Source organism: Rhizobium sp. SSA_523, assembly GCF_030435705.1.
Classification (GTDB): Bacteria; Pseudomonadota; Alphaproteobacteria; order Rhizobiales; family Rhizobiaceae; genus Neorhizobium.
In genome coordinates, this window is the sequence record NZ_CP129381.1 from 978,449 (window position 1) to 1,093,791 (window position 115,343).

Here is a 115,343-nt window from a genome sequence, read left to right on the forward strand (position 1 = left end):
TCAATCGGAAATTTTACGGTAGTGTAGACAGGAAGGGATGACCGGCGCGGACTGTCTGTCTAACGCCAATGCCCAATGGAGCGGTTACTTGACTCGCGGCGGACTGACTTCCAGAATTTCATGTCGAAGAACGTAGAACGGATTATGGCTGATACTCAGGTCAAGACGGATAATGTCGCGGCAGTCCTCAAGGTCTTTGCTGTCCTTGAAGCGCTGGTGGACGAAAAACGGGTCAGCCTGGCTGATCTGGCGCAGCGGGCGATGACGTCGAAGACGACGGCACACCGGCTGCTGCAGACGATGATGGAGCTTGGCTATGTGGAGCAGGATCAGGATACGGAGAAATACGGCCTGACGCTGAAGCTGTTCAGCCTCGGCGCCCGCTCGCTCAGCGAACAGGCGGATCTCCTGCGGGTCGCCGACCAGTCCATGGGGCGATTGTCGCGCGCCACGGGCGAATCCATCAATCTCGGCATTCTGGACGAGCGCGACGAGAAGGTCGTCTACATCCACAAATATGATTCTGCCTTCAATCTGTCGATGAAATCAACGCTCGGCTTGCGCAATCCGCTGCACAGCACCTCGCTCGGCAAGGCGCTGCTGGCCTGGCGCGACGATGACGAGATCCGCGACCGGATGGCACGGATGGAATTCACAAAGCATGCACCGCGAACGCTGACCGATCCGGATGCACTGATGGCGGATCTGAAGGCCGCCCGCGCCCGCGGCGTGGCGGAAGAGATCGAGGAAAGCGAAGCCGGCGTCCGCTGCCTGGCGGCGCCGGTCTTCAACCATATGGGCAAGCCGGTGGCCGCCATTTCGATCTCTTTCCCGCTTTTCCGCTTCGATGAGGGGCGGCGGCAGGATTATATCGATCTTCTGACAGAAGCGGGCCTGTCCGCCTCCATCGCCCTCGGCTACCGCCCGGCCCATTGAGCGCACAGTCTCAGCGCGACAGGATCTCGATCCAGTGGCCGTCCGGATCGCGAAGAAAGAAGAAGCGCGCACCGGATGCGCCACGCCTGACCTCCGCATCCGGCATGAAACCATGCGAGCGCAGGCGATCCCATGCCTGATCGGCGTCTTCGACAACCAAAGCCAAATGATAGGGCGTCGGGGACGGCGCAGGCGCCGGACTTGCCTCGATCAACTCCACGAAGCTTGTCCCGAGCCGCATCTGCTGCAGCCCGGGCTTTGCAAAGCCCGGCGTGAAGCCAAGCTCTTCGTAGAAACGCATCGACACCGCAAGGCTGGAACTCGCGATCGCCACGTGGTCGAGTTTCGCCGTGGGGAGCAGGCTCACGCCGAGACCCTGTCCGGCCAGAGCGCCCGCGCCGCCAGGACCTGACCCGCGCGCGCAGCTTCCTTGGCGTCCACGGTTCTGAAAACCTCCCCGACATGAGTGAGAGCCTTCGCATAGCGCTCGGCCAGCACGCCCGTTGCCAGGAGGACGAGTTCGCCGCTCTCAGAGCGTGGCCGCGCGGACAGTTCATTGCCGATCAGAACGCCGGACAGGAAGGCGGAGATGGAGCGCGGTGCGAGCGTGCCCTGCAGCGCATCGGCTCGCGCGGCGAAAACGGCATGGGCGGCGGCATGGGTAAGGCCATGATCAACCCCGGCCAGGAAGGCCTCGGGCGCGTCGTCATCTCCTTCGGCCATCTGCCCGACGAGGCTGTGTCCGCGCAGCAGCGAGAACATTTCCCCCGTCACATGGGTTTCGAAATTGGCAAGGCGGCCCGCGCTCAGGCTCGCCCACTTGGCATGCGTGCCGGGAATGCAGATCGTCGCATCCTGTATGCCGAGAAGCGCGGCGACGCCGAGCACCTGGATTTCCTCGCCACGCATCACATCCGCATGGCCGCTGGCATCGACCGAGGTCGCGCCGGGAAGGATCGCCGCCGGATGGCTGCCGATCTCGAAGCGGATGGCGTTCCCGGCGATCGTGTCCATCGTAGCCGGACACGGGCAATAGGGCGCTTCGATCCAGCCGGTCCGCGAGCCGACCATGCCCGACAGAAGGATCGGCAGGTTCGGATCGCGGGAAAGCTGAGCGGCGCAGGCGGCTTCCAGGGCACCTCGAAAATCGCGATCCCGAACGGCGGCAAGGCCTTCATCCTTCTCCACACTGTCGATGATCCTGCCCTCGCTATCCAGAAGCCAGGCCCTGAAGCGTCGGCTGCCCCAATCTATCCCTAGGAATTCCATACACTTTTCCTTTTCCAACAGCCTCGCGGCGCGAAACACGTTGACAAGGTAACAAAGGAATGATGTAGTTTCAATTATGGAAATGCAGTCTCATATATAGGGAATAGGATGACAGTTCGTTTGGAGGGGGTTCTCCCGATCATTCCCACGCCGTTCGATCAGACCGGCGCAGTGGATTCCGGCGCTCTGCGCGCGCTTGTGGAATTTGGCGTGGATGGCGGGGCAACGGCCCTGGTTTTTCCCGGCGTTGCCAGTGAAGACGTACATCTCAGCGCCGCCGAGCGACGCGACGCGCTGATGCATGTCGTCGATGCGGCCGCTGGACGATTGCCGATCATTGCCGGCGTCAATTCGGCCGACCCGGAGGTCATGGTCGACCTTGCGAGAACCGTTGCGGATCTGAATGTCGACGGCGTCATGGCCATGGCCGTTCCCGCCATGGGCGATAATCTCGTCTCCTGGTTCAAACGCCTGTCGGATGCGCTCGATGGCGGCGTCATCATCCTGCAGAACCTGTTTGCACCGCGCGGCGCCGATCTCTCGGCTCGTCAGATGCTGGATCTCGCCGCCGCCGTGCCGGCGATCCGCTATGTGAAGGAGGAAGGCGTGCCGTCCGGGCCGAAAGTGTCCGAACTGGTTGCAGGCTGTGGTCCAAACCTCGATGGCGTGATCGGTGGCGGCGGTGCGCGCTACCTGTTCGAGGAACTGGAACGCGGCGCGATCGCCACCATGCCGGCCATCGAACTCCTCGAATTGCATGTGGCCCTCATGCGGGCCTATACATCCGGGGATCGCGAACGCGCCCTCACCCTCTATACGCAGTCTCTGCCCCTGCTCTTGATCCAGGCGCCCTATCGGATGCGGTTGACCAAGCTTATCCTCAAACATCGCCAAGTCATGGCGACGGATCTCGTGCGCGAGGCTTTGCCGGAAATGGACGAGACATTGAAGGCGCTGACGCTCGAATTCTATGACAGGGCGCTCTCATCCATGGAGCGCGTCCATGCATGATCGCATTGCTTCGGTCGATGTCTTCCTCTTCGAGCGGCCGCGGGAAACGGCCTATCTTGGCAAGCCCGGCGCAGATGAAACGCTGATCGCCAATCGCTACGTGGTGCGCGGCTTCAATGGCACCGTCTATCCGCTGGTGGATCGCTCCATCGTCGTACGGTTGCGCGATCGGCAGGGCGTGGAAGGCTGGGGCGAGACCTACGGCCTGATCGCACCGCATGCCACGGCCAGCATCATCAACGATCTCCTGGGCCCCTATCTGATCTCGCTGCCGCCGAAGGATCCCGCTGCCACCTGGGACGCGCTCTATGCGCTGCAGCGCAATCGCGGCTATTGGGGCGGCTACCTTGCCGATGCCCTGGCCGCCCTCGATATCGCGCTTTGGGATCTCAGCGCCCGCGCGGCCGGCAAAAGCCTGCAATCCGCCCTTGGACGCCCGGGCGCCGGGGAACTTCCCGCCTATGTCTCCGGCCTGCCGGCACCGACGCAGCCGGAACGCATCGACATGGCTCTGCGCTGGAAGGAAGACGGGTTCGGCCGGGTGAAGATCCCGATCAGCCACACCGATGGCGGCGATGTTCCGGGTGAGGTCGCAGCGCTTCGCAAGGCGCTCGGTGACGACCACGAGATTGCCGTCGACATGCATTGGGCCTATACCGCCGAGAGCGCAATCGCGCTTGGCGCGGCCCTGGAACAGAGCCGGCCCTGGTTTCTCGAGGCGCCGGTCGCGCCGGAGGATGTGGACGCCCAGGCGGCCGTGGCCGCGGCCATCGCAATGCCTCTGGCTTTGGGCGAGGAATGGCGCACCGACTGGGATTATCGCCCCCGCCTTGCGCGCCAGGCCTGCTCCATCGTCCAGCCGGAAATGGGCCATACCGGCATCACGCAATTCCTGCGCATCGCCGCGCTGGCAAAGGCGGCCGGTGCCCAGATCATCCCGCATGCCACCATCGGTCTTGGCATCTTCATGGGCGCAAGCCTGCGCGCAGGCCTCTATGCCGGTGCGGCCTGCCACGAATTCCAGCATACGATCTACCACCGCAATGCGGAGCTTCTGGAGGGCGCGGCCGCCTGCGCGACAGGCGTGTTCGCCGTGCCGGACACGGCCGGTATCGGGGTGGTGCCGAATGACGACGCTTTTGCATTCCTGACGAAAATCGACGACTGAAAAAGATTCAAAGGAGGAGGATCCATGAGACATCTTTTCAAGACGGCCGCCGCCGCGGCCGTGGCCTTGAGCACATCGCTCGCGGCCCTGCCGGCCTTCGCCGAAACACTCACCTTCGTCAGCTGGATGAAGGGCGAGCCGGGCTATGGCGACTGGTGGAACGAGGTCATCCAGAAATTCGAGGCCAGCCATCCGGACGTAAAGGTCGAGATGACCAAGGTCTCCCGCAATGAATATGCGGACACCATGTTCACGATGTTTGCCGGCGGCACGCCCCCCGATATCGTCCACCTCGCCGCTTTCGAGTATCAGGCCTTCGCCAATGAGGGATGGCTGGCGGATCTCGGACCCTTCATCGAAAAGTCCGGGATGGACCTCAAGGGCTGGGCCGGCCAGAGCACATGCGAGTGGAAGGGCAAGACCAATTGCATCATGCTGCTCTATACGGCCTATATCCTCGCCTATAACGAGAAGCTCCTGAAGGACGCCGGTATTGCCAGCGTCCCCACCGACTGGAACGGCCTGATTGCCGCGGCAAAGGCGGCAACCCGCGACACCGACGGCGATGGAGTCACCGATGTCTACGGCCTCGGCGTCGACAGCAGCGGCGGCTCCAACATGATGCACGACATGCTGCATTTCGTTCTGGATGCCGGCGGCAACTGGACAGAGGATGGCAAGCCCGCCTTCAACAGCCCCGGCGTCATCGAGGGACTTGCCCGCTTCAAGCAGATCTACAAGGACGGCCTGACGCCGAAGGATGCCAAGGCAGGCGACATGCGCCAGCTGCTGATCGAGGGCCGCATCGCCATGCGCCTTGACGGGCCCTGGATCTGGAATGTGATGAAGGGTGCGGATCCGGCTATTCGCGACAATCTGAAGCTGGCGGAGTCGCCGCTCAACCCTCCTGTCGGCGGAACGTCCAACGTCATCGGCATGCCCTCCGATATTTCCGATGAGAAGAAGGCGCTGGTCTGGGACTTCATCCAGGTCGCCGCATCCAAGGAGATGCAGCAGCGCTTTGCCACCCTCGGCTCCTCGCCGGCTCCCATGCCGGGCCTCGATTACACGGCGGAGATCAAGGCGGACCCGAACTTCGCGCTATTCGCCAAGGCCAATGACAAGGCCTCCGCTGCCGGTGTCGACCGCCTGCCGAAGGGCCTGGAGCTGCAGTTCAACGAAGTGACGAAGATCGTTTTCCGCGAGGTGCAGCGCATGCTGATCGACGATCTGAGCCCGCAGGAGGCAGGTGCCAATATGCAGGCCGCCGTCGAGAAGATCGCCGGCTGAACCGAACCGCATGCCAAGCGTCAAAAGGTGGGTGGCCGCGGCACGACCTCGGCCACCTTGAGCGCAGGAGGATTGACTTGATAGACTTTAGTTCACCGAAGCACAGATCGAAATTCGGCTACCTGCTTCTGGCTCCGGCCGTTATCCTGATGGCGCTGATCATCATCTATCCGATCCTGCTATCGGTGGACATCTCGCTGCAGGATGTCCGCATAGCGCGGATCGGCGGCGACCACGCGCCCTGGACGACCAAGAATTACGAATGGCTGTTTCACTCCGAAGAATTCTGGAACGCCATTTCGGTCACGGCACGCATGGTGCTCATCGTCGGCGGCATTTCCCTGATCATCGGACTTGCCACGGCGCTCCTGGTGAACCAGAACTTCAAGGGTCGCGCGCTTGCCAGACTGTTCGTCGCTTTGCCATGGGCGGTGCCGGAAGTGGTCGCGACGGTCATCTGGGCCTGGATGCTCGACAGCTCGTTCGGCGTCATCAATTGGATGTTGCTGAAGACCGGCCTGGTCTCTCAGGCCGTCCAGTTCGGCTCGAACGCCACGGCCGCCTTCATGGCCGTCTGCTTCGTAATGATCTGGAAGGGCTATCCGCTGGTGTCCATCATGCTGCTGGCGGGTTTGCAATCCATCCCCGCCGAACAGTACCAGGCCGCCAAGGTGGATGGCGCCAATGTCTGGCAGCGCTTCATCTATGTGACGCTTCCCAATCTCGCGCCCGTCATTGGCGTCACATCGGTGATGACGACGCTCTGGGTCTTCCGTGACTTCTCCATCATCTACGTGTTGACCCAGGGCGGGCCGATCGGAGCGACGACAACCTTGTCGATGCTGACCTTCGAGCAGGCTTTCGCCTTCTTCCGCATGGGTCAGGGCGCCGCGGTCGGCGTGGTCACCATGATCATCTGCGCGATCATCAGCCGCGCGCTGGTCGGCCGCTTCGCGAAATCGGTCCACTAGGAGCAATCGATGACAAAACGTTCGCCTCTCGCCGGGATCGCCCTTTACACCACCGTCATCGGTGTCTGCGTCATCCTGCTCTTTCCGATCTACTGGATGTTCCTGACGGCGCTCAGCCCCCGCACGCAGCTCAGGGTCTACCCGCCGAACTTCCTGCCGCGCGACCCGCAATGGACTGTCTTTTCCGATCTTCTGGCAAGCCAGCCTTTTGGCCTGTGGATGTGGAACACGATCCTGATCGCGGTCGCCACCATGATCCTCTCGCTGACGGTCGGCGTGCTTGCCGCCTATGCCCTGTCCCGCCATCGCCTGCGCGGCGGCCAGGCGCTCGGCCTGTTCATCCTGACCTCGAAAATGCTGCCGGCGACTTTGCTCGTTATCCCGCTGTTTGCCATCTTCAAATCGGTCGGGCTGGTCGGCTCGCTTTGGTCCGTGGTGATTGCCCAGGCGACGCTCATCGTGCCCTTCGCAACCTGGATGCTGAAAGGGTATTTCGACACCATTCCGCCCGAACTGGAACAGGCGGCACTGGTCGATGGCTGCTCGCCGCTCGGCGCGCTTATCCGCGTTGTATTGCCCGTCGCCTCTCCCGGCCTGGCGGCAACCGCACTCTATGCCTTCGTCATCAGCTGGTCCGATTTTCTCTACGCCAGGACCTTCCTGACCACGTCGGAATCGCAGTGGACCCTGAATGTCGGCATTGCCACGCTGAAAGGCGAATTCGTGACCGACTGGAACACGATCATGGCGGCCTCGCTGATGGCGGCCGTGCCGATCATCGGCGTCTATCTCTTCCTCGAACGCTATCTTGTGGGCGGTCTTTCCGCCGGTTCCGAAAAGTAAATCAAGAAAGGCCCGCATCTTGGCAACAATCGATTTCAACAATGTCCAGAAGCGTTATGGCCAGTTCAAGGCCATCCACGACTTCAACCTGCATGTGGAAGACGGCGAGCTCTGCGTCTTCGTCGGCCCCTCCGGCTGCGGCAAATCCACAATCTTGAAAATGCTCGCCGGACTGGAGGAAACCACCAGCGGGACCATCTCGATCGGTGGCCGCGACGTGACCGATCTCGGGCCCGGCAGCCGCGATATCGCAATGGTGTTCCAGAATTACGCTCTCTATCCGCATATGACCGTGCGCTCCAATATCGGTTTCGGCCTGAAGATGCGGGGCGTCGCCAGGGAGAAGATCGACAAGGCCGTCAACCACGCCGCCGAGATGCTGGAACTGACGGATTATCTCGACCGCCGTCCGCGCGCCTTGTCCGGCGGGCAGCGGCAGCGCGTGGCGCTCGGACGGGCCATCGTGCGCGAACCCAGCGCCTTTCTGATGGACGAGCCCTTGTCCAATCTGGATGCCAAGCTGCGCACCCAGACGCGATCGGAAATCGTCAAATTGCAGAAGCGTCTCGGCGTCACCACCATCTATGTCACCCATGACCAGGTGGAAGCCTTGACCATGGCGAGCAAGATTGTCGTCATGCGGGCCGGCATCATCCAGCAGGTCGGCTCGCCGGAAGAGTTGTTCAACCGGCCCTCAAATCTGTTCGTTGCGGGCTTCATCGGCTCACCGGGAATGAACTTCTTCCGCGGCCCCCTGGAAATCGAAGGGGATCGTGCCTTCACCCGCTTTGGCGGCCAGCGCGTCGCGATCGGACGCAAGCCGTTGAAGGACGGCGCGAAGGAAGCCATTTTCGGGATCAGGCCCGAGCATCTGGTGATCGGTGAGGAGGGCGTGCCGGTGGACGTCTCGCTGGTCGAGAGCCTCGGGACGGAGAAGATCCTGCACTTCCCGACGCCGAAAGGCCAGGAAGCCGATGCCGTGGACACTGTTGTCGCCTCGGATGAGAATGCGCGCGACAAGACAACCATGCTGGCGCGGGTCATCGACGATCACCGCTACCGCGATGGTGAAACCATCCGCATCACTTTGCCGGAAGGCAAAGTTCATATATTCGATGCCGTCACCCACGAAGCCCTGGTGTAGGAGCGCCCTTGCCGAATTTCGACAATATCGCCAAGCTCTATCCCGGCGCGGGAACCCTGGTCAAAGGCATCCAGCTGATCGAGCTGATCGCCCAGTCGGCCGAACCCTGCAACTCCACCTTCCTGCTGAAGCAGACCAGGCTCCCCAAGGCGACGCTCTACCGACTGCTGGGCGCCCTGGTGGAGTTCGGCTACATCAAGCACGATCTGCAGTCCAAGACCTACAGTCTCGGCAAGCGGTTCATCGAGCTTGGCCGAAGCTCGCTATCCGCCTTCGACCTGCGCAGCGCAGCCGAGCACGAGCTGCAACGACTGGCTGGCGATCTCGGCCAGACGGTGTCTCTGGTGGTGCTGGAAGGCGATCACATCATCTATGTCGACGTGCGGCGGCCGGCCAATCCGCTGGCGGTCGGGATCGATGTGGGTCGCACCCTGCCGGTGGCCGACAGCACCTCCGGACGGGCCATCCTGGCCGCCATGCCCCCGCATGAGATGAACAATTTCCTCAACGCCTACAGCACCGAGGAGCGCCATCGCATCCTGTCGGAAATCGCCATCAGCCGGGCCCGCGGCTATTCCATCGCCGAATCCAGGTCCATTCCGGGCCTGACTGTCGTGGCGGTCGAAGTGCATGGCCCACCGGGCATGGGACGCGGCGCCATTGCCGTTACGGCGCATGAAAGCGCGCTGAGCCACGAACAGCGCCACATTGTCGGGCGCGACCTGATGGAGGCCGCGCGACGGGTGATGGGCAATATCGGCACCGCCAGCGTCAGCATCTCCTCCAACCCGCGACGGCACCTGCATGTGGAAGAAGCACTGACCTGCATCCACCCCGCGGGGGCCATTGTCGGCGAAGGTCCGGTCTGGGACAGCCGGACGCATCTTTTGCGCTGGGTGGACATCGCAGCGCCGGCAACCCGGATTTATGATCCTTCCGGGACGCAAACAGTCATGAAGCCGGCATCGCGGCTGGTTTCGGCCGTTCTGCCGGCGGCCGACGGCTCGATTGTCGCCGTGACCCAGAACGGGCTGGAAATGCTGGATCCGCAAACCGGCGCGCTGGAACCCATCTATGATCCGGAGGCGCATCTGCCCGCCAACCGGTTCAACGATGCCAAGACCGACAGGGCCGGTCGGATCTGGGCCGGCACGATGAGCCTCGATGCCTCCATGCCTTCCGGCTCGCTCTACTGCTTCGACACGACCACCCGCGCCCGTGCCGTGGACGGCGGGTTCCAGGTCTCCAACGGGCTTGGCTGGAGCGCCGATGACAAGACCTTCTACTTCACCGATTCCGGTCTCGGCATCGTCTTCGCCTATGATTTCGACATCGAGAAGGGCCTCCTTTCCAATCGCCGGATATTCCTGCAATTCCAGCCGAGCGAAGGCAAGCCGGACGGTCTGGCCGTCGATGCCGAGGGAACGGTCTGGATTGCCCTCTGGGATGGCTGGCGAGTGGCGGGCTACGATCCGAAGGGCCGCCTTGTCCGTGAAATCGACATGCCGGTCCCGCGGCCGACAAGCTGCTGTTTCGGAGGCGAGGACATGAAGACGCTGTTTATCACCACCGCCTCGATCCGGCTGCCGGCCAGCGTTCTCGAAGAGGCGCCCCTGTCCGGCGGCCTTTTCGCCGTGAGCATGGATGTTGCAGGCCAACCGACGGTCGAGGTTGCCCTGTGACCATTTCCTACGACGAATTTGCCGGCCAGCATGTCATCGTGACCGGCGCTGCGGCGGGAATCGGTCGGGCCACCGCAATCGCCTTCGCGCGCCAGGGCGCCAGGGTGACGGCACTGGACCGCGCAAAAATGGAGTTCAGCGCCGAGGAAGCCGGATCCGGATCGCTTCTGCCCGTCGCTTACGATCTGACGCTGGCGGAGGGGCTTGCACCGCTGGTGGACGATCTTGTCGCGCAACAGGGGCCGGTGCGGGTTCTCGTGAACAATGCGGGCGTCGACCGGCGCATCGCCTTCGACGATCTGGCTGTCGATGTCTGGCGCCAGATGATGGCACTCAATCTCGATCACCAGGCCCTGCTGTCCGTTGCGGTCTCCCGCAGCATGCAGGAGGCCGGCGGCGGTGCCATTGTCAACATGTCGTCGACGGCCTGGATGAAGCTTGCAGGGAACCTCGCGGCCTACCACGCGGCCAAGGCAGCCATTGTCGGGCTGACGCGCGGCATGGCGCGGGATCTCGGCCCCCGCAAGATCCGCGTCAATGCCATCGCGCCCGGCCGCGTCGCGACCGAACGCGTCACGGCGAAGATCACGGACGACTGGGTAAGCGAGACCCATGACCTGCAGTGCCTCAAGGACCTCATCCAGCCGCAGGATATTGCCGCGACCGCGCTCTGGCTTGCCTCATCCGGCGCGCGGATGATCACCGGCCAGACCGTCATCGTCGACGGCGGCGTCGTCTAGCGCATCTTCGGCGAGCACGAGCCGTCCCTGAACCGCGCCTCCCGCAAGCCGCGCCAGCGCCAGATTGACTCTCGACTTCGGCAAAGTCTCGATGGGCAGCGGCCGCAGGCGTCCCTCCCGCGCAAGCCGGAGCACATCGGCGAGATCCTCAAGCGTTCCGGTAATGCTGCCGCAAATGCTGATCCCCTTCAGCGCCAGACTGTACAGAGGGATCGCCAGTTCGCCGCCGAACAGGCCGACCTGCACCATGCGCCCGCCCTTGCGAAGGGCATCGAAAGCAAGCAAAGCCGTCTGGCCATTGTTGACGAAGTCGAGGACTGCCGGGATGGGACCGCCCGCCAGATCTGCCAGATGCTCGATATCGCCATCGCCACGCAGGTGAAGAAAGTCAAGCGCACCCGCGGCAAGAGCAGCACCGCGCTTCTCAGCCGACATGTCGGCGATGATGATCCGCTCATGGTCAAGGGCGCGCAGCATGGCGACGGCCTGCAGACCAAGCCCCCCGGCGCCGATGACGAGGAGAGGCTCGTCCGGCGCAAGCGGCATGATCTTGCGGATGGCCGAGCGCACGGTCAGGCCGGAGCAGGCATAGGTGGCCGCAAGGGCCGGATCCAGATCGCCGAGCGGAAAGACATAGCGGGGATGCGGCAGGACGACCTGCTCCGCAAATCCGCCATGCTGGGCAAAGCCGAGGCTCCTGGGGCCATTGCGGCACATATTGTCCCGGCCGCCGGTGCAATCGGAACAGGCGCCGCAACCAAGCCAGGGATAGGCGATGACGGCGTCGCCGATCCTCGCGTCCCGCGCCTGCGGCCCAAGCGCAACGATGCGCCCGGCGATCTCATGTCCCATGGCGATCGGCTGCGCGGGCTCCGGCCGCACGACGACACCGCGACGGCCGTAATCGACCTTTCCCTGCCAGGCATGCAGATCCGAATGGCAGACACCGCAATGACTGACCTCCACGATCACTTCGCTGCCTCTCGCCTCAGGCGTCTTGATCTCGACAGCCTGCAGCGGCTGACCGTGGAAGCGGTGAAGAAAGGCTTTCATGGGCTGGGCTCCGGAAGAATGCGGCCTCTGTTCAGGATCCCGTATGGATCAAGACCGTGCTTGATGCTGCGCATCACGGCCAGTTCGACCGGCGAGCGAACGAGCGGCAGATGCGCGCGCTTGTCCGATCCGACCCCGTGCTCGGCCGTCACGGCGCCACCCAATCCTGCAGCGCAGGCGAAAATTTCCGGCGACAGAAGCGGCATGTGCTGCGACTTGACGACGTAGTGCAGGTTTCCGTCGCCGAGGTGACCGAAGACACAGATCCTGGCTGCCGGATCGATGCGCCGCACGATCGCGCCGGCCTCGTCGAGAAAATTGGCCATGGCATCCGGTGGAAGGCTGACATCGTGCCCGGTCATGCCGCCCAGGCTCGCCGTATAGTCCGTGCAGCCATCCCGGATTTCCCAGAGTGCAGTAAAGTCGCGGCCGGACTGCGACAGCACGACATCCTGGCAGAGACCGGCCTCGTAGGCCTCTCCCAGCGCCGTCTCGAAGAGATCATCCTCTTCGTGGCGAAAGGACTGGCTCTCGACCAGGAGATAGAGCGCATGGCCCGTGGCCAGCGGAGCCGACCCGCCCCGCAGAGCAACGACGCCGGCATAGACATCCGGCCAGATCGCCTCGCAGGCGCTGAGATCGGAGCCGAGATGCTCTCGCAGCCGCCTCATCAGCTGCAAGGCCGCGTCGACCGAGCCGACGGCACAGAGCGCATTGCGCTCATGCCGCGGCTTCGGCAGCAGGCGCAGCCTCGCGCGGGTGACGATCCCCAGCGTGCCCTCCGAGCCGATCATCAACTGCTTCAGGTCGTAGCCGGAATTGTCCTTCTGCAGCCCGCGCATCGATGTCAGGACCCGGCCATCGGACAGCACTGCTTCGAGCCCCAGCACCTGCGCGCGGAACATGCCATGGCGAAGCACCCGGATGCCGCCGGCATTGGTGGCAATCATGCCCCCGATCGTTGCCGTGCCCCGCGCGCCGATATCGACGCCGAACATCAGGCCGGCCGCGGCAGCACGCGCCTGCAGCGCCTCCAGCGTTACCCCTGCCCCGGCTTCCACGGACATGGAAAGCAGATCCGGCTCGCTCAGGCTGCGCATTCGCTCAAGCGAAATCGGCAATTCGCCGGCCTGCGGCCGGGCGCCGCCGGCAAGACCGGTCAGGCCGCCCTGCACGGCAACCAGCTGCCGGCGCGCCGTGCAGAAAGCCAGCAGCGCTGCAAGATCCGCAGTCGTTCTCGGCCGCGCGACGGCCACGGGCTCGGGCCCCGGCCGTCGCGTGGCATCGGCCCGATAGCGCTCCACCGCCTCCGCCCCAACAAGCAGGGCAAGGTCCGCCTGAAGGCGGGACAGCGCATCGATCAGGCCGGTCGTCTCGCTCATGACGCGTGTCTCACCTTGTCGCGAAAATTTCGCTCCGCACACTGTGTCCGCTCATGCCGCCGGCTGGGTTCCGCTGGCTGCGGAGATCATGATCATCTCGACCTTCAGGGCAGGATTGGCCAGTCGTGCCTCGAAGCAGGCGCGTGCCGGCGGGGCAATTTCCGCCACCCACTCGTCCCAGATGGCGTTCATCTCGTCCAGGCCTGCCATGTCGGCGATCATGATGGCGACGAAGATCAGCTTGTCCCGGCTGCTGCCGATCTCCGTCAGCCGCCTGTCCGCCTTTGCCAGCAATTGCCGCGTCTGCTCGGCAACCGTCAGGCCGGCATCATAGGGCGCCTCCGGCGTCACCGCGAAATAGCCGGTGCCTTGATGGGTCACCGCCAGACTGCCCCGTTTGCCGATGCCGAAACGTTCGATCAGCGCTTCAGTGTCGATCGCTGTGCTCACCGCTGCTCTCCTTGTTCGGGAATGACGAAAACGGAGTCCGGCGTCCAGGAAATATAGCTGTCCTCACCCTCCTTGATGATGACGACGTCGGCGCCAAGGACCCGGACGCGCATGGTGACGCTTCCCGACGTGCCGATGACGAGCGCGTTGTCACCATAATTGATGATGGTCTCCACCTTCATCGGAACGCTTTGACGGCCCTCGACCGGCTGGCGGGACAGCTTGATATGTTCGGGCCGGATCAAAAGCGTGACCGGCTGGCCTTCCGCCAGACCAGGCGCCGGGGCGTAAGCGAGCTGTGACAGGCCCAGCGCTTCGCTGGCGCCGATCCCGCTGGCAGGGTTGACGATGCGGGCGGGCACGAGGTTGCTCTCGCCGACGAAGCCGGCGACGAAGCGGGTCTGCGGCCGATGATACACGTCGAGCGGCGACGCCGCCTGCTGGATCTCGCCCTTTTCGAAAACGACGATCCGATCCGACATGGACATGGCCTCCGACTGGTCATGCGTGACGAAGACCGTGGTGACGCCGAGCGTGCGCTGGATGCGCTTGATCTCGATCTGCATCTGTTCGCGCAGGTTCTTGTCGAGAGCGCCGAGCGGCTCATCGAGCAGCAGCAGGGAGGGTTCGAAGACCAGCGCTCGCGCCAGCGCAACGCGCTGCTGCTGACCACCGGACAATTCCTTCGGATAGCGATGGCCGAAACCCTTCAACCCGACGAGCGACAGCATGTCCTCGGCGCGGCGCAGACCTTCGCTTCGGCCGACATTGCGCATCTGCAACGGGAAGTAGACATTTTCGGCAGCCGTGCGATGCGGAAACAGGGCGTAGTTCTGAAACACGATGCCGATATTGCGTTCATGCGGGGCAAGATCCGTAATCGGCTTGCCGCCTACCTCGACATGGCCGCGCGTGGCCTTTTCGAAGCCTGCAATGATCATCAGCGTGGTCGTCTTGCCGGAACCCGATGGACCGAGAAACGAGACGAACTCGCCCTTGGCCACATCGAGGTTGATCTTATCGAGCGCGACGAAATGGCCGTAGGCCTTGTGGATGTCGTTAAGCTTGAGATAGCTCGTCATGGCAGTTCCTCGGAAAGTCTAGTGCGGGGCCGAAAGGCCGGCGGCATTGGCCAGGGCACGCGCCTGCCGGCGCTCGCGAATGGCTTTGGTGAGAAGGGGAAGACCGGCAGCCGCCAGCACGATGACGAAGAGCAAAGTGGAAATGACGGCGATCACCGGATCGGCCTGCTCGCGAATGCTGTCGAACATCTTGCGCGGCAGCGTCTGCGCGTCGCGGCCGGAAATGAAGATCGCGACCACTGTCTCGTCGAAGGACTGGATGAAGGCAAACAGCGCGCTGATCATCAGCCCCGGCCGCAGGATCGGCAGCGTGACATGGATGAAGGTGCGCGATGGCGTGGCGCCGAGGCTCTGGGCGGCGCGCTCCAGCGTGCGGTCGAAACCTTTCAGATTGGCCGACAGCACGAGGAAGGCGATCGGCACGGACAGGCAGCTATGGGCCAGGATGACGCCGATATGGCTGTGAACAATGCCGAGATCGCCGAAATAGGAGTAGTAGCCGATGGCCATCACGATGTGCGGGACCGCAAGCGGCATCAGCATCATGAGATCGGCAAAGCCCTTGCCGGAAAATTTGTGGCGGACCAGCGCGAATGTGGCCGGGACGACGAGGATCATGGTCAGCACCATGGTGCCGGTGGCGATGATGATGCTGTTCAGGGTCGGCACGAGCCATTTCGGGTCGTTGAAATAGGCCTTGTAATAGGCCAGCCCATAGCCGGGCGGCGGAAACTGCAGCGAACTGGCGCTGGAAAAGGACATCGGTACCACGATCACCAGCGGTGCGAGGATGAAGGCGACCACGAGGATGCCGAGAAGTCTGAGGACCAGGTTCATACTCAACCCCACAACTTGTCCAGGCCGAAGCGGCGGTGATAAATGGTCAGGATGATCAGCGTGACCGTCAGCAGCACGATCGCCATGGCGGAGCCCATGCCGAAGGCGAGGAATTCGTCGATCTGGCGGCCGATCAGGCCCGCGATCATCTGCTCACGCGGGGAGCCGAGCAGCACCGGCGTCACATAGAAACCAAGGCAGATGACGAAGACCAGCACGCAGCCATTGGCAATGCCCGGCGCGGTCAAAGGCAGGTAGATGTGGCGGAACAGCGAGAATCCCTTGGCACCGAGGCTTTCCGCCGAACGAATGAGGGCCGGGTCGATCTTCTGCATCACCGAATAGACGTTCATGATCATGTACGGCACGAGAATGTGCACCATTGCGAGCATGGAGGAAAAGCGCGTGAACAGGAGCTGCGGCGTCGGCTCGAAACCCAGCCAGCCGAGAAACGCGACCAGCGGTCCGCTGTTTCCCAAAAGCACCATCCAGGCATAGGTGCGAACCAGGAAACTGGTCCAGAAGCTCATGGTGACGATGACCAGGATGAGCATGGCCGCACGGCGGCTGGAATTGGCCATGAGATAGGCGACGGGATAGCCGGTCAGCAGGCAGAACAGTGTGACGAAAGCGGCCGTCAAGAAAGTGTTGATCAGCGCATATTGATAGAGAGCGCCGGTAAACACCCGCTGGTAATTGGCGAGCGTCGGCCGAGGATGGGTGACGCTCATGATGGCGACGTCGACCAGAGGCACGACGAAGAAGAGAAGCAGATAGAGACCAAGGGGCGCCAGAAGCAGCCATGGCCACAGGTTCTTGCGCTCTGTGAGCGTCGTGAGGCTAATGCTCATAAGATTTCCCGCATTGCGTTGCGACATGTTCGATCCGCTCTTGGACAAGCGGTCGAGCAGGATGCCAGAGGGTCCCGAAAGGGATCCGACAAGAGGGCCCGATTAGGCGGTCCCAAAGAGGCCCCGAAGGGGTGATGAAGGCTGCCGGGGATCGGCATGCTTGGCGGCAGCCGGGTGCACGGGGTCCCATGCATCCGTGCCTCTATTCCCCCATGCGCCATCGGCACCCTGTGCGAAGGAACGGCCTGACCGGTGGAAGTGGCCGAGCCGCCAAAGCGACGGCATCGGCTCCGCTGCCGGCCTTGTGGCCGAATCGCCGCCTGATCGGATCTTCCGATCAGCTTGCGACCCACTCCTCGAACCGTTCCGAGACCTCGGCCACATCGGCACCGAAATTGGCCATGTCCTGCTCGAACACCAGCGGATAGTTCTCCGGCGATGTCGGCATGCGCTTGGCGCGTTCGGCAGCGATGAAGGCATTGGCGGCGGGATTGAGCGCGCCGTAATTCGCCTCCGAAACGAAGCCCGCCAGCGGCTTGGCGCTGGTGGCGAACTTGACGAACTTCTTGGCATTCTCAAGGTTCGGCGTGCCCTTGGCGACCACCCAGTAGGCGCGCTCGACCTCGGCCTGGTTCCAGGTCATGGCAACCGGCGCGCCCGCATCTTCGGCTTCGTAGAAGTTGTTGTGCCAGATCCCGATCATATCCACTTCGCCATCGCGCAGCACCTGCGTCGACTGGGCGCCGGCGGTCCACCAGACGCGGATATGCGGCTTGATCTTGTCGAGAGAGGCGAAGGCACGATCCACATCGAGAGGATAGAGGTCTTTCGGGGCAACGCCGTCCGCCAGAAGCGCCAGCGGCAGGATCCGCGCTGGGTAACGCTGCAGCGACCGGCCGCCCGGGAATTTCTCGACATTCCAGAAATCGGCCCAGTTCTGCGGGCCGCCATTGGGAAACTTGTCGGTGCGATAGGCGATCAGCGTGGCAAAGGCATGCGAAGCAACGCCGTTTTCGAACAGGCCGCCCTCGTAGGGCGCCTCGATATCTTCCAGGATGCCCGCCTGGTTGGCGCGTACGATATCGCCGCCGCCGAGCGTGGTCACGTCGAATTCGTAAACACCTGTCTGCACCTGCTGCGCGAGCTTGGCGAAGGATACCGGCGACACCGTCTGCACCTCGATGCCCGTCTCCTTCGAGAACGGCTCGATCAGCTGCGCCAGAGCTGCCTTCTGCCAGGTGCCGCCCCAGGTATTGATGAACAGAACCTCCGCACCGCGGGCGACATAGGGCGCCGCAAGCGAGGCCAGGCCCGCAGCACCGGCCGTCTTCAGCAGCGTGCGGCGGGTCGGTGTCATAAGGGATGAGCGTGCCATTTCGAATTTGGTCATATTTCAGTTCTCCTCTTATGGTTTTTTGAACGTCTCTGCGTAGAGACGCAGCCAGTTCCCGTGGGTGATCTTCTCCACCTCTTGTTGCGAGAACCCGATGCTACGCAGGCCATCGGGGATGACCTGCACATCTTCCAATGTCTGGAACCAGTCCGGCGGGGGTGCCTTCAGCGGCTTGCCGGCGGCGCTTGCACCGTAATCGGCACCGCGGGTCCAGCGCCCCTGCCGCATCCAGGCATAATCCGGTGCGGTGAAATTGTGGCTGCGGTCGGTGCCGATCGCCACGCTGTCGATGCCGGCGATATCGACCGTGCGCGCCACCATGGTGCACCAGGCTTCGATCGACTTGCAGAATTCGTCGCCGGTGATGTTGCGATAGGCCGCGCAGCCAATCACCCCGCCGGTTCGGCCCAGCGCCTTCAGCACCTCATCGCTCTTGTTGCGCTTGTGGTCGAAGAGCGAGCGGGCATTGGCATGGGTCACGGCGATCGGCCTGTCGGACACCTCGATCGCGTCCAGCGTCGTTCGATCCCCGACATGGCTGCAATCGACCAGGATGCCGGCGCGATTCATTTCCCGCACCACTTCCTTGCCGAAGCGGGCAAGGCCCGAATCCTCGGCCTCGTAGCAGCTGCCACCAAGTTCGTTCTGGTTGTTATAGGTAAGCTGCACGACGCGGACGCCGAGTTCCGCGAAGAATTCGACGTAGCGGATCCGGCCCTCGAACAGGTTGGCGTTCTGAAAGCCCATGATAACCGCTACCCGGCCATCGTCACTGATGCGCCGAATATCATCCGCGGTCAGCGCGATCTCCGCCACATCGGCATTGTCGCGCACGAGATCGCGCCACTGTCCGATGCTGTCGAGCGATTCCAGCGCACCTTCCCAGAAGCCGCAGGTATTGACGACGCCGCCGACGCCGGCCGCCTTCAGGGAGACAAATGATTGACGGTCGAAATGACCGCATTGCAACCCGTCGATGATCATGCGCCTGCTCCCTGCCGTCTTTCGCTGTCGCGACCCGATTTCGTCAGGAAGCTGACATCCGTGTCGTCGTCATTGTCGGTCCGCCCGATGACGCTCCCGTCCTCGTTGACGATCAACGGGCCGGCATGGCGGCGGGATACGACCGTATCCGGTGCAAGGGCCGTGCGGGCGAGATGGTAGATGCGCCACCAAAGGTCGTCATGGATCGGCGTCCCCTCGTCCATCAGCGCTGCCAGCAAGGGTTCGTCCTGCCGGAAATCCCCGGTCAGAGGGCGTGCCACTGCCGTCAGGCGCAAGGCATCCCCTGAAGCCTGCCTGTCGAGACTGATTTCCAGCCCGCTGCGGCGGCCGAGTTCGGCTGCAATGATGAGTTCTTTTGGGTCGCGACTATTCTCGACCGTCACCTCGCCGCGGCCGAAGCGGGATACGAGTTCACCGAGCAGGTCCACGGCGACGGGAAGGACGAACCAGGCATGCTCCTGGTTCGCGTCGAGCACCACGGCGCCCTGCTCTTCCGCCTTGATCGCAATCCGCGTCGGATCTGCGGCCTTGAAGCTTTCCAGAGCGTTTTCCAAAAGCGCAAAACCGCCGGCATCGAGCTTTTGCGAGTACATCACGATATCGACCAGGCTCAGAAACAGGCCCTTGGGCTGCCCGGTCAGCGAGAGAATGCGCTCTCCCATGAGACGCATTTCCCGCGGCATGATACGCAGCATTGTCTTATGTCCTTCCATCATCATGACCGGGGGTCCGCCGGGTAGAACCAGGTGCCGGCATGGCCGGCGCGCAGGTCGTCGGGCGTCGGCGCGCCATGAAACAGCACGCCACGGAGGTTCCGGTTCAGGTAGTCCTTGGTTTTGTCGATGCCGTGAAAGCCGACATTCATGAGCCGCACCAGGTCGATCGGCAGGAAGTCCTCGGCGTTTATGTTGGCCATCGGCGTATGATACTGGCTGCCGCGCAGGCCCTGGACGCGCGCGACCATATATCTGTGCTGCGGGTATTTCATCAGGAAGCGGGCCACCGTCAGCTCGCGCGGCTCCGCAGCGATATCGGCCTTGAGCGCCTGGATCATGCCGCAAATATCGAGCCCGAGATCCAGTGCGTCGGCGGCTTCGTTGCGCGCCCCCCGCCTTGGCTCTTCCGCCGTCTCGGACTTGTACCAGATATAGGCATAGGCATCCGGCGACTGCATGTCGATCTCAAGCGCCCAGCCGTAATCGCTCTCGATCGTCGCCAGAACGTCCGCAATTGTCTCGGCCGGCTGTACCGTGAACTCATCGCGTCCGCTCAAATTCTCGATCTCGGCGACGGTCTCGTCCGGAACGAGTTCGATCAAGAGGGAGAAGTAGGTCTCAAGGCTTTCAGGCCGGATATCACCCTCGAGCCGCGCTGCGATCGCATCGAACGGATAGGTCGGGCGGTCGTCGCCCACACGTCCGGTATCACGATAGGCGACGAGGAGGCTGAGGAGGCTCTCCAGATCCTCGGCAATATCGGCGCTTGCGGCAAATGCCTCGTAGCGCATGCGATCCTGCTTTCGGAAGAGGATGGCACGCTCGACGAGAGCGATCATCTGCTCCAGACGGGCATCCGAGGGCGAAACGTCCAGGCCCCGGGCCTTTGCGATGAGCTGCTCGCGGGCGCCGATCCAGGCATTCAGCAGGCGAGGATGGCGGTGCACGTAGAAGATAAGGCCCAGAGCCGAGCCATTGCCGACGCCGAGATAACGGCGGATGTCCGGCGATAGCGGTACGGCCTTGTCGCTCCGCAGTCTTGCCAGATGATCGACGAGATCGCAGGAGAATTCCCGCATCATATAGCCGGTCAAAAGCTGCGCCTGCAGCACGCCGCCAAGCGGATGATCCTTGCCGAGCGAGGGATAGGAGCGGGTGCCGAAGGTGCCGTTTCCGTCGAGACCCGTATTGCGCATCAGGTAGCACACATTGGCCAGCTCATCGACCGAAGGCTGCCGGCCTTCCATCAGGGCCTCCATCGTGCTGGCGAAGACCCGCATGGAACGGTTGGAGCGGCACCAGATCAAGGCGTTCGGCGTCGCGCGGCCGGTATAGAGCTTGGGAAGCTCGGCTCGCGCCGATTCGATGCAGGCATCAGTGGCCGGACCTTCATTGAGCGTGCCCATCATGTCCCAGGCCTGTCCGATGATGCGGCCGGTCCTGGCCTTGCCGCTCGGCGCCTTGGAAAAGCCGATGAAGGAGAATTCGCCGCGAGGCGTCTTGATGGAATAGACGACGGTTCCAACCGCATCGGCGTCGACATCGAAGCGCACATTCGTGATGTCCCAGCGCTCGCGCGTCATCTTGGCAATCATGGCCCGCGCGCCGCTCAGCGCGCTTGGCTGGATCGCGGCGAGGCTTTCGGGACGCATGACCTGGCGGCCGTCGCGCGGCCGGGGCCGACTGAGTTCAAGACCGGTTTTCATTTTTGCTTGGCTCTCCCCTGCAATACCGTGCTGAGTGCCTCTGCCGTTTCGATGAGCGGATCGCGAAACGCTTCCAGCGAGAAGCGCGTATCCGGGATCACCAGGGAAACGGTGGCCACACATTTTTCTTCGTGATCGAAAATGGGAGCGGCAATGGCGGTCACGCCGCTATGGGTATAGCCGCTGGAAATGGCGTAGCGCTTCTGCCGAACCTCATCGAGAATATCGTCGGATGCGAGCAGTTCGCCGGACGCGATCAGCTTCTGCTTGACCGAAGGCGCACAAAAAGCCGTCAGAACACGGCCCGATGCGGAGCCCTCCAGCGACATTGTGGTGCCGATTTTCTGTTCGGCACGCAGCAGGGCCTCGGATTCGACGCGCGAGACGATGCAGGGCAGCCCCCGCTCCAGAACGGCAAGCGAGGCGGTTTCCTTCACCCGGTCGACCAATGCCTGCAGATGCGGACGTACCCGCACACCGAGATCCGCCTGCTCCAGGGCAGCGGCGGACAGGCGCACACAGTGCATCGACAGGCGATACCGCATCTCGTCGTCCTGCTCCAGAAAGCCGGCTTCCATCAGCGTCAGCAGGCGCTGATAGGCGGTGGCCCGCGAGAGACCGGCGGCATTGGCCACTTCCTGCAGCCGCATGCCGCGCGTCGACTGGCCGAGAAGGTCCAGCAGGGCGAGGGTCTTCAGCACGGTCGAGAGGGGCCGCACACCGCCCTCGACGCCCTCTTGTATTCTATTTGAATATGATGTATCCATGTCGAATATGGTTGAATGATTTTTGATGGCTGTCAACTCGACAGCTGCCGTGTTGCGTCGTGAATTCTCGAAGCAATTGAATTCGCTCAGGAAAATATTGAGCATGTCCGGCTGGCCGAAAAAACGGAGCGCTACGCCGGAAGCGGATAGAGCCAGACACTGGCGCAGAAGGCCGGCGCACAGGCTGCCGTTCACGACGCCGGTGAGCGTCGCGGTCTAAGGGTAGCGGGATGGGGGGCGAAACGAGTGCTGGAATGCCGCGCTCCCTCGCCCGCTTCCGTCCGGGTCGGAAGCTGCGCCGCCTTCCCCGTTCAAGCCGTGCGTTGCAGGCCGCGCTACTCTATCAAGGCCTGGATCAGGAAGGGTCCGCGACGGGAAAGGCCCGCCTCCAGAAGCCGCCTGAACTCCGTGATACTGCTTGCGCTGCCGGATTCGACGCCGAATCCCTTGGCCAAGGCACACCAGTCGATCGAGGGCTGGTCGAGGCCCAGCATTCGGCTGGCATTGCGGCCATAGGCATTGACCCCGACGCCGGTCATTTCCCCTTGCAGGATCCGGTAGGCATTATTGGCAAAGACAATGGTCAGGACGTCGAGATTCTCGCGCGCCTGCGTCCACAGAGCCTGCACATTGTAGAGCCCGCTGCCATCGGCCTGCAGGGCAACCACCTTGCGATCCGGCGCCGCGATTGCTGCACCTGTTGCGAGCGGCACGCCGATGCCGATCGCGCCTCCGGTGAGCGGCAGCACGTCGTGCGGCGGCAGCATGTGATGCAGAAAATGAGTCTGGCCGATCGACGTCAGTGCCTCATCGATGACGATTGCCTGTTCCGGCAGGCGGCGCGCCACCATGAGGCTGATCGCATCTGCGGTCAGCGACCCGTCGCCAGGTTCGGCAATGTCCTCCTGGCACAGGCGATTGAGCGTGACGGGCGCATCCGCAGCCAAGCTCAAGGCATCGGCCAGCGCTGCAAGAGCCTCCACCAGATCCTGTTCATGATAGGCCAGTTGCAGCACCGTGCAGCCCTTCGGCAGCATCAGGCCGGGCTTGCCCGGATAGGCAAAGAAGCCAACCGGCTGCGGCGAGCCGAGGCAGATGGCGAGGTCGATATCCTTCAATGCCTCCACCGCAAGATCGATCTTGTAAGGAACCTGCCGGACATTGACGCGCCCCGCGCCTCGCTGGTAGCGGCCGGATGTCTGGGAAAAGAGCTTGGCGCCCGTCGCCTCCGCTATGCGGCCTGCGATCAGCGTCGCCTCTTCGCGCAGAGCCTGTCCCGTCAGGAAGAGGGCCGCGCGCGCGCCGCTTCGCAGCGCCTTTGCTGCGGCATCCACGGCCTTCAAGTCCAAAGGCTCCGCCGGCGGCGTCTGAATGGCAGAGAGCGGCTCAGACGAGGAACCCGCGGAGGGCTCCGGCTCGATCTCGCTCCAGGCGGCGTCTGCCGGCAGGATCAGGGTGGATGGCCCGCGCCTCGCAAGAGCCGCCGCGATCCCTTCCTCCGCGCGAAGGCGCAGATCGCCCGCTCCGCTTGCACGCCCCACCCAACGCGACATCGGCCGCGCCAGAGCCTCGATATCCGTGGTCAAGGGTGCGTCAAATTGCAGGTGATAGGAGGCGTGATCGCCCACCACATTCAGCATGGGAGTGCGCGCCCGCCTGGCATTGTGCAGGTTGGCAAGCCCGTTGGCGAGTCCCGGCCCGCAATGCAGAAGCGTTGCGGCCGGCTTGCCGGCCATGCGCCCATAGCCGTCCGCCGCGCCCGTCACGACACCTTCGGAGAGACCGAGAATGCACCGCATATCCGGCTTTCGATCAAGCGCTGCAACAAAATGCATCTCGGACGTACCGGGATTGGCAAAGCAGACATCGATGCCGTTGACCAGCAGGACGTCGCACAACATATCGGCGCCGTTCATCGGCAGCCCTCCCTTGTTCGGGTTCCCATTTTTGTCTCACCAGCCGCAGACCAGACTGCGACCGGTGATTGCCGAGCAAGGATCAGGCCGCGGCCGGCACGCTGACGGACGCGCAGGCTGCCTCGATGGAGGCCTCGAGAATATCCATGGCCTCCTCCAGCACTTCCCACTCCACCGTCAAGGGGGGCAGGAGCCGGATGACATTGTAACGCGTTCCGCAGGACAGGATGATCAGGCCGCGCTTTTCCGCTTCCGCGACGATCGCGCTCGTGACGTCGGGCGCAGCCTCCCGGGTGTCGCGATCATTGACCATTTCGAAGGCGATCATGGCACCGAGCCCGCGGACATCGCCGATCCGTTCCATGCCCTGGCGCGACGCAATGGCGCGCAACCGTGTCATGACACGCTCACCGATTTCGGCAGCACGGGCGGCCAGATGCTCCGATTCAATCACATCAAGCACGGCATTGGCCGCCGCAACCGAAAGCGGATTGCCGGCATAGGTGCCGCCAAGCCCGCCGGAATGCGCTGCATTCATGATCTCGGCCTTGCCGGTGACAGCCGAAAGCGGAAAGCCGCCCGCGAGCCCCTTCGCCATGGTCACCAGATCGGGCTGGATGCCGGCATGTTCGAAGCCAAAGCTCTTGCCGGTACGCGCCATGCCGGCCTGGATCTCATCGAGGATCAGCACGATTCCGTATTTGTCGGCGAGATTGCGCAGCTTCACCAGGAATTCCGGTGGCGCGATATTGAACCCGCCTTCGCCCTGCACCGGCTCGACGATGAAGGCGGCAATGCGTTCGGGATCGACATCGGCCGCGAACAGGGCATCCAAGCCGGCCAGAGCCTGATCGACGCTGATCCCCATGAACAGATTGGGAAAGGGCGCGTGATAGATATCGGCCGGAAACGGTCCGAACTTCGCCTTGTAAGGCTTGACCTTGCCGGTCAGCGCCATGCCGAGCAGCGTGCGTCCGTGAAAGGCACCGCTGAAGGCCACAACCCCCGGACGGCCGGTATGGGCGCGGGCAATCTTGACCGCATTCTCCACCGCTTCGGCACCGGTGGTTACCAGCATGGTGCGATTTTCGGCACCGGTCGACACCAGCGCGTTCAACCGCTCGGCCAGCCGCACATAGCCCTCATAGGGTGCGACGTGGAAGCAGGTATGGGTGAATTTCAGCGCCTGGTCCGCCACCGCCTGCATGACAAGCGGATGCCGGTGGCCGGTATTGTTGACCGCAATGCCCGCGGCAAAATCGATATAGCGCTTGCCGTCGACATCCCACAATTCCGCATTGAGGGCTGTTTCGGCGAATATCCCGCGGGTTCCGACGCCGCCCGCAACGGCGGTTTTCTGGCGGGACTGCAGGTCAGATGAATGGGTCATCGCGATCTCTCCTGATATCACGATGTCGGTATAGCTCTGTTCAATATTTTGAGCAACCGTGATATCGATCAGAGATAAGGCGGCGTGCAGGCGGATATGACGATGGTGCGGCGGCCGGAAAGATTGCGGAACCGATGCGGGATCCGGCTGTCGAACAAATAGGATTGTCCGGCGCGGAGAATCTGGACTTGATCCCCAACCGTTACCTCCAACTCGCCTTCGACGACATAGCCCCCCTCCGCGCTGTCATGCTGCAGGAAGGTCTCGCCGGTGTCGGCCTGCGGCTCGTAGACCTCATGGAGGATCTGGAGATTGTGACTGCGCGCATCGCCGACCTGTCGAAGGGTCAGAATCCCCTTTCCGCCAGCCCCCGGAGATCCCGGGACTTTTGACGTCAAATCAACGAGTTCGTCGAAGGAGAAGAAGGGGCCGGAGGGAAGCGCCCGCTCCGGCTCGAAGAAATCGGCCATGCTGACGCCAAGCCCGCTCAGGATCTTGCGGAGCGTCGAGACGGAAGGGCTGACCTTGTTGTTCTCGACATTGGAAATCTGCGCATGCGGCACGCCGGCGCGCTCCGCCAATTGCCGCTGCGACAGGCCCGCCGATTGGCGAATGGCAAAAAGGCGTGCACCGACATCAAACTGGGAATCCATGTCCACCCTCTTGTGATCGTCGCAGCGTTTATCGCAGGCGCGCCGAACAGTGTCAATTTTGGCCAAAATATTGAGCAGACCTGCTCCCGCGGTGAGCATCTGCCGCGCGCCACCGCGACCACTGTCGCCGCGGCCCTGCAGAAGTGAGAGATGCAGAAAGGACGGGAGACGGCACAGACTTGCAGGCGGTGAGGCACGATCTTTGGGGAGATGCGTTTGGAAAGCCGCTTCAGCCTTCGATCAGCGAGGCCTTCGGCAAGACCGCCCGGATCGTCAATCCGTCTTCGCGCCATTGCTTGTCGATCTCGCCATCCAGCGACTGGAAAATCATCTTCTCCAGCCTGCCGCCGAAGCCGCCGCTCGACTGTACCCTTTCGACGGGTCCCGGCAGGCTCTCCGTCCAGAGGATTTCGACCTGGTCGTTATCGACACGCACCTGCACGTCAAGCAGGCCGCCGGCAATCGACAATGCGCCATATTTCGCCGCATTGGTCGAGAATTCGTGGAGGAGCAAAGACAGGCTCGTCACTTTCTTCGGCGTGATCTCGACATCGTCGCCATGCAGATGCCAGGAGGCGCCGCCGCCGCCATAGGGGGCTAGAATGATCGAGAGGAGGTCGAAGAGCGAGGTCGAATGCTCCTGCAGCGTCTCATCATCGGCCACATTCGGAAGCGTCAATTGATGGGCCTTGGAGAGTGCTGCGAGCCGACCCATCGTGCTGGCGGCCAGATCTTCTGCCGACTTCGCCGTGCGCGCGGCGAGCGAAATGATGCTGCTGGTAATGGCGAACAGGTTTTTCACGCGGTGGTGCATTTCACGCAGCAGCAGGTCCCGCTGCTCGACCGATCTGGCGCGCTCGGAAATGTCGCGTGCGATCTTGGATGCACCGATGATCTCACCCTTGGCGTTGCGGATGGGCGAGATGGTCAGCGAGATATCGATCAGGCTGCCATCCTTTCGGCGCCGGACCGTCTCGAAATGGTCAACCCGCTCGCCGGAATGGATACGCGCCAGAATGGTCGGCTCCTCATCCAGTCGTTCGTCCGGGATGAGGATCGTGACGGGCCGCCCGACCGCTTCCGCCGCCGTGTAGCCGAAGACGCGCTCCGCCGCCCGGTTCCAGGTTGTGATGATACCATCGAGACTCTTGCTGATGATCGGATCGTCCGACGATTCGACAATGGCTGCGAGAAAGGCCGCCGCATCGTGACGCGGTCGCGCGGCTTTCACCGACTCCTCGAGTTCAGTCAGACGTTCCTGCTGACTCTTGTCAAAAAAAGGGTCATCCGTCGTTTCGGTCACCATTCGCCTCATCACGAAGACAGAGCGCCACAAAAATTTGAGTACGAATCACATTACGCTTATTACTCGTTGAGCACAGCCCTTTTCTCCGGGCAACTTGCAAAATGGCGCGGCCCCGTTAGGTAGGGTAGACGAGACCCAGTAGAGAGCGATACGTGACACACGAACTCCCACGCCTAGCCAGCGGCATTCGAGGATTGGACACAGTGCTTGGCGGCGGCCTTGTCGAAGGCGCCTGCTACATTGTTCAGGGACAGCCGGGTGCCGGTAAGACGATCCTATCCAACCAGATTGCCTTTGCCACCGCCGCCGACGGCCGGAAAGTTCTGTACATCACGCTGCTTGCGGAAACGCATGAGCGTCTGTTCCAGGCGCTCGACACGCTGGATTTCTTCGACCGGTCGCAACTCGGCGTCACGATCTCCTATGTCAGCGTCTTCCAGACCCTTCGGGATGAAGGTCTGTCTGCGGTCGTCTCGCTGATCCGCCAGGAAATCGCCCGCCAGGGAGCGACGCTGCTTGTCTTCGACGGACTGTTGAATGCGCGCGACCGGGCCGATACCGATCTCGACGTGAAGACCTTCGTGGCCGAGGTGCAAAGCCAGGCAGCCTTTGCCGGCTGCACTGTCCTGTTTCTCACCAGCACCCGGGTGGCTGAAGACAATCCGGAACATACTATGGTCGACGGGGTGATCGAACTCCACAATGAAATGGTCGGCGTGCGCGCCATCCGCCGCCTGCAGGTCAAGAAATCGCGCGGCAGCGCGGCTCTGGCCGGTTACCATCAGTTCGAAATCACATCGACGGGCTTCAGCGTCTATCCCCGCATCGAGGCCATTCCGTCTCTTGCAGCGGCGGGGGATGGGGTAACCTCAGAGATCACCTCCTCCGGCACGCCGGGCCTCGACGACATTCTGGGTGGCGGCCTGCCGGCCCATTCGGTCACCCTCGTCTTCGGTCCTTCCGGATCCGGCAAGACATCTCTTGCTCTCAACTTCCTGAACGCGGCAAGTGCAGAAGCGCCGGCGCTGCATTTCGGCTTCTATGAGACGCCGGCACGGTTGCTGAACAAGGCACGAGCTTTGGGTCTCGATCTCGACCGGAAGGTGGCATCGGGCGCGCTGGAGATCAGCTGGACGCCGATGACGGAGAATATGAACGACAAGCTTGCCCATCAGCTGCTCGACGCTGTGCGGGCGCGATCCGTAAAGCGTCTGGTGATCGACGGCCTGGGCGGCTTTGAGCGGGCGGCGGTGCACAGGCCACGGCTTGTGGAGTTTTTTGCCGCTTTGACGAATGAGCTGCGCGCCATGGGCGTGACGGCCATCGCCACCTGGGAATTCCGGGATCTCTTCGGGCCCACCGTTTCGGCGCCGGGTTCGGAAATCTCCAGCCTGCTCGACAATCTCATCATGATGCGCCAGGTGGAAATCAATTCGCGCTATAAAAGAACCCTGTCCGTTCTCAAGATGCGCGACCTGGCGTTTGAGCCGATCATCCATGAGGTCGAGTTCGGATCCACGGGCCTGGCGATCGCTTCGCCGCTGCAAGCCGTTTCAGGCGCTGCCACAGGCATAGCGACCTTATCCGACGGCACCTCGTTTCCGGGCAAGGGGTAGAGTTCGATCATGGCGTCGATCGTAATCGCAGAGGATGAATTCCTGATCGCCGACGTCCTGGCCATCATGCTGGAAGAGGCAGGTCATGAGGTCTCGACCGCCGCCCATGGTCGAGCCGCCCTGGCGATCATCAAGGGCAAAGCGCCGGATCTCGTCATCACGGACTTCATGATGCCGCTGATGACGGGCCTCGAACTGGCCCAGGCCCTGCGTGGCGATGCCGAACTTCAGCAAATCCCCATCATCCTGGTGAGCGGCGCCCAGGGCGCGATCGGACGCGCCCATCCCGACGTATTCGATGCGGTGCTGGACAAGCCTTATAACGAGAAGACGCTTCTTGCGACTGTTGAGCGACTGCTCCAGCAGATCGGCAAAGCGAGCTGAAAGCCCCGCGACAGCACAAAATTCGGCAGCCTGGCGAGAGCGCGGCGTACGAAGCGACGGGGACTTTTCCAGATCCCTGATTGCGCCCAATCCACCGCGCGGTTCCGATCTTGTGATCAGCTATCATAATCGAAATTTAAGAGATTTGTGAAAGGTTTGCCTCCTTCCTCCCATTCCCTCCACGAGGCACCGAATGCAGTTTTCATCCCTTTTCGGCAATGAGCTGGCCTATGTGATGAAGGCTTTGGATACGTCTCAGGCTATTATCTCGTTCACCCCCGATGGCACGATCATCGAGGCCAATCAGAATTTCTGCGATGCGGTGGGGTATGCGCGGCATGACATCGTCGGCAAGCATCACCGGATGCTGGTTGATGCAGCGGAGGCACAGTCTCCGGGCTACAAGGATTTCTGGCGGCGCCTGGCCGCCGGCAAGTTTGACCGGAACCAGTATAAGCGGATCGGCAAGGGCGGGCGCGTCGTCTGGATCGAAGCCTCCTATAATCCTGTCATCCGCAACGGCAGGGTGATCAAGATCGTCAAGATCGCCACCGATATTACCGCGTCCAAACGCGAGAGCCTGGAGAGCCAGGGCAAGCTTGAAGCGCTGTCGCGCGCGCAGGCGGTGATCGAGTTCACGCCTGACGGCAAGATCCTTACCGCCAACAAGAATTTCCTGGATACGCTCGGCTATCGGCTGGAGGATATTGTTGGCCAGCATCACCGGATGTTCTGCGAAGCCGATTACGCCTCGTCCCGGGAATATGCCGCTTTCTGGCCGCGGCTTGCCGCCGGTGAATTTTTCAATGACGAGTTCAAGCGCCTGCGGAAGGACGGCAGTTCCGTCTATATCCAGGCAACCTACAATCCGATCCTGGATGATGAGGGCAAGGTCTTCAAAGTGGTGAAATTCGCCACCGATGTGTCCGGCCGCGTCCGCGCGCTGCAGGAAATCGGCGCCGGCCTGGAACGTCTCTCGGAAGCCAATATCCGCATGACGATTGACGAACCCTTCGTCGAGGAATTCGAGCATCTGCGCCACAACTTCAACGAGTCGCTCTCCAAATTCCAGCAGACCCTTGAACAGGTTCTGGTGCAGACGACGATGCTGTCCACCCGCAGCGGCGACATGAGCGCCAGCACGAGCGGCATTGCCCACCGCTCCGAGCAGCAAGCGGCGGCACTGGAGGAGACCTCCGCGGCCCTCGAGGAAATCACTGTCACCGTGCGCCAGTCCGTGGAGCGAACCACGGAGGCCCGCACGCTGGTTCGGGAAGCACGTTCGGCGGCATCCCGATCCGTTGAGGTCGTGAGCGCCACCGTCGCGGCCATGGATCGGATCGAGACGGCCTCGAAAGAGATCACCAACATCATCGACGTTATCGACGAGATCGCTTTCCAAACCAATCTGCTGGCGCTGAATGCCGGCGTGGAGGCTGCACGCGCGGGCGAGGCCGGCAAAGGTTTCGCCGTCGTGGCGCAGGAAGTGCGCGAACTCGCCCAGCGTTCAGCCAAGGCCGCCAAGGAAATCTCGGGCCTTATCGCCAATTCGTCAAAGGAAGTGAAGGACGGCGTCCGACTTGTTGGCGAGACCGGCGAGGCGCTGAAGAGCATCGAAGGCTTTGTTCAGGCCATCGACACCAACATAGAGGGCATTGCCTTGGGGGCGCAGGAGCAGTCCACCAGCCTTGCCGAGATCAATTCCGCTGTCGGCGCGCTCGATCAGATGACGCAGCAAAATGCCGGCATGGTCAGCGGCATGGGGGCGATCGCCGAATCCCTTGCCAGCGGGGCGGCCGAACTGGAAGCGCTTGTGAAGCGCTTCAAGCTCAACCGGCGCAAATGGATCCGCGAGCCTGGCTCTGACGCCGCGGAATTGGGGCCGGACCGCCGCGGCTATGGCAAGAACACCATCTATCGGCCGCCGCGCGACCTCGATGCCGGACAATCCTTGGAGATGAGGCAGGCCTCCTGATCAGAGACCATGCCGCAGGCTGTGCGGCGGCCGGCGATGATGATGGGCCGAACAGGTGTCATCGATCGGACCTACCCTTTCGCCGCCGCCCGGCGCGGCGGCAGAAAGGCCGGCTCTTTCAGAACAGCGGGACGCTCTATCCCGCCGCGCCGCGCAATTCTTTCGCGCATGGCTGGAGAAATGTCGAACAGCCCCGCATAGGTCATGACGCCGCCGATGCGCTGGGCCGGACCTATGACGTGAGCGGGGCAATCCGCCGCGCGGAAGATCCTCGCCATGCGCGCATCATAGACGGAAACGATGGCGTGAAGTCCCAGCCGCAGGCCGACCTCTACGAGGCCGCAGAGGAGCTCCGATGTCACCCGGTTCACTGTGCCATTCGCATCCGCGTGCAAGGAGGGATTGATACAGAAGCGGGAACTTTCCCAGATCGTGGCGCTCTCCACCACCCTCTTGTCAGGCAACAGAACCGGAAACACATCCCGAAGCATATTCGGCCCGGTTGTCGCAAGCAGTCGCACCGCGCCCTGCAGTCGACCACTCGTCTCATCGCATGACAGAAGATAGAGCGGGTCGGCATCGTCGAAGACGTCGCGTTCCCGCCCGTTCTCGACCGTAACCTCCCATTGCAGCCGATCCCGGAAGACCTGGGCGCGCAGACGATACATTGCATCGAGAAGGGCGTGATGCTGTTGCCGATTGGAGCCGTCGATGGTGTAAATCACACTTCGTCTCCTGCGGTTTGGGAGGAGCCTTGAACAGTGGATGCTTGAACGACATGGATCTGACCGGTGAATGCCCAGCCAGGCGATAGCGGTCGCATGGCGGTCCTGCCACGAAGGAAACAAGCGGCGACGATCCACCGGCACGACATGTCTTGCTGCCCACGGAACACGCTTCGTCGGCTCCGTACAGACTGCGAATTTACCGGGTTTTCCGGTTCATATAGTAACCGCTAAGCTGGGTCGCCTTTGTAGCCGCGTGGGTGACATTCGTGGCGTTGAGCTTCTGCTTTGCCTGGTTGATGTAGTGCTGTGCCGTTCGCTCCGAGATCGACAGGATGATGCCGATTTCCGCAGCGGTCTTGCCCTGCCCGGCCCAGCGGAGGCACTCCACCTCGCGCGGGGCAAGATCGATCTCCGGGTTATGGACGGCCTCAACCCGCAGGACCATGTCGTGAAAGTGATAAGCGAGGCTCTGGAAGTCGCGCATCAACCAGCGGCACCGCTCGTCCCATTCACGATCGGACGCCGCGGCCGTCAGCGTGAGCAATGCCCGCTCTCCGCAGAGGCCCCGAATTGGCACTGTCAGGCCCTGCCGACCAAGACCGTATTCCTCGGCCTGGCTGAAGAGCTGCTTCTGACGCGGCCCGATTATCGCCAATTGCCGCCAATCCACCGGAAGCAGTGAGGCAAAGCCCACCGATAAAACGGGATCGACCTCCTGATAATGCTCGGAACGATAATGGTCGATCCATTCGGCGGGATAGGTCGTCAACACATAGGGCTGGTCGATCCGCCCCTTGGGCAAATGGCTGGCGAAATAGGCCACGTGCAGGAAGTCGTAATGCTCGACAAGCCATTGCAGTGCGGCTTCGCAACCCGCCCGCGTCGTAACCTGGCGCATTTCCTCGATGGCATGGCAATATAGATGATCGATGCACGCCATGCAGATCTACCTTCTCCTGTCTGAACAACGCCGTTTGCGCCGGTTCTTCTTTCGCGGATCATGCTCACTTTTGCTTTCAAAGACCGTCTGGTGCGAACATGGATGGTTAAATCCCGTGTCTGAGTGATGGTGACAGCGGAAAATGACAGGCCACACGCTGCGCATCCTCTGCGCCCGGCGACAGAGACGGCACATTTTGAATGCACAGTGGCTGCGCCTGCGGGCAACGCGTGCGGAACGCACAGCCGGAAGGCGGATTGATCGGACTTGGCAACTCTCCATCGAGGAGCATAAGGCCTGGCTCGCGCTCCGACTGAGGATCGTGCGAGGGTATCGCGGAGAGAAGAGCGCGCGTATAGGGATGCCGGGCTGAGCTGAAGAGCGCTCGCGTCGACCCTGTCTCTACGACTCGTCCGAGATAGAGGACCATGACGCGGTCGGATATATGTCGTACGACATTCAGGTCGTGTGAGATGAAAAGGAGGGCCAGGCCCATCTCCTTCTGCAAATCAACGAGAAGATTGATGATCTGAGCCCGGATCGAAACGTCGAGCGCGGAAACCGGCTCGTCGCAGATGACAAGTCTGGGTCTGGAAATCAGGGCTCTGGCAATGCCGATCCGCTGACATTGACCTCCGGAAAACTGGTGGGGAAAGTGATTGATCTGTTCGGGCCTTAGCCCGACGCGCATCATCATTTCGACGACCTGAGAGCGAATATCCCTCGCGCTGAGTTGCTTGCGGTGTGTCCTGAGCGGTTCCGCGATGATCTCACCGATCGGAAGCCGCGGATTGAGACTTGCGACCGGATCCTGAAAGATCATCTGGATGTCGGATCGATAGGACAACATTTGACGCGGCGACAGGCGCATCAGATCTGTCTTGCCATTCCAGATCGCTCTTCCTTCCGCGTTCACCAAACGAAGGATTGCCCGGGCCAAGGTCGATTTTCCGCAGCCGGATTCACCAACGATACCCAGCGTTTCGCCCGGCCGTATCGCAAGATCGACGTCGCTAACCGCCAGAAGCTCGGTTGGCCCGGACGCGGAAAATAGCGAACCGCCTCGAATCGGGAAGGTCACACGGATGTTTTTGACATCAAGGATCGGCATGGTCATGACTGCAACTCCTCCAGCTCAAGATTGCAGGCACGCGAGCCGCCTGCGGCGGTCTCGACAAGCGGCTGGAGCGATTGCTGACAGGGATCCGTCACCCATTCGCAGCGGGGCGCGAAAGGGCAGCCCTGCGGCGGCCTGGCCATATTGGGAGGATTGCCCGGTATAGCGAGCATCCGGCGGGTCTGATTGTGAGGTCCGGGCATGGAATTCAACAGACCCCGGGTGTAAGGGTGGGTTGGTCGCCGGAACACGTCCGCCACGCGTCCTTTCTCCATCACCAGTCCTCCATACATCACCATGATGGAATCCGTGGCGCCTGCCACCACTCCCAGATCATGTGTGATGAGGATAAGCCCCATGCCGAAGTCCCGTCGCAATTCGGACAGAAGCTGCATGATCTGAGCCTGAACGGTGACATCCAGTGCCGTGGTCGGCTCGTCTCCGATCAGAATGTCCGGGCGGCAGAGAAGCGACATGGCAATCATGACCCTCTGACGCATGCCGCCGGAGAATTCATGCGGGTAATAATCCATACGCGACTTGGCATCCGGAATCTTGACCGCATCCAGCATGCGCAGCGCTTCCGCCCGAGCTGCACTTCGCGTTTTGCCCTGGTGGAATTCGAGGACCTCGATCAATTGATCGGAAACCCGCATATAGGGATTGAGAGAGGTCATCGGATCTTGAAAGACAATTCCGATCCTCCGCGTTCGGATCGGACTCAATGTCTTGGCGGGGGCGTTGAGAATTTCCTGGCCATCGAAGACGACCGAGCCGTGCGCTTCTCCATTTTTGGCGAGGAGACCCAGGATCGCAAAGGCGGTCTGGCTCTTGCCGGAGCCAGATTCGCCGACGATTGCCAGGGTTTCACCCCGATCCAGCGAAAAGTTGACACCGCGCACAACGGTGATGTCACCACCATGCATCTTGAACTTTACCTCAAGATTGCGCACCTCCAGAAGAGCCATGGTCAGCGATCCTTCGGGTCCAAAGCGTCGCGCAGTCCGTCTCCGATGAAATAGAGGGAACACAACGTGCTGATGAAGAAGAGCAAGGGAAAGGCGAGCTGCCATAGCATGCCATACGACATGGTTTTCGCACCTTCGGAGATCAGCGCGCCGAGACTGGTCTGCGGTTCTTGCACGCCGAGCCCAAGGAAACTGATGAAGCTCTCGGCCAAGATCATGCCCGGCACGAGAAGCGTGGCATAGACAATGACGATGCTGATCAGGTTGGGAAGAATATGACGCCTGATGATGACGGCCGAGCTCACGCCCGTGGCGCGCGCCGCTTCCACATAGTCCTTGTGCTTCAGGCTTAATGTCTGACCTCGCACGATGCGGCTCATATCCAGCCAGGCCAGCAGGCCTATCCCGACAAAGAGAATGACGATGGAGCGGCCGAACATGACGAGCATCAAAATGAGCACGAACATGTAGGGAATTGCGAGCAGGATATCGACGAGGCGCATCATCAGCGCGTCGACGCGCCCCCCAACGAAGCCGGCAACGGCACCATAGACCGTTCCGACGACGACCGCGATGGATGCCCCCACAATGCCTACGGCCAGAGAGATCTGCGTGCCCTGAACGGTTCGGGCAAACAGATCGCGCCCCAGTTCGTCAACGCCGAAGTAATGGCCGTTCGAGAAGGAGGGTGCCCCGAGATTCGGAACGTCGATCATGACGGCGAAATCGATCTGGTCGATCGGCCAGGCCGCCAGGAGCGAACCGGACCCTGCGAACAGCAAGATTAGACAGAGAGCGAAAAAGCTGACAACCGCGCCTCGATTGCTGCGGAAGCGTGCCAAGGAATCCTGCCATGGCGAACGCGCTTCGCTCAGGTTTTCGACGGTCCGCTGCTTTTCGGCTGGTGACTCCGAATAATGTGCGGTCATGGCGTCAGTACCGGATCTTGGGGTCGATCCAGGCATAAAGCAGGTCGACGATGAGATTGAAGACAATGGTGAGCGTTCCGAGCAGGATCGTAATCCCCATCATGACCGCATAGTCGCGATTGAGCGCGGCATCGACGAAGAACTTCCCGATACCACCCGTCGAGAAATAGAGATCGATCACGACCGAGCCTGTCACCATGCTGACAAAGGTTGGCCCGAGATAGGAGATGACCGGCAGAAGCGCGGGACGCAGCGCATGCTTCAGGATGACCTGACGCTCCGGCAGTCCCTTTGCCCGCGCCGTGCGAATGTGGTTCGACGTCAGCACTTCCAGCATGGACGAGCGCGCGATGCGCGTGATGGAGGCAAGATAGACGGTCGATAGGGCTATAACCGGCATGATCAGATAGGCTGGCTGCGAAAGGCCACCCCAGCCGCCCCCCGGCAGCCAGCCCAGCCAGAGCGTGAAGACAAGCACCAGCAGCGGTGCAACGATGAAACCGGGCAAGAGATGCGCACCGACAGCAGTACCAACGGCAAGCGTGTCGATGAGCGTATTGTGACGAATGGCGGCGACGATGCCCAGAGCAAGTCCAAGCGTCACTGAAACGCCGAAGGCCAGAACACCATAGGTGAAGGTGATCGGAAAGCCTTGGGCGATGATATCGCTGACGGTTTGGTCGGGATAGACGAAAGATGGCCCGAAGTCGAAGCGAGTGAGAATGGACCAGATATAATCCGTGATCTGCAACCAGAGCGGCTGGTCGAGCCCGTATTTGGCCTGAATATTGGCGGCAACTTCGGGCCGCATGGGGCGATCGCTGGAGAAGGGATTACCGGGCGCCAGACGCATGATGAGGAATGAAAGGATAATCAGGATCAAGATGGTCGGGACGGCCGCCAACAGGCGCCGAAGGATATAGCGGATCATAGCCATGCCTCTGAGAAGACATGCAGAACCGACCGGAGCCGGGACGGCATGAGGGATCTTGCAGCGGACCCACAGCTATGCGGTAGGTTCGACTGCTTTCCGGCTTGCGGGGGATGGCGCATGACATCCCCCGGCTTTTGGCGGAGAGACTATTTTACGACCCGATAGACATCCTTGGCATTCCAGGATGCGCCGGCGGATTTGACAGGTATTCCGCGAATATCCGGTTTGACCAGGCCTACGCCGGCATAGAAGTAGATCGGTGCCACCGGCATGTCTTCTGCAAGGAGCAGCTCGGCCTTCTGATAGTCCGCATTGGGATCGGCGGATGTCGTGGACTGGTTCATCAGCTGCAGATAGCGCTCATTGACATAGCCGGCGTAATTGGTTTTTTCGGCGAAGACGTTGAGGAAGCTCGAAGCCTCGTCATAGTCGGCACACCAGCCATAGCGGGCGACATCGAAACTGCCCTCGCGCATCCGATCGAGGAGCACTTTGAACTCCATATTGCTCAGCGTGGCGTTCACGCCAACGCCCTTCCAGAATTGCTGGATCGCTACGGCGATCTTCTTGTGGCCCTCCGACGTATTATAGGCAATGTCGATCTTCAGCGGATTGGAGGGACCGAATCCCGCTTGCGCCAGCAGTTCCTTCGCCTTGGCCACCCGCTCCGCCTGCGACCAATGGGCGAAATCGATGTCAGGCATGCGGAAGCCGGACATGGCCCAATGGGTCCAGCTATAGGCTGGCCGTTGGCCCGCCTGAAGGATGTTATTCACGATGATATCCCGGTCGATCGCATAAGAGAGCGCTTTGCGCACCCGCACATCCTTCAATGCCGTCGGTCCCTTCTCGCCAATATTGAATACATAGCTGTAGGTGCAGGCATTGGGCCTCGTGAAAGCCTGATCCGGATAGTCCTTCTTCAAGCGCAAAAACTGGCCGGCGGGGATGCGGGTCGCATCCAGCTCACCCGCGAGGTAACGGGTCAGCGCCTGATTGTCGTCATTGATGATGTGAAAGGTGACGCTGTTGATAATCGTCTTCGCATTGTCCCAGTAGCGTTCATTGCGGGCGATCACGATCTTCTGGCCGATATCGTTGGATTTGAGAACATAAGCGCCATTTCCCACCAGATTACCGGGCTTGGTCCAGGCATCGCCCAATGTCTCCACCACCGATTTCGGCACCGGGTAGGTGGATGAATGGCTGATCATCGGAATGAGGTAAGCAATCGGCGTATCCAGCATCACCACAAACGTGTGATCGTCCGGCGCGGAGACACCCAGTTCGGAGGGGCTGATTTTGCCATCGATCACGGACCGGGCGTTCTTCACCTTCATGTTGGCGAGGAAGTCTGCATAGCTCGAAGCTGTCTTCGGATCGGCAAGCCTGCGCCAGGCATAAACGAAATCATGCGCAGTGACCGGTTCACCATTCGACCAGACTGAATCCGGGCGTAGATGGAAGGTGTAGGTCAGCTTGTCCGGGGAGACATCGAAACTCGTCGCGAGCGCCGGCGCGTAAGTACCATCGGCCTCCTGCGTATAGAGACCCTCAAAGAGATGCGAAATGACCTGTCCGCCCTCGAAGTCACTGTTTTTCTGTGGGTCGAGCGTCTTTAAATTGTCGAGAAATTCGACATTGAGATCCTGGTTCACTGCAAGTTTGTCCCCCGCCGCCACAGATGCGGCCAGGCATGGCGTCTGAAGCCCCGATAAGACCAGAGCACTCAAGAATGCCCGCCGCACCAGCTTGAGGGAGTTACTTCCCTTCCAATGTGAAATATTATTCATGTATAATCCCCGATTTACTTATTATGGCAGGGATGTAACGCCGACGCATCTGCTATTTCAAGTAAAAACAGCGCACTTTCAGATAATTACTCGAGGCCTCGCTCATGGCGGAAGAATATTTCGTTCTGTACTGCTTAACCTTTGCAGTTTCGCCACCACAAACATGACATCGCAGCAGAAGCGCCCTGGAGCGTCAGCTATCCAACCCGATCAGCTTTTCGAACTGCTCCCAGGTGTCATCCATGGCATAGGCACCGATAAAGGGGAGGTTGAGGTGCCCGAACAAGGGCGTGAGCTGCCACTCTGCCGTCTCCTCGTCCACGCCGGCGATCTGCTGGAGATACATGACCGATGCAAGGCCGGTTCGGTCGGCTCCGCTTTTGCAATGAACCAGCAGAGGACCCTTTGCCCGCCGCATCAGGGCAACGAGTTGCAAGCTCTCGTCCGGCGTCAGCTCCCGCCGCGCCGACATGGCGAAATCGAAATGGTCGACACCATGCACCCGCGCTGCGGCCAGTTCCTCTTCGTACCATGCAGCTCCGGGCTTTGCGCCACGCAGATTGATGATCGTGCCGATCTTGTAGGTTTCGATATATCGTCCGAAAGCCGGGCCGGAAAGCTGCGCCGAGCGGTAGAACCGGCCGGGAAGGACCTCGTGGAAATTGCCGCCGAGTTGCAGAAAGCCGAGATAGAGCGCGAGCAAAACGAGGAGGACACCGAGACACACGACGGCGCGCCCGACCAAAATCCTGATCATCCTGTCCAACCCCGCCCTGCCGTCTGCCCGTTGACATAGAGGACAAACCGGGCGCATGGCCGAATTAAGGCAGATGGAGGCAGGGAGGCAGGGACCCAGGGAGGCAGGGCGCGCTAAGGCGTGGCGGCAAAGGCTTTGACATTGGCGGCGAACCACGCGATAGAGGCCGCGGAGAAGGAACCGTCGGATGCTGGAAAGCGCCGGCGGTTTCTCCGTTTCTGGCAAATTGCAAATCATTCGCATAGGCAGAGATCAAGAATGAACGGCGACGACAAGACACTCGTGCAGCGCCTCGCTTTCTGGGGCATCCCCCTTGCGCTGGCAGTCCTGGCCCTGAAACTTCTGGCCTGGCGCTTGACCGGCTCCGTCGCGCTTTTGTCCGATGGCCTGGAGAGCTTCGTCAATGTCGCCGCGGCTGCCATTGCCTATTTCGTCATCCGCTACGCGCAGCGGCCGGCCGATGCCGATCACCAGTTCGGCCACCACAAGGCCGAATATATCTCGGCTGTCATCGAAGGTGTTCTGATCGTCGTTGCCGCCCTGCTGATCGTGCGGGAGGCCTGGGCCGGCCTTCTGGCGCCTCGGCTGCCGGACGCGCCGGCGCTGGGCCTTGCCATCAACGGCCTTGCCGGCGTGATCAATTGCGTCTGGGCAACCGTGTTGCTCCGCGTCGGCACCCGCCACCGCTCCCCTGCCCTCAAGGCGGATGGCCATCACATCATGTCGGACGTGGTCACCTCCGCCGGGGTGCTGGTTGGGCTTCTCCTCGCCCTCTGGACCGGCTATGCCATCCTCGACCCTATTCTCGCCATCGTCGTCGGCATCAACATCCTGTATCAGGGATGGAAGGTGATTTCCCATTCCCTCGGCGGTTTGATGGACAAAGCCGTCGAGCCGGACGAGGAGATCGCCATTCGCGAGGCCATCCGCGCCCATTCGGCCGGCGCCCTCGGCGTTCACGACCTGCGGACAAGACGCGCCGGTGCGGCGGCCTTTATCGATTTCCATCTGGTCGTGCCGGCGCAGATGGCTGTCGGCCAGGCGCATGAAATCTGCGACCGGCTGGAAGACGCCATCAAGGCCGCCGTTCCGGGCGCGTCGCTTGCAATCCATGTCGAACCGGAGGGCGAGAGCGCCCACGGACTGAAAGTGAAGGTAGAAGGTCAATAAAATGAGCATGACGGATGTCAGCGGGCTGTCGCAGCTCGGAAACCAGGTGGAAGCCCCGACAAGCCCGGAAGCGGCCGTGCTGGAGAAGGTTCCCAACGGCAATGCCGGCACCGATTACGTGGTGCGGTTCACGGCGCCAGAATTCACCTCGCTCTGCCCCATGACCGGGCAGCCGGATTTCGCCCATATCGTGATCGACTACATACCGCAGGATTTTCTGGTCGAGTCGAAATCCCTCAAGCTTTTCCTGCATTCCTTCCGCAATCACGGCGCTTTCCATGAGGACTGCTCGATCTATATCGGCAAGCGGCTGGTCGATCTGCTGTCGCCGAAATGGCTGCGCATCGGCGCCTATTGGTATCCGCGCGGCGGCATCCCGATCGATGTCTTCTGGCAGACCGGTGCCGCGCCGGACGGCGTCTGGCTTCCGGACCAGGGTGTCGCCACCTATCGCGGCCGCGGCTGAACCGCGCATCAAGACGGCAAATCGAGGGGCTGAACAGGGCCGGAACAGCCCCTGACCGTATTCACGCGAATTGGGAGCATCATTCGGGTTTTTTAATCAATTAGTGGGACGATTAGTGAAACCTACTCTTAACCGGAACGCGCTCGATGGCCCCCTTCTTGAATTCCAATGCCGACAAGATCGTAGATGCCCTCAATCTCTCCTTTGCCGTCATCGAATTCGATGTGGATGGCAATATCCTCAAGGCGAATAAGAATTTCTGTGACCTGATGGGTTATTCGGAGGCCGAACTTCGCGGCAAGCATCACCGCATCTTCCTCGATCCCGATTATGCAGCTTCGAAAGAGTATACGGCGTTCTGGAACCGGCTGAGAGGCGGCGATTTCGTCTGCAGCGAATTCATGCGGCTTGCCAAGAACGGCTCCGAGATCTTCATTCGCGGCAATTACAATCCGATCAAGAGCCGATCCGGCAAAGTCCTCAAGATCATCAAATTTGCCAATGACATCACTGAGACGAAGATGCACGGCATCGACACCGGCGCCAAGATCGATGCCATTGCCAAGGCGCAGGCCGTGATCGAATTCAAGACCGACGGAACGGTGCTCACGGCGAACGAAAACTTTCTGACCGCCTTGGGTTACACGCTGGCCGAAATCGTCGGCAAGAACCACAGCATGTTCGTGGATCCGGCGTTCCGCAACAGCCCCGACTATGCGGAGATGTGGCGCAAGCTGAATGCGGGCCATTTCATTGCCGACGAATTCAAGCGGGTCGGCAAGGGCGGTCGCAGCGTTTTCATCCAGGCCTCCTATAATCCCGTCTTCGATTTCAAGGGACGGGTGATCAAGGTCGTCAAGTTCGCGACCGACGTCACGGATCGCGTCGAGAATGTCGAGCGCCTGGCGACAGCGCTGACCAATCTTGCGGAGGGCGATCTCTCCCAGAACATCGACAAGCCCTTCATCGCATCGCTGGAAAAGGTTCGCCGCGACTTCAATGCCGCGTCGGTCAAGCTGCGCGGGGCGATGAAGACGGTCCTGAACAATGCCGAGACAATCTCCGCCGGCGCGCACGAAATCCGCACGGCCGCAGACGATCTGGCAAAGCGGACGGAACAGCAGGCTGCATCGATCGAAGAGACGGCAGCCGCGCTGGAGGAAATCACCACCACCGTCAAGGATTCCAGCCGCCGCGCCGAAGATTCCGGTCAGCTGGTGGCGCGCGCCAAATCGCATGCCGATCGGTCGGGTCAGATCGTCAATGAGGCGGTCGTGGCAATGGACAAGATCAACCAGTCGTCCAGCGAGATTTCCAACATTATCGGCGTGATCGACGAGATCGCCTTCCAGACGAATCTTCTGGCGCTCAACGCCGGGGTCGAGGCCGCGCGAGCCGGCGAGGCCGGCAAGGGATTTGCCGTCGTTGCCCAGGAGGTCCGGGAGCTGGCGCAGCGATCGGCATCGGCTGCCAAGGAAATCAAATCCCTGATCACGGCATCCGGCGCGCAAGTGGCGAGCGGCGTCACGCTGGTCAGCAAGGCCGGCGAAGCCCTTCAGGAAATCGCCGCCAATGTGCAGGATATCAACAAGGATATCCTGGCGATCATCGAATCGGCGCGCGAGCAGTCGACAGCGCTCAGCGAAATCAATCAGGCCATCAATACCGTCGACCAAGGCACGCAGCAGAACGCAGCCATGGTGGAAGAGCAGACGGCTGCCAGCCATGGACTGGCCGAGGAGGCAAAGGCTCTCTTTGCCTTGCTCGAACAGTTCAAATTCGCCGAGCACGACCGGGTATCTCTGGCCGGCCCAAGCCGTTCGGCTAAACCGGGCCAGACGCATCAGGCACCGCGTGCCGTCATGCCTCGCCTGTCGACGCAAGGCAATGCGGCATTGAAGGCCGACTGGAACGAATTCTAAGATAAGTTTGGGGCCCTCAAGGGGCCCCGACTGGCTTATGGCATGGAGGATATACGGTTCCGCATGGAGCTTCGCACCGGCGGCGAGACAGCCGGTGCCGGACGCGTCATGCCGCCGCTGCCGCCGATGCCGATGCAGGACGGCCGCCCCTGTTACGATACTCGATCAACTTCTCAATCGAAATCAGCGGCAGTCCGTGCAGTTTGCAGAACTCGATCAACTCGGGAAGCCTTGCCATGGTGCCGTCGTCATTTGCGACTTCGCAGATCACGCCGGAGGGGCGCTTGCCGATCAGCCGGGCGAGATCGACCGCAGCTTCGGTATGACCAGGCCGGCCCAGCACGCCATCCGGATGGGCGCGAAGCGGAAAAATATGGCCGGGCCGGGCAAAATCCTCTGGCGAGGAGGCCTCATCCATCAGGGCCCTAACGGTCGCCGCCCGATCCGCGGCGGAAATGCCGGTCGTCGTGCCGCCGATATAATCGACTGATACGGTGAACGCCGTCTTCAGATATTCGGTGTTGTTCGGGACCATTAGCGGGATGTCCAGCGCGTCGAGGCGCTCGCCCTCCATCGCCACGCAGACGAGGCCGCGGGCGTGCTTCATCATGAAGGCGATGGTTTCGGGCGTCACATGATCGGACGCGACGATGATGTCGCCCTCATTCTCGCGATCTTCATCATCGACCACGACGACCATACCGCCGCGCGCCAAAGCTTCCAATGCGTCTTCAACTGTCGAAAGTGTCATTCCGGTGCCTTTCAAGGGTCGCCGCTTCCGCGGCAAATTCGCGACCTCACAGCCGCCATCAATCCCTTGGGCGAACACAACACGCGCGCCTCCCTGTGCGGGAGCCGCGATGCCGATGCTCTCTTCCATCCGGACTCTAACCGTCGGCTCCGGCCTCTCACCGGATCTGCTGCCTTTCACCGGGGTGAAAGCGCTCGCGGGCTCCCGGCAAAGCCGGATACCGCCGGTGGGGAATTTCACCCCGCCCTGAGAACCTCTGCAATTTAAGGTATGAACCCCCTCTTTTTCAAGAAGAAACAATCAAGACTCGCAAATCGGTCGCTGACGGCGGCCTTTGACTGCTGCGATGGGATCCTTGGCGACGGCCTGACATGCGCCATTGCAGCTCTTCGCGCCGCCGTCGCGCCTCTTTCATGCGCCCTCTTCACACGCCAGGGCGCAGCTGCCGGGGCCATAGCCGAAGCAGCACGACGGGAAGTGCAAAGACAGGCCCAATCGCATCACCAGCAGCAGAAGCCGCCATCCACCAGAAGATCGACGCCGGTGACGAAGCTTGCCGCATCAGACAGCAGGTACACAGCGGGGCCTACCATTTCATCGACATTTGCCATTCGCTGCATGGGGGTCTGTTCCTCGAACAGCTTCGTCTGGTGCACCATTTCCGGCCGGGTATTCATCGGCGTTGCGGTATAGCCGGGACTGATCGTATTCACCCGAATATTGCGCCCCACCCACTCCATCGCCATCGATTTGGACATATGGATCACGCCTGCCTTCGAGGCATTGTAATGGCACTGATTCAGACCGCGATTCACGATGACGCCGGACATGGAGGCGATGTTGACGATCGATCCGCGGCCGTTTTTCAGCATGGCGCGTGCCTCTGCCTGGCATGACAGGAAGACCCCCTTCAGATTGATGTCCATCATCGTCTGGAACTGCGCCTCCTCCATCTCCTCAGCCGGATTGGCATTGGCAATACCGGCGGCATTGACGGCGAGGGTCAGCGGTCCGAGCTCGGCCTCGGTGCGTGCCACCGCCTCGGACAATGCCTCAGCCTGGGTCACGTCCGCTGCGATCTCGACGCTGCGGCGTCCGGCCGCTTGCACGAAACGCGCCGTGGTGGCCAGGCCATCATCCGTGCGGCGGTCGAGAAGCGCGACATCGGCGCCGCATTGCGCCAGCCCGATCGCGATTCGCTGGCCGATACCGCTGCCCGCGCCGGTCACCAAGGCGACCTGGCCTGTAAGAGTGAAGAGTTTTGGCGCGTTCAGGCTCATCTCCGACATCGATACGTCTCCTTGCAAATCAAATCGTGGCCAATTCCATGACCGATACGTCGTTGGCGCTGGCGCGGTCGAGTATGCCCGCCTGCTTTCCCTGGGCCATCACCATGATCCGGTTCGAGACCCCCAGCACTTCCTCAAGATCCGAACTGACGACGATGACGGCAATGCCCTGACGGGCCAGTTCCATGATCGTGTCATAGATGGACGAACGGGCGCCCACATCGATACCCCTTGTCGGCTCGTCGAGCACGACGACTTTGGGGTTGCGCGCCAGCCACTTGGCAAGCACCACCTTCTGCTGATTGCCGCCCGACAATTCCCCGGCATTCTGGTCGCCTTTTCCTTTGACGCCGAAGGATTTGATATGCCGATCGGCGAAGCGGGCAAGCCTGGAACGCGTGAGGAAACCCCGATGGGCGACCGCATCCAGGTTGGCATAGCCGATATTCTCGGCAATGGAATGCTCCAGGACCAGGCCCTGCAGCTTGCGATCCTCGGGAACCAGGACGATACCATTGCGAATGGCATCGCGCGGCGATCGCGGCGTGATGACCTTGCCGTTGAGAACGACCTCGCCTGCGGCGATCGGATCGGCGCCGGTGATCGCGCGGACTAGTTCGGTGCGGCCTGCGCCGACCAGCCCGGCAATGCCGAAAACCTCACCGCGCTTCACGGAGAAATCAATATCGCGGAACGCTGCCGATGGTGCGGAGAGGCCGCAAACCTCGAGCATGATCTCGTCGTCCGGAACCGGCACGGCCGGAAACATCCGGTCCAGCGAACGGCCGACCATGGCCTCGACAATGGTGCGGACCGGGATATCGCCGCTTTCGAACTCCTGCGCCTTGGCGCCGTCGCGCATCACCACGATGCGGTCGGCAATCTGCCGGATTTCTTCCAGCCGGTGCGAAATATAGATGATGCCGACGCCATCGGCCTTGAGGCGCTCGATCTGGCGGAAGAGAAGCTGCGTCTCCTCACCGCCCAGTGCGGCCGTCGGCTCATCCAGGATGAGCAATTTGGCGTTCAGCGTCATGGCCTTCGCAATTTCGATCAATTGCTGCTTGGCGGTCGAAAGCCCCTCCACCAGCCGGCGCGGAGAGATATCGAGCCCAAGCCGCTGGAGACCGGCATGCGCGCGCTCCTCCATCGCCTGGCGATCGACCCGGCCACCTTTCATCAGATAGCGGCCGACAAAGACATTCTCGGCAATCGATAGTTGCGGCAGGAGCTTCAGTTCCTGATGGATCATGCCGACGCCGGCATCCATGGCAGCGCGCGGCGTGGCCGGCGCATAGGGCGCGCCGAGCCAGCTCATATCGCCGGAGGTCTGTTGGACGGCGCCGGAAATGATCCTCGAAAGGGTCGATTTTCCGGCACCGTTTTCACCCAGCAGCGCCACGACTTCACCCGCTCTCACGTCAAGGTCGATGCCGTGCAGGACCTCGAGCGTCCCGTAGACCTTGCGGATCTGCCGGAGCGAGAGGATGGGAGGGAGGTCATTGGCAGTCATGGCGCTGTCTTCCGGTGATGCTCAGGGATGTTCGGCAACGTATTTCTGAGCGTTTTCCGGCGTCGTCAGGAAGCCGGGTAGCAATTGCTCGGCCGGCAGCTTTTCGCCGGCGGCGAGCTTGATCGCGCTATCCACGGCCAGCCGGCCGATCCCGCGAACCTGCTGGGTCGCCGTTGCGTCGAAGCCGCCTTGCGCCAGGATCGGCAACGCGGTCGTATCCCCGTCGAAACCGCCGACATAGACGCGCTGCGAGACGCCCGACACCTTCACGGCCTGGGCCGCTCCAAGCGCCAGACCATCCGCCTGGGCGAAGATCAGCGTCACATCGGGATGGGCCTGCAGAAGGTTCTGGCCGATATTGAGGCCCTCGGCCTGCGACCACTGTTCGCTCCACTGCTGGGCAACCAGTTCGACACCCTTGTTCTCGTCGAGGGCCTTCTGGCAGCCCTTCGTCCGCTCAACTTCCGGCGTCGTACCCTTCTGACCGTGGATCATCAGCATCTTGCCCTTGCCGCCGGCCAGTCCGATGATGTGCTTGCACACTTCGTAGGCCGATGTCGCATTGTCCGTTGCGATAAAGGTATCACCCGGAGCCTCGTCGGCATTGCGGTCGACGTTGACGACCGGGATGCCCGCATCCTTCGCCAAACGTGTGGGCACGGCAGCGGCAGCAGCGCCGGCCGGAATGTAGATGAAGGCGTCGATATCCTGGGTCAGCAGGTCCTGCACCTGGCTGACCTGCGTGGCGCTGTCATTCTTGGCATCGACGGTGACGACCTGAATGCCCTTTTCCTTGGCATAGGCTTCGACGCCGATCTTGATCTGATTGAAATAGTCGGCCTGCAGATTGGAGACGGCAAGGCCGATCTTCTTGACCTCTGCGGCTGATGCGCCAAGGGGGTTCAGGGCGGTCGTCGCGAGCGCTGCGGCGGCCAGAAGCATAAGCTTGAGTTTCATGGTCGTTCTCCTCCGTTGTTTCGGGACCCCGCTACCATCGCGGGACCGAATGCTGTGCCCGACACCGTGTCGGGCCATGTCTTGGCAAATCTGCTCTTGGGCAGATCCTCCGATCCTCCGACGCGACTTCGCGCCGTCGCGAAAGCCTCACCTCCGCTTCACGGCCTCGGCCGCGACTGCGAGCGCAATGACGACGCCGATCACGACGGCCTGCGTGAAGGGCGAGACCCCGAGGAGGTTCAACCCGTTGCGCAGGACGCCGATGATCAGGACGCCGATGATGGTTCCCAGAATGCCGCCTTTGCCGCCGCTCAGGCTTGTGCCGCCGATGACGACGGCTGCGATCGTGTCGAGTTCGTAGGAAACGCCGGCCGTCGGCTGAACCGAATCGAGGCGCATGGCGAGAACCACGCCTGCCAGACCGGCGAGCAGACCCGAAACGACATAGACGCCGATCGTGTAGAGGTTGACGTTGATGCCGGCGAGGCGCGCCACTTCCGGATTGCCGCCGATCGCATAGAGCGAGCGCCCGCCGGCCGTATAGCGCAGATAGATCCAGCCCAGAAGGAAGACGACAAGCATGGCGGCCACCGTCAGCGTCAGAAGCCCGCCATAGCGTGTATAGGCGAGAAGGCTGAACCAGGACGGAAAGCCGACGATCTGCTGCCCGTCGGTGATCATATTCGCAAGCCCGCGCGCCACCGACATCATTGCCAGCGTCGCGATGAAGGCGGGCACGCTGAGCGCGGTGATGAGGATCCCCGAGATGGCGCCGGTTGCCGCCGCGACCGCAAGCGCGATCAGAATGCCGAGCGGCAGTGGCAGGCCCACCTGATTGGCCAGATAGCCCATGACCATCATGGCGAGCGCCAGGACCGAGCCGACAGCAAGATCGATGCCGCCGATCAGGATCACCATGGTCATCCCGACGGCCATGATGCCAAGAACGGTGATCTGGTCGAGCACGTTGAGCAGGTTCCTGACCGACATGAACTTGTCGGTGGCAAAGGAAAGGAAAAGGCACAGAAGGATGAGGCCGATCAGCGGACCCGTCGCGCCCCTCAATGCCGACAGGACGCTCGCCGCAGCACTGCGATCCCCCTCTGTCGCTGAAACCGACATTTCCATCTCCCATGCTACAACCTGATGAGCATCAGGCATAAATATTCACCACCGTGTGTAAATTCGTATCGCAGCCATACTTGGGCTGTCAACATCTCCTTTGACATTCTCTGCACGATTCAAATCGGCTATCGGCGCTTGACAGCAGGGCGTCACATGCAATTATATAACCGCAAGCATATTTATTCATGACGAGGGTTTCATGCAGCCGAATGATCTCGACCGCATTGCGAGGCAGATACGCCTCCGCGATCTCCAGGCGGTATACGAAGCAGGTGCCGGTCATATCGGCGGCGAGATGTCCGCCATCGACCTCCTGACGGCGCTCTATTTCCAGGTTCTGCGGATCTTTCCCGATCAGCCCAGGCATCCGGACCGGGACAGGTTCGTTCTGTCCAAGGGTCACGTCGCGCTGGCTCTGTATGTGACGCTTGCCAAGCGCGGCTTCTTCCCGGAAGACGAGATTTCGACTTTCCTCAAGCCGCATTCGCGGCTGAACGGTCACCCGAACTGCAACAAGGTCCCCGGCGTGGAGACCAATACCGGCCCTCTCGGCCACGGTCTGCCGGTCGCTGTCGGCATGGCAAAGGCCGCCAAGCTCACCAGCGCCGGCTACCACACCTATGTCCTGACGGGCGACGGCGAGATGCAGGAGGGATCGAACTGGGAGGCAATTTCGTCTGCTGCCCAGTTCGGCCTCGACAATCTCACTCTCATCATCGACCACAACCGCTTTCAGCAGGGCGCTGCCCTGCGCGATACGAACGACCTGGCGCCCTTTGGCGACAAGCTTGCCGCCTTTGGCTGGGAGGTCTCCGAGATCAACGGCAATGCCATGGCGGAAATCGTTCCCGCCCTGCAGCATCGCGCCTCGCGCCCGCATTGCATCATCGCCCACACCAATAAAGGCCATGGGATTTCCTTCATGCAGGACAAGGTGGACTGGCACCACAAAGTGCCGAGCGCCGAACAATATCAGATGGCCGTGGCCGAACTTTCGGAGGTGCTTTGATGAACGCCCTGACCTCTCCTGAAAAGCTTCACGATTGCCGCGACGCCTTCGTTTCCGTCCTGGAGCGATTGGGTGCCGAAAATTCCAGACTGGTTGCTGTCTGCAATGATTCCGTCGGCTCCTCCAAGCTTGGCGGCTTCAAGTCGAAATGGCCGGAACGGCTGATCAATGTCGGCATTGCCGAGCAGAACATGGTGGGCGTCGGCGCGGGCCTTGCCAATGGCGGTCTTCTGCCCTTCGTCTGCGGTGCGGCCTGTTTCCTCACCGGCCGCTCGCTCGAGCAGGTGAAGGCGGATATCGCCTATTCCAATGCCAATGTGAAGCTGGTCGGTATTTCCTCCGGAATGGCCTATGGCGAATTGGGGCCGACCCACCACTCCATCGAAGATTTCGCCTGGATGCGCGTCCTGCCCAATCTGCCGGTGATCGCCCCTTGCGATTCGATCGAGACGGCAGCAGCCGTGGAATGGGCGGCACGCTATGAGGGACCGGTCTTTTTGCGGCTGTCGCGCGTCGGAGTGCCGGATCTGCTGGAGCCAGGCCATACGTTTACATTGGGCAAAGCCAACAGGCTTCGCGACGGCGACGCCGTTACCTTGATCGCCAACGGCACGCTCACGCACCGGGCGATGAAGGCGGCGGCCATCCTTGCCGCCCGCGGCATCGAGGCCCGCGTGCTGAACATGGCAACCGTGCGACCGATCGACGTCGAGAGCATCGTCTCGGCGGCACGCGAGACCGGTGCGATCCTGACGGCCGAGGAACACTCGGTCTATGGTGGCCTCGGCTCCGCAGTGGCTGAGGTGGTCGTGGCGGAGGCACCGGTCCCGATGAAGATCCTGGGCGTGCCCGGCATCTTCGCGCCGACCGGCTCGGCCGAGTTCCTGCTCGACGAATTCGGCATGTCGCCGGAGGCCATGGCCAAGGCAGCCGAAGAGCTCATGGCGCGAAAGAGCGGACGGCTGTAACAGCCAAGCGTGAGACAATTGGATGCCGGCGCTTGAGCGACGGCATCCGCAAGCATTCGGAGCTTCCATGACCACCGCCATTCTCGCCATCGATCAAGGGACGACAAATTCCAAGGCCGTGCTTGTCTCGGCCGATGGAGAGATCCTGGCGCGCGGGTCGGCGCCGGTCGGGATTTCGCATCCCGAGCCCGGCTGGGTGGAGCAAAGTCCACAGCGCGTTTGGGCATCGGTGCTGGAGGCGATTGCGCAATGCCTGGCGGCAGCGCCGTCGGCCGATCTTGCCGGCATCGCCATCTCCAACCAGCGCGAATCGGTGACCATGTGGGACGCCGAGACCGGCGAAGCCTTGGGACCGGTCATCAGCTGGCAGTGCCGCCGCAGCGCGCCCGTGTGCGCCTCGCTCAATGCCGCTGGACATTCCGGCCGGGTCATGGCGCTGACGGGCCTGCCGATCGACCCCATGTTTCCCGGACCGAAGATGCGGTGGCTGATCGACCGCGCGCCTGCCGGACGTCGCGTATGTTTGGGTACGATCGATTCCTGGCTGATCCATTGCTTTACCGGAGGCCGCGTCCACGCCTGCGACGCCTCGAATGCGGCGCGAAGCCAGCTGTTCGACTTGACGCAAAGGACATGGAGCGATGAACTCTGCGATCTCTTCGGCGTGCCCAAGGCATTTTTGCCGGAGGTTCGCGACAGCGCCTCGCACTTCGGCCAGACCCTGAATGTCCCCAGCCTGGCGGACGGCATTCCGATCGCGGCTGCCATCGGCGACAGCCATGCCGCGCTCTTTGGCCATGGCGCCTTCAAGCCCGGCGACGGAAAGGTAACCTTCGGCACCGGCTCCTCCATCATGACCACCCTGCCGCATTTCATCCCGCCCCAGAACGGTCTCACCACGACCATTGCATGGTCGGTCGGCGGCACGCCCACCTATGCCTTCGAGGGCAATATCCTCGTCTCGGCGGCCTCGCTGCCCTGGATGGCGGAGATATTGGGACTGCCGGATGTGCAGGCGCTCATCGATCTGGCGCAGACCGCCGCGCCCGATGGGCCAGGCTTCGTGCCGGCCTTTGTCGGTCTCGGCGCACCGCATTGGCATGCCGATGCGAGAGCCCTGTTCTCCGGCATCACCTTCAACACCAGCCGCGCGCAGATGGCACGCGCCGTGACGGATTCGATCGCCTTCCAGGTTCACGATGTCTTCAAGGTCATGGCAGCTCAGTCGCCGTCTCCGCTGGGTCGGCTCTTTGTCGACGGCGGTCCGAGCACCAACAGGTTTCTGATGCAATGCGTCGCCAATATGCTGTCCCACCCGATCATTCAATGCGATGCGGCTGAGGCATCGGCGCGCGGCGCGGCCTATCTGGGCGGCCTGACGCTTGGTCTATGGCCCGATCTCGGCGCGGTTGCGGCCCTGCCGCGCAAGACCGATGTGCTCCCACCGGAGACAATGGACACCAGCACACCGCTCGCCACCTGGCGCGACGCCATCTTCCGCTCGACCCTTCCCGTGACTTCATCTATGGGTGAATAAAAATTCACCCATCCGGAGGGTTCATGGGACGTCTCAACGAGCTTCGACTGATCGCCCGCGTCGCGCAGATGTATCACGCGGAGGGCAAGCGGCAGGCGGAAATTGCCGACATCATGCACATGTCGCAAGCCACCGTATCGCGCATGCTGAAACGGGCCGAGATGGAAGGGATCGTGCGCACCACGATCATTCCGCCGCCCGGCACCTTTGCGGATCTGGAGACGGCGCTTCGCGACCGCTATGGGCTGACGGAGGCGATCGTGATCGACTGCTCGGAGGATCGAGACGGGGCGATCATGGCCCGGATCGGCGAGGCCGCGGCGCATTTCCTGGAAGTGACCCTGCAGCAGGACGAGGTCATCGGCGTTTCCAGCTGGAGCCAGACGATCCTGCGCATGGTGGACAATATCCATCCCCTGAAAACCGGCCGCGCGAAATACATCGTCCAGATCCTCGGCGGCATGGGCGAGGCCTCTGTGCAGACCCATGCGACGCAGCTGACCGCACGGCTTGCGAAGCTGACCGGCGGCGAGCCTCGCCTCCTGCTGGTCCAGGGCATCACCTCATCCAGGGAGGCAAAGCTCGTGATGCTGGCCGATCCGGTCGTGCGCGGCACGATGGACCTGTTCGGCCGGCTGACGCTCGCCATTATCGGCATCGGCGCCGTCGAGCCTTCGGAACTTCTGGCCCGCTCCGGCAATGTCTTTTCCCGCCAGGAAATGGCCATGCTGCACGATGCCGGCGCCGTCGGCGAAATTTCCTTCCGCTTTTACGACCGCGACGGCAAGCCGGTCGAGACCCCGTTGAACGAGCGCGTCATCGGGATCTCGCTTGAGGATTTGAAGAGAGCCGAGCGGGTCATGGCCTTGGCCGGTGGCGAATCCAAGACCGAGGCGATCGCCGGCGCCCTGAGGATGGGCCTTATCGATATTCTTGTCACAGACAAATTTACCGCAGCCCGGCTGACATCCTGAAGCCCGGCCACGGGGCGGGCATGTCGGTTTGGCTGCACATCATGGGAGAGTGAGATCATGCAGCGCTTCAACGGACAGACCGTCTTCGTCACGGGTGGCAACAAGGGGATCGGATTGGGCATTGCCAAACGCTTCGCCGAAGAAGGGGCAAATGTCGCCATTGCCGCCATCGAGGCCGATACGCCCGAGGTCGCCCGGCGGCTTGCCGCGGAGACCGGCGCCGAGGTTCTGGGCATTGAACTGGATGTCACGCAGGCCTCGTCCGTGAAGGCGGCCTATGCCGAAGCCGAGGCAAAGCTCGGTCCGATCAGCGTTTCGGTGCAGAATGCCGGCGTGATCACCATTGCGAAGGTCGAGAACCTGAGCGAGGCCGAATGGGATCTGAACCTTGACGTGAACACCAAGGGCGTCTTCCTGTGCTGCCAGGAAGCCATTGCGCGATTTCGCGCCAGCGGCACGAAGGGTCGGCTCATCAACACGGCCTCCGGCCAGGCGCGCCAGGGATTTGTCTTCACACCCCATTATGCCGCCTCGAAATTCGGTGTGGTGGGATTGACGCAGAGCCTGGCCAAGGAATTGGCGAAGGAGGCGATCACCGTGAACGCCATTTGCCCCGGCATCATTCATACGGATATGTGGGATTACAATGATCGCGTCTGGGGCAAGATGCTCGGCAGCTACGGACCGGGGGAATTGATGGCCGAGTGGGTCGAGGGAATACCGATGGGCCGGGCCGGCACGCCGGCCGAGGTCGCCGCACTGGTTGCCTTCCTCGCCTCGGCCGATGCGGCCTATATCACCGGCCAGACGATCAATGTCGATGGCGGGTTGATCATGTCCTAGTGGAAGGAATTTGACATTTGCGTCCCGCCTGCGCCACGCTCCAGCGCAAATGTCAAATCCGGAACTTCACTCGGATCATCGGGTTGCTGGTGGCTCCCGTCATTCCGACATTTGCTCTTTCTCGGAGGACTCTCGTGCAAGACTGTTTTCGAGCAGAGGCCGGATGAGCGGATTGGGGAAGCGGCGTTTGACGGTCACGGCATAGAAGGACTCGACCACGCCCGGCAAAACGTCGAATTCGACGAGGGAGCCGGCCTCCAATTCGCCCTTGACGACGATGGGTGGCAGGACGGCAAGGCCGGCGCCCTCGCGCGCCAATAGACGCATCATCGCCATGTCGTCCACTTCGGCCGCGATCTGCGGCGTGATTCCGAGCCTTGCGACCAGCGCCTCGAACTGGGCGCGCACACCGCTTTCCAGCGTCGGAAGAATGACCGGATGCGCGCCGAGAAGCTCCGAAAGCCCGGCCCCCGGCTTTCCGTGCAGGGTCTCGCCATACAGGGCCTTGCCGATCAGGCTCACCCGCTGCTGGTAGACATGCTGGGCGATGAAGGGCGTGACGGCATCGGCTCTGGGCGCCTGGTTCAGCAGGACGATATCGAGATTGAGGGCTTCGAGCGCGCCGAGCAACTCGCTGGTGCTGCCGGACCGAAGGATCATGTCGACATCCGCCCGACCAAGGATGGGCCGCAGGAACTCCATCTGGAAGTTGCGCGACAGGGTTGCCAGCGCGCCGATGCGGATTGCCCGCCGGGTCCGGCCGCTCTCCTTCAGGGTCTTCACCAGTTCGTCGCCCGCGGAGAAGATTGCATCGGCATGATCGAGGGCGATGCGGCCGACCTCCGTCAGGTAGAGCTGACGGCCGCGGCGCTCGAAAAGCGCATGGCCTAGCCTCTCCTCCAACTGCTTGATCTGAATGGATAAGGCTGATTGCGACAGGTTGAGCCGCGTGGCGGTGCGCGTCAGATTGCCATCATGCGCAACAGCACGAAAATATCGCAGGTGATGATAGTTGAGGTCCGACATCGTTCTATTTTATAGAATGAATTCTCCGAAACAATGAAATTTTTTCGCGTAGCGCCGCCTGCTACTTCCCCCGACAGAAGTCGCTTCCAATGACGATGAAAGCGGTAAAGTTCGGAGATGCTCCATGTTGTACGCCTTGCCCATGCTCGCGCCGCTCCTTCTTGCCGGTGCCGCCCTCTACGCTTTCCGGTCTCCGCAATTGCGTCCGAGACGCGCGATACGCCTTGCCGAATTTGCAAGTCTCGCCGCCGTTCTCGTAGCGCTCGCGTCGGGCGTCGTGCTTTTCGTGCAAGGGCCGGGCACGAGCCCCTCTCTCGGCTCCGGCCTCCTCGCGCTATCCACCCGGCTGGACGCGGTCAGCCTGGCAATGCTGCTCCTCGTTTCCTTCGTCGGCTGGATTGTCCTGCGTTTTGCAGGGACCTTCCTAGACGGCGAGCCGAGGCAGGGAGGCTTTACCGGCTGGATGACGGCGACACTTGCGGCCGTGCTTCTCCTGGTCCAGTCCGGTACGCTGCTGCAGCTGGTCATCGGCTGGATCGCCACCAGTCTCCTGCTGCACCAGCTGCTTCTCTTCTATCCCGAGCGGCGCGCGGCGCGGGCTGCGGCACGCAAGAAGTTCATCGTCTCGCGCATCGGGGATATGGCACTTATCGGCGCAGTGCTTCTGCTTTTCAGCGCTTATGAGAGCGGCGACATAGCAACCATTCTCAACGCCGCGCGCGATGGCGAGGCCACCACGCAGGCAACGGCCGCCGCTGCCCTGCTGGCGCTCTGTGCGCTCTTGAAGTCCGCGCAATTTCCCACCCATGGCTGGCTGACGGAAGTCATGGAAACGCCCACTCCGGTGTCCGCGCTGCTGCATGCCGGGGTGGTCAATGCCGGCGGCTTTCTGCTCATCCGTTTTGCCGATCTCATGGTGCAAACGCCCCTGGTTCTGGCAGTGCTGGTGATGATCGGCGGCTTTACCGCCCTCTTCGGCAGCATCGTCATGCTGACCCAGTCCGCCGTGAAGACCTCGCTTGCCTGGTCGACGGTTGCGCAAATGGGCTTCATGATCCTGCAATGCGGCCTGGCGCTCTTTCCGATTGCCATGCTGCATATCGTCGCCCATTCGTTCTACAAGGCGCATGCCTTTCTGGCCTCCGGCTCGGCGATCGGGACAGTTGCCGTCACCAAGCGGCCGGGACCGGTTGCCATACCCGATGCCAGGGCTGTCGGTCGCGCCTTCCTTCTGGCGCTCGCCATCTATGCCGTCATCGGAGCACTGTTCGGCTTTGCCGAAAAGGCGCCGCAGGCGCTGGCGCTTGGCGCAATCCTGATCTTCGGTGTGGCCTATCTGATCGCTCAGGGACTGGCCGATGCCGCGCCATGGGCGCTGACCTGGCGCACCGCTCTCTCTGCCATCGGTGCGGCGACAGCCTATTTCGCTCTGCACCGACTGTTCGACCAGCTGATGCTCGGCACGCTGCCGGCGCCGCCGGTGCCTGGCCCGCTGGAATGGACGCTGATGCTGCTTGCGGTCATCACCTTCGGCCTGGTTGCGGTCGCCCAATCGCTTTTCCCTCTCTGGGCCTACCACCCGGCCGCGGCCGGCCTCCGGGTCCATCTGGCCAACGGCCTTTATGTCAATGCGCTCTTCGATCGGCTGCTTGGCGGCTGGAGCGTGTCGCGCCCCACCTCCTCCATCCCGGCCCCTGCGAAGGACTGACCCGATGACCACGACCCATACCATTGACAGCCTGCATGGCGAGGCCCTGTGGCAGGCCGCAGACAAGGCGGTTCGGGCGATACCGCCGGCCTGGCCGCTGACGGCGACGGTCGCCGTCAATCCCTTCCTCGGCCAGGCCGGCGACACGCTGGAGCAGACATCCGCTTTGCTTGCGAGGATCGGCGGCATAAGGCTTGCCGCGTCCCATCAGCGCATTGCCCACAAGATGGCGGGCGGCGAAATTACCGATGACGATCTCCTCGGCGCCATCCAGTCGAGCCCGTACGCGGCCGGGATCGAGCTTACGGCGCTGAAGGCCGCTCTCCTGACGCAGCCGCCGCCGGTCGCGGCCCTGCCGACCATTGCCGATCTCGCGGCGAAGGCCACAGGCCAGGATTGGCCGGGTTTTGTTTCCGAGCGGATCGGCGCCTTCGCCGCCGGCTATTTTGACGAAGGCCAGGCGCTCTGGGCGGCCTCCCGGCGGAACGGCCTCTATGCCGCCTGGCGCGCCTATGCCAGCCACGACCTGACGCCGGAAATCTTCGGCCTGAAAGGTTTCGGCTTCCATGTCATCGATATGCCGGAGAGTCCGCGGGCAGCCATCGAGCGGGCAGCCGTTGCCCTCGGCCTCGGGGCGGAACCGGGCACCTATTTCCATCAATTGCTGCTGACACTCGGTGGCTGGGCGCAGCTTGCCCGCCACCTCCAGTTCAAGGCCGAGATGGAGACAGGCACCGATACGACGGTGGTCGAATTGCTGGCTCTCCGGCTTGTCTTCGAAGAGGCGCTCTATCACTGCCACAAGGCAAAGATCGAAACTGCCTGGCAGGCCATTCGTCGTGCCCATGCCGAACCCGTCACTGTCGATGAGGAGACCAGGATCGATGGTCTGCTGCAGCTCGCCGTGGAGCGCGCCATGCAGCGCCGGCTTGCCGCCGTTTTGGCGTCTCCCGCGACGACATCCGTTCCAAGAGAAGGCGGGAAAGCACCCGCAATGCCCGCTAGAATAACCGCCGACATCCCTTCCGAGACGCCGGCTGAGATAGAAAAGAGTGCCGAAGCCGCGGACCTGCGGCCGATGCTGCAGGCGGCCTTCTGCATCGACGTGCGGTCCGAAGTGTTTCGCCGCGCTTTGGAAAGCCTTGATCCGGCCATCCGCACGCTGGGCTTTGCCGGCTTTTTCGGTCTTGCCGTGCAGCATAGGGCTTTTGCCTCGGATGTCTGCGAGGCGCGCCTGCCGGTGCTCCTGCGGCCCAGCCTCTTCACCTGCAGCGCCGTGTTTGAAGGTGACGAAGCGGCGCGCAGCGAGGAGGCCGACCGGCGTGCAAGGTTCCGCGCCCGCGCCATCCGTGCCTGGGGTCGCTTCAAGCTGGCGGCGGTGTCTTCCTTCGCCTTTGTGGAAGCCATGGGACCGGTCTATGCTGGCAAATTGCTGCGCGACGGGCTCGGCCTTGCCAAGGCGAAAGGCCCGGCCGTCCATCAGCCACATTTCTCTTCTGATCTCGACCTCGATCAGCGCGGCCTGATTGCCGAAACGGTGCTGAAGGCCATGTCGCTGACCGACGGCTTTGGCCGCATCGTCCTGATCTGTGGCCACGGCGCGAATGTGGTCAACAATCCGCATGAAAGCAGCCTGCATTGCGGGGCGTGCGGGGGCTATTCCGGCGATATCAATGCGCGCCTCCTCGCCGGCCTGCTCAACGAACCCGCCGTGAGGGGCCGGCTTGCTGTGAAAGGCATCGATATCCCCGAAGATACGATCTTCATCGCGGCCTTGCACGATACGACAACCGACAGGGTGTCGCTTTTCGAAGCCGACCTGCAGAACGCGGCGTCAGCTGAGGATCTTGCCCTGATCCGGCACTGGCTGGACGAGGCGAGCCGATTGGCCCGTGCGGAGCGCTCGCTGCGGCTGCCGCAGGCCCGCGAAGAGACGGTGATCGCGCGCAGCCGCGACTGGTCGCAGGTGCGGCCCGAGCTCGGCCTTGCCGGATGCCGCGCCTTCATCGCCGCGCCGCGTTCCCGCAGCCGGGGCCGGGTGCTGGGTGGCCAGGTCTTCCTGCATGATTATGTCTGGCAAAAGGATGAGGGCTTCAAGATCCTCGAACTCATTCTGACTGCGCCGGTGGTTGTCGCAAGCTGGATCAGCCTTCAGTATTTTGGCTCCTGCCTTGCGCCTCCGCTGTTCGGTGCCGGCAACAAGCTTTTGCACAATGTCGTCGGCGGCATGGGTGTGGTGGAAGGCAATGGCGGCAATCTGCGCGCAGGCCTTGCCTGGCAGTCGGTGCATGACGGGGAGGATCTCCTGCATGACCCGATGAGACTGACCGTCGCCGTCGAAGCGCCGAAGGAGGCCATCACCGGTATCCTTCAGCTGCACCCTTCCGTCCGCGCGCTGTTCGATCATGGCTGGTTGCATCTGCTTATCCTGGACGCCCGCGGGCAGGCAGTCTGGCGCTATGCGGGAGAGCTTCGCTGGGCCGCGCCCTTCGAAACCGGCCTGGCTGACGCGGGTTACAAGGATGCGGGTTACAGGGCTGCGGGTTACGGGGCTGCGGGCTGAATGGCGGGGATCGGTCCGAGGCGTTCCCCGCCGGCCCGCCTCACTCCGCTTTGCGCCGGCGTTCCGACGGCCGGCCGATCATGACCATGACGGCGGCTCCGCTGGCGGCGGCAAGGGCGGCCACGTAGATTGGCGCGGCAAAGCCGAAACCCTCCAGCGCCAGGCCGCCAATGACCGCGCCGCTCGCAATGGCGAGCTGAAAGCCCGTCGACAGCATGGCACCGGCACTTTCCGCGTGGTCGGGCGCGGCCTGCGCGTTCCAGCTGGAAATCGCCACAGGAAAAGCCCCGAAGCCCAGGCCCCAGATCGCAATGGCGGCCAGAGCGGGAAGAAGCGGACCTTCCGCGGTGGTGAGCAACAAGGTTCCCCCCGCGACCACCAGCGCACCCCCGGCAGCCGTCAGCGCCGGGCTTTTCGAGGCCAGAACCCCGCCCACCAGGTTTCCGGCAAAGCCGGCCACACCGAAGGTCAAAAGAGCGAGCGAGATCGATTGCACATCGAGCTGCGGCCCGGTTTCCAGAAAAGGCCGGACGAAGGACAGGCCGGCAGTGTTGCCGCACATGACGAAGAAAACGGTAGCAAGTCCGGTGAGGACAGCAGGACGAGCCAGTGTGGCTCTGAATGAGGCAAGGCTGGGCGGCACGGCCGTAGGAAGCCTGGGAATCGTGAGGACCTGCGCAGCCAGCGCGACGAACGCCAGAATGGCCGCCATGCCAAAGGCGGCGCGCCAGCTCAAAATCTGGCTGAGATAAGCCGCGAGAGGAGGCGCAATGACATTGGCGACCGAGACCCCGGTGAAGATTACGGCGAGCGCCCGAGGCAGTCTTGCGATCGGGACGAGCCGCATGGTCAGAGCCATGGCCATGGCCCAGCTTCCCCCAAGCGCCACACCCAGAATGGCGCGCGCGGCGAGCAGCATTGGCAGGCTGGTGGCGAATGCCGCCAGAAGCGTTGCGATGACGAACAGCACCCCCAGCATTCTGAGCACTCTTTGGCGGTCCAGACGACCGGAGCCAAGCACCAGAAGCGGTCCCGCGGCCGCCGCGATGAGCGCCGTGGCGGTGATGGCCTGACCGGCTGCGCCTTCGCTGACGCCGAGCTCCAAGGCCATCGGCGTGATCACGCCGATCGGAAGAAGCTCGGTTGTGACCAGACTGAACAGTCCGAAAGCCAGTGCGGCGACGGCAGGCCAGTTCGCCGTCTCCTGGGCCGTGCCGATGGCAGAGGGCGTGGAGGGAGAGATGGTATCGGAGGACATTGCTTGCCTTTTGTGATTGATCGACCGGAACGGGGCTGGAGGCCCAGATTGGCGAAAACGCGATGCCCGCCGCCAATGACATTCCTTCGTCTTGCACGTGCCTTGACGGCCCGGGCGGATCCGAGCCTATGCAAGCTCAGTCCGAGCCGCTGGGGGACAGACAGAGACGGCCCGAAGCAGCGAGCATGATGGCCGGTCGGACCACCGGTTCGAGGTCAGGGATCGGTCAGAAGCGGCGCCGAGGACCCGAGCGACTGCGACGTGCTCACGCGGTTGCGGCCGCCATGCTTGGAGCGGTACAGGAAACCGTCCGCTGCCGCAAGGATCTGATGAAGACCCGCGCCCGGCCGGCTGTCGCAGACGCCGAAGCTCGCGGTCACTCGTCCGGCTTCCAGCGGCGTGATCACGCTGAGTTCCAGTTTGGCACGGATACGCTCGGCAATGGCGGCCGCCTCGGCAACAGTGGTGCGCGGAAGGATGACGCAGAATTCCTCGCCTCCCACACGGGCAGCCAGATCGTAAGGACGGATCGAATCGCGGACAACTTCGCCGACACTCATCAGCACCCGATCCCCCACAACATGGCCATAGCGGTCGTTGATGTCCTTGAAATGATCGAGATCGAAGAGAATGACGGAGACGTCTTCGTTCTGGCGAAGCGCGCGGGACTGTTCCTCGCCGATCCGCTCTCCCAGCCATCTGCGATTGCCAAGCCCGGTGAGACTGTCCGTCGTCGCCTGATGCCGCAGCTCCTTCATCAAGGTGTCGACATGTGCCACCATCGCCGTGACAGCCTGTGCCAGCCTGCCGACCTCGTCATTGCGGCGCAGATTCATCTGGAACGGCAGGCCATCCGCCTGATACCCTGCCACCGCGCCGGACAGGGAGCGGAGCGGCCGCAGGAGATGCCAGAGTGCGGCCATGCAGGCCGCCGTGCCTGCAAGCGTGGCCAGCAATAGCAGGGTGAACAGCACCGTGCGATCCGGATCGAAGCCGAGGAGCAGGAACACGATCAGCGCAATCAGCGGCACGTGGATCGATATGAAGCTGACGGCAAAAATGCGGAAAAACAATGAGGTTTGCAGCACTTGCAACAGGGACCCTGGCTTCGGAATCATTCCGTACTCCTCTGATCAATCTCAGGAGCGGCGGACGCTAGTCAGGGGTAATGAAGAAAGTGTGATGCGAATCGTAAAACTTGGAGCTTTCGGAAGGGAATGCGGTTGAGCCTCGACGCCACGTTGCTTCGACAGCAGAAGCACAACCTACACCTTCGCCGCATGGCCTGTATTTTAGTATCTGTTAATCTAAAGCCTTAGCGCGGTTGTAGGAGTTACGCCCTATTATTTTAGTCGCAGCGCATATGCGGACATGACGTCACCCTGCCGTCCCCTGGACATCATTCAATGACATCTGGATGTTCTCATGAGCGACAAGACTGGCGCCTCCAAAACAGCCGCGCCGCGACGCATAGCCTTTGCAACCGCCCTCACCACTCTTGTGCTGGCGCTTTCCATTGCCGGTCTCCTCGGCTTTGCCATTCTGGTCATGCGCGATTCCGCCAATCGAATGGATGACGAAAGGGCCCTGCGGGCGGCAAACGCGGCCATCGTATCCTTCAAGGCCAAGCTGGCGGCCACCGTCCGGGACAACGCCGTCTGGGATGACGCCTATACGGCCGTCAACTCCGAAGAGGCCGGCAGCTGGACCTATGACAACTGGGGAAAGACGACCGAAGCCTATCCACTCTACGATTCAGCCGTCGTCCTCGACAGGAACGGCGTCGTCATCTCCGCCTACGAAAAGGGCCAGGTCTTCGACCCTTACCAGCGTTTCGGCGCAAGCTTTGCCGATATGATGCGTGCGGCGAATGCACCGAAACGCGATCCGGTTCTAAGCTTCGCCAGAGCCGGGTCCGATATCCTCCTGATCGGCTCTTCGGCCATCCAGGCCTATTCGAGCACGACCACGGACAGCGCGCTTGCCGTCCTTAGTTTCTCCAAGCGCCTGTCGGACGAGGTGGTCGCGCAGATCGCGACAGAGCATCAGTTGACGGGCCTTTCTCTAAGCCGCAACCCCGTTGCACCGCAGGATGGGCTGACCGTCGCTTTGCCGGGGTTTGACGGGCAGCCGGTCGCCTTCTTCGCCTGGCCGAGCCAAAAGCCCGGATCGGCCGTCTTCGCGCGGATCAAACCCTATATTCTCTCCGCCGCCGGCCTGCTGCTGGCCTTCATGATCCTGATCCTGACGGCCAGCCGGAAAGAGGCAGCCATATTGCGCGCGATGGCGCAAAAGGCACATCACCAGGCCAGCCATGACGGGTTGACGGGCCTCCTGAACCGCACCGGCTTGCTGGAAAGGCTCGCCGCGCCAGCCGGGGTCGGATATGCACCCACCGAAACGCTGACCCTTCACCTGCTGGATCTGGACGGGTTCAAGGCCGTCAATGATGCCTGGGGCCATGCGGTGGGCGATGTCTTGCTAAAAATGGTCGCGCAGCGCCTGCAGGCCGTTCATCCGGAGGCAGTTTATGCCGCGCGTCTCGGCGGGGATGAGTTCGCCTTGCTGCAGATCGGCCGAACCCCGCCGGACGCTTTGAGTGCCGAGATCGTCGCTTGCCTGGCGCAACCCTTTGCCATTGGCGGACGGACGATCGAAATCGGATCAAGCGTCGGCCATTGCTCGCAGGACCCGACGCTCGATCCTCTCGAACTGGTGAGGCGCGCCGACATGGCCCTTTACAAGGCCAAGCAGACAGGCCGCGGCCGGGCCTATGCCTACAGGCCGGAACTGGATGCCGAACGGGAGCAGCTTGCAAGTCTGGAGGGACAACTGCGCCAGGCGATTGCCAGCGACCTGATAAAGCCGGTCTTCCAGCCGCTGATCTCCGTCGCGACGCAAAAGATATGCGGTGTCGAGGCCCTGGCCCGCTGGCGCAGCCCGACAGGATCGGTGGCCCCCGACATCTTCATTCCCCTGGCGGAGCGATCGGGCCTGATCGACGAACTGGGCATGAAGATCCTGGCATCCGCGATCCGCTCGGCCGGCCGCTGGGATAGATTGACCCTGTCGGTCAACATCTCGCCGATCCAGCTTTGCAACCCGACCTTCGTCGATTCGGTCACGGCCCTCCTGGAGAGGGAGGCATTCGATCCGCGCCGCCTGACGCTGGAGATCACCGAAGGCGTCCTTATCTCCAATCCGGATCAGGCCCGGCGAGCCATCAATGCGCTGAAGGATCTCGGCATACAGTTCGCGCTGGATGACTTCGGCTGCGGTTTTGCCAGCATCGGCGCCTTGCGCCAATTCGGGTTCGACCGGATGAAACTCGACCGGTCTCTGGTCTGGGGTCTTGACGATGAGGCGAAAGGACCCGGCGTGTTGAAGGCGACGATCGCGCTTGCCGCCGCGCTCAATATTCCCGTCACCGCAGAAGGGATCGAGACCGAAAGCCAGGCGCGAGCGCTCGGTGCGGCGGGCTGCGATCAGTTGCAGGGCTACCTGGTCGGCAAACCCATGGACGAGGAGGCGCTCGAAAGCCTGATCGCCCAGGATCGTCTTGTGGCGTGAGCGGCCTTGCGCCCGGTGCGAGCGGTTCCAGCCCCGCTCACATCACCGCGCCGATCTGCCAGGGCACGAATTCGTTGCGGCCATAGCCCAGTGTTTCCGATTTCGTCGGCTTGCCCGATGCCACGGCCAGGATCTCCGCGAAGATCTGGCGACCCTTTTCCTCCAGCGTCACACCCTCGACGATATCACCGCAATTGATGTCCATATCCTCCGGCATGCGCGCAAACAGCTCGCTATTGGTGGCGAGCTTGATGGAGGGCACCGGCTTGCAGCCATAGGCAGAACCGCGGCCGGTGGTGAAACAGAGGATATTGGCGCCGCCCGCCACCTGGCCGGTCGCCGCCACCGGGTCGTATCCGGGCGTATCCATGTAGACGAAGCCTTTGCGGTCGATCTTCTCCGCATAGCGATAGACTCCGCGCAGGGTGGAGTTTCCGCCCTTGGCCACCGCGCCCAGGGATTTCTCGAGAATGGTGGTCAAACCGCCGGCCTTGTTGCCCGGCGAGGGGTTATTGTTCATCTCGCCGCCGTTGCGGGCCGTATAGGCCTCCCACCAGGCGATGAGGTCGACGATCTTCTGCCCGACTTCGGCGCTTTCCGCCCGGCGGGTCAAAAGATGTTCCGCCCCGTAGATTTCCGGGGTTTCGGAGAGGATGGCCGTTCCGCCCTGGCGCACCAGCATATCAGCCGCCACGCCAAGCGCCGGATTGGCCGTCAGGCCGGAATAGCCATCCGAGCCGCCGCATTGCAAAGCGAGGCTGAGTTCGGAGGCCGCGATCGGCTGCCGCTTGTTGCGCGCCGCAAAGGGCAGCATCTCCCTAACGCGGGCGACCCCCGCCTCGACGGCCTTGCGCGTGCCGCCGGTCTCCTGGATCGTCAGCGACTGGAAATGATCACCCTCGGCGATCCTGTACATCTCCTTCATGCGCGGGATCTGGAAGACTTCGCAGCCGAGGCCGACAAGAAGGACCGCGGAGAAATTCGGGTGGCTGGCATAGCCCCATTGGGTCCGCGCCAGAATGTCGAAAGCCTCGCCCTTCCCTGCCATGCCGCAGCCCTGGCCATGCGGAAGAGGCACGATGCCGTCGATATCCGGGTAATCGGCGAGAATGCCGGAGCGCATGATCTCGTCGGCCACATAATCGACCACCGTGGCGGAACAGTTCACCGAGGACAGAATGCCGATATAGTTGCGTGTTCCCGCACGGCCATCGGCGCGGCGGAAGCCCTCGAAGAATGCCGGAACCTCCCCGTCCCGCAGCCCCTCCACAGCGGTCGCATCGGCGGCGAAGGCATAATCGCGCTCGAAATCCTCTCCCATGGTGACGTTTTTTTCGTGCACCCACTCACCGGGCTCGATCGCCGTGCTGGCAAAGCCGATGATCTGACCGAACTTGCGGATCGGCTCGCCGGGCGCGATCGGTCGTGCGGCGATCTTGTGGCCACGCGGCACGCGGGCACGGGCAAGGATCCCGCTCTCGATCGTGCTGCCGGCCGGCAGGTCGGCAATAGCAACGACAACATTGTCCGCCGGATTCAGCCGCAGGATTCGACGAGTCGTCATTTCAAACCTCCAATATGGCCTTGATCACGCCTGCCTCCGGCCGCGCCCACGCATCGAAGAGCGCAACGCCATCATCCAGACGACCAACATGGGTATTCAAGGCGCGTGTGGGAACCCTTCCGGCCTGCATCTGCCGCACCACTTCGGCAAAATCCTCCGGCTGCGCATTGCGGCTCGCCATCAGCGTCGCTTCCCGCTTATGGAACTCCGGATCGGAGAAGGTGATATCCTGGCGCACGACGGACAGCAGAACGTAACGGGCACCATGGGCGAGGAACTGGAAGCCCCGCTGCATGGGGATGGCATTGCCGGTGGCATCGATCACGACGTCGAATCCGTCACCCTGCGTCATCTCCTGAACCGCCGCTTCGGCGCCTGCATCGGCAAAGATGCGGGCATCGGCGCCAAGACGATCGACCGCAAAGGCCAGCCGGTCCTCGCGCGTATCCATGACGGTGACCTGCGATCCCCGCGCTTTCGCAAAGATGATTGCCGACATGCCGATAGGCCCGGCACCGGTGACGAGAACCCGATCGCGCGGCCCGAGATCGCCGCGCCTGACGCCATGCGCGCCGATCGCCAGAAATTCGATCATGGCCGCATCGGCAAGGGCGATCCCACCCGTCGGGATGACGTTCTGCTCGGGAACGGAGAGATATTCCGCCATGCCGCCGTCGCAGTGGACGCCGAGGACCTGAATGTTCTGGCAGGCATTGGTCAGGCCCTTGCGACAGGCGTGACAGGTGCCGCAGGAGAGATAGGGAACGATGTAGACGCCGTCGCCCCGCTTCAGCGCACTGCCGGCTGGGGCTTCTTCCACGGTGCCGGAAAGCTCGTGGCCCATGACCCTTGGATAGGCCAGAAACGGATGCTTGCCGGCATAGATGTGGAAATCGGTGCCGCAGATGCCGACATGGCGGATCCGCACCAGAACATCGCCTTCCCCGCGTTGCGGGATCGGCCGGTCCACGACGGAAAGACGGCCTGGCTCGTCGCAGATGAGAGCTTTCATCGGAAGGTCCTTTGCCTCTTGGCGCAGCTTGCACTGCTCGTCAGGTAAGCCGTCATGCCGCGGTCTCCTTGACGAAAGTATAGGCGGCAATCGATTCCGGCTTCATCTCGATGGAGAATCCCGGTTGGGTCGGCGGCATATAGGCCGCATTCTCGATCCTGCAGGGATCGAGGAAATGCTCGTGGAGATGATCGACATATTCGATTACCCGCCCATCCTTGGTGCCGGAAACCGCGATGTAATCGATCATCGACAAATGCTGGACATATTCGCAGAGCCCGACGCCGCCGGCATGCGGCCAGACCGGTTTATCGTATTTCGCCGCCAGAAGCAGCACCGCCAGCACCTCGTTCAAACCGCCCATGCGGCAGGAGTCGATCTGTACGATATCGATCGCGCCTTCGGTGATGAACTGCTTGAACATGATGCGGTTCTGGCACATTTCGCCGGTGGCGACCTTGATCGGGGCAATCGCCTGGCGGATCTTGCGGTGGCCGGCCACATCGTCCGGACTGGTCGGCTCCTCGATGAAGAAGGGTTTGCAGAAGGCCAGCTTCTGCATCCAGTCGATCGCCTCGCCGACCTCCCAGACCTGATTGGCATCCACCATCAGATACCGGTCGGGGCCGATGACCTCGCGCGCAATGGTCAGGCGGCGTATATCATCGGTGAGGTCGCGGCCCACTTTCATCTTGATGTGGTTGAAGCCCTGATCGACCGCCTCCTGCGCCAGGCGGCGCAGTTTTTCATCTCCATAGCCGAGCCAACCTGCGGATGTGGTGTAGCAGGGATAGCCCTCGCGCTCCAGATCGGCCATGCGATCGGCCTTGCCGCTCTCCGCCTTCTTCAGAAGCGCCAGCGCCTCCTCGCGTGTCAGCGCATCGGTGAGATAGCGGTAATCGACGATGTCGGCGATTTCCTCCGGCGTCATCGTCGCCACGTATTTCCAAACGGGAAGGCCCGCTTCCTTCGCCATGGCGTCCCAGAGGGCATTGACGACGGCACCGGTCGCCAGATGCATGGCGCCCTTATCCGGGCCGATCCAGCGCAACTGGCTGTCGCCCGTCAGCTTGCGCCAGAATTTGCCTGGCGCCGCCTTCACCTCGGCAAGATCGACACCGACCACCAGATGCCGCATGGCTTCGATCGCCATGCAGCAGATATCGTTGCCGCGGCCGATCGTGAAGGTCAGGCCGTGGCCGGCAAGATCGGCACGATCCGTTTCCAGGATCACATAGGCGGCCGAATAGTCCGGATCCGGATTCATCGCATCCGAGCCGTCCAGGCTGGCCGATGTCGGGAAGCGCAAATCGAAAACGCGAAGATTGGTAATGCGGGTCATGTCAACCTCTCATACCTGACCAGGGCCTGCCCAGGGCCTGACCGGGGCCAGACCAGAGCCGGCCCGGTGCCTGCCCAGGGGGCCCTGCCCGGTGTCTCGCCAGAAGGCCTCCGGCACCGGGCCGGCGCGACGGCATGCGCACATTGGTGTGAAGAACCGCCATCAGGCATCCGCCCGGAAGGTCTGTTTCTGGGTGCCGAGACCGTCGATGCCGAGCTCCACCACATCACCGGGTTTCAGATAGCGCGGCGGCTTCATGCCCATGCCGACGCCGGGCGGCGTGCCGGTGGAGATCACGTCGCCGGGCTGCAGCGACATGAATTGCGACAGGTAGGAGACGAGGAAGGCCACGCCATAGACCATGGTGCCGGTGGTGCCGTTCTGCATGGTCTCGCCATTGACCTTCAGCCACATCGACAGGTTCTGCGGATCGGCCACCTCGTCCTTGGTGACCAGCCAGGGGCCGATCGGCCCGAATGTGTCGCAGGATTTGCCCTTGGTCCACTGGCCGGCGCGTTCCGCCTGGAAAGCGCGCTCCGACACGTCATGGCTGACGCAATAGCCCGCGACATAATCGAGCGCCTCGTCCTGCGAGACATATTTCGCCGTCTTGCCGATGACGATGCCGAGTTCGACCTCCCAATCGGTCTTTTCCGAGCCGCGCGGGATCAGCACATCGTCATTGGGGCCGCAAATGGCGGACGTCGCCTTCATGAAGATGACCGGCTCGGGCGGAACGGCCATGCCGGATTCGGCGGCATGATCGGAATAGTTGAGCCCGATGCAGATGAATTTGCCGGTGCCGGCCACGCAAGGACCGAGACGCCCACCGGCCGGAACCTCCGGAAGGCTCGACGGATCGATCGCCGCCAGTCGTGCAAGCTCTGCCGGATCAAGAGCGGCGCCGCCGATGTCCGTCACCTGGCCGGAGAGATCGCGGATCGTGCCATTGGCATCGACAAGGCCGGGGCGTTCCGCGCCGGGCTCTCCATAACGAAGTAGTTTCACGAGATTATCCTTTCACTGTGTTCCGGACGGTCGATCTCAGAGAGACCAGCCGCCATCGATGCCGAAGGCCTGGCCGGTGGTATAGGTTGCGCCGGCAAGATGGACGGCGAGATCCGCGATCTCCTCCGGCCGGCCGAGCCGCCCCATGGGTTGACGGGCGATGAAGGCCGCGCGCGCCTGCTCGTAATTGCCCTGCGCATGCATCCGCTCTTCCAGCGAAGGGCTCTCGACCGTTCCAGGGCAGATCGCGTTGCAGCGTATGCCCTTGCCGACATAATCCGCCGCCACCGATTTGGTCAGGCCGATGACCGCCGCTTTGGTGACGCTATAGGCGCAGCGATTGGGCACGCCCTTGAGGGAGGAGGCGATGGAGGCCATGTTGATGATGCTGCCCTCTCCCCGTTCCAGCATGCCTGGAAGAACGGCCTGGATCGTCCAGACCATGGCGCGGAGATTGAGGTCGAAGGCAAAGTCCAGATCCTCCTCGGCCATGTCGAGCACCGTTCCGCCATGCACGATGCCGGCGCAGTTAAACAGGATGTCGACCTGCCCGATCCTGTCGAAGAAGGCCGTCACATCCTGCTTCCGTAGCACATCGGGCGGGCTGTTTGCAGGCCGGATGTCGCCTCCAGCGCGGACAGCGCCGTTTCATTGATATCGGTCGCCCAGACGCTTGCGCCGGCCGCGGCAAATGCCAGCGCGCTCGCCCGGCCGATGCCCTGTCCTGCCGCCGTCACGACGACGACCTTTCCCTGAAGTGTAGTCATCTGATATCCTTCTTCAATTCAGATGGAAAACCTCTTCCATCATCGCCCACCACTCGCCATCCTTCCGGGTCTCGAAAGGCTTCTGGCAGGGGATGCAGAAGGACCACCATTCCTGGTTCTTCGGATCGGCGGCGATCTTCTCCATGTCGGCGGCAAAATCCGCGCCATGATATTCCCAGTAGCCGAAGAGCAGGTTTTCCGGCTCCTTCAGAAAGATCGAGTAATTCTTCACATGCGAGCGTGTGAGAAGATCGAGGATTTCCGGCCAGACCGCAGCATGCAGCCTCTTGTACTCGTCCACCTTTTCCGGATGCAGGCCAATCACCATACCCATGCGTTGCATCGTCAATCTCCTTCAAAGCCGATAGAAGCGCCGGGCATTGCCGCCGAACACCTGCGCATGCGCGCCTGCCGGAACCATGTCCCGCGCCTGGGCGAACCAGGTCCGGTAATCCGCAGCCAGGGTCAGCACCGGCCAGTCGCTGCCCCAGATCACGCGGTCCGGTCCGAAAAGCTCGAGGATCGTCTCGCCATACGGACGCACCGCCTCGGGCCGCTGATCGCCTGCTTCCGTCAGGAGGCCGGACAGCTTGCACGACACGGTGTCGAACTGCGCGAGCCGCTCCATCGCCCGCCGCCAATCGCCATAGAGACCTTTGGCGATCACTGGCTTCGCGCCGTGGTCGATGACGATCCTGAGGTCGCGATGGCGCTCGACAAAGCGCATGAGCGGCTGGAGATGGCGCGGCAGGACCAGCGCGTCGAAGGCGAGGCCGGCCTCGATCATGGCCTTGATGGCCGGATCGAGCGCCGGATCATCGATCCAGCCGTCGTCGTCTATGTCCTGCAGCATGGGGCGCAGGCCCTTGAGCTTGGGATGCGCGGCCATGTCTGCAATCGTTGCGGCGGCATTCGACGCCTTCAAGTCAACCCAGCCGACAACCCCCAGCACGAAGGCATGCCGTTCCGCCAGATCGAGCAGGAAGCGGGTATCCTCGAGGCTCGGCAAAGACTGGACGACGATGGTTGCATCGACGCCTGCGGCTTTCAGCTGCGGCTCGAGATCCGCCGGCAAAAAATCCCGGTGGATCGCCGCAAGCTCCGGCGGCGGCCACTGTCCCTGCCGGTTTGCCATGAGCCAGAAATGCTGATGCGCGTCGATGATCATCGTCAGCCTCCGATCGGTGCGCCATCGGCAATGACGCCCCTGGCCTTCAGCGCGGTCCAGACCGAATGCGGAATATCCTCTTCCATCCAGGCAATGTTCGCCTTGATCTGCTCCGCATTGCGGGCGCCGGAAACGACGGTCACCACGGCCGGGTGAAAGAGCGGGAAATTCAGCGCCACCGCCTGCATGGACACGCCCTCGGCGGCGCAGGCCGCTTCCACTTCGGCCACCTGCGCCAGGAGAGCGGCGGGCGCGTCCGCATAGTTAAACTTGCGATTGCCGGCAAGAAGCCCGGAATTGAATGCACCGGCCACGACGATGCCGACACCCTCTCTTGCCGCGCGGTCCAGAAGCTTCAGGCTCTCCTGCTCGATCAGCGTGTAGCGCCCGGCCAGCATGGCTGCGTCGATATCGAATTCGTCCATCGCCTCCCAGACGGCCTGCCATTCGTTGACCCCAAGCCCGATGGCCTTGATGCGCCCGGCCGACCGCAATTCTCCCAGTGCCTTGAAGCCGCCGCCTTTGGTCAACTGATGCCAGTAATGCGCGTGCCGGTCGCCATGGGTCACGCGGCCGATGTCGTGAACGAAGAGAATATCCGGCTGCAAGACGCCAAGGCGGTGTTGGCTTTCCTCGAACGACCTCAGGATGGCGTCATAGCTGTAGTCATAGACCGGGCGGAATGGCAGGGGCCGCACGAAGCCGTCCGACTCCGGCCCCACCGTCCCATCCGCCACCATGAGGCGGCCGACCTTGGTGGACAGCACATAATCGGCGCCCTCCTGTTCGGTCAGCATGGTTCCGAGGCGTCGCTCCGACCGCGTATAGCCGTAAAAAGGTGCCGTATCGAAATAGCGGATTCCCGCCGCCCAGGCGGCTTGGAATGCGCCGAGCGATTCCTGGTAACTCGTCCAGCGATAGAGACTGCCCATCTGCGCGCAGCCGAGACCCATCGCTGTGAAGGAAACATCGCGATGGCGCAGACTGCGCCTGTCGTTCACCTGCATTGTCGTGCCCGTCATCTGATCCGTGGAGGCAGGCACGCGGACAAAGGCCCGCGTGCCCATATGTTTTAGTAGAGAACGTTCTTGGCTTCCGGCTTGTCGATGTTCTGCTTGGTGACAACCACGACGCCGGTGTCGATGAACTTCTCGACCTTCTCCTTGTTCAAAAGCTTCAACAGCGTGTCGACGCCCTTTTCGCCCATCTGATAGGAGCCCTGGACGACCGTTGCTTCCAGCGTGCCATCCTCGACGAATTCCTGCAGGTCCTGATTGCCGTCAAAGCCGATGGCCGTGATCTTGCCGGCCTTGCCGGCCTGCTTGATGGCGCGACCCATGCCGATGGCTGTCGGCTCATTGGCACCGAAAATGCCCTTCAGATCCGCATTGGCGGCAAGCACGTCCGTCGTCTGGTTCAGGGCGGTGGCCATTTGCGACTGCGAATAGAAGGGGCCGACGATCTCGAGCTTCGAATTGGCCTTGATGTAATCTGTAAAGCCACCCACGCGACCGATCTCGGAACCTGCACCCGCGACATAGGACATCACGGCGATCTTGCCCTGCGTGCCGACCTTCTCGATGAGCGCCTTGGCGGCCAGTTCACCGGCGGCCTTGTTATCGGTCGCGAGGAAGGCCTGGTAGTATTTCTCGGCATCCTTGGAGAGCATGGAGTCGATGATCACGACCGGGATACGCGCCTCCCAGGCCTTCTTGACGGCAGGAACCAGCGCGTCCGGATCGGACGGCGCCAGAAGAATGGCGTCGACCTTCCGGTTGACGGCGTTCTCCACCATGTTGACCTGGTCGGCGATGGCCGATTCCGCAGCCGGACCCTGGAAGGTCATCGTATGCGCCTTCTGCTTGCCGATCGCCGCATCCGCGCCCTTCTGCACATTCTGCCAGAAGGTCGAGTTGACGGTCTTGACGATGACGGCGATTTCGCCTGCGGATGCCGAGGCGGCGCCCGAAAGCACGAAGACGGAGGCCGCAAGGGCCAAAGCAAGTTTACGCATAGTTTCTCCTCCTGAGTTTGCCGGTCCCTGCCGGGGGCCGATGCGGGGGAAGGCTCCTCCCCTTCCCGTGTTCAATGACCGGCCGGCTCATTTCCGGTTGCGGATCTGATCGATCCAGACGGTGCCGAGGATGACGAGGCCGATGATGATCTGCTGTGTGAAGGCGGAGACGCCGTTCATGTTGAGCCCGTTGCGCAGGATGCCGATGACGAAGGCGCCGATGAAAGTGCCGGAGATCGTCCCGACGCCGCCGATCAGGGACGTTCCGCCGATTACGGCCGATGCAATGGCATCCAGCTCATAGGCCACACCCTCGTTCGGCTGGGCCGTGACCAGCCGCGACATAAGAACGCAGCCCGTCAGGCCGGCCAGCGTCCCCGATACGATATAGGTGAACGCTGTGACGCGAGCGACATTGACGCCCGAGAGCCGCGCGGCATCGGCATTGGATCCGGTGGCGTAGATATGGCGACCCAGCACCGTGCGGTTCAGGACGAAGGCTGCGGCAAGCGCAATCACGATCATCAGCACGACGGGATAGGGAATTCCCGGAAAGCTCACCACGGGGAAGCCCTGCTCGTCGATCGTCTCGAAACGCAGCAGCGAGCCATTGCCGAGGACGCCGAAGGTCTCGCCCAGTCCCGACACGGCCCGGGCGCCGGTGATCTGCAGCGCGACGCCACGGGCGATCAGCATCATGCCGAGCGTGGCAATGAAGGGCGGAAGCCGCAGCCTGGTAATGACAAGGCCGTTGATCAGGCCGCAGGCGGAGCCGGTCAGTATCCCGAGGAGCATGCCGATCCAGACCGGCGCGCCGAGCTCCTTCACCGCAAGTGCCGCCACGACACCCGAAAGCGCCAGGACCGAACCCACCGACAGGTCGATGCCGCCGGTAATGATGACATAGGTCGCGCCGATGCCGAGCAGCGCGATCGAGGTGACCTGCAGCGCGATCGTCATGCCGTTATTGACGGTCAGGAAGGCATTCGAGGTGACGGCAAAGACCGCCGCCAGGATCACAAGGCTGCCGAGGGCTGCGAATTTCTGGATGATATCCTTCTGCCGATCGCTCAAACCCTTACGTCTTTCAGCCTGCTGCGGCTTGCCGGTGGTCATGTCAGCCATGGGTCATTCCTCGCTCGCGCTGCCGGCTTCGGCCGGAGGCATACAGCATGATGTCTTCCTGCGACGTCTCGCGCGTCGTCAGCGTTGCGGTGATACGGCCTTCGTGGAAGACCGCGACGCGATCCGACAGGCCGAGAATTTCCGGAAGCTCGGAGCTGATCAGGACGATGCCGATGCCCTTTGCCGCCAATTCGTCCATGACCCGGTAGATGGCGAGCTTGGCGCCGACATCGATGCCGCGCGTCGGCTCATCGAAAAACATGATCTTCGGCTGCCGGAACAGCCATTTGCCAATGATGATCTTCTGTTGATTGCCGCCCGAGAGCAGACGCACCGGCTGCTTGAGGCCCGGCGTGCGGATCGTCAGAAGATCGACATAGTGCTGGCTGGACTGCCGGTGCAATTCGCGATCGATGACGCCAAAGGGACTGGCAACCGCGCTCATATTCGCCAGCATCAGATTGGCATCCACCGGCATCTTGACCGCCAGCCCCTCGGCCTTGCGGTCTTCGGAGAGATAGGCAATGCCCGCATCTATGGCCGCTTGCGGATCGCGGGGCGACAGCGGACGGTTCTCCAGCGTGATCGTCCCGCTGTCGAATGGATCGGCACCGAAGATCGCGCGTGCCACTTCCGTGCGTCCGGCTCCCATCAGGCCGGCGAAACCGAGGATCTCGCCGCGCCTGAGCTCGAAACTGATGTCGGAAAAGACACCGTGCCGGCTGAGGCCCGAAACGGAGAAGATGACATTGCGGCTGGGATGCCGCGTCGGTGCGGGAAATTTTTCATCCAGCGAACGGCCGACCATGCGCGCCACGATGTCGTCCACGCTGATCGCCGCGAAGTCGTCGGTGGAGATATAGCGGCCGTCACGCAGGATCGTTACCCGATCGACGATTTCGGCCATTTCGTCGAGGCGATGGGAAATGTAGATGATACCGGTGCCGTCTCGCTTGAGATCGCGGATGACACGAAAAAGGAGCTGCGCCTCCTGTTCGGTCAGCGAGGAGGTGGGCTCGTCCATGATCAGCACGGAGGCTTCAAGCGACAGAGCCTTGGCGATTTCCACCATTTGACGCTGGGCGACGGAGAGCGTGCGCACCTGCGCATCCGGATCGATGTCGACGCCCAGGCGATGAAGACAGCGCCGGGAATCCTCCCGCAATTTGCGTCTGTCCACCATGAAGCCGCGGCGCGGCTCGCGGGCGAGATAGATGTTTTCGGCGACGGTGAGATGCGGAACGAGATTGAGTTCCTGATGGATGATTGCAATGCCCGCCGCTTCCGATTGCAGCGTCGAGGTGAAGTGGACCGTCTGCCCCTTGTAGATCATGTCGCCGGCATCGCGCTGGTAGACACCACTGATGATCTTCATGAGGGTCGATTTTCCGGCGCCGTTTTCGCCGCAGACAGCGTGGACTTCGCCCGCACGCAATTCGAGCCGCACGCCCTGCAGCGCCTTCACGCCGGGAAACTCCTTGGACACATCCTCGAGTTTCAAAAGCAGCGGCGCGGGTTCGCGCTCGCGCTGTGCAAGCGACACTCCTCCCATCGCGATCTCCTCCAGACTTGCGAAAGCCTCCCCGACTTCCTCGCCGCAAGACATAGGACAGGCCACAATAATTGGTCAAGCCAATTTTCGATTTTGCTTGAAACGCGCCTTATTGACCGATTAATATGCGTAAACTGCAATCATCACCGAGGATTGGCCTGACCAGAATGACCCTTCCGAAACGTCTCTATCAGCAGATCGCCGATCAGGTCCGGCTATTGATCCAGAACGGCCAATATCCGGCAGGATCGCGGCTGCCACCGGAACGGGAACTTGCCCAGACGCTCGGCGTATCGCGCCCCTCGCTGCGAGAGGCCCTGATCGCACTGGAAATCGACGGATCGATCGAGATCCGCATGGGCTCTGGCATCTATGTCCTGTCGGCGGGCAAGACCGCGCCGTCGGGCCGTTCTCTGGGTGAAAGCCCGACCGAACTGATGCAGGCGCGCGCCGTGATCGAAAGCGCGGTGATCGCCAAGGCCACAGCGGCGATGACGCAAGCGACGCTGGCCACTCTGTCCGGCATCCTCGACAGCATGCGCCAGGAAATCGCCGAAGGACGAAAGCCCATCGATCAGGATCGGCTTTTCCATCTGACCATTGCGGAACAGGCCGGAAACTCGGTTCTGGCGGAAATCGTTGCCAACCTCTTCGATGAGCGGCACAGCCCGATCTCCGACCATATGCGCGGCCGCTTCGAAACGCCCGAAACCTGGTCGGAGGCTTTGCTGGAGCACGAGGCGATCCTCGCCTCGCTCGAGGCCCGCGATCCACTTGCGGCGCAAGCCACGATGCATGCGCATCTTACCGCATCAAGGCGGCGGTGGCTGGAAAGCTGAGGTCTTGAGCGCTTCGCGGCGACGGCGACAGGCTTCTAGCGCGACATCTCGAACTGCAGATCGACACCGAACCAGGCATGCGCCGGGATCGTGATCCGGCCTTGCCCGATGGAATATTCGATCCCCTCTTTGCCAAGCAGCGCCGACACTGCGGCCAGATCGTCGACGAGAAGGGTAAAGGCGACAAGCCCGCCCGCCCCCGCGTCAGGCGAAATCGCGATGCGTCCCTGTTTTTGCAAAGGCAGGACTGCGTCCTGCGGCACGAAGGCGCCATCGGCAAAGGCCTGCAGAAATGCGGCATGATGGCCCGGATCGCTCGCTTGCACCGTGACCTCGGTGACGTTCCTGGCGCCGTTGGCATGCTGCTGGAAAGCCGTGTTCCAGAAGGCATCCGGGAAATGCTGCTGGCAGACGAAGAAGGAGGCATCCGGCACGGCCGGATCATGAGCAAAGGCCAGCGTGAAGGCCACATGGGTTTCGCTGCCATCCGGACGGCGTCCCTTGCGTTCAAAGAAGAAGGGTTCGAAGGCGCCGATGCCGCGCTTGGCAAAGCGGTGCGCATCGTGCCGTGCATCCTCGCTGTCGAGAACGAGCATGGCGAGCCCCTCGCGCCGGGCGAGGTAATCCCGAACAAAGGCACCGAAGCTGAAGTGGCCCGGCCGGTGTTCCTCGATCAGGCTTTCATCGCCGACTGTGATCAACTCCAGGAAGGAGGAGTGAAACTGCACGATGCGGTTTTCCGTGCCCCAGGGATGGCGATTGCGCCCGCCGACCTGGAAGCCAAGGGCCCGATACCGTTCAGCCACGGCATCGAGGTCGCGCACCGCCAAAACCAGGTGATCGATGCGTTTTGGCGATGCTTTCAAGGCGTTCATGGGGCGTCTCCTCTGGCCTGCTCTGCCGGTATAGGCAAAGCAGGGCTGCGCCGGAACCCGGCACCCTCTCAATCGATGGATTTTCCGAAGCGTTCCATGCTCCCGGCAAGCGGCGTCGTGCTGGCGCCTGGCTGCTGCGGCCGGCGGAAAATACCGTTCTCCACCTGCGCCGGCTCGTGGAAATGATCCTTGATCCACGGAATATATTCGAGAATGGTCGAGGCCGGATGCCAATAGCTCAGATGGACATGCACCTGGCTCATCTCCCCGGCATGCGGCACGACGGGTAACCGGTTGGCCAGAGCGAGATCGGCGACCTGAATATATTCCGTGATCCCGCCCAGCCGCGTCACGTCTGGCTGGACATAGTGCACGGCACCGGCATTGATGAAGCTGCGAAACGCATCCAGCGTGTAAAGCTGCTCACCCAAAGCGACGGGAATGGCCGTATTGCGGGCAAGCGCGGCATGGCTTGCGATATCATCATACCACATGGGCTCCTCGAACCAGTAGATGTCGAGATCCGCCGCCCGCGCGCAGAATCTCTGGCAGGTGGGCAGATCCCAACGGCCATTGGCGTCGATAGCGATACGGATCCTGTCGCCGACCCGCTTGCGAACCGCCTGCAGCCGCGCAATGTCGGTGTTCGGATCATCATGGCCGACCTTGATCTTGATACGCGTGAAACCCTCCTCCTCCACGGCGCGCGCGCACCCCTCGACGAGCGCCTCCTGCGAAAAGGAAATCCAGCCGATATCGGTATTATAGGCCTCCAGCGCCTCGGTTCTCGCGCCGCCCAACAATGCCCAGAGCGGCATTTCGGCCCGTTTCGCGGCGAGATCCCACAAGGCGACATCGACCGCCGCCAGCGCAAGATGCGTGATGCCGGCCCGTCCCACCCATTGCAATGCCGGATATCGGGCGAGTTTCGTCCACAAACGCTGATGGGCGCTTGCATCCTCCCCGAGCAGCAGCGGCGCGTAAGCGTCGCGGATGCAGGCGGTGATCAGCCGGTCGGAGGCCAAATGGGCATGCGTCCCGGTGAAGCCATAGCCCTCCAGCCCATCGGACGTGGTGATCTTGGCGCCGACCACGCCCCAATGTGTGATGCTGTGGGTGGAATCCGAGATGGATTGCGACGTCAGCGGCAGATGCAGGATAAAGGGTTCAACGGCAGTAATCTTCATGACCGGCTCCTCCTCCGATGCGCATCTCGGCTTGCAGGCGATGCGCGCGCCTGTGGTTCACCAGGTTTTTGCCCTACAGGCGCTCCAGGTAAGGCAGGTCCACCGGCGTGATGACATCTGCCACGGCACGGATGCGCAGCATGGCGCGATGGCGCGACACCTTCAGATGATCGGCAAGCGCCTCGCAAGCGGCGTCGACATCCTGCCGTTCCAGGCATTCGACGACCTTCAGGTGCTCGGGCAGGAAGGGCTCGCTCTCGAACATGTCGGCGGTGCGGCGGTAGAGAAAATGGTGGGCGACGAGCAACGCCTGCGGCAGGCTGACCGCTCGCAAAAGGGCATGGTTGCCGCAATATCCAAGAAGATCGACATGCAGTTCCTGCTCCAGCTGATCGAGCCGGTCACTATCGACCCGCTGCGCTGCAACCGCCTCTTCCAGATGTCGCCGCAGCCGAGCCAGACATCCCTGCGGCAGAAGCGGAACAGCCTTTGCAAGGGCCAGCGGCTCCAACACCCAGCGCAGCTCGTATAATTCATTGATATGCCGTTCCGTCAGCGCCGGTGCGATCCAGCGGGCGCTGGCATCCTTGCGGACAATGCCTCTTTCCTGAAGCCTTGCCACCACTTCCCGGGCGACCGTCCGGCTCACTCCGAAATGCCGGGCGAGCAAAGCCTCGTTGATGCGCCAGCTTGCCATTGCGGTTCGCGACACGACCTCTATTTCGACATCCGGATAGATCAGCTCCCAACTCGCATGGGGTTGAAGCTCCTGAACAATCGCGTCGGCGACCGGCTCCGCCCTTGCAGCGCGGGGATCGGCGGCGACGGTTTCGACTTCATATCCGCGGCCCTGCGCCTTTCGCACCAGGCCTCGCTCCTCAAGTTCGGCCAGAGCCTGGCGGGCCGGTGCCCGGCTGATGGCGAACCGTTCGGCAACCGCCGTCTCCGTCAAACGCGTTCCCGCCGCGATCAGGCCACTGCTGATCTCGCGCGCCAGCCTGTCGCAGGCACGGCGGTAAAGCTTGGGCGCGGTGGTTGGAGGGATCGGCTGCATGCAATCTCAGTCTTTCGGGTTGTCTACAGGGATTGCACAAGTGCGACAGAACGTCTAGTGTATGCATTAGACATTTTTCATCGGACAGCAGGGAGGTGCGGGCTTGATGGAACATTCTGATCTCTCGGCGTCTGCCGCATCCCCCGTTCAAGCTTCTGGCCAACCTTCTGCACCACCCTCTGCCTCGCCTTGCATCCCCCTGGCCGAACTCAGCCGCTTCTCGGTCGAAACGCTGCTGGCGATCGGCGCGGACGACGCAACCGCGCAGGCTGCAACCCGGGCGATGATGCACGGTACGCGCCACGGCGTGGACAGCCACGGCATCCGGCTTCTTCCCCACTATGTCACTGTGCTGGAGGGCGGCCGGGTCAATCGGACGCCCAGCCTGCGCCGCCTGTCCGGCTTTGGCGCGGTGATGACACTCGATGCCGATCACGCTCATGGCGCGCTGGCGGCCTATACGGCCATGGACAATGCCATCGGGCTGGCAGGCCAGTTCGGAATCGGCGCGGTCGCCATCCGCAACACCTCGCATTTCGGTCCTGCCGGCACTTATTCGCTGGAAGCGGCACGGCAGGGCTTTATCGGTCTGACCTTCTGCAATTCCGACAGCTTCGTCCGCCTCCATGACGGGGCGGAGCGGTTCCACGGCACCAATCCCATCGCGGTTGCAGTGCCGGCGCCAAACGAGGATCCCTGGCTTCTGGACATGGCCACAAGCGCCGTGCCCTTCAACCGGGTCCTGCTCTATCGCAGCCTCGGCCTGCCGCTACCCGAGGCCGTGGCATCGGACCAGGACGGCCTGGACACGACCGACGCGCATTTGACGGATATGCTGGCGCCGGTCGGCGCGGCCTTCGGCTTCAAGGGAGCGGCTTTGGCGGGCATGGCGGAAATCTTCAGCGCCGTCCTCACCGGCATGCGCCTGTCATTCGACATCGCGCCCATGGGCGGGCCGGATGTTGCAACCCCCCGCCAGCTTGGCGCCTTCACCCTGGCCATCAAACCGGACGCTTTCGTGGAACGCGACGTCTTCGACGATGGCATGCGGCGCTATCTGCACCGGCTGCGCCATTCAAGGGCACGCGAGGGGCAGACGGTATTGGCGCCCGGCGATCGGGAATGGGCGGTGGCAAGGCTGCGGGAGAAGGACGGGGTCCAGCTGGATCCGGATACAGCCGCCGCCTTCCAGATCCTGAGCACACGCCTAGGAATCGCAATGCCCCCGGCACTCAAACAGCCTGCGCAAGATCCGACAGGATGAAATGCAAGGCAACCAACTGCCGCTTGACACGTACTGAAAATCACTCATAGTGCAAATTGGTCAGACAATCTGACCGCATGGGCGCCGTGGGAGTGGTGTTCGGGAGGGTATCCATGTTTGTCGCGCTGGAGCCGCGCCGCCTGTACCGGCAGGTCGCGGAGCAGATACGTGCGCTGATCGAAGCGGGTGAGCTGACTGCCGGCTCGCGGCTGCCGCCCGAACGGGAATTGGCGGAGCGCTTCGGCGTGTCGCGGCCGACCGTGCGGGAGGCCCTGATCGTGCTGGAGGTGGAAGGCCATATCCAGATCCGCATGGGATCCGGCGTCTATATCAGCAGCCGCCCGAGTATCGCCTCGGTGATCCGTCCGGATGCCGATGGCGAAGGACCACTCGAAATCCTGCAAGCGCGGTGCCTGATCGAAAGCGGCATTGCGGAAGAGGCCGCCCGCCTGGCAACGCCTTCGAGCCTTGAACGGATCGACGCCATCCTGGATCAGATGGAGGCATCGCTTGACGATGCGGAAGTGGCGCTTGCCTGTGACCGGGATTTTCACACAGCCATCGCCGACATCATCGGCAATTCCGCGCTGAAACACTTTACCGGGCTGATCTATGACACGCGCATGTCGCCCTATTTCACCAAACTTGCCAGTTACTTCGAAGGTCCGCACACCTGGAGACTCGCGCTGGAAGAGCATCGCGTGATCCGGGACGCCATCGCCGCCCGCGATCCTGCGGGTGCCCGCGAGGCGATGCGATGGCATCTGACACTGGCACAGAAGAGATTCTCGGAAAGCTTCGGGGAGGAGCCAAGCCGGGAAGACTGACGGCCGGCGCTGATCGGCCGTCATAAATCAGTTCATTTTCATCTGGGAGGAAAGAATGAAACTAAGACTGGCAACATTGTTGAGCGCCGCTGCCTTCGTCGCCGCCTCAGCGCTTTCGGCACAAGCACAGACCGTCCTGAAATGGGCGCATGTCTACGAGACCTCGGAACCGTTCCATACGGATTCCGTCTGGGCCTCGGAGGAAATCGCCAAGCGTACCGACGGTCGTTACAAGATCGACGTCTTTCCTGCCTCGCAGCTGGGCAAGGAAGCCGACATCAACCAGGGCCTGAAACTCGGGACTGTCGATATCATCATCTCCGGCTCGAGCTTTGCCGCGCGCGATCACAAGCCGATCGGCGTTACCTATTACCCCTACATCTTCCGTGATCCGAGCCATCTCCTGGCCTATACCAAGAGCGACGTCTTCAAGAAGCTCACCCAGGGTTACGAGGAAAAGACCGGCAACCACATCGTGGCCGTCAGCTATTACGGCACACGCCACACCACATCCAACCGGGCGATCGCCAAATGCGCCGATATGGCCGGCCTGAAGATGCGCGTGCCGGACGTGCCGGCCTATCTTGCCATGCCGCGCGCCTGCGGCGCCAACACCACGCCGATCGCCTTTGCCGAAGTTTATCTGGCATTGCAGAACGGCACGGTCGAGGCACAGGAAAATCCGCTGACGACGATCGAGGCCAAGAAGTTCTACGAGGTTCAGAAGAACATCGTGCTGACCGGCCATATCGTCGATCATCTGAACACGGTGGTCTCGAAGACCCGCTGGGCGAGCCTTTCCGACGAGGACAAGAAGATCTTCACGGAGGTGATGCTGGAGGCGGCCGCGCGCACGACCAAGACGATCGAAGCGCGTGAAAAGGCGCTGGTCGACGAGTTCAAGGCGAAGGGCATTTCTGTCACCGACATCGACAAGGCGGACTTCGAGAAGAACGTCATCGAGAAGGTCAAGCTCGAAGACTTCGGCTACGAGAAGGCCGACTGGGACGCGATCCGCGCCATCAAGTGACGGATCACCCCCGGCGTCCCAAGCGGCGCCGGGGGTTCGAGACCCCTCCAGATCAAGAACAAAGGGAGCCATCCATGACGGAGCATCCGCACGCGCCGATCCCAGTGGAGGAGATGGCGCATGCCTTCGAGGAAGATGCCGCACCGGTCGACCTTTCTCCTTATGCCATCGAAGACTGGATCACGCTCATCGTCTTCTGGGGCATGGGCCTGTCGGTTTTCCTGCAGTTCTTCACCCGTTATGTGCTGAATGACAGCTTTGCCTGGACGGAAGAAATCGCCGCCAATTGCCTTGTCGTGGTCGTCTTTCTCGGCTCGGTCATGTGCGTTCGCACCATGCGCCACATCGAGGTGGACCTGATCTACCGCTTCCTGCCGCCCCGCGCGGTGCGCCCGCTCCAGCTGCTGGTCGATCTCGTCGGCATCGCCTTCTTCGCCTACATCACCTGGCTGATGTGGCGCTATCTGGAAATCGTCGGCGAAGAGCGCATGGTGACCGTCGACCTGCCGCGCGGCTACGTGTTCTACACGGTGTTTGCCGCCTTCGCGCTGATGTTCCTGCGCGCCGTTCACAATCTCATCAAGGACCTCACCGGCCCGCGGACAATTCGCGAGCAGGCGCAGGACGATCTTCACGCTGGAGGAATTTGAGCGATGTTGCTGCTGATCGGCTCCTTCCTCCTGCTTCTGATCATCGGGACGCCCGTGGCTGTGTCCATGGCGGTCGCATCGCTTCTCTATCTCGTCCTGTATGGCGTGGCGCCCGATATCATCGCCGCGCAGCGCATGATCGCCGGCGTGGAAAGCTTTCCGCTGATTGCCGTTCCCTTCTTCATCCTGGCCGGCAATCTGATGAACATTGCCGGCGTCACCGGCCGCATCTATCGCTTCGCGCTCGCGCTGGTGGGCTGGATGAAGGGCGGGCTGGCGCAGGTCAACATCATCGGCTCGGTGGTCTTTTCCGGCATGTCGGGCACCGCGCTCGCCGATGCCGCCGGCATCGGCACGATCGAGATCAAGGCGATGAAGGATCACGGCTATCCCGTAGAGGCGGCGGTCGGCGTTACCGCAGCTTCGGCGACGCTCGGGCCGATCTTCCCGCCATCCCTGCCCTTCGTCATCTATGGCATGATGGCCAATGCCTCGATCGGCGCCCTGTTCATGGCCGGCATCATCCCGGGCGTGGTAATGACCGTCCTGATGATGCTGACCGTCTACATCTTTGCCAAGCGCAAGGGCTGGGGGTCCGATACGCCCTTCGAACTCCGCCAATTGCTGTTTGCCTCGCTCGAAATCCTCATCGTGCTGGCCTTTCCGGCCGCCATTTACCTCCTGATCCTGGCCGGCCTGTCGGTCAACGTCGCCGTGCTGATCGGCCTTGCCGTCCTCGTCGCGCTCGACTGGTATTTCGATTTTTCCGCCGTCATGGCACTGATGACGCCGGTGCTTCTGATCGGCGGCATGACCATGGGATGGTTCACGCCGACCGAAGCCGCGGTTGCCGCCGTGCTCTGGTCGCTCTTTCTGGGTCTGGTGCGGTACCGCACCATGACGCTGCGAACGCTTGCCAAGGCGTCGTTCGACACGATCGAGACGACGGCTTCGGTCCTGTTCATCGTCACCGCCGCCTCGATCTTCGCATGGCTTCTGACTGTCAGCCAGGCAGCGCAGCTGTTTTCCGATTTCATGTTCGCGCTGACGGATAGCTGGTGGACCTTCCTGATCATCGTCAACATCCTGCTGCTGGTCGTCGGCGCCTTTCTGGATACGATTGCCGCGATCAGCATTCTGGTGCCGATCCTGATGCCGGTGGCTGCACGTTACGGCATCGATCCCGTGCATCTCGGCTTGATCATCACGCTGAACCTGATGATCGGCCTGCTGACGCCGCCGGTCGGCATGGTGCTCTTCGTGCTGTCGCGCATTTCGAAACTGTCGGTGGAGCGAACCACGCTCGCCATTCTTCCCTGGATGGTGCCGCTGCTCATCGCGCTCGGCCTCATCACCTTCATACCGGCCATCACCCTCTGGCTTCCAACCCAGCTTGGTCTGATCCGGTAAATGTCAAGCGAAAGGCAACCGACGATGAAGACGCGCGTGGCCCGGCTTTATGCAGAGCGGGACCTGAAGGTCGAGGAAGCGGACTATGCTTTGCCCGGTCCCGGCGAAGTGCTTCTCGCCATGGCGGCAGGCGGGATCTGCGGCTCCGACCTTCATTACTACCAGGATGGGGGCTTCGGGCCGGTGCGGGTCCGCGAGCCGATCATTGCCGGTCATGAGGCGTCAGGTTTCGTGGAAGCGCTTGGCGAAGGGGTTAGCGGGCTGCAGGTCGGCCAGTTGGTGGCGGTCAATCCCTCGCAGCCATGCGGACACTGCCGGTTCTGTGAGGCAGACCTGCCAATTCACTGCCTGAACATGCGCTTCATGGGATCGGCGATGCGCCTGCCGCATGAGAACGGCATGTTTCGCGACCGTTTCGTGGTGCCCGCGATCCAGTGTCATGCCGTGAGCGGCCCGGTTTCGGCTGGCGAAGCCGCCTGTGCCGAGCCGCTTGCGGTCTGCCTTCACGCCGTCGCACAGGCCGGCGATCTGCGCGGCGCCAGCGTTCTGGTCACCGGCGCAGGACCCATCGGTCTGCTCGTGGTTGCCGCGCTCAGAGAGGCCGGCGCAGGCGAAATCGTCGTGACCGATCTTGCGGATGCAGCCCTGGCTCGAGCACCTGCCATGGGCGCAACCCGAACGATCAATGTCGCCACCAATCCGGACGCGCTCCTGCCGTTCCAGGACAACAAGGGGAGCTTCGACGTCGCCTTTGATTGCTCTGCTGCGGGTCCGGCCCTGCGCGCGATATTCGCGTCGATCCGGCCGCGCGGCACGATTGTCCAGGTCGGCGTGACCGGTGACATGACCATTCCCCTGAATGCCTTGGTCGGCAAGGAAATCGTCTGGCGTGGCTCGCAGCGCTTCCATGACGAGTTTGCCATTGCCGTCGATCTCATCTCCACCCGGAGGATCGATGTACGGCCCATCATTTCCCACACCTTCGCCCTGGACGAGGCCGTTCAGGCCTTCGAGCAGGCCGGCGACCGCAGCGTCGCCTGCAAGGTGCAACTGACGTTTTCGGCCGCAAGGCCCATATCCTGAAGGTCATCCCATGAGACATACCTGGCGCTGGTTCGGTCCGATCGACAAAGTGAGCGTGCGCGATGCCGCCCAGGCGGGCGCTGAAGGCATAGTCAGCGCTCTGCATCATATTCCGACGGGCGAGGTCTGGCCCGAGGACGAGATCGGGAAGCGCCATGAGGCCATTCGCGCCGGCGGCCTCGTCTGGGACGTGGTGGAGAGCGTTCCGGTGTCCGAGGACATCAAGACCCAAAGCGGTGACTGGAAGGTCCATGTCGCCAATTGGCAGGAGACCTTGCGGCGGTTGTCGAGATCGGGCATTCGCACCGTCTGCTACAATTTCATGCCGGTCCTGGACTGGACGCGTACGGACTTGCGCTGGGAAACCCGGCACGGGGCCAAGGCCATGCGTTTCGACCTCGCCGAATTCGTCGCCTTCGACCTGCACATCCTCAAGCGGCCTGGCGCCGCGCAGGATTATCCCGAGGCTTTGCGCGATGAGGCGGCCCGCCGCTTTTCCACGATGAGCGACGAAAAGATCTCGGCCCTTGGCAGGAATATCGGCGCCGGGCTGCCCGGATCGGCGGATGGCTACACGCTCGATCAGCTGCTCGATAAACTGCGCAGCTATCAGGGAGTAGACCGCGCGAGACTGCAGCAGAACCTGATCGATTTCCTGACGGAGGTCACGCCGGTCGCCGAGGATGTCGGCATCAACATCTGCGCGCATGGCGACGATCCACCTTGGCCCCTGCTCGGTCTGCCGCGCATCCTCTCGACCGAAGAGGATTATGCTCACATGCTAAAGGCAGTGGATGCGCGTGCCAATGGCGTGACGCTCTGCACCGGCTCACTCGGCGCCAGGGCGGATAATGACCTGCCCTTCATCGCCTCGCGCTTTGCCGACCGCATCCATTTCGTCCATTTGCGCAATGTGACCCGCGATACCGATACCGTGCCATGCTCCTTCTTCGAAGACGAGCATCTGGAGGGCGGCACCGACATGGTCGCCGTGATCGCCGCTCTCGTTTCCGAGGAGGCAAAGCGGCGGGCCGAGGGCCGGAGCGACCATCAGATCCCGATGCGCCCCGATCACGGCCAGGAAATCCTCGATGATCTGTCGCGCGGCGCACAGCCCGGCTATCCCGCAATCGGCCGCCTGAAGGGCCTTGCGGAATTGCGCGGCATCGAGCGTGCGCTGACCCATAAGCGCTATGGACTGGAGCCCGCATGACCCGCTTTCTCTGCCAAGACGCCGCCATCAACGAAGGGGTGCGCCGCCCTCAATTCGATCGGCAGGCTCTCAAGCCCGGCATCGTGCATATCGGCCTCGGGGCCTTCAACCGCGCCCATCAGGCGGTGTTCACCCAGCGGGCGCTGGAAACGGCCTTCGGGCCCTGGGGTATCATCGCCGTCAATCTGCGCTCGCCGGAGCCCGTGGAGGCGCTCAATGCGCAGGATGGGCTCTATTCCATAACCGTCCGCAGCGAGGCGGGCGATCAGTCGGAGATCATCGGCGCGACGCTCGAGGGTATCTGCGCAGCAACCGATGGACCGCGGGTTCTTGACAGTCTGGCGCATCCGGACATCCGGATCGTCACCATGACCGTCTCTGAAAAGGCCTATGGTCTCGATCCGGTGACGGGCGGGCTCGACTTGGCCCATCCGGCCGTGGCCGCGGATCTTCAGACGCCGGAGACACCCTCTGGCGTTCTGGGCTTCATCGTCGAGGGGCTGTCGCGCAGACGCCAAGCTGGCCTGAAGCCTTTCACCGTGCTGTGCTGCGACAATCTTCCCTCGAACGGCACCGTCATCCGCAGGCTGGTCCTGGACATGGCGCAGCGGCGCGATCCGGCTCTGGCGGCCTGGGTGGCGGAGCATGGCGCCTTCCCCTGCTCCATGGTGGATCGCATCGTGCCGGCGGCAACCGGGGAGACGCGGGCCAGGGCCGTTCGGCTGCTTGGCGTCGAGGACCGGCTGGCCCTCGATACCGAACCTTTCATCCAGTGGGTGATCGAGGACCGTTTCGTCGACGGGCGGCCGCAATGGGAGGCCGGCGGCGCCATCTTCGCCGACAATGTGGAACCCTATGAGAAGATGAAACTGCGTTTGCTGAATGGCACGCACACGCTTCTTGCGCATCTGGGCATCCTGCACGGACTGGACTATATTCGCGAGACCATGGCCGATCCGGCGCTGGCTGCCAAAGCGAGAGCGCATATGGAAGAGGTAGTCGAGACGCTGGATCCGGTTCCCGGCATCGATCTGTCCGCTTACATTGACGAGCTTCTGGCGCGTTTCGCCAATCCGACGATCGACCATCGCACACTCCAGATCTCCCTCGACACGACGCAAAAGCTGCCGCAACGCCTGCTCTCGCCGGCCATGGATGCCCTCTCGCGAGGCGGCGACGCCGCCGCCACAGCCTATGCGGTCGGCGTGTGGATGGCGGCCGTCCGCCGCCGCGGTGATTGTGACGATCCGCGCCGAAAGGAGGTTCTGGATGCCGCCGCCGCCATGGATGATCGCGATCCCTCGGCAAGCTTCTTTGCCATCCCCGGCCTCTTTCCACCCCAGCTCATCGCAGCGCGCCAATGGCGGGACCGCGTCAACGCCGCCGTCACCACGTTCGGCGGCTAGACCAGTGCCCGCCACCTCGCTTGTCACGTCTGGCTCATGATCGGGGGATACGATCCGATGCGGGACCGGGGGCAGACCGATGCGCCCCCTTCGGTCAATCGCTGCCGTCCTTCAAGGCATCGAGCGGCCCCTCCAGCGCCGTCCGCGGCGCGACCAGTTGCGGCTCGACCAGAACGATGCGCGCATCAGCCTCCTTGGTGTCCAGAAGCTCGAAGCCTTTTTCGAGCATTTCCGGGATATTCGGCCTGATCATGTAGACGGGAAAGGGCAGGAAAGAGCCGAAGGGATCATAGTCGAAGCAGCCGACCACGATATCGCCGAAAGCTTCCCCGTCATGCTTGCCCATGAAGCGCAGCAGACCTTCGAAATTGATGGCGGAGTTGATGAAGAAGCAGCGCGGCAATCTGCCGTGCCGCTCATAGAAGCGCTCGAAGGCCAGCGCGGTCATTGCGGGCGAATAGCCGGTGCTCTCCGTGTCGATCCCGGTGGAGCCGCCGCACAGACTTACCTTTGCATCGTGAAAACCGAGGATGCGCTCGCGGCTTGCATGGTCATTGCGCCCACCGAACATGAAGACATCATCCGGATCGAGCGGACCGGCCCTTAAGGCATGCCGGATGATTGCGGAGGTCAGCGCCTTTGCGCCCTGCCTATTGTCGGAAATGACGGAGCAGGCCAGTTCTCCCGGCAGATCGATATTCACATGCGGCACGCCGGCGCTAACGCAGACCCTGTGCACCCCGTCGGGATCCGTGGCGCCTGCGATGAAAAGCGAATCGATCGAGTAGGCGATGAGCGACTCCACCGTCCGGCGCTCTTCCTCCGGATCGCGCCGTCCCGAAACGACGACCGGCAGGAGGCCGCGCTTGCGTGCCTCTGCCTCGAAGGTCTGCGCCATGGAGGAGAAGAACCGCGTGTCATAGACCGGCAGAAGCAGACCCGCCATTCCGGAGCGGGAACTGCGAAGCGCCCGCGCCTGCTGATTGGCGGTATATTTATGCTCCCTTGCGAGAGACATGATCTTCTTGGCCGTATCCTCCGATATCCGACGTTTGCGCCAGGTCCCATTGAGGACGGCACTGACGGTGGAAGCCGATGCACCCGATTGAACCGAAAGATCGTAGATCGTTGCCTTCTTCTGCTCTTTCTCGGTCATGCACACCCTCTCCCATATCCCGCATCTTGTAGATCGCCAGCCCCCTTGACGGAAGCACGCAGAGTGATAATCTGTTTGCACCATCGATTGTGCAAGCAAGAAATATCGATTGTGCAGGGTGGACCGCGTGGAGGAACGACGGGACGGAGGCAGCAGTCGGCAGCGACGCTTTGCGCGGAGGAGCAACCTCTGCCGGACAGGCTTCCGACCGTCAGGGAAAATCAGAGGAGGAGGACCCCATGAAGAGAATTCTGGCAGCAACGCTCGGCATTTCGCTGGCGCTCTTGGCATCGACCGCATCATTGGCCGCCGAAACCAAACTCGGCGTGGTGGTGAAGATCGGGGGCATTCCGTGGTTCAACGCCATGGAAGCGGGCATCAAGGAACAGAGCGCAAAACTCGGCGTCAACGGCTTCATGGTCGGTCCGACAAGCGCCGATCCGGCCCTGCAGGTTCGCGCCATCGAAGACCTGATCGCACAGAAAGTGAATGTCATCGGCGTGGTGCCGAACGATGCCAAGGTTCTGGAGCCGGTTCTGAAGAAGGCGCAGGCGGCAGGCATCAAGGTCATCACCCATGAATCGCCGAACCAGGCCGGCGCCGACTGGGATTTCGAACTGGCCTCCGCCAAGGGTTTTGGTGAGGCGCATGGCAAGCTTCTGGCGGAAAAAATGGGCGGCAAGGGCTCCTACGGCGTTTTCGTCGGCTCTCTGACCGTGCCGCTCCACAATGCCTGGGCCGATGCGGCGATCGCCTATATCAAGGCCAATCACCCGGACATGAAGCTGATCGGCGACCGCTATGGCGTTGCCGAAGATCTGGATAAGAGCCGGTCGACGGCGCTGGACCTGATGTCCGCCAATCCGGATCTTGCAGGATTCCTCGCCTTCGGATCGCAGGGTCCGATCGGAGCCGGTCGCGCCGTCGAGGAGCGTCGCAAGGACGGCAAGGTCTTCGTCATCGGTCCGTTTTCGCCCGGACAGGGCGCCAAGCTGATCAAGAGCGGCGCTTTGACCGGCGGCTTCATGTGGAATCCCAAGCAGGCGGGCGAGGTCTTCGTCACCCTCGCCGATCGCATCGCAAAAGGACAGGAGCCGAAGGCCGGCGACACGATCGAGGGCCTTGGCGCCATCAAGCCGGAAGGCAATACGATCGTCGTCGACCAGCTCCTGAAGATCGACAAGGAAAGCATCGACAAACTCGTTTCCATGGGCCTCTGATCCTCCCGGAGCCTGAGAGGGCCGTACGGCGTCGAACCGCCGTGCGGCCCGCTTTTCCAAGCCATGTCATCACGCCAGCAGGACCACCCTGGTCAGACGGGGAAACACGCCCTCATGAGTGCACAACCGCTTCTCTCCCTGAAAAACATCAAGGTCACCTTCGGCGGCGTCCGCGCCCTCAAGAGTGTAGCCTTCGAGGTCAATCCGGGAGAAGTCCATTGCCTGGCCGGTGAAAACGGCTGCGGCAAGAGCACGCTGATCAAGGTCATCACCGGCGTTTACAAGCCGGAAGATGGCGCAGAGCTGATCTTCGACGGCAAGCCCATTGCCACCATGACGCCGACGCTTGCGCAATCGCTCGGCATACAGGTCATCTGGCAGGATCTGGCACTGTTCGGCGAAATGTCGGTGGCGGAAAACATCGGCTTCCAGCTTGCCGTCAACGGCCGCTACGGACTGATCGACAAGCGCGCCATCGATAAGGCGGCGCAGACGGCGCTGGCGCGGCTCGGCGTCAGCCTCGACATTCACAGGCCGCTGAAGGACCTGCCGATCGCCCAGCGCCAGATCGTCGCGATCGCCCGTGCGCTGGTGGGCGAGGCGCGGCTGGTCTTCATGGACGAGCCGACCGCATCCCTCACACAGTCAGAGGCCGACTACCTGATCGAGATCGTCCGCAACCTCGCCGCTTCGGGCGTGGCGGTGGTCTTCGTCTCGCATCGACTGGCGGAAGTGCTGGAAATTTCCGACCGGATCACGGTCCTGCGGGATGGCGCTTTGGTCGGCGTCTATCCGGTGCAGGGCATGACCCAGTCGCGGGTGACGGAACTGATGACCGGGCGCAATTTCGACAATGCCGTCGTTGCCGCCGATCATGATCACGCTCCTGTTGTTCTTTCCGTCCGCAACCTGACGCGGCACGGCGAATTCGAGGATGTATCCTTCGATCTCCGTCGCGGCGAGACGCTTGGCATAACCGGTCTGCTCGGGGCTGGCCGCACGGAACTGGCACTGACCCTGTTCGGTATGCATCGGCCCCATGCCGGCGAAATCGTCGTCGAGGGCCGGAAGGTCGAATTCGCATCGAACCGCGATGCCATCCGCACCGGTATCGCCTACCTGTCCGAAGACCGGCTGTCGCTTGGCCTCAATCAGCCGCAATCCATTGCCGACAATCTGGTCATGGCCTCTCTCGATCGCATTCTATCGGGCGGCCTGATCTCACCCGGCCGGAAAGCCGCGGTAATATCCCACTGGATCGCAGCGCTCGGCGTCAAGATCGGAACGCCGGATGATCCCATCCGCACCTTGTCCGGCGGCAACCAGCAGCGGGTTGCCATTGCCAAATGGCTGGCGATCGGTCCGAAAATCCTCATCCTCGATGCCCCGACGGTGGGCGTCGACGTGGGAGCCCGTGCCGGGATCTTCGACATCGTGCGCAAGCTTGCCGCCGAGGGCCTGTCGATCATCCTCATTTCCGACGAACCGCCGGAAGTCTATTTCAATGCCGATCGCGTCGTCCACATGGTGGAGGGACGCTTCCAGGCCGTCTACGATCCGCGCACCATTGCGCTCAGCGAACTGGAGGCCGCCGTCTATGCTTAGGCTTGTGCGCGACCATGCAACCGAAGTTACCCTTTTTGCGGTCATGGTGCTTCTCTGTATCGGCCTGTCCTTCGGCACGGATCGGTTTCTGACGATCTCCAATGCTTTCGACCTGTTGAACGTCTCGGCCGTCAACATCATTTTCGCGGTCGGACTTCTGGTCGTGCTGATCTCCGGCGGGATCGACATCTCCTTCGCCGTCGCGGCCTCGGTGGTGCAATATGTGACGGTGCTGGCGCTGAACGCGCTCGGCGGCGGCAACTGGGCGGAGGGTTTCATCATCGCCGGCGCGGTCGGGATCGGACTGGGCCTGGTCAACGCGCTCCTGGTCTATCGTTTGCAGATCATCTCGATCGTCGCCACCATCTCGACCTTCAACATCTTCTTCGGCCTTTTGATGTTCTTCACGAAAGGCGTATCAATCTACAACCTGCCGGACTGGCTCTCCAACCGCGTCGTCTTCTACGAGCGGGAAATGGCCGACGGTTCCTGGATCGAGCTGACCCTACCGGTCGTGGTCATGATCCTCTGCTGCCTGGCCACCTGGTTCATGATCTCGAAAACCACGACGGGACGCAAACTTTACGCCTTTGGCGACAATCCGGAAGGAGCGCGCCGCTTCGGCATCGATATCGGAGCGATGCATTACATCTCCTTCGGCTGGCTTGGCCTGATGGCCGGCATTGCCGGTCTCATGCAGGCCCATTACGCCCAGGAGGTCGTGCCCAATGCGCTGTATGGACGCGAGCTGGATGTGCTGGCGGCGACGGTGCTGGGCGGCGCGCGGCTCGGCGGCGGCAAGGGATCGGTGCTGGGCTGCGTGCTGGGCGTCCTGCTGGTCTCCATCACCCAGAACGGCCTGAACCTGATGGGCGTTTCGCCCTTCGCCTTCAAGATGATTGTCGGGGCCATCATCCTGATCGCCATCACGCTCTCCTACACGCGCTTCGACAGGCTCCTGCCGGAAAGCCTGAAGCGCCGCGCACCGCAGAAAGGCGATCGGCCATGAAGAGCTTGGTGCGGAAATTCAACAGCCTGTTCGGCGCCGACATGGGCGGACCGCTGATCGCCTTCCTGGCGGTCATGCTGATCTTCGGGCTTGCGGCGGACAATTTCATCTCGGCCGCCACCTTCGGCTCGGTCGCCTTCCAGCTCCCCGAACTCGGCCTGCTGACTTTGGCAATGCTTCTGCCACTCCTGACCGGCGGCATCAATCTGGCGGTCACGTTCACCGCCAATCTCTCCGGCCTTGCCGCCGCCTGGGTGCTGCAGGCCAATGGCGGTGTCGATGCTCCGGCCAGCGCCTTCGCCCTGGCCTGTTGTGCCGCACTTGCCAGCGGGGCAGCGGCAGGGGCCCTGACCGGTCTCGCCATCGCCTATACCCGCGCCCATCCCATTCTGATTACGCTGTCCATGATGATCTTCCTGCGAGGCCTTGGGGAATTCCTGACGCGCGGCGGCGACGTCTCCGGATTTCCGGCCTATATGGCGCCGATCGGCCATGGCTCGCTTCTCGGCATTCCCATTCCGCTGCTGATTTTCATCGTCTGCGTCGCGGCATGGCACGTCCTGCTGACCCGCAGCAAGCTGGGCTTCGGACTGCTGATGATCGGCTCCAACATGGAGGCCGCGCAGTATTCCGGCCTGAACACACGGCGGATCCTCGTGCTTGTCTATACTCTGTCAGGGGTCATGTGCGCGATTGCCGGCATCATCATGCTGGCCCGGTTCAATTCCGTTCGCGTCGGGCATGGCGAATCCTACCTTCTGATCACCGTGCTCGCCGCCTTCCTTGGCGGGGTCAATCCCTTTGGCGGCTTCGGGCGGGTCCTGCCGGTTTTCGTGGCCTTGATCGTCCTTCAGCTTCTTTCCTCCGGACTGAACCTGATGGGCGCCAACCAGCATCTCGCTACGGCGCTCTGGGGTGTCCTGATGATCGTGGTGATGGCCGCCCGATCCTTCGTCTCGACCAATCGCATCTTCAGCAGAAAGAAGAACTGACGTGCAGGGTTTCGGCATTCACGCAATGATGTGGACCTCCGTCTGGGATCAGGCGGGCGCAGAGCGGGCGATCTTCGGCGCGGCGCGCTACGGGCAGGATTTCATCGAGATCCCGCTGATCGACCTGGCCGCCGTCGATGCGGAGCACAGCCGTGCCCTGCTGGAGAAGTTCAAGCTGCGCGCTACCTGCTCGCTCGTCCTGCCTGAGCCTGCCTGGCCCTCCCTTCGGCCCGATGCAGCGGCGCAGCACCTGAAGGCGGCACTGGACATAGCTGCGGCGATGGGCGCCGAGGCGTTGACCGGCGTCACCTATGGCGGCACCAATGAGCGAACCGGTTTTCCTCCGACTGACGGAGAATACGACAATCTGACCCGCGCGCTCGGCGCAGCCGCCGTCCATGCAAAGCGTCTGGGATTGCAATTCGGCATAGAGGCGGTGAACCGCTACGAGAACCATCTCGTCAATTGCGCGGCCCAGGCCGTGGCTCTGGTCGAGCGGATCGGCATGGACAATGTCTTCGTGCATCTGGACACGTTTCATATGACCATGGAGGAAAAGGGCGTGGCGAACGGGATCCTCGCCGCCCGCGAGCATCTGCGCTACATGCACCTGTCCGAAAGCGATCGCGGCGTGCCGGGATACGGCAATGTGCCATGGGACGCGCTTTTCGCGACCCTCGCCGCGATTGGCTTTACGGGAGGCCTCACGCTTGAAAGCTTTGCGGCCATGCCTGCGAGCATGGCCGGCGCCACCGCCACCTGGCGGCCTGTGGCCGACAATGGCGAGGAAGTTCTGGACAAAGGCCTCTCCTTCCTGCGCAACAAGGCGGCCCAGTATGGCTTCGGCTGATGTGCCGGATGGTAGAGCGACGATGGACAGCAGAGAGGAGATGAGCGGGATGGACCACAAGACGATGGCGGGGATCGACAACAATGTGCGGCGGATTGCGCAGGCGGCGATCGAAAGCCTGGAGAGATCGGGCGGCCGGCGCGTCCTCGTCGCTCTCGCCGGCGCTCCGGGTTCCGGCAAATCGACACTGGCGGAGAAGACCGTTGATGCGCTGGAGGCCGAATACGGGCGCAGCAGCGCCCTCTTTCCGATGGACGGTTACCACCTGGACGACACCGTGCTCCGGACGATGGGCCGGCTTGCCTTCAAAGGTGCCGTGGACACCTTCGACGCTCACGGCTTGCGGCACATGCTCTTGCGGCTGAAGGCGAACGAGGACGATGTCATTGCCGTGCCCGTGTTCGATCGTTCCATCGAGATCGCCCGGGCTGGCGGAAGGCTCATTCCGCAATCGACCGAAATCATCGTTTGCGAAGGCAATTACCTGCTCCTGCGTCAGGCACCATGGGACCGGCTGAAGCAGATTTTCGACGTCACGATCTTCGTGGATGTCGACGTGGAGGTATTGCGGCTTCGCCTGCAGACCCGCTGGCTAGATGCGGGGCTGGATGCGCAGGAGATCTCAAGGAAAGTGGAGGAAAATGATCTGCCGAACGGGCTCTTCATCCAGTCCAACAGTGCGGAGCCAGATCTTCGTATCGACAATCCAGGCTGAGCAGGGCGGCCCGGCCGCCTTCTTTGTCCCAGGCGCTGCTTTCGGCCGGCCGCTTGACGTTTGCGGGCTCCGAAAGTCTGGCCTTCCAAATGCCTGGCCTTCCGAAGTCCTTCCGCCATTCCGGCCTTCTGTCCTGTCTCCCAATTCTCGACGCCTGATCATGACAAGGAGTTTTTCGATGAAACACGGCATATATTATTCCTACTGGGAACATGAGTGGAGCGCCAAATTCGGCCCCTATATCGAGAAGGTCGCCAAGCTGGGCTTCGACGTGATCGAAGTGGCTGCGCATCACATCAACGATTATAGCGATGCGGAACTCGCCGACATCCGGCAGCGCGCCATCGACAACAACATCATCCTGACCGCGGGCATCGGCCCCTCCAAGGCGAAGAACCTGTCCTCGCCGGATGCGGCCGTCCGCGCGGCCGGCAAGACCTTTTTTGAACAGACGCTTACCAATGTCGCCAAGCTCGACATTCGCACCATTGGCGGCGCCTTGCATTCCTACTGGCCTGTCGATTATTCGCAGCCCGTCGACAAGGAGGGTGACAGGCAAAGAGGTGTGGAGGGCATTCACGGCATTGCCGATTTCGCCCGGGACCTCGGGATCGATCTCTGCATCGAAGTGCTCAATCGCTTCGAAAACCACGTGCTGAACACGGCGGCGGAGGGTGTCGCCTTCGTCAAGGACGTCGGCAAGCCGAACGTGAAGGTCATGCTCGATACCTTCCATATGAATATCGAGGAAGACAGTTTCGGCGATGCGATCCGCACCGCCGGGCCTCTCCTCGGCCATTTCCATACCGGCGAGAGCAATCGCCGCGTTCCCGGCAAGGGGCGCATGCCCTGGCACGAAATCGGTGCGGCGCTGCGCGATATCCAATACCAAGGCGCGGTGGTGATGGAGCCATTCGTCAAGACCGGCGGCACGATCGGCTCCGACATCCGCGTGTGGCGCGACTTGAGCAATGGCGCAAGCGAAGCCCGGATGGATGAGGATGCGCGCAATTCGCTCGCCTTTTCCCGCTTCGTCCTGGGGGGCTGAACCGGATCTGCGCAAGCTTCGGCAAGGGCATCCTTGCATCCGGGGCCGGGGCCGCTATGCCGGCCCCCGCCAGATCCAATCCGGCCACCAGAACGCCTGCCCATCCGCACGCTGCAGGATGGGCGGCAAGGACGTCATGCGCTAGCGGTCATTGCCCGCATGAAGGTGCTCATCATCCCTGACTTCCAGCCAGATGGCGTTCATGACGGCGAAGACGGCAGCCAGCGGCAGGCCAAGCATCCAGGCGAAATACCACATGATCGGTTCCTTTTCAGTAGAATGAATGCTCGTGCTCCGCCACGTCATGCTCCGTCACCTTGCCCCAGAGAACCTTGTAGACCCAGCTCGTATAGGCAAGGATGATCGGCATGAAGATCAGCGTGCAGACCAGCATGATGAAGAGTGTGAGATGCGAGGAGGAACTGTTCCACACCGTCAGCGAGGATTTGGGATCCGTCGATGAGGGCATGATGAAGGGAAACATGGTCAAGCCGACCGAGGCGATCACCCCGAGAATGGCCAGTTTCGAGAAGATGAGGGTCGAGACCTCGCGTCCGGCCCGCAAGCCGAAAAAGGTCAGGAGCCCGCCAAGGACGCCCAGCGCCGGCGCAATGGCGATCCATGGCCGTTCCGCATAGGCGCTCAACCAGCTCGGCGTGCGCTCCACGGCAAAATGCAGCGGGTTGGAAGGACCGCCCGTCACGTAGTCTCCGACGATCTGAAATCCCTGCACCCCGAAGGCGAGCCACAGGCCCGCCAAACCATAGGTGACGACGGCCGTGAGTGCAGCCACGGAACCGATGGACCGCGCCCGCGCCTGGACCCTGCCCTGTGTCTTGACCGTCAGCCAGGCGGCACCGTGCATGATCAACATGCTGAGCGACACCAGGCCGGCAACGAGCGAGAAGGGATCGAGCAGACCGAAGAACTTGGTGTACCAGGCGCCTTCGTAAATGCTGCGCAGGTCGTCGGTGAAATGGAAGGGCACGCCTTGGATGACATTGCCGACGGCAACGCCGAACAGGAGGGCCGGCACCGCCCCGCTGACGAACAGGGCCCAGTCCCAGGCGGAACGCCAGCGCCTGTCATCGCGCTTGGAGCGATATTTGAAGGCGACGGGCCGGACGATGAAGGCGGCAAGGACCACGAACATGGCAAGGTAGAAGCCGGAAAAGCTCATCGCATAGAGCGGCGGCCAGGCGGCGAAAATGGCGCCGCCGCCGAGGATGAACCACACCTGGTTGCCCTCCCAGACGGGACCGACGGTGTTGATGACGACACGCCTTTCCTCATCCGTCTTTCCGACAAAGGGCAGCAGCGCGCCGACGCCCATGTCGAAACCGTCGGTCACCGCAAAGCCGATCAGAAGAACGCCCAGCAGCAGCCACCAGACGACACGCAGGAATTCATAGCTTAGAAGTTCATGCAGGATCATGAGCCTTACTCCGCGGGAATGGCGATGGGATGGGCAGGGTTCAGCGCCGCACGGCGCGTCTGGAACCAGGCCTCTGTTTCCGCGACGTCCATGTAAGGACCCTTGCGGATATATTTCAGCATCAGGCCCATCTCGATGATGAAGAGGATGGTGTAGAAGGCAACGAAGCCGGCAAGCGTCAGAGCAAGCTCGGTCACCGACAATTCGCTGACCGACAGCGCTGTCGGCAGTACGCCATCCACCGTCCAGGGCTGGCGTCCGACCTCGGCGACGATCCAGCCCATTTCCGCCGCGATCCACGGCGCCGGGATCATGACGACTGCCAGCCAGAGCGCGGCGCGCGGGAAGCGCATGCCCTTGAACGAGGCGCGGTAGAAAAAGTAGGCCATGGTGGCGATGAAGGAGAGGCCAAGCGCGACCATGATCCGGAAGGCCCAGAACAGAGGCCAGACGGTCGGCACCGTATCATTGGCCGCCAGCCGGATCTGCTCCTCGCTCGCCGTTCGCGGATCATCCACGTACTTCTTCAGCAGGAAGGCGAAGCCGAGGTCCTGCGAGTGATCCTCGAAGGTTTTCATCACCTGCGGCGATGTCGCTTCACGCTCCTGGCGCACCGTCATCAGCGCATCATAGGCGATCAGACCTGAGCGGATGCGGGCCTCCGCCTGGGCGACCAGGTCCTTGATGCCGGGGATTTCCGTGGTCAGCGACCGCGTCCCGATCAGGCCCATGACCATCGGGACATGAATGGCGAAATGCGTCTCGCGCGCCGCCTGATCCGGAAAGCCGAAGACGGTGAATGGCGCCGGCGCCGGCTGCGTATCCCACATGGCCTCGATGGCGGCGAGCTTCATCTTCTGGCTATGCGTCGCCGAATAGCCGGACTCGTCCCCCAACAGCACGACAGAGAAGGCCGAAGCCAGGCCGAAGGACGCCGCAACGGTGATTGACCGCCGCGCCAGCGCATGATGACGATCTTTCAGCAGGTACCATGCCGAGACACCGATGACGAAGACAGCGGCGGTGACATAGCCGGCGCTGACAGTGTGAACGAATTTGGCCTGCGCCACCTCGTTGAACAAAACAGCGTAGAAATCGGTCATCTCCATGCGCATCGTCATCGGGTTGAACGAGGCGCCGACCGGATACTGCATCCAGCCATTGGCGATCAGAATCCAGAGCGCCGACAGGTTCGATCCGATCGCGACCAACCAGGCGACGACCAGGTGCTGGACCTTGGACAGCTTGTCCCAGCCGAAGAAGAAGAGGCCGACAAAGGTGGCTTCGAGAAAGAAGGCCATCAGGCCCTCGATCGCCAGTGGAGCACCGAAGATGTCGCCGACATAATGGCTGTAATAGCTCCAGTTCATGCCAAACTGGAACTCCATGGTAATGCCCGTGGCAACGCCCAGCACGAAGTTGATGCCGAACAGCATGCCCCAGAACTTGGTCATTTGCCGCCAGATCGGGCGGTTTGTCATGACATAGACCGTCTCCATGATCGCGACGATGATCGACAGACCAAGCGTCAGCGGCACAAAGAGAAAATGGTACAGGGCTGTCATGGCGAACTGCAGCCGTGACAGCTCAACGATGCCGATTTCCATATCGCTTACTCCAAAGACGGCGGCCAGGTGCCAGCCGTGCGGGTCAAGACTGGGGGAAGCCTAGGCGCCACCCTTCCGGCCAACCTTGATCCCGGTCAAATAAGAGGTGTCGCAGATAACCTCAGGCCGAGGGAACCGTCTTGGAAGTGAGGGTGATCACCTGCGCAAAGGCCTGTTCGACGGCGCGATGCGATGCCATGACGATGGCTGCGCGCGGCAGAAGGTCGCGGATTGCCCCAAGGACCTCTGCCGCGGTCTTTTCATCCAGCCCTTCCGTCGGCTCGTCGAGCAGAAGTATCTCAGGCCGGCGCAGCAATGCCCGCGCCAGGGCCAGGCGCCTCACTTCGCCGCCCGACAAGCCCTCGCCCAGATGGCCGAGCGTCAGGTCAAGCCCGCCGCGCGCCCGGACGAGGCCCGCCAGCCGGACACAGTCCAAGACCTGCCACATCTGGCCTTCGCTGCTGTGCGGCGCAGCCAGACAGAGGCTTTCCCGCACGCTGCCGGCCATGATGACGCTGCGCTGCGGGACCAAAGTCAGTTTCTGTCGAAGATCCTCTTCCCCAAGGGTCCGGATATCCTTGCCGGCAATGAAAATCGTGCCTGCAGACAGGGGATGCAGCCCGGCCATGGCGAGAAGCAGCGTGGATTTTCCACAGCCGCTCGGTCCACGAAAGGCGATCGTCTCACCGGGCCCGACTTCCAGCGTCAGACCTTCAAGCAGAAAGCCAGCGCCTGCCATTCGCGGAAGAGAGAGGTCCCTAAGACGGAGCAGCGCTGTCGAGGCAGGGTTCGTCACGGCAGGGTTCGTTACGGCAGCAGCGGCGGGCCTAGTCGACACCGCAGGACGCTCGCGCGACAGATCGGCGCGGACCCGCCGCGCAGCCTCTGCCATTCGGCCAAAATCGGTGGCGGCGCGTCGCAAGGGGGCATAGGCTTCCACCAGCGCGATCGCGACGAAGACAGTCAGCGCGGCCATCGAGGGATCGAGGCCGCCCGTCTGGACCGCGGCCAGACCAAGGCCCAGCGCGCCCGCCACCATGATGGCAGCCAAAGCCGAAAGTGCCAGACCCGTTCGCCGATCGATACGATCGAGCGGCAGCAGGAGCCGCCGCCTCTCCGCATCCTCCAGATGCTGTCGCCGCTGCCCGATCTGGCCGTAGATTGCGAGATCGCGCCGGCTGCGGATCAGATCGATCATCCGCGACCGGAAGGCCTGTGTTGCCGCCTCCCGGCGTCTCGACAAGGTCAGCGATGTTCGCCACGCCGCCCAGCAGACAATGCCGGCCCCGAGGCTCCAGCCGATGGAGACCCAGGCGGCAATCGCGGGCGTGACAAAGAGGAAGAGGAGCGTGCAGGCCGCGATCTGCACCAGGATCAGCGACAGGATCGGCAGCACCAGGCGGAGTGTCACGCCGTCCAGGGCATCGATATCCGCCATCAGACGGTTCAGCGCCTGCGGTCCGCGAAGCGCGGCAATGCGCTTATAGGGTGCGGCGAGATAGACATCCAGCAGCCGGAGACGGAGCGTCTCCAGGCCCCGCAGCGTCGCATCATGCGTCAGCAGCCGTTCGCCATACCGCGCAGCAGCCCGGCCCAGCGCCAGAAAGCGCACCATGGCCGAGGGGCGAAAGACATCGAAGAGCGCGCCGGTACCCGCCAGGCCGGCCGCCGCAGCGGCGGTGATGAACCAGCCGGAGAGGCCGAGAAGTCCGGCGCCCGCCAGGAGCACGATGACAGACAGCGCCGCGCCCCGCAGCAGCGACACGGCCTGGTCCTGCGCAATCATCCGGAAGATCGACCATAGGTGCTTCACGAGCCCGCCCCCAGCCTGATCATCCGATGCATATTCTGTGCAAGCCGCATATCATGCGTGGCGACGATCAGTGTGGCGCCGCGCTCGACTTCGGACAGCAGCGTCTGCGTGACGATGTCTGCGGTTTGCGGATCGAGATCGGCCGTCGGTTCGTCGGCCAGGATGACATCCGGACATCCGAAAATGGCCCGCGCCAGCATCAGGCGGCGCGCCTCGCCGCCGGATATGCCCGCGCCGCTCTCGCCCAGCCGGGCAAGCGTGCCACCCGGCAGCGATTGCACGAAGGCCTCGGCCCCGGTGCGCCGCAACACCTCCGCCAGATCCCCCTGACGGCCCAGCATGATATTGTCCCGGATGCTCGAATTCAGGAAGTGCGGCGCCTGCGGCATCCATCCGAGCCGGGCCCGCCAGGCATCGCAATTCGCGTCGGTCAGCACCACCCGACCGGCAACGAGGACCAGTCCCCGGCTCGGGACCGAAAGGCCGGCCATCAGGCGCAGGAGCGAGGTTTTGCCGGCGCCGCTTGGCCCCACCAGGGCCAGGCTCTCGCCTGCAGCCACCGAAATGGTCGGCAGCGCTCTGCCGCCGGGCGAGTAGCATCCCTCGATGCAGAGGCTGGCCGGGCCTGGCAGTGGGGCGACCCGCTCGCCTCTGCCGGCCATGAATGCCGTCTTTCCCGCCTGCCAGGCCGCAAATTCATCGGCAACTGCCGAGGCCGATGCCCGGTCATGCCAGGCCGCCGCAAGATCCCGCAGAGGCTGATAGAAGTCTGGAGCGAGCAGGAGCAGGAAGATGCCGGATTGCGGCGAGAGCGCTGCTCCCCAGGCGCCGAAGGTGATGGTGCCGAGCAGGGAAAAGCCGACATAGACGGCCATCATGGCAACGCCCACCGCGGCGAACAGTTCAAGCACCGTGGAGGACAGAAAGGCCACCGCCAGCACGGCCATTGTTCGGCGCCGCAGATCATCGGACCGCAGGCGGAAAGGCTCGTGCACGATCTTGCGGGCGCCGAGCAGACGGATGTCGAGCAGGGCCGATAGGCGTTCCACAAGCATGTCGTTGACGCTGCCGACTTCCTTCAGCTGGCGGGAACTGGTTTCCTTTGCCGCATAGCCGACAAGCGCCATGAACAGAGGGATGAGCGGGCCGCTGACCAGCAGAATGCAGGCGGCAACCCAGGAATGCCAGAAGGCGGCCGTCACCAGAACGAGCGGCAGCACCGCCACCCGCGCCTGGGCCGGCAGATAGCGCGTCGCGTAAGGCGAAAGAAGATCGAGCTTCTCCGTCGCCAGCGAGGCAACGGCTCCGGCGCCGCCAAAGCCGCTTTCCTCAAGGCGCCGGGTTTCCATCGCGATCATGGCCTTGCGTGCCGCGCCGATAACGCTGTCGGCCGCCCTCTGGGCCTCCTTTTCCGCCACAAAGGAAAAGGCTGCCCGGCACAGTCCGAGACCGGCGAAAGCGCCGGCCACCATCATCGGCACGATCGCCTCGTCCGCCAGCGCCTGGCCGATCGCCCATGCCACCAGGCCCGCCTGCAAGGGCCATATCAGCGCACCGACCACGCCATAGGCTGCGGCGCGCCGCTGGAACTGAAGACCGGGCGCCATCAGCATCGTCAAGGGATCGGCCGAACGATCCCGCCTTGTCCGGCGTCCGGCGCGCGGGCCGGCCTGCACTGCAGGATTGGCTGGAGGCTCGGATGGCAAGGCGGGCCGAAATAGGGATGGCCGAAATCTGGGACGACGCGGGGCTTTTGCCGTCTCCCGCCGCTCGAAGCCCTCACCCGGAACAGCAGGTGCAGGAGATGCAGTGTCCAGCATGATTGCGACCGCCTTCCTCATTCGTCGTCATCTCGGCAATGCATGCGAGGATAGACGGTCAGATCCTCCAATCCTTGATCTTGATCAAGTTTCGCCAGCCATGGAAAAACAGAGCAGTTCTCATGAATGCTCCTCCCACCCCAAGTTCTTCCACATGAATTCTAAGATTTGTTGTTAACTAATATAACACGTTTCCTCCCCAGATTTGGGTGGCTGAAATGATCGGATCTGCACTGGCAACCGACAGCAGGCAACGTCATTCGAAGAATGGCAGCAGCGCGCAAAGCTGACGCCCGAAAGAACGTGCCCCTCTGGACAACCCGGCAGATGACTTGCCGTGGCTCCTTTCATGAACGCTTGTTTTTTGGGAGAGGCATTTGAAACATATATCCATCATCGGCAAGTTCCTGGTCATCATGGCCTGCTTTGGACTATTCTCCTTCTGCGTCGCGCTATACTCCGCCAGCCAGATCTCGAGCGTCGATGGAAGCTATAGCGAGCTGCTTGACGGCGAAAGTGCAGCAGCCCTCTACTTGGCGCGCTCCAACCGGACCTTGCAGGCAGGCCGCGCGGCGATCGGGGACCTGATGATGTCCCGTACGCCGGAGCTCAACCAGCGGGCACAGCAGGCCCTTGCCGCTGCTCAAGCCGATTTCGCCGGCTATATGGATAAAGTTGTCGCGGCCGTTCCGGCCAAGGACGCGATGATGAAACTGAAAGCGGAGGGCCTGCGAATTTTCACAGACACCTGCGCGCCGGCCATCAAGGCTGGCGCCTCGGCGACAGAATCGCAGGAAATCGAAGCCTCGCAGGAGATTTTTCTCAGCCAGTGCCAGCCGGCTTTCAGTGACATTGCTCCGCGATTCACCGCGGCAACGAATGAGGTTGTCGATACCGCCGCCAAGCGCAGCGGCGATTTGTCCGACATGGCGGGCGACACCGTCATCGCCACGCTGACAGCGGTGATCCTCGGCCTGATCACCGTGCTCGTACTCGGCTTCCTCGCCATCCGTGCCTGGCTGGTCGTCCCGATCCAGACAATGTCGGCCACCATGAACCTTCTGGCCAATGGCGACCTTGCCGCAACAGTGGACGGCACGGACCGGCGCGACGAAGTCGGTGCCATGGCGAAAGCCGTCCAGGTGTTCAAGGATAATGGGCTGCGTGCCCGCGACCTCGAACAAGAGGCGGCAGCCTCCCGTTCAGCGGGCGAAGCGGAACGTTTGCGTGTGGCCGAGCAGGAGCGCCTGCGTGCCGAGCAGATGGCAAAGGCCACGTCCGGCCTCGCCACGGGCCTCAAACACCTCTCCAACGGCGATCTGACCTTCCTGCTCAACGAGCCGTTCGCCAGCGAGTTCGAAGCTCTGCGCGCAGATTTCAATGCCGCTGTCCAGCAACTCTCCGGCAGTCTTCGGTCCGTAGCCACGGCAACGGGATCGATCGACAGCGGCGCGAGGGAGATCAGCCAGAGCGCCGAGGACCTGTCGAAGCGCACCGAGCAGCAGGCCGCCTCGCTGGAGGAAACCGCCGCCGCGCTCGACCAGATCACCACCAATGTCGCGAATTCCTCAAAGCGAACCGAGGAAGCGAGGCATGTGGCGATCGAGGCCAACAAATCCGCCCGCCGCTCCGGTGAAGTGGTGTCCAATGCCGTCGTGGCCATGCAGCGCATCGAGCAATCCTCCAACCAGATCTCCAGCATTATCGGCGTCATCGACGAAATCGCCTTCCAGACCAACCTCCTGGCGCTGAATGCCGGCGTCGAAGCCGCGCGCGCCGGAGAGGCCGGCAAAGGTTTCGCCGTCGTCGCCCAGGAGGTCCGGGAACTGGCGCAGAGATCGGCGCAGGCGGCCCGTGAGATCAAGGACCTGATCCGCAATTCCGTCGACGAGGTCAGCACGGGGGTCAAGCTGGTGCAGGAGACCGGCGATGCCTTGAAGGTTATCGAGGACCAGGTGGTCACCATCAACAATCAGCTGGATGCGATCGCGACCTCGGCGCGCGAGCAATCGGTGGGTCTGGCGGAGGTGAACACGGCCGTCAACCAGATGGACCAGGTGACCCAGCAGAATGCCGCCATGGTCGAGGAATCGACGGCGGCCAGCGCTTCGCTTGCCGGCGAGGTCAATCGCCTGCGCGAGATCATCTCGAACTTCAGGCTTGGATCGGGCGCCGGCGCGGATGCTGTGCGAGCCGTGGCCGCACGCAGCGATCACAAGCCGGTCGCCTCTCCGGCCCGCAGGATGATGGCCAAGGTGGCCGGCGCCGTCGGTCTCGGCGGGGGTGCCGCAGCGGAGAACTGGAGCGAATTCTGACGGAGCTCGGGTGCCCGCCGGACGGAGACATCGAGTCCCGGGGGGCGAGTTGCTGCACCTATCCGATTATCATGATCAGGGCGGCCGGCCGCTGCCCTGATCCCGGGCTCAGCAGTCCCGCATGCCGCGAAGCGCATCCTGCAGCGTGCGGAATGCCTGGTAGCGCTGGTCGTGCAGGCGAGCAATATCCCCGGAGGCGGGCGTATAGATCGGGCCGGCCTTGCTGAGCGCATGCATGGCCTGCTTCAGATCCGGAAAGGCCTTGCCGGCCGTGGCGCCGAGAAGCGCGGCACCGAGCAGAACCGGTTCGGATGTCTGCGGCGCAATGACCGGTTTTCCGCTCGCATCCGCCAGGATTTGACGGGTCAGGTCATGCTGGCCGGCGCCGCCGCTGATGATGATCTGCTGGACCTGCGCCCCCGCCTCCGCCTGTGCCTCGATGATCTGACGCAGACCATAACCAATGCCGCTGAGGCCGGCGACGTAGAGCGCAATGAGATGATCGAGGTCGCGTTCCATGTCGAGACCGGCGATCACCGCACGGGCGGCAGGATCGGCAAAGGGCGCCCGGTTGCCGAGAAATTCCGGAACAACATGAAGGCCGCGCGCCAGGCCAATAGCGTGAGAGCGTGACCCGTGCCGGGCAAGCGCCATGTCGGCCAGCAGGACGGGCACCGAGACGCCGGCGGCAGCGGCCTTCTCCTTCGCCTCGGCCAGGGCCGGATGGAAGCTGATCAACTGGTCGATTGCAGCACCTGCGGCACTCTGGCCACCTTCATTCAGCCAGAGACCGGGAACCATGGCGGAGAAATACGGCCCCCAGACGCCCGGCACGAATTTCGGACTGTCGGTCGAGGTGAGGGTGCAGGACGAGGTGCCGAAGACATAGCCGAGATTGGCCTGGGGATCGCCGCCGATGCCGACGGTGCCGATGCCACCCGCATGCGCATCGATCATGCCGGCCGATACGGGAGTGCCGATGGGCAGGCCGAGGTCCTGCGCTGCGCGCGCGGTGAGGCCTTCGCCCACGGCCGTGCCGGGCTCGACGATGAGCTGCCCGATCCGCGCGAAATTCTCGTCGGCCAGTTCAGCCAGGCCGATCTCGCGGAAATAGCCGGGCTCCCAGCGGGATTCATGCGCCAGATAGGTCCATTTGCAGGCGACTGTGCAGGTGGACCGGGCGAGGCTTCCTGTTGCCCGGAAGGTCAGGAAATCCGCCAGATCGAAGAATTGCCAGGCCATGGCAAAGACCGCCGGACGGTTCTCCTTCAGCCAGAGCAGTTTTGGCGTCTGCATTTCCGGCGAGATTCGTCCGCCGACATAGCGCAGGACACCGTGGCCCTTGGCGTTGATGCGTTCCGCCTGATCGACCGCACGGTGGTCCATCCAGACAATGATGTCGCGATCGGCGTCTTCGGAGGGCCCGACAGGCAGCGACCGGCCGTCTTCTCCCAGAACGACGAGGGAGCAGGTCGCATCGAAGCCAAGGCCCGCGACGCTTGAAGGCTCGATCCCGGCCGAGGCAACCGCTGCGCGCACCGCCGCGCAGACCGAATCCCAGATATCCCGGCTCGACTGCTCGACCATATGCGCCGTGTCCCGGAAGAGCTTGATGTCGCGCTTGCCGGTGCCCAGGCACTGACCCTGCGCATCGAACACGCCGGCCCTTGCGCTGCCGGTCCCGATATCAACGCCGATGAAGCATTTCGAACCGTCCATATCCTTCTCCTGCCCTGTGAACGCCGTGCCGGTCATCTTAAAGATCGACGCTGTTCGGCAGGATGACAAGATCCCGGATGACGACGTTTCGCGGCCGCGACAGCATGAAATACACCGCTTCCGCCACCTCCTGCGGCTGCATCAGGCTGCCATTGGCCAGCGCCTCCTCCATCTTCTCCTTTGGCCAATCGTCGAGAAGCGCGGTCACGACCGGCCCCGGCAGGACTGCGCCCATCCGCACGCCGTATGGCGAGACCTGCCGGCGCGTCGTGTGCACGAAGGCCTGAACTGCGAATTTCGACGCCGTGTAGATGGGTTCCCAGACGACCGGGACGACGCCGGCCACGGAACTGGTGAAGAGGATATCGCCGCTCTTCTCCCCGATCATGTGCGGCAGAACCGCGTGCACGCTGCGGAAGGCCGCGTTGACATTGAGATGAAGCATGCGGTCCCAGGCGCCCGGATCGCCCTCTGCCACGGCGCCGCCGACATAGGCCCCCGCATTGGCATGGAAGATGTCGAGACGGCCGGCAACCTCGAGGATCCGCGGCAACAGGCCGGAAACCTGCGGCCCATCCAGAAGATCGACAACCACCATGCGGCATCGGGGGCCGAGCTCTGCGCAGAGCGCGCGGAGCTTTTCCTCCGCGCGATCGATGAGGACAACCGTTGCCCCCTCATCGAGCAGCTTACGGGCGCAGGCAAGACCGATTCCCGAGGCCGCGCCGGTTATGGCTGCGACCTTGCCCTCCAGAATTCCTGTCATGGCTTCACTTCCTCCTGGCAAAGGTTTGGCTGACCTTTCGGCCGCGGATCATGTCCTCAATCCTGGTATGCGTGACCGAAGGCCTGAGGGATCAATCGGCGAGACGGATCTGCAGTTTGACATCCTCCGGCAGGCCCTTTGCAGCCCGTTCGAAAGCGGCAATGCTGTCGGCGAAGTCGAAAGTCTGCGTGATCAGCGGCTTCAGATCGACCTTGCCGGAGGCGATGAGGTTCACCGCGCGGTCGAAATTATTGGCGTAGCGGAACACGGTCTCGATCCTCGCTTCCTTGATGATGGCGGCTGGAACATCGACAGCGACCGGCTCCACGGGCAGACCCACGAGCACCAGCGCGCCGCCTGGCCGCACCAGATCGAAGATCCCTTCATAGGCCTTCGGACTGCCGCTCGCTTCGAAGATGACGTCGGCCCCCCAGCCCTCGGTTACATGGGCGACCGTGTCCTGCAGCCGCGTTTCGGCAATATTGACGGGTGTGATGCCCGGATATTGGGCGGCGATGGCCAGCTTCGGGGCGCTGAGGTCCGAGATGATCACGCTGGAGCAGCCGCCGGCCAGCGCGGCCAGGGCCGTCATGATGCCGATCGGACCGCAGCCGATGACCACCGCAACATCGCCTGGAGTGATCCGGGCGCGCGTGGCTGCCTGCATGCCGACCGCAAAGGGTTCGATCATGGCGCCCTCTGCAAAGGACACATTGTCCGGCAGCTTGTAGGTGAAGGCGGCGGGATGCACCACTTCCGGCGTCAGGACGCCATGCACTGGCGGGGTTGCCCAGAACTGCACGTCCGGATCGACGTTGTAGATGCCGAGCTTGGAGGCACGCGATGCCATATTGGGCACGCCGGGTTCCATGCAGACCCGGTCACCGACCTTCAGGTTTTTGACATTGGCGCCGATTGCCGTGACGGTTCCCGCGGCTTCATGGCCGAGGATCATCGGTTCGCGCACGATGAAGGAGCCGATGGCGCCATGGGTGAAATAATGGACATCGCTGCCGCACACGCCGACGGTATGGATGGCAATCGTCACATCGTCCGGACCCATCTTGCGGTCTTGTTTCATCTCCCGGATGGCGAGTTCGCCTTTGCGTTCCAGAACCAGAGCTTTCATGGGATCTTCCTGATCTTATTGCGGGTTGCGATCTGTGTCATGCATACAGCGGCAGTCAATCCGGTCAGATCGACCTCTCCCGTCAAAGTGCAAGCCCGTCGGCCTTGAAGAGATAGATGTGCCGAGGATCGATCCCGACGGTCAGCGTGTTGCCAGGTGCGAGATCGGGCCGACCATTGGCGAGGATGATCACCGTCTCCTGCTCCGTGCGCGCGTATAGCTGGGTCGAGCCTCCGAGATTCTCCGAAAAGTCCAGCGCCAGACGCAGGAGCGGCGCATGGTTTCCGGCAACGTCGAGATGCTCCGGTCTCAAGCCCACGGTCAGCATTTCGCCGGGCTTGGCCTTCGCCGCACCGGCATGCGTAAGCGCCAGCCTTCCTCCTTCGAAAGCCAGATGCGCAAGGCTGATCTGCGATTCCTCCACGGCGACGACGCGGGCCTGCAGGAAATTCATCTTCGGCGAACCAATAAAGCCCGCGACAAAGGTGTTGGCCGGCCGATCGTAGAGTTCCGTCGGCGAGCCGATCTGTTCGACGAGGCCGGCGCGCAGCACGACGATGCGGTCGGCCAGGGTCATGGCCTCCACCTGATCATGCGTGACATAGACCATTGTCGCCCCGAGATTGCGGTGCAGCTTGGCAATCTCGACCCGCATCTGACTGCGCAGCTCCGCATCGAGATTGGAAAGCGGTTCGTCGAACAGGAAAATCTTGGGGTTGCGGACGATCGACCGGCCAATCGCCACGCGCTGGCGCTGCCCGCCGGACAGAGCGCGCGGCTTGCGCTCCAGCAGCGGCTCGATCTGCAGAATGCGGGCAGCCTCGGCCACCCGCTGTCTGATCTCTTCTTCCTTCAGCTTTGCCATGCGCAGGCCGAATGCCATGTTCTCGTAGACGCTCATATGCGGATAGAGTGCATAGGACTGGAAGACCATCGAGACCTCGCGCTTGGCGGGCTCCTCATAGGTCACATCCTTTCCGTCAATCGCCAGCGTGCCGGAGGAGACATCTTCAAGACCGGCAATCATCCGCAGCAAGGTCGACTTGCCGCAGCCGGACGGCCCGACAAAGACCACGAATTCGCCCTTCGATGCGGTAATGTCGACGCCCTTGATGACGCTGAGCTCACCAAAGGTCTTCTTGATAGTGTCCAGGCGAAGAAAGGTCATCGGTCTCGATTCTCCATGGCTCGGCACCCCGATCGCAAGGGGTGCGCCGGCATCTATCGGGGTCTTTTGTTGATCTGGTGCGTCTCGTCGAGAAGCGCCGCCGCGCATTGTTCGTCCGTCACCAGCCGCTTGACATAGCCGCCGCGCAAAATGGCGCGGATGATGGCCACCTTGTACCAGCCGCCAGAGGCGAGCACGCTGTGGCGGACCGAACGCAATTGCTCCGGCGCGACCGACAGGACGCGTTCGTTCAGCGGGTGATCGACCGGCTGTCCCTGGCCGTCGAGGAAGACACCCAGAAGATCGCCCACGGCTCCCGCCGCCAGCAAGGCATCCAGGTTCTCCGAGACCGTTGGTGTCTGCACCAGCAGCGAACGAGCCGTCATGTCGCCGCAGGAGACCAGAGCGACATCCACGGAGCGGGCGCGCCGCATGGTCTCGCGGATCCCGTAGTGGGACAGCAAAGCCTCCCGGCTTTCGGCGGACGGGAAATAGAGCGGCGCGGTGAGATACCAGCATTCGGCGGAGATCGCCCGTGCATAGCCGGTGGCGACTTCGAATGTGCTGGAGCCGGAGCCGCGCGTCAGCCCTCCCATGATGGAGGTGACCCAGCTGGCGGGCAAGGCCCGAGGCGTGAGCCGCTTGAGGCCGGCCGTCAGTGTCTTCCCCCATCCGACCCCGAGGCCCATCCCGTCCTCGAGCAGGCGATCCAGCACACCGCCGGCCGCATCCCCGACCGCCCGCTGGTTTTCCGCATCGTCCGGAAGCGTGGGAATGACCGTCACTTCCTCCAGGCCGAACCGCTCCTTCACCTTGTGTTCAAGCGCAATGCAGCCGGCCATGGGCAGACGGATATCGACCACCACCGAGCCGTCGGTGCGCAATTGGCCAAGCGTCTTGTTCACCCGCAGGCGTGTCAGGCCCAGCTGGTCGGCAATCTCCTGCTGGGTCAGGCCGCCGATGAAATACAACCAGGCTACGCGCGCTCTGACCTGCTGGGCGTCCATGTCCTCGACGGTCGCTGTGCCGTTATCCGCTGCGCGATTAGCCATGCTCTCTCATCTCCTGTTCAGGCAAAGGCCTGCTTGAGCGACAGAGCCGATGCCTTCAATGCATCCAGTATGGACCTGCTGTCCCGTTCGAAGGGATAGAACACTTCGAGCAATACCGGTGATTGCGCAAGCCCTGTGCGCGCGAGGAGCGAGCGTGCCTGGCCCGGATCGACCCGACCGGGAACGGTGAAATCCCAGTGGCAATCCGATTGGAAATCCGTCTGCTGGATATGCACGGCCGCGATCACGTCATGCAGTTGCGCAAACCACGGCTCCATCGGATCGGCACCTGGCCCCGAGAGAGGTCCCTCGGGCATCCCATAGAGCGGCAGGACGGTGCCATGCCCCCAATCGACACACAGCCGCCAGGGCGTGTCGCTTGCCTGCAGGTCGTCCATCATCTGGCGCGACTGCTGGATGGTCCAGGGCCACTCCCGTCGCATCGGCGTCGGCTCGACATAGAGTTCCCTCAAGCCTGCAGCCCGGGCCTTGCGACCGAGGCGCAGCATGCGTTCGATCAGGCCCTCGTAATCGCGCTGGTCAAGAGCCTCCGCCTCCGTCCCGTCAAGCCGGGAGGCAATTGCCCCGAGCGGGCCGCCGACACCCTGGATCCCCGCCTCGGCGGCAAAGCCATAGGCACGCTCCAGCCAGAATTCGGCATAATCGCGCACCGCTTCATCGGGATGGAGCAGCTGGTTGAACGTGTAATGCGCAAGCCCGATGAACGCGCTGTGAATGGTGATGCCGTGATCCTGCGTGACCTTCGCGATGTCGCACGCATGACGGCTCAAGATGGCATTCGGCCACATGGGATCGACGAGGTCGAAGGAGAATTGCACAAGATCCAGATCCAGCTGATCCCGCACGATGCCGGCCCAGAGTTGCGGCGTGACCCAGCGCTTGACGCAGAAGGAGAGGTTGATGCCGAGCGGATTGGACCTGGTCATTTCGTTGCACCCATGGTCAGGCCGCGCACCATGTGACGCGAGACGATCAGGGCGAAGATCGTGACGGGCAGCACGATAACGGTCCCGGTCGCCATGATCTTGCCCCAGGGCAGTTCGTAACCGGACATGAAGGAGGTGGCGACCACCGGCGCGGTCTGCACATCGCGTCTTGTCAGCACCAGCGCATAAAGAAGCTCGTTCCATGAGAAGATGAAGGAGAAGATGGCCGAGACGGCGATGCCGGGGGCGCCGAGCGGCAAGTAGATCTTGCGGAAGATCATGAACTGGTCGGCCCCATCCAGCCGCGCCGCCTGTTCAAGATCCGGCGGAATGGACTTGAACTGGTCCGTGCAGATCCACACGACGATCGGCAGGTTGAAGGTCAGGTAGATCAGAATGAGCACGAGATGCGTATCGAGCATGCGCAATTGCAGCGCCAGGATATAGACAGGCAAAGCGAGGACGATCGGGCTCGTCATGCGGTTGGAGATGAACCAGAACCACAGGTCGGACTTGCCGCGAAACTCGTAGCGCGCCAAAGCGAAGGCCGCCGGAGCCCCGAGGAGAACGGCAAGAGCCGTGGTGGCCGTGGCGATGATCAGCGAATTGCCGACAGCACCGAGAACCTTGGAATCGGCAAAGATCTCGCGGTAATGGTCAAGCGTCGGCGCAAATAGCCAGACAGGCGGAGAGGCCAGAATATCAGCCTGGGTTTTGAAGCTCGCCGAGACCATCCAGTAGAACGGAAACAGAGTGAAAAGGATGACGGCTGTCAGACCCAGCGCGTGCAGGAATCGGCTCGAGGTGCGACGCATCATTGCACTTCCTTATAGAGGACACGGATATAGAGGCGGCTGAGAACGATGGTGATGATGAGCAGCAGAATGGCCTGCGCCGATGCCGTGCCGAGGTCGAAGACGCGGAAGCCGACGCGCTGGATGTAGACCGAGACGAGGTCGGTGGCAGAGCCCGGCCCACCCCGTGTCATGACGAAGACCATGTCGAACAGCTTCAGCACGTCGGCGGAGCGCAAAATGAGCAGAGCCGTCAGGCCGGGCAGCAGGTAGGGCAGTTGCACATGCTTCAGCAGGGCCCATTTCGACGAGGTTTCCAGCCGCGCCGCTTCCTCGATCTCGCCCGGCACCATGGACAGGCCGGCCAGAAAGATCAGCGCGCAAAACGGCGTCCACTGCCAGATATCCATGATCGAGATTGCGGCAAAGGCGCCGGCCTGCGAGCCCAGCCAATCGACGGGACCAAGACCGAGCGTGGCGAGAAACCAGGTCGCCACGCCGAAATCGCGATTGAAGATGAGCCGCCCGATCAGGCCGACGACCGCATAGGTGGTGGCAAGCGGCACCACAAGGGTGACGCGGGCCAGAGATTTGAACAAGCCCATGCCGGTTTCGTGCAACAGCAGGGCTATCGCCAGACCCAAGGCAATCTGGATCGGCAGGACCGTGACATAGAATTTTGCGGTCAGGAACAGCGAGGCCCAGAAGGTGCTGTCCGTCAGGACGGAGGTGTAATTGTCCAGGCCGATGAAGGGAAAGCCCTCGCGCGGCCGGGCGATATTGTAGCGCCTGAACGAGGTGACCAGTGCAAACAGCGTCGGATAGATGCCGATGAGAAACAGGGTCACGACGGCCGGTGCCAGGAACCAGAGCGGCGTCCAGCGTCCGTAGCCGCGATTGGGCCTTTGAGCTGCTTCAGGCATAGCATCGTCCTCTTTTCATGCTTCAGGCCTTGCCGGCCCGTCTGACGCCGTTCTGGTTCCTGGCCGGCGCGTCATTCCAGATTGGTGTGATTGGCGCGCATGCGCTCCGGAGCGATGTCCAATCGTTCTCTCAAGGCCAGGATCATCAGTTCGAAGGTGAGATACAGCGCGCCCTCATAGAGCGATCCCATGGGCAGCACCGAGCCCGCGCCCTGCCAATCATCCGCCATGGTCTGCGCGGGGATACAGAGGACCCGATCCGCCTTCCGGGCCGCGGCTCCGTCCGGCTGCGCGGTAACCACCAGCACCCGCGCACCGGCCTGGCGCGCCACGCCGATCAGCGCCGACACGGTGGAGAAATCCCCCGGTCCCGCCGAGACGATCAGAAGATCGCCGGCGGATAGCGGCGGCGTCGTCATGTCACCGACCACCGCCGACTGGAGGCCCAGATGAAAGAGGCGCATGGCCAGTCCCTTGATCTGCAGGCCCTCGCGCCCGACGCCGTAAAGTGCGATTCGG

101 protein-coding genes, 1 pseudogene and 1 riboswitch (1 of these 103 cut by a window edge) are annotated in these 115,343 nt (G+C 62.5%); of the genes and pseudogenes, 40 read left to right on the plus strand and 62 right to left on the minus strand.

Features of this window, described 5'->3' with window-relative positions:
- Positions 1-144 precede the first annotated feature (144 nt).
- Positions 145-936, plus strand: coding sequence for a DNA-binding transcriptional regulator KdgR (kdgR, locus tag QTJ18_RS05755; protein ID WP_252752977.1), 792 nt, complete (start codon positions 145-147; stop codon positions 934-936).
- A 10-nt stretch (positions 937-946) separates the two neighbouring features.
- Here kdgR and QTJ18_RS05760 read toward each other — a convergent pair whose 3' ends face one another.
- Together QTJ18_RS05760 and QTJ18_RS05765 are read right to left on the minus strand one after the other, a co-directional pair.
- Positions 947-1,303, minus strand: a complete 357-nt coding sequence (locus QTJ18_RS05760; protein ID WP_252752976.1) for a VOC family protein — start codon at positions 1,301-1,303, stop codon at positions 947-949.
- Positions 1,300-2,205 (minus strand): 2-dehydro-3-deoxygalactonokinase, encoded by a 906-nt coding sequence (locus QTJ18_RS05765; RefSeq protein ID WP_252752975.1) that lies wholly within the window; start codon positions 2,203-2,205, stop codon positions 1,300-1,302. The genes QTJ18_RS05760 and QTJ18_RS05765 overlap by 4 nt, the downstream gene beginning before the upstream one ends.
- A gap of 108 nt (positions 2,206-2,313) precedes the next feature.
- On the opposite strand from QTJ18_RS05765, the gene QTJ18_RS05770 reads away from it, so the two are divergent.
- The 8 genes from QTJ18_RS05770 (at position 2,314) to QTJ18_RS05805 (ending at position 11,054) form a co-directional block, all read left to right on the plus strand.
- Positions 2,314-3,216: a dihydrodipicolinate synthase family protein gene (locus QTJ18_RS05770; RefSeq protein WP_252752974.1), complete on the plus strand. Its 903-nt coding sequence runs from the start codon at positions 2,314-2,316 to the stop codon at positions 3,214-3,216.
- Positions 3,209-4,384, plus strand: a complete 1,176-nt coding sequence (locus QTJ18_RS05775; protein ID WP_252752973.1) for a mandelate racemase/muconate lactonizing enzyme family protein — start codon at positions 3,209-3,211, stop codon at positions 4,382-4,384. The genes QTJ18_RS05770 and QTJ18_RS05775 overlap by 8 nt, the downstream gene beginning before the upstream one ends.
- Before the next feature lie 24 nt (positions 4,385-4,408).
- Entirely contained in the window at positions 4,409-5,674 is a 1,266-nt protein-coding gene (locus QTJ18_RS05780; RefSeq protein WP_252752972.1) for an ABC transporter substrate-binding protein, read from the plus strand.
- A gap of 77 nt (positions 5,675-5,751) precedes the next feature.
- The gene (locus QTJ18_RS05785) at positions 5,752-6,645 is read left to right on the plus strand and encodes a carbohydrate ABC transporter permease (protein WP_252752971.1); all 894 of its coding nucleotides are present in this window, start codon (positions 5,752-5,754) and stop codon (positions 6,643-6,645) included.
- A gap of 9 nt (positions 6,646-6,654) precedes the next feature.
- Positions 6,655-7,488 (plus strand): carbohydrate ABC transporter permease, encoded by an 834-nt coding sequence (locus QTJ18_RS05790; RefSeq protein WP_252752970.1) that lies wholly within the window; start codon positions 6,655-6,657, stop codon positions 7,486-7,488.
- A gap of 19 nt (positions 7,489-7,507) precedes the next feature.
- Positions 7,508-8,632, plus strand: coding sequence for an ABC transporter ATP-binding protein (locus tag QTJ18_RS05795; protein ID WP_252752969.1), 1,125 nt, complete (start codon positions 7,508-7,510; stop codon positions 8,630-8,632).
- A gap of 8 nt (positions 8,633-8,640) precedes the next feature.
- Positions 8,641-10,314, plus strand: a complete 1,674-nt coding sequence (locus tag QTJ18_RS05800; protein WP_252752968.1) for an SMP-30/gluconolactonase/LRE family protein — start codon at positions 8,641-8,643, stop codon at positions 10,312-10,314.
- The gene (locus QTJ18_RS05805) at positions 10,311-11,054 is read left to right on the plus strand and encodes an SDR family NAD(P)-dependent oxidoreductase (RefSeq protein ID WP_252752967.1); all 744 of its coding nucleotides are present in this window, start codon (positions 10,311-10,313) and stop codon (positions 11,052-11,054) included. Before QTJ18_RS05800 ends, QTJ18_RS05805 begins: the two co-directional genes overlap by 4 nt.
- Here QTJ18_RS05805 and QTJ18_RS05810 read toward each other — a convergent pair.
- The 15 genes from QTJ18_RS05810 to QTJ18_RS05880 all read right to left on the minus strand — a co-directional run bounded on the left by QTJ18_RS05810 (position 10,995) and on the right by QTJ18_RS05880 (position 27,486).
- Positions 10,995-12,107, minus strand: coding sequence for an alcohol dehydrogenase (locus QTJ18_RS05810; protein WP_252752966.1), 1,113 nt, complete (start codon positions 12,105-12,107; stop codon positions 10,995-10,997). The genes QTJ18_RS05805 and QTJ18_RS05810 overlap by 60 nt on opposite strands.
- Positions 12,104-13,489 carry an FAD-binding oxidoreductase gene (locus QTJ18_RS05815; RefSeq protein WP_252752965.1) on the minus strand — a complete coding sequence of 462 codons (1,386 nt, stop codon included), beginning with the start codon at positions 13,487-13,489 and terminating at the stop codon, positions 12,104-12,106. The genes QTJ18_RS05810 and QTJ18_RS05815 overlap by 4 nt, the downstream gene beginning before the upstream one ends.
- 51 nt (positions 13,490-13,540) lie before the next feature.
- A complete protein-coding gene (locus QTJ18_RS05820; RefSeq protein WP_252752964.1) occupies positions 13,541-13,939 on the minus strand; it encodes a RidA family protein in 399 nt (132 codons plus the stop codon).
- Positions 13,936-15,021: an ABC transporter ATP-binding protein gene (locus QTJ18_RS05825; RefSeq protein ID WP_252752963.1), complete on the minus strand. Its 1,086-nt coding sequence runs from the start codon at positions 15,019-15,021 to the stop codon at positions 13,936-13,938. The genes QTJ18_RS05820 and QTJ18_RS05825 overlap by 4 nt, the downstream gene beginning before the upstream one ends.
- Positions 15,022-15,039: 18 nt before the next feature.
- Positions 15,040-15,858, minus strand: a complete 819-nt coding sequence (locus tag QTJ18_RS05830) for an ABC transporter permease (RefSeq protein WP_252752962.1) — start codon at positions 15,856-15,858, stop codon at positions 15,040-15,042.
- 2 nt (positions 15,859-15,860) lie between these two features.
- Entirely contained in the window at positions 15,861-16,709 is an 849-nt protein-coding gene (locus tag QTJ18_RS05835; RefSeq protein WP_252752961.1) for an ABC transporter permease, read from the minus strand.
- Between the two features lie 337 nt (positions 16,710-17,046).
- Positions 17,047-18,099, minus strand: a complete 1,053-nt coding sequence (locus tag QTJ18_RS05840; protein ID WP_252752960.1) for an ABC transporter substrate-binding protein — start codon at positions 18,097-18,099, stop codon at positions 17,047-17,049.
- Positions 18,100-18,114: 15 nt separating this feature from the next.
- Positions 18,115-19,086: a dipeptidase gene (locus QTJ18_RS05845; RefSeq protein WP_252752959.1), complete on the minus strand. Its 972-nt coding sequence runs from the start codon at positions 19,084-19,086 to the stop codon at positions 18,115-18,117.
- Positions 19,083-19,802: a hypothetical protein gene (locus QTJ18_RS05850; protein WP_252752958.1), complete on the minus strand. Its 720-nt coding sequence runs from the start codon at positions 19,800-19,802 to the stop codon at positions 19,083-19,085. The genes QTJ18_RS05845 and QTJ18_RS05850 overlap by 4 nt, the downstream gene beginning before the upstream one ends.
- A gap of 20 nt (positions 19,803-19,822) precedes the next feature.
- Entirely contained in the window at positions 19,823-21,529 is a 1,707-nt protein-coding gene (locus QTJ18_RS05855) for a hypothetical protein (protein WP_252752957.1), read from the minus strand.
- A complete protein-coding gene (locus QTJ18_RS05860) occupies positions 21,526-22,248 on the minus strand; it encodes an IclR family transcriptional regulator (RefSeq protein ID WP_252752956.1) in 723 nt (240 codons plus the stop codon). The genes QTJ18_RS05855 and QTJ18_RS05860 overlap by 4 nt, the downstream gene beginning before the upstream one ends.
- A 383-nt stretch (positions 22,249-22,631) precedes the next feature.
- The gene (locus QTJ18_RS05865) at positions 22,632-24,212 is read right to left on the minus strand and encodes an acetolactate synthase large subunit (RefSeq protein WP_252752955.1); all 1,581 of its coding nucleotides are present in this window, start codon (positions 24,210-24,212) and stop codon (positions 22,632-22,634) included.
- An 82-nt stretch (positions 24,213-24,294) separates the two neighbouring features.
- Positions 24,295-25,602, minus strand: a complete 1,308-nt coding sequence (gene gabT / locus QTJ18_RS05870; protein ID WP_252752954.1) for a 4-aminobutyrate--2-oxoglutarate transaminase — start codon at positions 25,600-25,602, stop codon at positions 24,295-24,297.
- A gap of 68 nt (positions 25,603-25,670) precedes the next feature.
- On the minus strand, positions 25,671-26,255 hold the full coding sequence (locus tag QTJ18_RS05875; protein WP_252752953.1) for a cupin domain-containing protein: 585 nt from the start codon (positions 26,253-26,255) through the stop codon (positions 25,671-25,673).
- Between the two features lie 229 nt (positions 26,256-26,484).
- Entirely contained in the window at positions 26,485-27,486 is a 1,002-nt protein-coding gene (locus QTJ18_RS05880; RefSeq protein WP_354669075.1) for a sensor histidine kinase, read from the minus strand.
- Positions 27,487-27,713: 227 nt separating this feature from the next.
- On the opposite strand from QTJ18_RS05880, the gene QTJ18_RS05885 reads away from it, so the two are divergent.
- From QTJ18_RS05885 to QTJ18_RS05895, 3 genes are all read left to right on the plus strand, one after another.
- Entirely contained in the window at positions 27,714-29,177 is a 1,464-nt protein-coding gene (locus tag QTJ18_RS05885; protein WP_252752951.1) for a DUF7125 family protein, read from the plus strand.
- 9 nt (positions 29,178-29,186) lie between these two features.
- Positions 29,187-29,561, plus strand: coding sequence for a response regulator (locus tag QTJ18_RS05890; protein ID WP_252752950.1), 375 nt, complete (start codon positions 29,187-29,189; stop codon positions 29,559-29,561).
- Positions 29,562-29,754: 193 nt separating this feature from the next.
- A complete protein-coding gene (locus QTJ18_RS05895; RefSeq protein WP_252752949.1) occupies positions 29,755-31,536 on the plus strand; it encodes a methyl-accepting chemotaxis protein in 1,782 nt (593 codons plus the stop codon).
- Positions 31,537-31,607: 71 nt separating this feature from the next.
- Here the strand turns inward: QTJ18_RS05895 and QTJ18_RS05900 are convergent, their stop codons facing one another.
- The 8 genes from QTJ18_RS05900 to QTJ18_RS05935 form a co-directional block, all read right to left on the minus strand.
- Positions 31,608-32,261 carry an acyl-homoserine-lactone synthase gene (locus QTJ18_RS05900; protein ID WP_252752948.1) on the minus strand — a complete coding sequence of 218 codons (654 nt, stop codon included), beginning with the start codon at positions 32,259-32,261 and terminating at the stop codon, positions 31,608-31,610.
- Between the two features lie 199 nt (positions 32,262-32,460).
- Positions 32,461-33,204: a LuxR family transcriptional regulator gene (locus QTJ18_RS05905; protein ID WP_252752947.1), complete on the minus strand. Its 744-nt coding sequence runs from the start codon at positions 33,202-33,204 to the stop codon at positions 32,461-32,463.
- A gap of 106 nt (positions 33,205-33,310) precedes the next feature.
- Positions 33,311-34,321 (minus strand): ABC transporter ATP-binding protein, encoded by a 1,011-nt coding sequence (locus QTJ18_RS05910; RefSeq protein ID WP_252752946.1) that lies wholly within the window; start codon positions 34,319-34,321, stop codon positions 33,311-33,313.
- A complete protein-coding gene (locus QTJ18_RS05915; protein ID WP_289852079.1) occupies positions 34,318-35,289 on the minus strand; it encodes an ABC transporter ATP-binding protein in 972 nt (323 codons plus the stop codon). The genes QTJ18_RS05910 and QTJ18_RS05915 overlap by 4 nt, the downstream gene beginning before the upstream one ends.
- Before the next feature lie 2 nt (positions 35,290-35,291).
- A complete protein-coding gene (locus QTJ18_RS05920; protein WP_252752945.1) occupies positions 35,292-36,218 on the minus strand; it encodes an ABC transporter permease in 927 nt (308 codons plus the stop codon).
- Between the two features lie 4 nt (positions 36,219-36,222).
- The gene (oppB, locus tag QTJ18_RS05925) at positions 36,223-37,149 is read right to left on the minus strand and encodes an oligopeptide ABC transporter permease OppB (protein ID WP_252752944.1); all 927 of its coding nucleotides are present in this window, start codon (positions 37,147-37,149) and stop codon (positions 36,223-36,225) included.
- A gap of 149 nt (positions 37,150-37,298) precedes the next feature.
- Positions 37,299-38,810 carry a peptide ABC transporter substrate-binding protein gene (locus QTJ18_RS05930; RefSeq protein ID WP_252752943.1) on the minus strand — a complete coding sequence of 504 codons (1,512 nt, stop codon included), beginning with the start codon at positions 38,808-38,810 and terminating at the stop codon, positions 37,299-37,301.
- A gap of 328 nt (positions 38,811-39,138) precedes the next feature.
- Positions 39,139-39,702 carry a tyrosine-protein phosphatase gene (locus QTJ18_RS05935; RefSeq protein WP_252752942.1) on the minus strand — a complete coding sequence of 188 codons (564 nt, stop codon included), beginning with the start codon at positions 39,700-39,702 and terminating at the stop codon, positions 39,139-39,141.
- A gap of 258 nt (positions 39,703-39,960) precedes the next feature.
- Between QTJ18_RS05935 and QTJ18_RS05940 the strand changes: the two genes are divergently transcribed.
- The 3 genes from QTJ18_RS05940 (at position 39,961) to QTJ18_RS05950 (ending at position 43,260) form a co-directional block, all read left to right on the plus strand.
- Entirely contained in the window at positions 39,961-40,872 is a 912-nt protein-coding gene (locus tag QTJ18_RS05940) for a cation diffusion facilitator family transporter (protein ID WP_252752941.1), read from the plus strand.
- A 1-nt stretch (position 40,873) separates the two neighbouring features.
- The gene (gene queF, locus QTJ18_RS05945; RefSeq protein ID WP_252752940.1) at positions 40,874-41,338 is read left to right on the plus strand and encodes a preQ(1) synthase; all 465 of its coding nucleotides are present in this window, start codon (positions 40,874-40,876) and stop codon (positions 41,336-41,338) included.
- A gap of 146 nt (positions 41,339-41,484) precedes the next feature.
- A complete protein-coding gene (locus tag QTJ18_RS05950) occupies positions 41,485-43,260 on the plus strand; it encodes a methyl-accepting chemotaxis protein (RefSeq protein ID WP_252752939.1) in 1,776 nt (591 codons plus the stop codon).
- 106 nt (positions 43,261-43,366) lie between these two features.
- On the opposite strand, the gene ribB is transcribed toward QTJ18_RS05950, so the two are convergent.
- From ribB to QTJ18_RS05975, 5 genes are all read right to left on the minus strand, one after another.
- Entirely contained in the window at positions 43,367-44,011 is a 645-nt protein-coding gene (ribB, locus tag QTJ18_RS05955) for a 3,4-dihydroxy-2-butanone-4-phosphate synthase (protein ID WP_252752938.1), read from the minus strand.
- Between the two features lie 113 nt (positions 44,012-44,124).
- A riboswitch (FMN riboswitch) is annotated at positions 44,125-44,269 on the minus strand.
- A gap of 242 nt (positions 44,270-44,511) precedes the next feature.
- Positions 44,512-45,300 (minus strand): SDR family oxidoreductase, encoded by a 789-nt coding sequence (locus tag QTJ18_RS05960; protein ID WP_252752937.1) that lies wholly within the window; start codon positions 45,298-45,300, stop codon positions 44,512-44,514.
- A 19-nt stretch (positions 45,301-45,319) separates the two neighbouring features.
- A complete protein-coding gene (locus QTJ18_RS05965; protein WP_252752936.1) occupies positions 45,320-46,813 on the minus strand; it encodes a sugar ABC transporter ATP-binding protein in 1,494 nt (497 codons plus the stop codon).
- Between the two features lie 21 nt (positions 46,814-46,834).
- Positions 46,835-47,770: a substrate-binding domain-containing protein gene (locus tag QTJ18_RS05970; RefSeq protein ID WP_252752935.1), complete on the minus strand. Its 936-nt coding sequence runs from the start codon at positions 47,768-47,770 to the stop codon at positions 46,835-46,837.
- A gap of 147 nt (positions 47,771-47,917) precedes the next feature.
- The gene (locus QTJ18_RS05975; RefSeq protein ID WP_252752934.1) at positions 47,918-48,892 is read right to left on the minus strand and encodes an ABC transporter permease; all 975 of its coding nucleotides are present in this window, start codon (positions 48,890-48,892) and stop codon (positions 47,918-47,920) included.
- A gap of 202 nt (positions 48,893-49,094) precedes the next feature.
- Here QTJ18_RS05975 and QTJ18_RS05980 point away from each other — a divergent pair, with 202 nt between their 5' ends.
- The 5 genes from QTJ18_RS05980 (at position 49,095) to QTJ18_RS06000 (ending at position 54,226) form a co-directional block, all read left to right on the plus strand.
- A complete protein-coding gene (locus QTJ18_RS05980) occupies positions 49,095-49,904 on the plus strand; it encodes a transketolase (RefSeq protein ID WP_252752933.1) in 810 nt (269 codons plus the stop codon).
- The gene (locus QTJ18_RS05985) at positions 49,904-50,872 is read left to right on the plus strand and encodes a transketolase family protein (RefSeq protein ID WP_252752932.1); all 969 of its coding nucleotides are present in this window, start codon (positions 49,904-49,906) and stop codon (positions 50,870-50,872) included. The genes QTJ18_RS05980 and QTJ18_RS05985 overlap by 1 nt, the downstream gene beginning before the upstream one ends.
- Before the next feature lie 67 nt (positions 50,873-50,939).
- A complete protein-coding gene (locus QTJ18_RS05990) occupies positions 50,940-52,409 on the plus strand; it encodes an FGGY family carbohydrate kinase (RefSeq protein ID WP_252752931.1) in 1,470 nt (489 codons plus the stop codon).
- A 23-nt stretch (positions 52,410-52,432) separates the two neighbouring features.
- Positions 52,433-53,383 carry a sugar-binding transcriptional regulator gene (locus QTJ18_RS05995; protein WP_252752930.1) on the plus strand — a complete coding sequence of 317 codons (951 nt, stop codon included), beginning with the start codon at positions 52,433-52,435 and terminating at the stop codon, positions 53,381-53,383.
- Between the two features lie 57 nt (positions 53,384-53,440).
- Positions 53,441-54,226 (plus strand): SDR family oxidoreductase, encoded by a 786-nt coding sequence (locus QTJ18_RS06000; RefSeq protein WP_252752929.1) that lies wholly within the window; start codon positions 53,441-53,443, stop codon positions 54,224-54,226.
- 99 nt (positions 54,227-54,325) lie between these two features.
- Here the strand turns inward: QTJ18_RS06000 and QTJ18_RS06005 are convergent, their stop codons facing one another.
- Positions 54,326-55,252, minus strand: coding sequence for a LysR family transcriptional regulator (locus tag QTJ18_RS06005; protein ID WP_252752928.1), 927 nt, complete (start codon positions 55,250-55,252; stop codon positions 54,326-54,328).
- A gap of 124 nt (positions 55,253-55,376) precedes the next feature.
- Here QTJ18_RS06005 and QTJ18_RS06010 point away from each other — a divergent pair, with 124 nt between their 5' ends.
- A complete protein-coding gene (locus QTJ18_RS06010; protein ID WP_252752927.1) occupies positions 55,377-56,960 on the plus strand; it encodes a proton-conducting transporter transmembrane domain-containing protein in 1,584 nt (527 codons plus the stop codon).
- A 4-nt stretch (positions 56,961-56,964) separates the two neighbouring features.
- Positions 56,965-59,523 carry a YbcC family protein gene (locus tag QTJ18_RS06015; protein ID WP_252752926.1) on the plus strand — a complete coding sequence of 853 codons (2,559 nt, stop codon included), beginning with the start codon at positions 56,965-56,967 and terminating at the stop codon, positions 59,521-59,523.
- Positions 59,524-59,563: 40 nt separating this feature from the next.
- On the opposite strand, the gene QTJ18_RS06020 is transcribed toward QTJ18_RS06015, so the two are convergent.
- Entirely contained in the window at positions 59,564-60,781 is a 1,218-nt protein-coding gene (locus tag QTJ18_RS06020; protein ID WP_252752925.1) for an MFS transporter, read from the minus strand.
- Positions 60,782-60,996: 215 nt separating this feature from the next.
- Positions 60,997-61,899, minus strand: coding sequence for a GGDEF domain-containing protein (locus QTJ18_RS06025; RefSeq protein WP_252752924.1), 903 nt, complete (start codon positions 61,897-61,899; stop codon positions 60,997-60,999).
- A gap of 307 nt (positions 61,900-62,206) precedes the next feature.
- Between QTJ18_RS06025 and QTJ18_RS06030 the strand changes: the two genes are divergently transcribed.
- Positions 62,207-64,351 (plus strand): putative bifunctional diguanylate cyclase/phosphodiesterase, encoded by a 2,145-nt coding sequence (locus QTJ18_RS06030; RefSeq protein ID WP_252752923.1) that lies wholly within the window; start codon positions 62,207-62,209, stop codon positions 64,349-64,351.
- 37 nt (positions 64,352-64,388) lie between these two features.
- On the opposite strand, the gene QTJ18_RS06035 is transcribed toward QTJ18_RS06030, so the two are convergent.
- The 11 genes and pseudogenes from QTJ18_RS06035 to QTJ18_RS06085 form a co-directional block, all read right to left on the minus strand.
- Positions 64,389-65,915: a UxaA family hydrolase gene (locus tag QTJ18_RS06035; RefSeq protein WP_252752922.1), complete on the minus strand. Its 1,527-nt coding sequence runs from the start codon at positions 65,913-65,915 to the stop codon at positions 64,389-64,391.
- A 1-nt stretch (position 65,916) separates the two neighbouring features.
- Positions 65,917-66,927 (minus strand): zinc-binding alcohol dehydrogenase family protein, encoded by a 1,011-nt coding sequence (locus QTJ18_RS06040; protein ID WP_252752921.1) that lies wholly within the window; start codon positions 66,925-66,927, stop codon positions 65,917-65,919.
- A 52-nt stretch (positions 66,928-66,979) separates the two neighbouring features.
- The gene (locus QTJ18_RS06045; RefSeq protein ID WP_252752920.1) at positions 66,980-68,269 is read right to left on the minus strand and encodes an L-fuconate dehydratase; all 1,290 of its coding nucleotides are present in this window, start codon (positions 68,267-68,269) and stop codon (positions 66,980-66,982) included.
- Positions 68,270-68,431: 162 nt separating this feature from the next.
- Positions 68,432-69,277, minus strand: coding sequence for a fumarylacetoacetate hydrolase family protein (locus QTJ18_RS06050; protein ID WP_301557746.1), 846 nt, complete (start codon positions 69,275-69,277; stop codon positions 68,432-68,434).
- Between the two features lie 36 nt (positions 69,278-69,313).
- Positions 69,314-70,044, minus strand: a pseudogene (locus QTJ18_RS06055) (SDR family oxidoreductase).
- Between the two features lie 13 nt (positions 70,045-70,057).
- On the minus strand, positions 70,058-70,387 hold the full coding sequence (locus QTJ18_RS06060; RefSeq protein WP_252755026.1) for an L-rhamnose mutarotase: 330 nt from the start codon (positions 70,385-70,387) through the stop codon (positions 70,058-70,060).
- A 12-nt stretch (positions 70,388-70,399) separates the two neighbouring features.
- Positions 70,400-71,212 carry an amidohydrolase family protein gene (locus tag QTJ18_RS06065; protein ID WP_252755025.1) on the minus strand — a complete coding sequence of 271 codons (813 nt, stop codon included), beginning with the start codon at positions 71,210-71,212 and terminating at the stop codon, positions 70,400-70,402.
- A 2-nt stretch (positions 71,213-71,214) separates the two neighbouring features.
- The gene (locus QTJ18_RS06070) at positions 71,215-72,219 is read right to left on the minus strand and encodes an aldo/keto reductase (protein ID WP_252755038.1); all 1,005 of its coding nucleotides are present in this window, start codon (positions 72,217-72,219) and stop codon (positions 71,215-71,217) included.
- A 65-nt stretch (positions 72,220-72,284) separates the two neighbouring features.
- Positions 72,285-73,226 (minus strand): ABC transporter substrate-binding protein, encoded by a 942-nt coding sequence (locus QTJ18_RS06075; protein WP_252755024.1) that lies wholly within the window; start codon positions 73,224-73,226, stop codon positions 72,285-72,287.
- Between the two features lie 87 nt (positions 73,227-73,313).
- Positions 73,314-74,351, minus strand: a complete 1,038-nt coding sequence (locus tag QTJ18_RS06080; RefSeq protein WP_252755023.1) for an ABC transporter permease — start codon at positions 74,349-74,351, stop codon at positions 73,314-73,316.
- Complete coding sequence (locus tag QTJ18_RS06085; RefSeq protein ID WP_252755022.1) at positions 74,344-75,903, minus strand: sugar ABC transporter ATP-binding protein; 1,560 nt, start codon at positions 75,901-75,903, stop codon at positions 74,344-74,346. The genes QTJ18_RS06080 and QTJ18_RS06085 overlap by 8 nt, the downstream gene beginning before the upstream one ends.
- A 167-nt stretch (positions 75,904-76,070) precedes the next feature.
- Here QTJ18_RS06085 and QTJ18_RS06090 point away from each other — a divergent pair, with 167 nt between their 5' ends.
- A complete protein-coding gene (locus QTJ18_RS06090) occupies positions 76,071-76,742 on the plus strand; it encodes a FadR/GntR family transcriptional regulator (protein ID WP_252755021.1) in 672 nt (223 codons plus the stop codon).
- 35 nt (positions 76,743-76,777) lie between these two features.
- Here the strand turns inward: QTJ18_RS06090 and QTJ18_RS06095 are convergent, their stop codons facing one another.
- The 3 genes from QTJ18_RS06095 to QTJ18_RS06105 form a co-directional block, all read right to left on the minus strand.
- Complete coding sequence (locus QTJ18_RS06095; protein ID WP_252755020.1) at positions 76,778-77,617, minus strand: VOC family protein; 840 nt, start codon at positions 77,615-77,617, stop codon at positions 76,778-76,780.
- Between the two features lie 68 nt (positions 77,618-77,685).
- A complete protein-coding gene (locus QTJ18_RS06100) occupies positions 77,686-78,804 on the minus strand; it encodes a mandelate racemase/muconate lactonizing enzyme family protein (RefSeq protein ID WP_252755019.1) in 1,119 nt (372 codons plus the stop codon).
- A 73-nt stretch (positions 78,805-78,877) separates the two neighbouring features.
- Entirely contained in the window at positions 78,878-79,858 is a 981-nt protein-coding gene (locus QTJ18_RS06105) for a GntR family transcriptional regulator (RefSeq protein ID WP_252755018.1), read from the minus strand.
- Between the two features lie 106 nt (positions 79,859-79,964).
- Between QTJ18_RS06105 and QTJ18_RS06110 the strand changes: the two genes are divergently transcribed.
- From QTJ18_RS06110 to QTJ18_RS06145, 8 genes are all read left to right on the plus strand, one after another.
- Entirely contained in the window at positions 79,965-81,122 is a 1,158-nt protein-coding gene (locus QTJ18_RS06110; protein ID WP_252755017.1) for an Ldh family oxidoreductase, read from the plus strand.
- 113 nt (positions 81,123-81,235) lie between these two features.
- Entirely contained in the window at positions 81,236-81,949 is a 714-nt protein-coding gene (locus QTJ18_RS06115; protein WP_252755016.1) for a FadR/GntR family transcriptional regulator, read from the plus strand.
- Positions 81,950-82,004: 55 nt separating this feature from the next.
- Positions 82,005-82,979 carry a sialic acid TRAP transporter substrate-binding protein SiaP gene (locus QTJ18_RS06120; RefSeq protein WP_252755015.1) on the plus strand — a complete coding sequence of 325 codons (975 nt, stop codon included), beginning with the start codon at positions 82,005-82,007 and terminating at the stop codon, positions 82,977-82,979.
- Positions 82,980-83,053: 74 nt separating this feature from the next.
- Positions 83,054-83,629: a TRAP transporter small permease gene (locus tag QTJ18_RS06125; protein WP_252755014.1), complete on the plus strand. Its 576-nt coding sequence runs from the start codon at positions 83,054-83,056 to the stop codon at positions 83,627-83,629.
- 3 nt (positions 83,630-83,632) lie between these two features.
- On the plus strand, positions 83,633-85,039 hold the full coding sequence (locus QTJ18_RS06130; RefSeq protein ID WP_252755013.1) for a TRAP transporter large permease: 1,407 nt from the start codon (positions 83,633-83,635) through the stop codon (positions 85,037-85,039).
- A gap of 24 nt (positions 85,040-85,063) precedes the next feature.
- Positions 85,064-86,122, plus strand: coding sequence for an L-idonate 5-dehydrogenase (locus QTJ18_RS06135; RefSeq protein WP_252755012.1), 1,059 nt, complete (start codon positions 85,064-85,066; stop codon positions 86,120-86,122).
- Between the two features lie 10 nt (positions 86,123-86,132).
- Positions 86,133-87,335 carry a mannonate dehydratase gene (uxuA, locus tag QTJ18_RS06140; RefSeq protein ID WP_252755011.1) on the plus strand — a complete coding sequence of 401 codons (1,203 nt, stop codon included), beginning with the start codon at positions 86,133-86,135 and terminating at the stop codon, positions 87,333-87,335.
- Complete coding sequence (locus tag QTJ18_RS06145) at positions 87,332-88,741, plus strand: mannitol dehydrogenase family protein (protein WP_252755010.1); 1,410 nt, start codon at positions 87,332-87,334, stop codon at positions 88,739-88,741. Before uxuA ends, QTJ18_RS06145 begins: the two co-directional genes overlap by 4 nt.
- A gap of 94 nt (positions 88,742-88,835) precedes the next feature.
- On the opposite strand, the gene QTJ18_RS06150 is transcribed toward QTJ18_RS06145, so the two are convergent.
- Entirely contained in the window at positions 88,836-89,897 is a 1,062-nt protein-coding gene (locus QTJ18_RS06150) for a LacI family DNA-binding transcriptional regulator (RefSeq protein ID WP_252755009.1), read from the minus strand.
- 239 nt (positions 89,898-90,136) lie between these two features.
- On the opposite strand from QTJ18_RS06150, the gene QTJ18_RS06155 reads away from it, so the two are divergent.
- The 7 genes from QTJ18_RS06155 (at position 90,137) to QTJ18_RS06185 (ending at position 97,336) form a co-directional block, all read left to right on the plus strand.
- Positions 90,137-91,117 carry a substrate-binding domain-containing protein gene (locus QTJ18_RS06155; protein ID WP_252755008.1) on the plus strand — a complete coding sequence of 327 codons (981 nt, stop codon included), beginning with the start codon at positions 90,137-90,139 and terminating at the stop codon, positions 91,115-91,117.
- Between the two features lie 114 nt (positions 91,118-91,231).
- Entirely contained in the window at positions 91,232-92,722 is a 1,491-nt protein-coding gene (locus QTJ18_RS06160; RefSeq protein WP_252755007.1) for a sugar ABC transporter ATP-binding protein, read from the plus strand.
- On the plus strand, positions 92,715-93,731 hold the full coding sequence (locus QTJ18_RS06165) for an ABC transporter permease (RefSeq protein WP_252755006.1): 1,017 nt from the start codon (positions 92,715-92,717) through the stop codon (positions 93,729-93,731). The genes QTJ18_RS06160 and QTJ18_RS06165 overlap by 8 nt, the downstream gene beginning before the upstream one ends.
- Entirely contained in the window at positions 93,728-94,723 is a 996-nt protein-coding gene (locus QTJ18_RS06170; protein ID WP_252755005.1) for an ABC transporter permease, read from the plus strand. The genes QTJ18_RS06165 and QTJ18_RS06170 overlap by 4 nt, the downstream gene beginning before the upstream one ends.
- A 1-nt stretch (position 94,724) precedes the next feature.
- Complete coding sequence (locus tag QTJ18_RS06175) at positions 94,725-95,573, plus strand: sugar phosphate isomerase/epimerase family protein (protein WP_252755004.1); 849 nt, start codon at positions 94,725-94,727, stop codon at positions 95,571-95,573.
- A gap of 64 nt (positions 95,574-95,637) precedes the next feature.
- Positions 95,638-96,288, plus strand: a complete 651-nt coding sequence (locus QTJ18_RS06180) for a nucleoside/nucleotide kinase family protein (RefSeq protein WP_252755037.1) — start codon at positions 95,638-95,640, stop codon at positions 96,286-96,288.
- A gap of 178 nt (positions 96,289-96,466) precedes the next feature.
- On the plus strand, positions 96,467-97,336 hold the full coding sequence (locus QTJ18_RS06185; RefSeq protein WP_252755003.1) for a D-psicose 3-epimerase: 870 nt from the start codon (positions 96,467-96,469) through the stop codon (positions 97,334-97,336).
- Between the two features lie 141 nt (positions 97,337-97,477).
- On the opposite strand, the gene cydX is transcribed toward QTJ18_RS06185, so the two are convergent.
- The 5 genes from cydX to QTJ18_RS06210 all read right to left on the minus strand — a co-directional run bounded on the left by cydX (position 97,478) and on the right by QTJ18_RS06210 (position 103,798).
- Positions 97,478-97,594: a cytochrome bd-I oxidase subunit CydX gene (gene cydX, locus QTJ18_RS06190; protein ID WP_252755002.1), complete on the minus strand. Its 117-nt coding sequence runs from the start codon at positions 97,592-97,594 to the stop codon at positions 97,478-97,480.
- Positions 97,595-97,607: 13 nt separating this feature from the next.
- On the minus strand, positions 97,608-98,771 hold the full coding sequence (gene cydB / locus QTJ18_RS06195) for a cytochrome d ubiquinol oxidase subunit II (RefSeq protein ID WP_252755001.1): 1,164 nt from the start codon (positions 98,769-98,771) through the stop codon (positions 97,608-97,610).
- A gap of 5 nt (positions 98,772-98,776) precedes the next feature.
- Entirely contained in the window at positions 98,777-100,378 is a 1,602-nt protein-coding gene (locus QTJ18_RS06200) for a cytochrome ubiquinol oxidase subunit I (protein ID WP_252755000.1), read from the minus strand.
- Between the two features lie 121 nt (positions 100,379-100,499).
- The gene (locus tag QTJ18_RS06205) at positions 100,500-102,191 is read right to left on the minus strand and encodes an amino acid ABC transporter ATP-binding/permease protein (protein ID WP_252754999.1); all 1,692 of its coding nucleotides are present in this window, start codon (positions 102,189-102,191) and stop codon (positions 100,500-100,502) included.
- On the minus strand, positions 102,188-103,798 hold the full coding sequence (locus tag QTJ18_RS06210; protein WP_252754998.1) for an ABC transporter ATP-binding protein/permease: 1,611 nt from the start codon (positions 103,796-103,798) through the stop codon (positions 102,188-102,190). The genes QTJ18_RS06205 and QTJ18_RS06210 overlap by 4 nt, the downstream gene beginning before the upstream one ends.
- Positions 103,799-104,388: 590 nt before the next feature.
- Between QTJ18_RS06210 and QTJ18_RS06215 the strand changes: the two genes are divergently transcribed.
- Positions 104,389-106,326, plus strand: coding sequence for a methyl-accepting chemotaxis protein (locus QTJ18_RS06215; RefSeq protein WP_252754997.1), 1,938 nt, complete (start codon positions 104,389-104,391; stop codon positions 106,324-106,326).
- A gap of 108 nt (positions 106,327-106,434) precedes the next feature.
- On the opposite strand, the gene QTJ18_RS06220 is transcribed toward QTJ18_RS06215, so the two are convergent.
- The 9 genes from QTJ18_RS06220 to QTJ18_RS06260 form a co-directional block, all read right to left on the minus strand.
- On the minus strand, positions 106,435-108,045 hold the full coding sequence (locus QTJ18_RS06220; RefSeq protein WP_489667266.1) for an FGGY-family carbohydrate kinase: 1,611 nt from the start codon (positions 108,043-108,045) through the stop codon (positions 106,435-106,437).
- A 37-nt stretch (positions 108,046-108,082) separates the two neighbouring features.
- On the minus strand, positions 108,083-108,811 hold the full coding sequence (locus QTJ18_RS06225) for an SDR family oxidoreductase (protein WP_252754995.1): 729 nt from the start codon (positions 108,809-108,811) through the stop codon (positions 108,083-108,085).
- A 91-nt stretch (positions 108,812-108,902) separates the two neighbouring features.
- Positions 108,903-109,940 (minus strand): NAD(P)-dependent alcohol dehydrogenase, encoded by a 1,038-nt coding sequence (locus tag QTJ18_RS06230; protein WP_252754994.1) that lies wholly within the window; start codon positions 109,938-109,940, stop codon positions 108,903-108,905.
- Positions 109,941-110,022: 82 nt separating this feature from the next.
- Complete coding sequence (locus tag QTJ18_RS06235; RefSeq protein ID WP_252754993.1) at positions 110,023-111,108, minus strand: ABC transporter ATP-binding protein; 1,086 nt, start codon at positions 111,106-111,108, stop codon at positions 110,023-110,025.
- Positions 111,109-111,161: 53 nt separating this feature from the next.
- Positions 111,162-112,160, minus strand: coding sequence for a sugar-binding transcriptional regulator (locus QTJ18_RS06240; RefSeq protein WP_252754992.1), 999 nt, complete (start codon positions 112,158-112,160; stop codon positions 111,162-111,164).
- A gap of 17 nt (positions 112,161-112,177) precedes the next feature.
- Entirely contained in the window at positions 112,178-113,107 is a 930-nt protein-coding gene (locus QTJ18_RS06245) for a sugar phosphate isomerase/epimerase family protein (RefSeq protein ID WP_252754991.1), read from the minus strand.
- Positions 113,104-113,922: a carbohydrate ABC transporter permease gene (locus QTJ18_RS06250; RefSeq protein ID WP_301557773.1), complete on the minus strand. Its 819-nt coding sequence runs from the start codon at positions 113,920-113,922 to the stop codon at positions 113,104-113,106. The genes QTJ18_RS06245 and QTJ18_RS06250 overlap by 4 nt, the downstream gene beginning before the upstream one ends.
- The gene (locus tag QTJ18_RS06255; protein WP_252754989.1) at positions 113,922-114,824 is read right to left on the minus strand and encodes a carbohydrate ABC transporter permease; all 903 of its coding nucleotides are present in this window, start codon (positions 114,822-114,824) and stop codon (positions 113,922-113,924) included. Before QTJ18_RS06255 ends, QTJ18_RS06250 begins: the two co-directional genes overlap by 1 nt.
- 71 nt (positions 114,825-114,895) lie before the next feature.
- Positions 114,896-115,343: the 3' portion of an SIS domain-containing protein gene (locus QTJ18_RS06260; protein WP_252754988.1), read on the minus strand. Its footprint extends 104 nt past the window's final position; only the last 448 of its 552 coding nucleotides appear in the window; its start codon lies beyond the right edge, outside the window — the gene reads right to left on this strand; its stop codon occupies positions 114,896-114,898.

Excerpts from the sequence above, each read along its gene's own strand:
- QTJ18_RS05825 (WP_252752963.1), bottom strand. The coding sequence starts at position 15,021 with ATGACGAGCTATCTCAAGCTTAACGACATCCACAAGGCCTACGGCCAT.
- QTJ18_RS06210 (WP_252754998.1), bottom strand. The coding sequence starts at position 103,798 with ATGGCGCCCGGTCTTCAGTTCCAGCGGCGCGCCGCAGCCTATGGCGTG.
- QTJ18_RS06080 (WP_252755023.1), bottom strand. The coding sequence starts at position 74,351 with ATGGCTGACATGACCACCGGCAAGCCGCAGCAGGCTGAAAGACGTAAG.
- QTJ18_RS05810 (WP_252752966.1), bottom strand. The coding sequence starts at position 12,107 with ATGAAAGCCTTTCTTCACCGCTTCCACGGTCAGCCGCTGCAGGCTGTC.
- QTJ18_RS06240 (WP_252754992.1), bottom strand. The coding sequence starts at position 112,160 with ATGGCTAATCGCGCAGCGGATAACGGCACAGCGACCGTCGAGGACATG.
- QTJ18_RS05940 (WP_252752941.1), top strand. The coding sequence starts at position 39,961 with ATGAACGGCGACGACAAGACACTCGTGCAGCGCCTCGCTTTCTGGGGC.
- QTJ18_RS05780 (WP_252752972.1), top strand. The coding sequence starts at position 4,409 with ATGAGACATCTTTTCAAGACGGCCGCCGCCGCGGCCGTGGCCTTGAGC.
- QTJ18_RS05865 (WP_252752955.1), bottom strand. The coding sequence starts at position 24,212 with ATGAACGGCGCCGATATGTTGTGCGACGTCCTGCTGGTCAACGGCATC.
- QTJ18_RS05985 (WP_252752932.1), top strand. The coding sequence starts at position 49,904 with ATGAACGCCCTGACCTCTCCTGAAAAGCTTCACGATTGCCGCGACGCC.
- QTJ18_RS06130 (WP_252755013.1), top strand. The coding sequence starts at position 83,633 with ATGTTGCTGCTGATCGGCTCCTTCCTCCTGCTTCTGATCATCGGGACG.
- QTJ18_RS06000 (WP_252752929.1), top strand. The coding sequence starts at position 53,441 with ATGCAGCGCTTCAACGGACAGACCGTCTTCGTCACGGGTGGCAACAAG.
- QTJ18_RS06110 (WP_252755017.1), top strand. The coding sequence starts at position 79,965 with ATGGAACATTCTGATCTCTCGGCGTCTGCCGCATCCCCCGTTCAAGCT.
- QTJ18_RS06180 (WP_252755037.1), top strand. The coding sequence starts at position 95,638 with ATGGCGGGGATCGACAACAATGTGCGGCGGATTGCGCAGGCGGCGATC.
- QTJ18_RS06120 (WP_252755015.1), top strand. The coding sequence starts at position 82,005 with ATGAAACTAAGACTGGCAACATTGTTGAGCGCCGCTGCCTTCGTCGCC.
- QTJ18_RS05830 (WP_252752962.1), bottom strand. The coding sequence starts at position 15,858 with ATGAACCTGGTCCTCAGACTTCTCGGCATCCTCGTGGTCGCCTTCATC.
- QTJ18_RS06245 (WP_252754991.1), bottom strand. The coding sequence starts at position 113,107 with ATGACCAGGTCCAATCCGCTCGGCATCAACCTCTCCTTCTGCGTCAAG.
- kdgR (WP_252752977.1), top strand. The coding sequence starts at position 145 with ATGGCTGATACTCAGGTCAAGACGGATAATGTCGCGGCAGTCCTCAAG.
- QTJ18_RS05920 (WP_252752945.1), bottom strand. The coding sequence starts at position 36,218 with ATGACCGCACATTATTCGGAGTCACCAGCCGAAAAGCAGCGGACCGTC.
- QTJ18_RS06230 (WP_252754994.1), bottom strand. The coding sequence starts at position 109,940 with ATGAAAGCTCTGGTTCTGGAACGCAAAGGCGAACTCGCCATCCGGGAG.
- QTJ18_RS05970 (WP_252752935.1), bottom strand. The coding sequence starts at position 47,770 with ATGAAACTCAAGCTTATGCTTCTGGCCGCCGCAGCGCTCGCGACGACC.
- QTJ18_RS06255 (WP_252754989.1), bottom strand. The coding sequence starts at position 114,824 with ATGCCTGAAGCAGCTCAAAGGCCCAATCGCGGCTACGGACGCTGGACG.
- QTJ18_RS06010 (WP_252752927.1), top strand. The coding sequence starts at position 55,377 with ATGTTGTACGCCTTGCCCATGCTCGCGCCGCTCCTTCTTGCCGGTGCC.
- QTJ18_RS05840 (WP_252752960.1), bottom strand. The coding sequence starts at position 18,099 with ATGACCAAATTCGAAATGGCACGCTCATCCCTTATGACACCGACCCGC.
- QTJ18_RS06135 (WP_252755012.1), top strand. The coding sequence starts at position 85,064 with ATGAAGACGCGCGTGGCCCGGCTTTATGCAGAGCGGGACCTGAAGGTC.
- QTJ18_RS06150 (WP_252755009.1), bottom strand. The coding sequence starts at position 89,897 with ATGACCGAGAAAGAGCAGAAGAAGGCAACGATCTACGATCTTTCGGTT.
- QTJ18_RS06030 (WP_252752923.1), top strand. The coding sequence starts at position 62,207 with ATGAGCGACAAGACTGGCGCCTCCAAAACAGCCGCGCCGCGACGCATA.
- QTJ18_RS05895 (WP_252752949.1), top strand. The coding sequence starts at position 29,755 with ATGCAGTTTTCATCCCTTTTCGGCAATGAGCTGGCCTATGTGATGAAG.
- QTJ18_RS06100 (WP_252755019.1), bottom strand. The coding sequence starts at position 78,804 with ATGAAGATTACTGCCGTTGAACCCTTTATCCTGCATCTGCCGCTGACG.
- QTJ18_RS05990 (WP_252752931.1), top strand. The coding sequence starts at position 50,940 with ATGACCACCGCCATTCTCGCCATCGATCAAGGGACGACAAATTCCAAG.
- queF (WP_252752940.1), top strand. The coding sequence starts at position 40,874 with ATGAGCATGACGGATGTCAGCGGGCTGTCGCAGCTCGGAAACCAGGTG.
- QTJ18_RS05775 (WP_252752973.1), top strand. The coding sequence starts at position 3,209 with ATGCATGATCGCATTGCTTCGGTCGATGTCTTCCTCTTCGAGCGGCCG.
- QTJ18_RS05910 (WP_252752946.1), bottom strand. The coding sequence starts at position 34,321 with ATGACCATGCCGATCCTTGATGTCAAAAACATCCGTGTGACCTTCCCG.
- QTJ18_RS06160 (WP_252755007.1), top strand. The coding sequence starts at position 91,232 with ATGAGTGCACAACCGCTTCTCTCCCTGAAAAACATCAAGGTCACCTTC.
- QTJ18_RS06170 (WP_252755005.1), top strand. The coding sequence starts at position 93,728 with ATGAAGAGCTTGGTGCGGAAATTCAACAGCCTGTTCGGCGCCGACATG.
- QTJ18_RS06090 (WP_252755021.1), top strand. The coding sequence starts at position 76,071 with ATGACCCTTCCGAAACGTCTCTATCAGCAGATCGCCGATCAGGTCCGG.
- QTJ18_RS05915 (WP_289852079.1), bottom strand. The coding sequence starts at position 35,289 with ATGGCTCTTCTGGAGGTGCGCAATCTTGAGGTAAAGTTCAAGATGCAT.
- QTJ18_RS06115 (WP_252755016.1), top strand. The coding sequence starts at position 81,236 with ATGTTTGTCGCGCTGGAGCCGCGCCGCCTGTACCGGCAGGTCGCGGAG.
- QTJ18_RS05875 (WP_252752953.1), bottom strand. The coding sequence starts at position 26,255 with ATGGATTCCCAGTTTGATGTCGGTGCACGCCTTTTTGCCATTCGCCAA.
- QTJ18_RS06155 (WP_252755008.1), top strand. The coding sequence starts at position 90,137 with ATGAAGAGAATTCTGGCAGCAACGCTCGGCATTTCGCTGGCGCTCTTG.
- QTJ18_RS06005 (WP_252752928.1), bottom strand. The coding sequence starts at position 55,252 with ATGTCGGACCTCAACTATCATCACCTGCGATATTTTCGTGCTGTTGCG.
- QTJ18_RS06105 (WP_252755018.1), bottom strand. The coding sequence starts at position 79,858 with ATGCAGCCGATCCCTCCAACCACCGCGCCCAAGCTTTACCGCCGTGCC.
- QTJ18_RS05960 (WP_252752937.1), bottom strand. The coding sequence starts at position 45,300 with ATGTCGGAGATGAGCCTGAACGCGCCAAAACTCTTCACTCTTACAGGC.
- gabT (WP_252752954.1), bottom strand. The coding sequence starts at position 25,602 with ATGACCCATTCATCTGACCTGCAGTCCCGCCAGAAAACCGCCGTTGCG.
- QTJ18_RS05855 (WP_252752957.1), bottom strand. The coding sequence starts at position 21,529 with ATGAAAACCGGTCTTGAACTCAGTCGGCCCCGGCCGCGCGACGGCCGC.
- ribB (WP_252752938.1), bottom strand. The coding sequence starts at position 44,011 with ATGACACTTTCGACAGTTGAAGACGCATTGGAAGCTTTGGCGCGCGGC.
- uxuA (WP_252755011.1), top strand. The coding sequence starts at position 86,133 with ATGAGACATACCTGGCGCTGGTTCGGTCCGATCGACAAAGTGAGCGTG.
- QTJ18_RS05890 (WP_252752950.1), top strand. The coding sequence starts at position 29,187 with ATGGCGTCGATCGTAATCGCAGAGGATGAATTCCTGATCGCCGACGTC.
- cydX (WP_252755002.1), bottom strand. The coding sequence starts at position 97,594 with ATGTGGTATTTCGCCTGGATGCTTGGCCTGCCGCTGGCTGCCGTCTTC.
- QTJ18_RS06145 (WP_252755010.1), top strand. The coding sequence starts at position 87,332 with ATGACCCGCTTTCTCTGCCAAGACGCCGCCATCAACGAAGGGGTGCGC.
- QTJ18_RS06235 (WP_252754993.1), bottom strand. The coding sequence starts at position 111,108 with ATGACCTTTCTTCGCCTGGACACTATCAAGAAGACCTTTGGTGAGCTC.
- QTJ18_RS06060 (WP_252755026.1), bottom strand. The coding sequence starts at position 70,387 with ATGCAACGCATGGGTATGGTGATTGGCCTGCATCCGGAAAAGGTGGAC.
- QTJ18_RS06070 (WP_252755038.1), bottom strand. The coding sequence starts at position 72,219 with ATGCAGGTGAACGACAGGCGCAGTCTGCGCCATCGCGATGTTTCCTTC.
- QTJ18_RS05995 (WP_252752930.1), top strand. The coding sequence starts at position 52,433 with ATGGGACGTCTCAACGAGCTTCGACTGATCGCCCGCGTCGCGCAGATG.
- QTJ18_RS06220 (WP_489667266.1), bottom strand. The coding sequence starts at position 108,045 with ATGGACGGTTCGAAATGCTTCATCGGCGTTGATATCGGGACCGGCAGC.
- QTJ18_RS05845 (WP_252752959.1), bottom strand. The coding sequence starts at position 19,086 with ATGATCATCGACGGGTTGCAATGCGGTCATTTCGACCGTCAATCATTT.
- QTJ18_RS05790 (WP_252752970.1), top strand. The coding sequence starts at position 6,655 with ATGACAAAACGTTCGCCTCTCGCCGGGATCGCCCTTTACACCACCGTC.
- QTJ18_RS06200 (WP_252755000.1), bottom strand. The coding sequence starts at position 100,378 with ATGGAAATCGGCATCGTTGAGCTGTCACGGCTGCAGTTCGCCATGACA.
- QTJ18_RS06040 (WP_252752921.1), bottom strand. The coding sequence starts at position 66,927 with ATGAAAGCTCTCATCTGCGACGAGCCAGGCCGTCTTTCCGTCGTGGAC.
- QTJ18_RS05850 (WP_252752958.1), bottom strand. The coding sequence starts at position 19,802 with ATGCTGCGTATCATGCCGCGGGAAATGCGTCTCATGGGAGAGCGCATT.
- QTJ18_RS06025 (WP_252752924.1), bottom strand. The coding sequence starts at position 61,899 with ATGATTCCGAAGCCAGGGTCCCTGTTGCAAGTGCTGCAAACCTCATTG.
- QTJ18_RS05765 (WP_252752975.1), bottom strand. The coding sequence starts at position 2,205 with ATGGAATTCCTAGGGATAGATTGGGGCAGCCGACGCTTCAGGGCCTGG.
- QTJ18_RS06020 (WP_252752925.1), bottom strand. The coding sequence starts at position 60,781 with ATGTCCTCCGATACCATCTCTCCCTCCACGCCCTCTGCCATCGGCACG.
- QTJ18_RS06045 (WP_252752920.1), bottom strand. The coding sequence starts at position 68,269 with ATGACCCGCATTACCAATCTTCGCGTTTTCGATTTGCGCTTCCCGACA.
- QTJ18_RS05965 (WP_252752936.1), bottom strand. The coding sequence starts at position 46,813 with ATGACTGCCAATGACCTCCCTCCCATCCTCTCGCTCCGGCAGATCCGC.
- QTJ18_RS05815 (WP_252752965.1), bottom strand. The coding sequence starts at position 13,489 with ATGAGCGAGACGACCGGCCTGATCGATGCGCTGTCCCGCCTTCAGGCG.
- QTJ18_RS05950 (WP_252752939.1), top strand. The coding sequence starts at position 41,485 with ATGGCCCCCTTCTTGAATTCCAATGCCGACAAGATCGTAGATGCCCTC.
- QTJ18_RS05980 (WP_252752933.1), top strand. The coding sequence starts at position 49,095 with ATGCAGCCGAATGATCTCGACCGCATTGCGAGGCAGATACGCCTCCGC.
- QTJ18_RS05935 (WP_252752942.1), bottom strand. The coding sequence starts at position 39,702 with ATGATCAGGATTTTGGTCGGGCGCGCCGTCGTGTGTCTCGGTGTCCTC.
- QTJ18_RS06065 (WP_252755025.1), bottom strand. The coding sequence starts at position 71,212 with ATGATCATCGACGCGCATCAGCATTTCTGGCTCATGGCAAACCGGCAG.
- cydB (WP_252755001.1), bottom strand. The coding sequence starts at position 98,771 with ATGATCCTGCATGAACTTCTAAGCTATGAATTCCTGCGTGTCGTCTGG.
- QTJ18_RS06125 (WP_252755014.1), top strand. The coding sequence starts at position 83,054 with ATGACGGAGCATCCGCACGCGCCGATCCCAGTGGAGGAGATGGCGCAT.
- QTJ18_RS06185 (WP_252755003.1), top strand. The coding sequence starts at position 96,467 with ATGAAACACGGCATATATTATTCCTACTGGGAACATGAGTGGAGCGCC.
- QTJ18_RS06225 (WP_252754995.1), bottom strand. The coding sequence starts at position 108,811 with ATGACAGGAATTCTGGAGGGCAAGGTCGCAGCCATAACCGGCGCGGCC.
- QTJ18_RS06075 (WP_252755024.1), bottom strand. The coding sequence starts at position 73,226 with ATGCGTAAACTTGCTTTGGCCCTTGCGGCCTCCGTCTTCGTGCTTTCG.
- QTJ18_RS06250 (WP_301557773.1), bottom strand. The coding sequence starts at position 113,922 with ATGCGTCGCACCTCGAGCCGATTCCTGCACGCGCTGGGTCTGACAGCC.
- QTJ18_RS05975 (WP_252752934.1), bottom strand. The coding sequence starts at position 48,892 with ATGTCGGTTTCAGCGACAGAGGGGGATCGCAGTGCTGCGGCGAGCGTC.
- QTJ18_RS06165 (WP_252755006.1), top strand. The coding sequence starts at position 92,715 with ATGCTTAGGCTTGTGCGCGACCATGCAACCGAAGTTACCCTTTTTGCG.
- QTJ18_RS05835 (WP_252752961.1), bottom strand. The coding sequence starts at position 16,709 with ATGAGCATTAGCCTCACGACGCTCACAGAGCGCAAGAACCTGTGGCCA.
- QTJ18_RS05905 (WP_252752947.1), bottom strand. The coding sequence starts at position 33,204 with ATGGCGTGCATCGATCATCTATATTGCCATGCCATCGAGGAAATGCGC.
- QTJ18_RS06015 (WP_252752926.1), top strand. The coding sequence starts at position 56,965 with ATGACCACGACCCATACCATTGACAGCCTGCATGGCGAGGCCCTGTGG.
- QTJ18_RS05770 (WP_252752974.1), top strand. The coding sequence starts at position 2,314 with ATGACAGTTCGTTTGGAGGGGGTTCTCCCGATCATTCCCACGCCGTTC.
- oppB (WP_252752944.1), bottom strand. The coding sequence starts at position 37,149 with ATGATCCGCTATATCCTTCGGCGCCTGTTGGCGGCCGTCCCGACCATC.
- QTJ18_RS06035 (WP_252752922.1), bottom strand. The coding sequence starts at position 65,915 with ATGACGACTCGTCGAATCCTGCGGCTGAATCCGGCGGACAATGTTGTC.
- QTJ18_RS06085 (WP_252755022.1), bottom strand. The coding sequence starts at position 75,903 with ATGGGAGGAGTGTCGCTTGCACAGCGCGAGCGCGAACCCGCGCCGCTG.
- QTJ18_RS06095 (WP_252755020.1), bottom strand. The coding sequence starts at position 77,617 with ATGAACGCCTTGAAAGCATCGCCAAAACGCATCGATCACCTGGTTTTG.